105 protein-coding genes and 3 pseudogenes (1 of these 108 running past the window's edge) are annotated in these 115,343 nt (G+C 51.7%); 72 read left to right on the top strand and 36 right to left on the bottom strand.

Features of this window, described 5'->3' with window-relative positions:
• The 17 genes from HY272_05875 to HY272_05795 all read left to right on the top strand — a co-directional run.
• Nucleotides 1-1,480: the 3' portion of a chain length-determining protein gene (locus HY272_05875; protein ID MBI3772208.1), read on the top strand. 65 nt of this gene lie to the left of the window's left edge; the window shows 1,480 of its 1,545 coding nt (coding positions 66-1,545); its start codon lies off the left edge, out of view; the stop codon is at nucleotides 1,478-1,480.
• Between the two features lie 39 nt (nucleotides 1,481-1,519).
• Nucleotides 1,520-2,392: a tyrosine-protein kinase family protein gene (locus HY272_05870; protein MBI3772207.1), complete on the top strand. Its 873-nt coding sequence runs from the start codon at nucleotides 1,520-1,522 to the stop codon at nucleotides 2,390-2,392.
• 121 nt (nucleotides 2,393-2,513) lie between these two features.
• Nucleotides 2,514-3,947 (top strand): TIGR03016 family PEP-CTERM system-associated outer membrane protein, encoded by a 1,434-nt coding sequence (locus HY272_05865; GenBank protein ID MBI3772206.1) that lies wholly within the window; start codon nucleotides 2,514-2,516, stop codon nucleotides 3,945-3,947.
• 11 nt (nucleotides 3,948-3,958) lie between these two features.
• Complete coding sequence (locus HY272_05860) at nucleotides 3,959-4,858, top strand: AAA family ATPase (protein MBI3772205.1); 900 nt, start codon at nucleotides 3,959-3,961, stop codon at nucleotides 4,856-4,858.
• 223 nt (nucleotides 4,859-5,081) lie between these two features.
• Entirely contained in the window at nucleotides 5,082-6,212 is a 1,131-nt protein-coding gene (wecB, locus tag HY272_05855; protein ID MBI3772204.1) for a UDP-N-acetylglucosamine 2-epimerase (non-hydrolyzing), read from the top strand.
• A 31-nt stretch (nucleotides 6,213-6,243) separates the two neighbouring features.
• Entirely contained in the window at nucleotides 6,244-7,071 is an 828-nt protein-coding gene (locus tag HY272_05850; GenBank protein ID MBI3772203.1) for a DUF3473 domain-containing protein, read from the top strand.
• Between the two features lie 11 nt (nucleotides 7,072-7,082).
• On the top strand, nucleotides 7,083-8,120 hold the full coding sequence (locus tag HY272_05845) for a FemAB family PEP-CTERM system-associated protein (GenBank protein ID MBI3772202.1): 1,038 nt from the start codon (nucleotides 7,083-7,085) through the stop codon (nucleotides 8,118-8,120).
• 10 nt (nucleotides 8,121-8,130) lie between these two features.
• A complete protein-coding gene (locus HY272_05840) occupies nucleotides 8,131-9,366 on the top strand; it encodes a TIGR03087 family PEP-CTERM/XrtA system glycosyltransferase (protein ID MBI3772201.1) in 1,236 nt (411 codons plus the stop codon).
• Nucleotides 9,363-10,904 carry an exosortase A gene (xrtA, locus tag HY272_05835; GenBank protein MBI3772200.1) on the top strand — a complete coding sequence of 514 codons (1,542 nt, stop codon included), beginning with the start codon at nucleotides 9,363-9,365 and terminating at the stop codon, nucleotides 10,902-10,904. The genes HY272_05840 and xrtA overlap by 4 nt, the downstream gene beginning before the upstream one ends.
• Nucleotides 10,897-12,054 carry a TIGR03088 family PEP-CTERM/XrtA system glycosyltransferase gene (locus tag HY272_05830; GenBank protein ID MBI3772199.1) on the top strand — a complete coding sequence of 386 codons (1,158 nt, stop codon included), beginning with the start codon at nucleotides 10,897-10,899 and terminating at the stop codon, nucleotides 12,052-12,054. Before xrtA ends, HY272_05830 begins: the two co-directional genes overlap by 8 nt.
• Before the next feature lie 56 nt (nucleotides 12,055-12,110).
• A complete protein-coding gene (locus HY272_05825; protein ID MBI3772198.1) occupies nucleotides 12,111-14,003 on the top strand; it encodes an amidotransferase 1, exosortase A system-associated in 1,893 nt (630 codons plus the stop codon).
• A 23-nt stretch (nucleotides 14,004-14,026) separates the two neighbouring features.
• On the top strand, nucleotides 14,027-14,998 hold the full coding sequence (locus HY272_05820; protein MBI3772197.1) for a sulfotransferase: 972 nt from the start codon (nucleotides 14,027-14,029) through the stop codon (nucleotides 14,996-14,998).
• A 73-nt stretch (nucleotides 14,999-15,071) separates the two neighbouring features.
• Complete coding sequence (locus HY272_05815) at nucleotides 15,072-16,031, top strand: polysaccharide deacetylase (GenBank protein ID MBI3772196.1); 960 nt, start codon at nucleotides 15,072-15,074, stop codon at nucleotides 16,029-16,031.
• 27 nt (nucleotides 16,032-16,058) lie between these two features.
• Nucleotides 16,059-17,276 carry a glycosyltransferase, exosortase A system-associated gene (locus HY272_05810; protein MBI3772195.1) on the top strand — a complete coding sequence of 406 codons (1,218 nt, stop codon included), beginning with the start codon at nucleotides 16,059-16,061 and terminating at the stop codon, nucleotides 17,274-17,276.
• Nucleotides 17,252-18,490, top strand: coding sequence for a glycosyltransferase (locus HY272_05805; protein MBI3772194.1), 1,239 nt, complete (start codon nucleotides 17,252-17,254; stop codon nucleotides 18,488-18,490). The genes HY272_05810 and HY272_05805 overlap by 25 nt, the downstream gene beginning before the upstream one ends.
• Nucleotides 18,491-18,499: 9 nt before the next feature.
• Complete coding sequence (locus HY272_05800) at nucleotides 18,500-19,852, top strand: phenylacetate--CoA ligase family protein (protein MBI3772193.1); 1,353 nt, start codon at nucleotides 18,500-18,502, stop codon at nucleotides 19,850-19,852.
• Between the two features lie 14 nt (nucleotides 19,853-19,866).
• Complete coding sequence (locus HY272_05795) at nucleotides 19,867-21,147, top strand: putative O-glycosylation ligase, exosortase A system-associated (protein MBI3772192.1); 1,281 nt, start codon at nucleotides 19,867-19,869, stop codon at nucleotides 21,145-21,147.
• A 23-nt stretch (nucleotides 21,148-21,170) separates the two neighbouring features.
• On the opposite strand, the gene HY272_05790 is transcribed toward HY272_05795, so the two are convergent.
• Entirely contained in the window at nucleotides 21,171-22,847 is a 1,677-nt protein-coding gene (locus tag HY272_05790; GenBank protein ID MBI3772191.1) for an asparagine synthase, read from the bottom strand.
• A 380-nt stretch (nucleotides 22,848-23,227) separates the two neighbouring features.
• Here HY272_05790 and HY272_05785 point away from each other — a divergent pair, with 380 nt between their 5' ends.
• From HY272_05785 to HY272_05735, 11 genes are all read left to right on the top strand, one after another.
• Entirely contained in the window at nucleotides 23,228-24,160 is a 933-nt protein-coding gene (locus HY272_05785) for a sulfotransferase (GenBank protein ID MBI3772190.1), read from the top strand.
• Nucleotides 24,161-24,166: 6 nt separating this feature from the next.
• Complete coding sequence (locus HY272_05780) at nucleotides 24,167-25,387, top strand: hypothetical protein (protein ID MBI3772189.1); 1,221 nt, start codon at nucleotides 24,167-24,169, stop codon at nucleotides 25,385-25,387.
• Nucleotides 25,366-26,292 (top strand): glycosyltransferase, encoded by a 927-nt coding sequence (locus HY272_05775; GenBank protein ID MBI3772188.1) that lies wholly within the window; start codon nucleotides 25,366-25,368, stop codon nucleotides 26,290-26,292. Before HY272_05780 ends, HY272_05775 begins: the two co-directional genes overlap by 22 nt.
• Complete coding sequence (locus HY272_05770; GenBank protein ID MBI3772187.1) at nucleotides 26,289-27,443, top strand: glycosyltransferase family 4 protein; 1,155 nt, start codon at nucleotides 26,289-26,291, stop codon at nucleotides 27,441-27,443. Before HY272_05775 ends, HY272_05770 begins: the two co-directional genes overlap by 4 nt.
• A gap of 144 nt (nucleotides 27,444-27,587) precedes the next feature.
• Nucleotides 27,588-28,403, top strand: coding sequence for a tetratricopeptide repeat protein (locus HY272_05765; protein ID MBI3772186.1), 816 nt, complete (start codon nucleotides 27,588-27,590; stop codon nucleotides 28,401-28,403).
• A gap of 331 nt (nucleotides 28,404-28,734) precedes the next feature.
• The gene (locus tag HY272_05760) at nucleotides 28,735-29,268 is read left to right on the top strand and encodes an adenylyl-sulfate kinase (GenBank protein MBI3772185.1); all 534 of its coding nucleotides are present in this window, start codon (nucleotides 28,735-28,737) and stop codon (nucleotides 29,266-29,268) included.
• Nucleotides 29,269-29,305: 37 nt separating this feature from the next.
• Nucleotides 29,306-30,079, top strand: coding sequence for a class I SAM-dependent methyltransferase (locus HY272_05755; protein MBI3772184.1), 774 nt, complete (start codon nucleotides 29,306-29,308; stop codon nucleotides 30,077-30,079).
• 3 nt (nucleotides 30,080-30,082) lie between these two features.
• Entirely contained in the window at nucleotides 30,083-32,407 is a 2,325-nt protein-coding gene (locus tag HY272_05750) for a phosphoenolpyruvate synthase (protein ID MBI3772183.1), read from the top strand.
• Entirely contained in the window at nucleotides 32,404-33,024 is a 621-nt protein-coding gene (locus HY272_05745; GenBank protein ID MBI3772182.1) for a gamma-glutamyl-gamma-aminobutyrate hydrolase family protein, read from the top strand. Before HY272_05750 ends, HY272_05745 begins: the two co-directional genes overlap by 4 nt.
• Nucleotides 33,025-33,126: 102 nt before the next feature.
• Nucleotides 33,127-33,849: a phosphocholine cytidylyltransferase family protein gene (locus tag HY272_05740; GenBank protein ID MBI3772181.1), complete on the top strand. Its 723-nt coding sequence runs from the start codon at nucleotides 33,127-33,129 to the stop codon at nucleotides 33,847-33,849.
• Nucleotides 33,850-33,918: 69 nt separating this feature from the next.
• Nucleotides 33,919-35,232: a hypothetical protein gene (locus HY272_05735; protein MBI3772180.1), complete on the top strand. Its 1,314-nt coding sequence runs from the start codon at nucleotides 33,919-33,921 to the stop codon at nucleotides 35,230-35,232.
• A gap of 34 nt (nucleotides 35,233-35,266) precedes the next feature.
• On the opposite strand, the gene HY272_05730 is transcribed toward HY272_05735, so the two are convergent.
• The 16 genes from HY272_05730 to HY272_05655 all read right to left on the bottom strand — a co-directional run bounded on the left by HY272_05730 (nucleotide 35,267) and on the right by HY272_05655 (nucleotide 55,532).
• Nucleotides 35,267-36,403, bottom strand: coding sequence for a glycosyltransferase family 4 protein (locus HY272_05730; GenBank protein ID MBI3772179.1), 1,137 nt, complete (start codon nucleotides 36,401-36,403; stop codon nucleotides 35,267-35,269).
• Nucleotides 36,404-36,407: 4 nt separating this feature from the next.
• A complete protein-coding gene (locus HY272_05725) occupies nucleotides 36,408-37,295 on the bottom strand; it encodes an FkbM family methyltransferase (GenBank protein MBI3772178.1) in 888 nt (295 codons plus the stop codon).
• Nucleotides 37,296-37,471: 176 nt separating this feature from the next.
• Entirely contained in the window at nucleotides 37,472-39,619 is a 2,148-nt protein-coding gene (locus HY272_05720; GenBank protein ID MBI3772177.1) for a sulfatase-like hydrolase/transferase, read from the bottom strand.
• An 83-nt stretch (nucleotides 39,620-39,702) separates the two neighbouring features.
• Nucleotides 39,703-40,686, bottom strand: a complete 984-nt coding sequence (locus HY272_05715; GenBank protein ID MBI3772176.1) for a glycosyltransferase — start codon at nucleotides 40,684-40,686, stop codon at nucleotides 39,703-39,705.
• Between the two features lie 285 nt (nucleotides 40,687-40,971).
• Nucleotides 40,972-41,895, bottom strand: a complete 924-nt coding sequence (locus tag HY272_05710; protein ID MBI3772175.1) for a glycosyltransferase family 2 protein — start codon at nucleotides 41,893-41,895, stop codon at nucleotides 40,972-40,974.
• Complete coding sequence (locus tag HY272_05705) at nucleotides 41,892-42,686, bottom strand: polysaccharide deacetylase family protein (protein MBI3772174.1); 795 nt, start codon at nucleotides 42,684-42,686, stop codon at nucleotides 41,892-41,894. The genes HY272_05710 and HY272_05705 overlap by 4 nt, the downstream gene beginning before the upstream one ends.
• A gap of 101 nt (nucleotides 42,687-42,787) precedes the next feature.
• Nucleotides 42,788-43,711 carry a sulfotransferase gene (locus HY272_05700; protein ID MBI3772173.1) on the bottom strand — a complete coding sequence of 308 codons (924 nt, stop codon included), beginning with the start codon at nucleotides 43,709-43,711 and terminating at the stop codon, nucleotides 42,788-42,790.
• A 91-nt stretch (nucleotides 43,712-43,802) separates the two neighbouring features.
• Entirely contained in the window at nucleotides 43,803-44,825 is a 1,023-nt protein-coding gene (locus HY272_05695; protein MBI3772172.1) for a glycosyltransferase, read from the bottom strand.
• 8 nt (nucleotides 44,826-44,833) lie between these two features.
• Nucleotides 44,834-45,964: a UDP-N-acetylglucosamine 2-epimerase (non-hydrolyzing) gene (wecB, locus tag HY272_05690; GenBank protein ID MBI3772171.1), complete on the bottom strand. Its 1,131-nt coding sequence runs from the start codon at nucleotides 45,962-45,964 to the stop codon at nucleotides 44,834-44,836.
• Nucleotides 45,957-46,877: a terpene cyclase/mutase family protein gene (locus tag HY272_05685; GenBank protein MBI3772170.1), complete on the bottom strand. Its 921-nt coding sequence runs from the start codon at nucleotides 46,875-46,877 to the stop codon at nucleotides 45,957-45,959. Before HY272_05685 ends, wecB (HY272_05690) begins: the two co-directional genes overlap by 8 nt.
• A 76-nt stretch (nucleotides 46,878-46,953) precedes the next feature.
• Nucleotides 46,954-48,957 carry a CRTAC1 family protein gene (locus HY272_05680; protein MBI3772169.1) on the bottom strand — a complete coding sequence of 668 codons (2,004 nt, stop codon included), beginning with the start codon at nucleotides 48,955-48,957 and terminating at the stop codon, nucleotides 46,954-46,956.
• Nucleotides 48,958-49,033: 76 nt separating this feature from the next.
• Entirely contained in the window at nucleotides 49,034-50,173 is a 1,140-nt protein-coding gene (locus HY272_05675; GenBank protein MBI3772168.1) for a glycoside hydrolase family 99-like domain-containing protein, read from the bottom strand.
• A gap of 20 nt (nucleotides 50,174-50,193) precedes the next feature.
• On the bottom strand, nucleotides 50,194-51,477 hold the full coding sequence (locus HY272_05670; protein ID MBI3772167.1) for a glycosyltransferase: 1,284 nt from the start codon (nucleotides 51,475-51,477) through the stop codon (nucleotides 50,194-50,196).
• 180 nt (nucleotides 51,478-51,657) lie between these two features.
• A complete protein-coding gene (locus HY272_05665) occupies nucleotides 51,658-53,358 on the bottom strand; it encodes a methyltransferase domain-containing protein (GenBank protein MBI3772166.1) in 1,701 nt (566 codons plus the stop codon).
• Between the two features lie 76 nt (nucleotides 53,359-53,434).
• Nucleotides 53,435-54,706 (bottom strand): ABC transporter ATP-binding protein, encoded by a 1,272-nt coding sequence (locus HY272_05660; GenBank protein MBI3772165.1) that lies wholly within the window; start codon nucleotides 54,704-54,706, stop codon nucleotides 53,435-53,437.
• A 7-nt stretch (nucleotides 54,707-54,713) separates the two neighbouring features.
• Entirely contained in the window at nucleotides 54,714-55,532 is an 819-nt protein-coding gene (locus HY272_05655; protein ID MBI3772164.1) for an ABC transporter permease, read from the bottom strand.
• Between the two features lie 229 nt (nucleotides 55,533-55,761).
• Here HY272_05655 and HY272_05650 point away from each other — a divergent pair, with 229 nt between their 5' ends.
• The 3 genes and pseudogenes from HY272_05650 to HY272_05640 all read left to right on the top strand — a co-directional run bounded on the left by HY272_05650 (nucleotide 55,762) and on the right by HY272_05640 (nucleotide 57,020).
• Nucleotides 55,762-56,172 carry a hypothetical protein gene (locus HY272_05650; protein ID MBI3772163.1) on the top strand — a complete coding sequence of 137 codons (411 nt, stop codon included), beginning with the start codon at nucleotides 55,762-55,764 and terminating at the stop codon, nucleotides 56,170-56,172.
• Between the two features lie 204 nt (nucleotides 56,173-56,376).
• Entirely contained in the window at nucleotides 56,377-56,658 is a 282-nt protein-coding gene (locus tag HY272_05645; protein ID MBI3772162.1) for a nucleotidyltransferase family protein, read from the top strand.
• A pseudogene (locus HY272_05640) lies at nucleotides 56,655-57,020 on the top strand (DUF86 domain-containing protein). Before HY272_05645 ends, HY272_05640 begins: the two are co-directional and overlap by 4 nt.
• A gap of 414 nt (nucleotides 57,021-57,434) precedes the next feature.
• Here the strand turns inward: HY272_05640 and HY272_05635 are convergent.
• The 4 genes from HY272_05635 to HY272_05620 all read right to left on the bottom strand — a co-directional run bounded on the left by HY272_05635 (nucleotide 57,435) and on the right by HY272_05620 (nucleotide 65,278).
• Nucleotides 57,435-57,752 (bottom strand): DUF2442 domain-containing protein, encoded by a 318-nt coding sequence (locus HY272_05635; GenBank protein ID MBI3772161.1) that lies wholly within the window; start codon nucleotides 57,750-57,752, stop codon nucleotides 57,435-57,437.
• Entirely contained in the window at nucleotides 57,707-57,967 is a 261-nt protein-coding gene (locus HY272_05630) for a DUF4160 domain-containing protein (GenBank protein MBI3772160.1), read from the bottom strand. Before HY272_05630 ends, HY272_05635 begins: the two co-directional genes overlap by 46 nt.
• Before the next feature lie 292 nt (nucleotides 57,968-58,259).
• Nucleotides 58,260-61,790: a VanZ family protein gene (locus HY272_05625; protein ID MBI3772159.1), complete on the bottom strand. Its 3,531-nt coding sequence runs from the start codon at nucleotides 61,788-61,790 to the stop codon at nucleotides 58,260-58,262.
• 32 nt (nucleotides 61,791-61,822) lie between these two features.
• On the bottom strand, nucleotides 61,823-65,278 hold the full coding sequence (locus tag HY272_05620; GenBank protein ID MBI3772158.1) for a VanZ family protein: 3,456 nt from the start codon (nucleotides 65,276-65,278) through the stop codon (nucleotides 61,823-61,825).
• 10 nt (nucleotides 65,279-65,288) lie between these two features.
• Between HY272_05620 and HY272_05615 the strand changes: the two genes are divergently transcribed.
• Nucleotides 65,289-66,062, top strand: a complete 774-nt coding sequence (locus tag HY272_05615) for a trypsin-like peptidase domain-containing protein (GenBank protein ID MBI3772157.1) — start codon at nucleotides 65,289-65,291, stop codon at nucleotides 66,060-66,062.
• A gap of 233 nt (nucleotides 66,063-66,295) precedes the next feature.
• Nucleotides 66,296-66,880, top strand: coding sequence for a c-type cytochrome (locus HY272_05610; GenBank protein ID MBI3772156.1), 585 nt, complete (start codon nucleotides 66,296-66,298; stop codon nucleotides 66,878-66,880).
• Between the two features lie 106 nt (nucleotides 66,881-66,986).
• Here the strand turns inward: HY272_05610 and HY272_05605 are convergent, their stop codons facing one another.
• The 6 genes from HY272_05605 to HY272_05580 form a co-directional block, all read right to left on the bottom strand.
• A complete protein-coding gene (locus tag HY272_05605) occupies nucleotides 66,987-67,265 on the bottom strand; it encodes a DUF86 domain-containing protein (GenBank protein MBI3772155.1) in 279 nt (92 codons plus the stop codon).
• 8 nt (nucleotides 67,266-67,273) lie between these two features.
• On the bottom strand, nucleotides 67,274-67,747 hold the full coding sequence (locus HY272_05600) for a nucleotidyltransferase family protein (protein ID MBI3772154.1): 474 nt from the start codon (nucleotides 67,745-67,747) through the stop codon (nucleotides 67,274-67,276).
• Entirely contained in the window at nucleotides 67,656-68,567 is a 912-nt protein-coding gene (gene argF / locus HY272_05595) for an ornithine carbamoyltransferase (protein ID MBI3772153.1), read from the bottom strand. Before argF ends, HY272_05600 begins: the two co-directional genes overlap by 92 nt.
• Before the next feature lie 16 nt (nucleotides 68,568-68,583).
• Nucleotides 68,584-69,750, bottom strand: a complete 1,167-nt coding sequence (locus HY272_05590; protein MBI3772152.1) for an aspartate aminotransferase family protein — start codon at nucleotides 69,748-69,750, stop codon at nucleotides 68,584-68,586.
• 154 nt (nucleotides 69,751-69,904) lie between these two features.
• Complete coding sequence (locus HY272_05585) at nucleotides 69,905-70,882, bottom strand: patatin-like phospholipase family protein (GenBank protein ID MBI3772151.1); 978 nt, start codon at nucleotides 70,880-70,882, stop codon at nucleotides 69,905-69,907.
• A gap of 157 nt (nucleotides 70,883-71,039) precedes the next feature.
• A complete protein-coding gene (locus HY272_05580; protein ID MBI3772150.1) occupies nucleotides 71,040-71,621 on the bottom strand; it encodes a superoxide dismutase [Fe] in 582 nt (193 codons plus the stop codon).
• Between the two features lie 177 nt (nucleotides 71,622-71,798).
• Here HY272_05580 and HY272_05575 point away from each other — a divergent pair, with 177 nt between their 5' ends.
• The 6 genes from HY272_05575 to HY272_05550 all read left to right on the top strand — a co-directional run bounded on the left by HY272_05575 (nucleotide 71,799) and on the right by HY272_05550 (nucleotide 76,937).
• Nucleotides 71,799-73,340, top strand: coding sequence for a hydantoinase B/oxoprolinase family protein (locus HY272_05575; protein MBI3772149.1), 1,542 nt, complete (start codon nucleotides 71,799-71,801; stop codon nucleotides 73,338-73,340).
• Nucleotides 73,341-73,426: 86 nt separating this feature from the next.
• Nucleotides 73,427-73,960, top strand: coding sequence for a diheme cytochrome c (locus HY272_05570; GenBank protein ID MBI3772148.1), 534 nt, complete (start codon nucleotides 73,427-73,429; stop codon nucleotides 73,958-73,960).
• A 202-nt stretch (nucleotides 73,961-74,162) separates the two neighbouring features.
• Nucleotides 74,163-74,477, top strand: coding sequence for a Grx4 family monothiol glutaredoxin (gene grxD / locus HY272_05565; GenBank protein MBI3772147.1), 315 nt, complete (start codon nucleotides 74,163-74,165; stop codon nucleotides 74,475-74,477).
• Between the two features lie 122 nt (nucleotides 74,478-74,599).
• On the top strand, nucleotides 74,600-74,941 hold the full coding sequence (locus HY272_05560) for a PepSY domain-containing protein (protein ID MBI3772146.1): 342 nt from the start codon (nucleotides 74,600-74,602) through the stop codon (nucleotides 74,939-74,941).
• A complete protein-coding gene (locus HY272_05555) occupies nucleotides 74,938-75,606 on the top strand; it encodes a response regulator transcription factor (protein MBI3772145.1) in 669 nt (222 codons plus the stop codon). Before HY272_05560 ends, HY272_05555 begins: the two co-directional genes overlap by 4 nt.
• Entirely contained in the window at nucleotides 75,603-76,937 is a 1,335-nt protein-coding gene (locus HY272_05550) for a GHKL domain-containing protein (GenBank protein MBI3772144.1), read from the top strand. Before HY272_05555 ends, HY272_05550 begins: the two co-directional genes overlap by 4 nt.
• Here HY272_05550 and rnt read toward each other — a convergent pair.
• Both rnt and pyrC read right to left on the bottom strand, forming a co-directional pair.
• Nucleotides 76,931-77,548: a ribonuclease T gene (gene rnt, locus HY272_05545; GenBank protein ID MBI3772143.1), complete on the bottom strand. Its 618-nt coding sequence runs from the start codon at nucleotides 77,546-77,548 to the stop codon at nucleotides 76,931-76,933. The genes HY272_05550 and rnt overlap by 7 nt on opposite strands.
• Nucleotides 77,549-77,550: 2 nt before the next feature.
• Entirely contained in the window at nucleotides 77,551-78,591 is a 1,041-nt protein-coding gene (gene pyrC / locus HY272_05540; GenBank protein ID MBI3772142.1) for a dihydroorotase, read from the bottom strand.
• A gap of 181 nt (nucleotides 78,592-78,772) precedes the next feature.
• Here pyrC and HY272_05535 point away from each other — a divergent pair, with 181 nt between their 5' ends.
• The 12 genes from HY272_05535 to purF all read left to right on the top strand — a co-directional run bounded on the left by HY272_05535 (nucleotide 78,773) and on the right by purF (nucleotide 89,436).
• Nucleotides 78,773-79,297, top strand: coding sequence for a DUF1566 domain-containing protein (locus HY272_05535; GenBank protein MBI3772141.1), 525 nt, complete (start codon nucleotides 78,773-78,775; stop codon nucleotides 79,295-79,297).
• A gap of 139 nt (nucleotides 79,298-79,436) precedes the next feature.
• Nucleotides 79,437-80,066, top strand: a complete 630-nt coding sequence (locus tag HY272_05530; protein MBI3772140.1) for a nucleotidyltransferase domain-containing protein — start codon at nucleotides 79,437-79,439, stop codon at nucleotides 80,064-80,066.
• Nucleotides 80,056-80,415, top strand: coding sequence for a DUF86 domain-containing protein (locus HY272_05525; GenBank protein ID MBI3772139.1), 360 nt, complete (start codon nucleotides 80,056-80,058; stop codon nucleotides 80,413-80,415). The genes HY272_05530 and HY272_05525 overlap by 11 nt, the downstream gene beginning before the upstream one ends.
• A 48-nt stretch (nucleotides 80,416-80,463) precedes the next feature.
• On the top strand, nucleotides 80,464-81,243 hold the full coding sequence (truA, locus tag HY272_05520) for a tRNA pseudouridine(38-40) synthase TruA (protein ID MBI3772138.1): 780 nt from the start codon (nucleotides 80,464-80,466) through the stop codon (nucleotides 81,241-81,243).
• A 502-nt stretch (nucleotides 81,244-81,745) separates the two neighbouring features.
• A complete protein-coding gene (locus HY272_05515) occupies nucleotides 81,746-82,369 on the top strand; it encodes a phosphoribosylanthranilate isomerase (protein MBI3772137.1) in 624 nt (207 codons plus the stop codon).
• Nucleotides 82,356-83,555 (top strand): tryptophan synthase subunit beta, encoded by a 1,200-nt coding sequence (gene trpB / locus HY272_05510; protein MBI3772136.1) that lies wholly within the window; start codon nucleotides 82,356-82,358, stop codon nucleotides 83,553-83,555. The genes HY272_05515 and trpB overlap by 14 nt, the downstream gene beginning before the upstream one ends.
• Nucleotides 83,552-84,355 carry a tryptophan synthase subunit alpha gene (locus tag HY272_05505; protein ID MBI3772135.1) on the top strand — a complete coding sequence of 268 codons (804 nt, stop codon included), beginning with the start codon at nucleotides 83,552-83,554 and terminating at the stop codon, nucleotides 84,353-84,355. Before trpB ends, HY272_05505 begins: the two co-directional genes overlap by 4 nt.
• Before the next feature lie 34 nt (nucleotides 84,356-84,389).
• Complete coding sequence (locus HY272_05500) at nucleotides 84,390-85,406, top strand: acetyl-CoA carboxylase carboxyltransferase subunit beta (GenBank protein MBI3772134.1); 1,017 nt, start codon at nucleotides 84,390-84,392, stop codon at nucleotides 85,404-85,406.
• A gap of 29 nt (nucleotides 85,407-85,435) precedes the next feature.
• Nucleotides 85,436-86,710 (top strand): bifunctional tetrahydrofolate synthase/dihydrofolate synthase, encoded by a 1,275-nt coding sequence (gene folC / locus HY272_05495; GenBank protein MBI3772133.1) that lies wholly within the window; start codon nucleotides 85,436-85,438, stop codon nucleotides 86,708-86,710.
• A gap of 17 nt (nucleotides 86,711-86,727) precedes the next feature.
• Nucleotides 86,728-87,321 carry an SPOR domain-containing protein gene (locus HY272_05490; protein ID MBI3772132.1) on the top strand — a complete coding sequence of 198 codons (594 nt, stop codon included), beginning with the start codon at nucleotides 86,728-86,730 and terminating at the stop codon, nucleotides 87,319-87,321.
• Between the two features lie 80 nt (nucleotides 87,322-87,401).
• A complete protein-coding gene (locus HY272_05485; GenBank protein MBI3772131.1) occupies nucleotides 87,402-87,914 on the top strand; it encodes a CvpA family protein in 513 nt (170 codons plus the stop codon).
• Nucleotides 87,915-87,918: 4 nt separating this feature from the next.
• Nucleotides 87,919-89,436 (top strand): amidophosphoribosyltransferase, encoded by a 1,518-nt coding sequence (gene purF / locus HY272_05480; GenBank protein MBI3772130.1) that lies wholly within the window; start codon nucleotides 87,919-87,921, stop codon nucleotides 89,434-89,436.
• A gap of 179 nt (nucleotides 89,437-89,615) precedes the next feature.
• Here purF and HY272_05475 read toward each other — a convergent pair whose 3' ends face one another.
• A complete protein-coding gene (locus HY272_05475; GenBank protein MBI3772129.1) occupies nucleotides 89,616-90,062 on the bottom strand; it encodes a phage tail protein in 447 nt (148 codons plus the stop codon).
• A gap of 281 nt (nucleotides 90,063-90,343) precedes the next feature.
• On the opposite strand from HY272_05475, the gene HY272_05470 reads away from it, so the two are divergent.
• From HY272_05470 to HY272_05450, 5 genes and pseudogenes are all read left to right on the top strand, one after another.
• A complete protein-coding gene (locus HY272_05470) occupies nucleotides 90,344-91,534 on the top strand; it encodes an O-succinylhomoserine sulfhydrylase (protein ID MBI3772128.1) in 1,191 nt (396 codons plus the stop codon).
• Nucleotides 91,535-91,956: 422 nt separating this feature from the next.
• Nucleotides 91,957-93,201, top strand: a complete 1,245-nt coding sequence (locus tag HY272_05465) for a DUF4147 domain-containing protein (GenBank protein MBI3772127.1) — start codon at nucleotides 91,957-91,959, stop codon at nucleotides 93,199-93,201.
• Complete coding sequence (locus HY272_05460; protein ID MBI3772126.1) at nucleotides 93,186-93,980, top strand: phosphatase PAP2 family protein; 795 nt, start codon at nucleotides 93,186-93,188, stop codon at nucleotides 93,978-93,980. Before HY272_05465 ends, HY272_05460 begins: the two co-directional genes overlap by 16 nt.
• A gap of 187 nt (nucleotides 93,981-94,167) precedes the next feature.
• Nucleotides 94,168-94,530 (top strand): annotated as a pseudogene (locus tag HY272_05455) (hypothetical protein).
• Between the two features lie 154 nt (nucleotides 94,531-94,684).
• Nucleotides 94,685-95,059: a hypothetical protein gene (locus tag HY272_05450; GenBank protein ID MBI3772125.1), complete on the top strand. Its 375-nt coding sequence runs from the start codon at nucleotides 94,685-94,687 to the stop codon at nucleotides 95,057-95,059.
• 17 nt (nucleotides 95,060-95,076) lie between these two features.
• Here the strand turns inward: HY272_05450 and HY272_05445 are convergent, their stop codons facing one another.
• Nucleotides 95,077-95,223, bottom strand: coding sequence for a helix-turn-helix transcriptional regulator (locus HY272_05445; GenBank protein MBI3772124.1), 147 nt, complete (start codon nucleotides 95,221-95,223; stop codon nucleotides 95,077-95,079).
• A 133-nt stretch (nucleotides 95,224-95,356) separates the two neighbouring features.
• On the opposite strand from HY272_05445, the gene HY272_05440 reads away from it, so the two are divergent.
• Nucleotides 95,357-96,205, top strand: a complete 849-nt coding sequence (locus HY272_05440; GenBank protein MBI3772123.1) for a class I SAM-dependent methyltransferase — start codon at nucleotides 95,357-95,359, stop codon at nucleotides 96,203-96,205.
• Nucleotides 96,206-96,338: 133 nt separating this feature from the next.
• Here the strand turns inward: HY272_05440 and HY272_05435 are convergent, their stop codons facing one another.
• Nucleotides 96,339-96,851, bottom strand: a complete 513-nt coding sequence (locus HY272_05435) for an SRPBCC family protein (protein ID MBI3772122.1) — start codon at nucleotides 96,849-96,851, stop codon at nucleotides 96,339-96,341.
• A 270-nt stretch (nucleotides 96,852-97,121) separates the two neighbouring features.
• Between HY272_05435 and HY272_05430 the strand changes: the two genes are divergently transcribed.
• The 8 genes from HY272_05430 to HY272_05395 all read left to right on the top strand — a co-directional run bounded on the left by HY272_05430 (nucleotide 97,122) and on the right by HY272_05395 (nucleotide 103,334).
• On the top strand, nucleotides 97,122-97,955 hold the full coding sequence (locus HY272_05430) for a ferritin-like domain-containing protein (GenBank protein MBI3772121.1): 834 nt from the start codon (nucleotides 97,122-97,124) through the stop codon (nucleotides 97,953-97,955).
• Nucleotides 97,956-98,161: 206 nt separating this feature from the next.
• A complete protein-coding gene (locus HY272_05425) occupies nucleotides 98,162-99,265 on the top strand; it encodes a 4Fe-4S dicluster domain-containing protein (GenBank protein MBI3772120.1) in 1,104 nt (367 codons plus the stop codon).
• Nucleotides 99,262-99,438 (top strand): hypothetical protein, encoded by a 177-nt coding sequence (locus HY272_05420; GenBank protein ID MBI3772119.1) that lies wholly within the window; start codon nucleotides 99,262-99,264, stop codon nucleotides 99,436-99,438. Before HY272_05425 ends, HY272_05420 begins: the two co-directional genes overlap by 4 nt.
• The gene (locus HY272_05415) at nucleotides 99,435-100,280 is read left to right on the top strand and encodes an FAD/NAD(P)-binding protein (protein ID MBI3772118.1); all 846 of its coding nucleotides are present in this window, start codon (nucleotides 99,435-99,437) and stop codon (nucleotides 100,278-100,280) included. Before HY272_05420 ends, HY272_05415 begins: the two co-directional genes overlap by 4 nt.
• A gap of 19 nt (nucleotides 100,281-100,299) precedes the next feature.
• Entirely contained in the window at nucleotides 100,300-100,704 is a 405-nt protein-coding gene (locus HY272_05410) for a four helix bundle protein (GenBank protein ID MBI3772117.1), read from the top strand.
• Nucleotides 100,673-101,500 carry a sulfhydrogenase subunit delta gene (locus tag HY272_05405; protein MBI3772116.1) on the top strand — a complete coding sequence of 276 codons (828 nt, stop codon included), beginning with the start codon at nucleotides 100,673-100,675 and terminating at the stop codon, nucleotides 101,498-101,500. Before HY272_05410 ends, HY272_05405 begins: the two co-directional genes overlap by 32 nt.
• Nucleotides 101,501-101,539: 39 nt before the next feature.
• Nucleotides 101,540-102,835, top strand: coding sequence for a Ni/Fe hydrogenase subunit alpha (locus HY272_05400; protein ID MBI3772115.1), 1,296 nt, complete (start codon nucleotides 101,540-101,542; stop codon nucleotides 102,833-102,835).
• On the top strand, nucleotides 102,819-103,334 hold the full coding sequence (locus HY272_05395) for a hydrogenase maturation protease (protein ID MBI3772114.1): 516 nt from the start codon (nucleotides 102,819-102,821) through the stop codon (nucleotides 103,332-103,334). Before HY272_05400 ends, HY272_05395 begins: the two co-directional genes overlap by 17 nt.
• A gap of 185 nt (nucleotides 103,335-103,519) precedes the next feature.
• On the opposite strand, the gene mobA is transcribed toward HY272_05395, so the two are convergent.
• Nucleotides 103,520-104,089, bottom strand: coding sequence for a molybdenum cofactor guanylyltransferase (mobA, locus tag HY272_05390; GenBank protein MBI3772113.1), 570 nt, complete (start codon nucleotides 104,087-104,089; stop codon nucleotides 103,520-103,522).
• Nucleotides 104,086-105,321, bottom strand: a complete 1,236-nt coding sequence (locus HY272_05385; GenBank protein ID MBI3772112.1) for a molybdopterin molybdotransferase MoeA — start codon at nucleotides 105,319-105,321, stop codon at nucleotides 104,086-104,088. Before HY272_05385 ends, mobA begins: the two co-directional genes overlap by 4 nt.
• A 295-nt stretch (nucleotides 105,322-105,616) precedes the next feature.
• Here HY272_05385 and HY272_05380 point away from each other — a divergent pair, with 295 nt between their 5' ends.
• The 3 genes from HY272_05380 to HY272_05370 are packed head-to-tail and all read left to right on the top strand — an operon-like array spanning nucleotide 105,617 to nucleotide 108,611.
• Nucleotides 105,617-106,891 (top strand): ABC transporter substrate-binding protein, encoded by a 1,275-nt coding sequence (locus HY272_05380; protein MBI3772111.1) that lies wholly within the window; start codon nucleotides 105,617-105,619, stop codon nucleotides 106,889-106,891.
• A gap of 25 nt (nucleotides 106,892-106,916) precedes the next feature.
• Nucleotides 106,917-107,807 carry a nitrate ABC transporter permease gene (ntrB, locus tag HY272_05375; protein MBI3772110.1) on the top strand — a complete coding sequence of 297 codons (891 nt, stop codon included), beginning with the start codon at nucleotides 106,917-106,919 and terminating at the stop codon, nucleotides 107,805-107,807.
• A gap of 3 nt (nucleotides 107,808-107,810) precedes the next feature.
• Complete coding sequence (locus tag HY272_05370) at nucleotides 107,811-108,611, top strand: ABC transporter ATP-binding protein (GenBank protein MBI3772109.1); 801 nt, start codon at nucleotides 107,811-107,813, stop codon at nucleotides 108,609-108,611.
• Nucleotides 108,612-108,725: 114 nt separating this feature from the next.
• On the opposite strand, the pseudogene HY272_05365 reads toward HY272_05370, so the two are convergent.
• Both HY272_05365 and HY272_05360 read right to left on the bottom strand, forming a co-directional pair.
• Nucleotides 108,726-109,047, bottom strand: a pseudogene (locus tag HY272_05365) (helix-hairpin-helix domain-containing protein).
• Between the two features lie 54 nt (nucleotides 109,048-109,101).
• A complete protein-coding gene (locus HY272_05360) occupies nucleotides 109,102-110,811 on the bottom strand; it encodes a bifunctional protein-serine/threonine kinase/phosphatase (GenBank protein MBI3772108.1) in 1,710 nt (569 codons plus the stop codon).
• Nucleotides 110,812-111,057: 246 nt separating this feature from the next.
• Between HY272_05360 and HY272_05355 the strand changes: the two genes are divergently transcribed.
• The 4 genes from HY272_05355 to HY272_05340 form a co-directional block, all read left to right on the top strand.
• Nucleotides 111,058-111,363, top strand: a complete 306-nt coding sequence (locus HY272_05355; GenBank protein ID MBI3772107.1) for a DUF3175 domain-containing protein — start codon at nucleotides 111,058-111,060, stop codon at nucleotides 111,361-111,363.
• 262 nt (nucleotides 111,364-111,625) lie between these two features.
• On the top strand, nucleotides 111,626-112,456 hold the full coding sequence (locus HY272_05350) for a hypothetical protein (GenBank protein ID MBI3772106.1): 831 nt from the start codon (nucleotides 111,626-111,628) through the stop codon (nucleotides 112,454-112,456).
• A gap of 548 nt (nucleotides 112,457-113,004) precedes the next feature.
• Nucleotides 113,005-114,318, top strand: a complete 1,314-nt coding sequence (locus HY272_05345) for a DEAD/DEAH box helicase (GenBank protein MBI3772105.1) — start codon at nucleotides 113,005-113,007, stop codon at nucleotides 114,316-114,318.
• 125 nt (nucleotides 114,319-114,443) lie between these two features.
• The coding region (locus HY272_05340; protein MBI3772104.1) for a tetratricopeptide repeat protein at nucleotides 114,444-115,343 on the top strand (900 nt) is incomplete at its 3' end.

The raw sequence follows: 115,343 nt of genomic DNA, 5'->3' as shown, positions 1-115,343 counted from the left end.
GCTGGCCGCGGCATGGTTTGTTTGTATCATCGGCTGGCTCGTGGTCTTGCGCCTGCCGGATCAATATGAGGCCTCCGCCCGCGTGTATCTGGATACCCAGTCTGTCCTGCGCCCGTTATTGCGGGGGTTGGTGGTGCAGGGCAATGTCGAGCAGCAGGTGAACATGATCACCAAGACGCTGCTTAGTCGCCCCAATCTCGAAAAAGTGGCGCGGATGACGGATCTGGATATTACGGCCAAGACCCCGGAGGAAACGGAAACTTTACTGGATTCGCTTGCCGGTCGAATGAAATTTGATGCCGGTGGCCGCGACAATCTTTATATCATTACCTTTAGGGACAGCAACCCTGAACTCGCCAAGCGGGTGGTGCAGTCACTGTTGACGATTTTTGTAGAAGGATCTCTTGGGACGACGCGCAGCGATACTGATGTGGCGCAGAAGTTTATTGATCAGCAAATTGAGGAATATGAGAAACGTCTAACGGAGGCCGAAGATAAACTCAAGCAATTCAAGCAAGCCAATGTCGGTAAGATGCCTACTGATAACGCCGGTTATTACAGTCGCTTGCAGAGTGAAATGACATCTGCACAACAGGCCGAATTAGAGTTGCGGGAAGCCACAAATCGGCGTGATCGACTCAAGGAACAGTTAGCGGACGAGCAGGAGGCTGTTGCAGGTGATTTGCAGAACAACGTAATGCCGCAGGCAAGTCCGGTGGATGCACGTATCCAGGGATTGCAAGCCAAGCTCGACGAGTTGCTGTTGCAATATACCGACAGGCACCCGGATGTGCTTTCTATCAAATCTACGATTGCCGATCTAAAGAAACAGAAAGAAGGGCAGGCCGGTGCCGCAGTGCGCAGTGGGTTGTCCGTTAACCCAGTGTATCAGCAGCTCAAGATATCCTTAGGTGAGGCTGAGGCCAATGTGGCGTCTTTAAAGGCGCGTGTCGGCGAATATCGGAGTCGTGTCGGACAGCTTAAAGGTATGGTGAATACGGTGCCTCAGGTCGAGGCCGAGATGGCTCGCTTGAACCGTGACTATGAGGTAGTGAAGCAGTCCTACGACGAACTATTGCAACGGCGTGAATCCGCGCACATGGCGGAAGGGGCGGAGCAAACCGGTGGCGATGTGAAATTTCGCGTCATTGATCCACCGCGCGTACCACTGGAGCCTGCTGGTCCGAATCGTATCTTATTCCTGAGCGTGGTGACTCTGGCAGGGGTGGTGATGGGGGTGGCGTTAGGCTTTTTGCTGTCTCAAATTCATGCCACTTTTGATACGCGAGCAGCATTACGGGAAGCTACGGGCCTGCCAGTATTGGGAAGTATCTCCATGGAGTGGACGCCCGCTCAACGAATGAAATTGCGAATGGAGACGATGCTTTTCATGGGGGCAAGTGCTGCCCTGGTGCTGTCTTATTTGCTGGCGCTGGTGTTGCAAGGGCCGGTTTCGTCACTGATGGTGAAAATCCTGTGACTACGATTGAGTTGCGTAGCAACACAACTGGGTAAGACGATGAGTACAATTGAAAAGGCAATTGAGAAACTGAATCAGGGTGCGGCATCCCCCGTGAGTCGCCCAAATGACGTACCGCTATCCGCTGCCAATGTCGCCGCAGGGGTAGTAGAAAGTGCTCAATCATCGGCATCTCAATCGGGGCGGGTCATGCTCAATCTTGGGCGCATGGAGCGTTCGGGTTATTTGACGCCGGAAACAGGCCGAACTCAATTGGCCGAAGAGATGCGTCATATCAAGCGCCCATTGTTGCTCAATGCCTTTGCACGCGGTGCGGCGCAAATCAAAAATGGCAATTTGATTATGGTGACCAGCTCACGGCCTGGCGAGGGTAAATCGTTTACATCGCTCAATCTCGCGATGAGCATCGCTAAAGAGCGCGACAAAACGGTGCTGTTGGTGGATTCCGATGTCGCCAAGCCGTCGATCAGCCGGATATTGGGCATCGAGACCGGCGCAGGATTGGTGGATTACTTGCTCGACGAATCGATGGATCTGCCGGAGGTGATGTTGCGGACCAATGTGCCCAATCTGCGATTGCTGCCTGCCGGGCGCCGTCACATCCATTCGACGGAACTGTTGGCCAGTGAAGCGATGCAGCGCTTGACGGAAGAATTGTCGCAGCGCTATCCCGACCGCGTGGTGATTTTTGATTCACCGCCACTGCTGGCGACAACTGAAGCGAGTGTGTTGGCACAATGGGTGGGGCAAGTTGTCATGGTGGTGGAATCCGAAAAGACAACCAAGCAGGAATTGAATGAATCCTTGTCATTGCTGGGTGACGATGAAAAAGTGGTTGGGCTGGTATTGAATAAGAGCCGCGCGTCACTCGGGACCGATTATTATGGATATTACGGTTCATATGGTGAGTGATGGCCGATCCCCTTTGAGGGGAGGGTATGAGCGAAGCAGCAAGCGCCCGGCAACGGCGCTTCTTGTTTTGTGGGGGTGCGTGATTTCTTTTGTTGTAACGCCGTCAATGGCGGATTGGCACGTGACACCCCGGCTGAGTCTTTCGGAAACCTATACCAACAATGTCAGTCTGTCGGCGGATAATAAGCAGGATGAATATATTACTTCGTTGAATCCTGGTGTCGATATACATGCCCGGGGTGGGAGGGCAAGGCTTGATCTTGCCTATAATCTGGAAAATTTGTATTACGCCCGCGAAAGTAGTCGCAATAAAACGTATCAGCAATTACTGGGTAAAGCTGATGCAGAGCTTGTTAGGGATTGGTTTTTCCTTGAGGGTGGCGCTTCGATATCACAAACTGTCATTGATTCAAATCAAGGATTGACGACGGATAATCTCAATATCACCAACAATCGTACTGATGTGGTAACCACTGAGGTAACTCCAATCCTGCGGCATGCAATTGGCACAGTGGCTGAGGCCGAGCTGAAATATTCGCACAGGAGTGTTTATTATGGTGGCGGTGGCGCCAGTGATGCGGTCACTGATGAAGCCAGTGCCAGGCTTAACAATGGCCGGCATGCGACTCATTTCTTTTGGGGGATGAGTTACAACCAAACGCGAGATGATCGTGAAGTGGGCGCTGATTCTGAGCGTAAAAGTTCAGCAGGACATTTGCAGTATCGCCCTCGGCGTTGGATTAGCCTCGTGGGGTATGCGGGCAGAGAAGCCGGGACAATCGCCAGTCAGCGGAAGTTCGCAGAGGGAAGTTATTGGAGCGCGGGTGTTATCTGGGAGCCGACACCGCGTTGGTTGTTTGAGGCAACCTCCGGTGATAAGGAGGGGCGAGGCAGGGTTGAATGGACGCCCACGGAACGCACCACGCTAAAGGCGAATTATCTGAAGCGTGAGGTGGGGATATATCCGGGCGAGAAGTGGGATGCATCATTCAATCACCGTACTCGCCGTAGCCAATGGGTGTTGAGTCATAGCGAGGAAATTACGAGCGATATTACTTTGGCATCACGGGAGCAGATACTGTCCATGGCATCATCCATGTCGCCCGATGATTTTGTTAATCTGTTTAATCAAAGTTCAAAGTTTGTGGTTAATGGACGTCCGTTCTTATTAACAAATGAAGAGTTTGATCGTGCCTATACACAATTGAAGACAACCATAAATACCGGAAAAACTCAATTCTCCGTGTCCGGGTTTCATGAAAATCGCAAATATCAACTAACGCCCAGGAGTGAGTCGGCTAATGGCGGGGTACTTGGGGTGAATTGGAAATTTGCCCCGCGATCCAGTCTTAACCTAAGTCATAGTGTAACTATGCGTAATAATGAGCTGACCGGCGTTCGTGAAACTCGCATTTCAGATATTGCCTTGCATAGAACAATTTCACCGCGCGCCAGCACCTGGCTTGATTTTCGTCACGCCAAGGAAGATGCTGCAAATAATACGAATGAATATCAGGAAAACCGGGTTGCGCTACATTTGGCTGTCACATTTTAGAGATAAATGCCATGTACGAATCATTCTATAAACTTAATGCCAAGCCCTTTCAGTTAAGTCCTGATCCGCGTTTCTTCTTTGGCAGTCGTGGCCATAAGCGGGCGATGTCCTATTTGCGTTATGGCTTGAGCCAGGGCGAAGGCTTCATCGTGATTACGGGCGGTATCGGAACCGGTAAGACGACGCTGGTGCGCGCGCTCTTTGAAGATCTCGCCAAGGAGAATGTAGTTGCCGCGCAGCTGGTGACGACGCAACTGGAGGTGGATGATACCTTGCGTATGGTGGCAGCCTCGTTTGGGTTGGCGCATGAGGGGGCGAGTAAGGCCATTATTCTCAAGAACCTCGAGACCTTTTTTCAAGCCAAAACCCGTGAAGGTAAGCGAATTCTTTTGGTGGTTGATGAGGCGCAAAATCTTCCGGCGCGGTCATTGGAAGAGTTGCGGATGTTGTCCAATTATCAGGTCGGTGGACGCGCAATGCTGCAATGTTTCTTGCTCGGGCAGCAGCAGTTTCGCAACACGCTACAGGCGTCAGAGTTGGAGCAGGTCAGGCAGCGCATCATCGCGGCCTATCATCTGGAGCCGTTGAATCTGGATGAAACCAAGGCGTATATCGAGCATCGACTGCAGCGTGTGGGCTGGGCGGGTGATCCGCAATTTAGCGATGAAGCTTTTGAGTCTATTTATCAATTCACGGGTGGTGTTCCGCGCAAGATTAACAATTTTTGTGATCGTTTGTTGTTATTTGGATATTTGGAAGAATTGCACGAGATTGGCAAGGAGCATGTGTCCCAGGTTGCCAATGAGTTGCAGCATGAAGCGCCTGATGCCGTTGAGCGCAAGGATGAAATAGAGCGTCAGGCAGTAGCCTCCAGACATGTCGGAGTTGATGTTGCGCCTGAGGCGGGATAAATGGATGGGCTGGATGCGCGCTTTTTGCGCCGTAACCCGCCAACTGTGCCGCTAGGCACTCCTTAAAAAACAGGTTGTGTTGCTACGCAACGCTTGGTGGGTTACGCAAAAAACGCTAACCCACCCTACATTGAATATGGAGCCGGTTGGCAGTTGCTATCATGGATTTAACCTAGCCGTCAGGTTAATAATAGTTGATTGATGAATTGAGAGTTGCTGAGTGATGAAAAAAAAGCCTTTAATCATGTGCGTCGTCGGGGCGCGACCCAATTTCATGAAGATTGCGCCCATCATGGCGCAATTGAGGCGACCGGATTCCGGGCTGGCGGCTTTTTTGGTGCATACGGGTCAACATTATGATGCCGAAATGAAGCATCAGTTTTTTGATCAGCTTGGAATCCCGGAGCCGGATGTCGATCTTGGTGTGGGCTCAGGTAGTCATGCCCAGCAGACGGCTGAAATCATGCGCCGCTTTGAGCCGGTGTTGGATGAGCATCATCCGGCGGCGATATTAGTTGTAGGCGATGTTAATTCCACAATTGCCTGTGCCTTGGTGGCATCCAAGAAAGGCATCAAAGTGCTTCATGTCGAGGCTGGGCTGCGCAGCTATGATCGCGCCATGCCTGAAGAAGTGAACCGGGTGCTGACAGATCAGATTTCGGATTACCTTTTTACCACGGAGCGGTCGGCGCAGGAAAATCTTGCGCGTGAAGGCATACCGGCGGATGCGATTCATTTTGTCGGTAATGTCATGATTGATACGCTACGCACCAATTTAACGCGTGCAATACCAGCGGCCAAAACTCTGGGCAAGGACGCCGACAGGGTCTTGGGTGGCGCGGTAGGTTTTGCCATTGTCACCCTGCATCGCCCTTCCAACGTTGATAATCCTGAAGTGCTTGGCACCTTGTTGACGTCTCTGCGACGTGTCAGTGATTCAATTCCATTGGTATTTCCTGTGCATCCTCGCACAGCGAGTAGAATTACGGCAGGAGGATTTGATGGGTTGCTGAATACGCCACGCATCGTGCGTACAGCTCCGTTAGGTTATCTCGAATTGCTGGGCTTGATGCAGCAGGCCAGAATCGTGTTAACGGATTCAGGTGGAATTCAGGAAGAAACGACGGCACTGGGCGTGCCTTGTATTACGATGCGTGAAAATACAGAACGTCCTATTACGGTGACGGATGGTACCAATACGATTGTAGGAATTAATACGCAAAAAATCGAAGTGGCTGTGGCGGATGTTTTGCAGAGTGGCGGTAAAACAGGACGTATCCCGGAATATTGGGATGGGCGGGCAGCCGAACGCATTGTCGCCATTCTTGAGCGCGAATTTAGCTCCCACTTGTAATGAAGCTGGCCAACTCATGATTCGAAACGCAATGACGGTGGATGTCGAGGATTATTTTCAGGTCTCGGCATTCGAACCTTATATCAAGCGCGATGAGTGGGGAAGTCTCTCCTGTCGTGTGGATTGTAATACGAATCGAATTCTGGATATTTTCGGTGAAAACAAGGTACAAGCGACCTTTTTTGTGCTGGGTTGGGTGGCGGAGCGTTATCCACAACTGATCCGCCGCATTGTTGATGAAGGGCATGAGCTTGCGAGCCATGGTTACTCGCATGTGCGGGTGACAGAACAAACCCGGTCTGAATTTGGTGATGATGTGGCGCGCACCAAGAAGCTGTTAGAGGATATGGGTGGTTGTTCAGTTCGCGGTTATCGGGCGGCAAGTTATTCGATCGGTGAAAAAAATCTCTGGGCGCTGGAAGCGCTACAAGAGGCCGGGCACGAATATAGCTCCAGCATCTACCCAATTAAGCACGACCTTTATGGTATGCCGCAGGCGCCACGATTCCAGTTTTATCCCAATGGTGAAGGTGGCTTAATAGAAATTCCGGTTACTACGCTGGTTGTCGGGGGAAGACGCATGCCTTGTGGCGGCGGTGGCTATTTTAGATTGGTGCCGTATCCGGTTTATCGTTGGGCATTGCGTCGAGTGAATCATGGTGAAGGTCAATCGGGGATGTTTTATTTTCATCCCTGGGAGATTGATGTTGACCAGCCGCGACCGAAAGGGCTCAATCTTAAAACTCGGTTTCGTCATTATCTTAATCTTGGCAAGATGGAGTCAAGATTGCAGTCTTTGCTAAAAGATTTTCACTGGGGGCGCATGGACGACATTTTTCTGCCCACGAAGAGCAATTGAGGCCAACGACAATGTCAACAGGGTTTCAAATAAAAAAATTGACGGCGGCCGACAAATCTCGCTGGGATGATTTTGTCCAGAATTGCTCGGAGGCAACCTTTTTCCATCGTGCTGCGTGGGCGGATGTAATTGAATCCGCATTTGGACATGAAACACATTTTCTTTATGCCGAGCGTAATGGCGCAATTGAAGCGGTGCTGCCTCTGGCCAGAATCAAGAGTAAGCTGTTTGGTCATTCGCTGATATCGCTGCCATTCTGTGTTTATGGTGGTGCAGCGGCAATTTCCGAAGCAGCGGCGATAGCCGTTGAGGCGGAAGCGGTCAAGCTGGCGGATAAGATGGGTGTTGACCAGCTTGAGCTAAGGCAACGGCACCCCCGGCATACTGATTGGCCAGTAAAGGCGGATATGTATGTCACATTCCGCAAAGAATTGGATCCAGATCCAGAAAAAAATATGCTTGCGATTCCGCGCAAACAACGGGCTGTAGTGCGTAAAGGAATTGAGGCGGGTTTGCAGGGACAATGGGATGATGATGTCGATCAATTGTTCGATATGTATTCCCGTAGTGTTCATGCCCTAGGTACCCCGGTGTTTTCACGGCGCTATTTTCAAGTCTTGCGCGATCAGTTTGGCAAAGACTGCTCGGTGTTGACGATTACCAAAGATGGCCGTCCGGTGAGTAGCGTCATGAACTTTTATTTTCGGGATGAAGTGCTCCCTTATTATGGCGGCGGTGGTGATGATGCGCGTCAGTATAAGGCGAACGATTTTATGTATTGGGAACTGATGCGTCGTTCCTGCGAGCAAGGGATTAAAGTTTTTGACTATGGGCGGAGTAAAGTGGGGACTGGTTCCTATAGCTTCAAGAAGAACTGGGGTTTTGAGCCCGCGCCTTTGTATCATGAATATCATTTGGTGCGAGCCAAGACAATGCCCGATATCAATCCACTCAATCCTAAATACCGGCTTTTCATTGAGACCTGGAAAAAATTGCCGCTAGGGTTGACCCGTTTGCTTGGGCCAATGCTTGTGCGTAATCTGGGGTAGAGTGAAAAAAGTGGGCGAATTACTTTATCTTGTGCATCGAATTCCGTATCCACCAAATAAGGGGGACAAGATTCGCTCGTTTCATTTTTTAGAACATCTGTCTAAACGTTGGAATATCCATCTTGGCACATTTGTGGATGATCCGAATGATTGGCGTTATGCAGAGGAATTGGGCAAGTATTGTGCCGATGTCCAGTTGGTGTCATTAAATTCATTGAAAGCAAAGATAGGGGCGATTGGTGCCTTGTTTTCGGGGCGGGCATTAACTATCCCCTATTATTATAGTGATGAGCTGGCGCATTGGGTTGAGCAGCGGCGGCGAGAATTTGAGTTTGATGCAGTGCTTGTTTTCTCAGGAGCCATGGCGCAATACGTCATGGATGATTCCTGGAAGACATTGCCGAGAGTGATTGATTTTGTTGATGTGGACTCGGATAAGTGGCACCAGTATGCGGAAAGTAAACGTGGCATCATGCGCCTTATCTATCATCGGGAAGCGAAAAAAATGCTGGAATTTGAGCGTAAAGTGGCCTCCGAGTTTGATGCCAGTGTGTTTGTTTCCGAACATGAGCGAGAGATGTTCGCCACATTAGCTCCAGAAAGCGCAGATAAGATTTTTGCCGTAAATAATGGCGTTGACCTTGGTCATTATGATTTGAAATTAAGCTTCCAGAATCCGTATGCCGAGGGTGCCGAAGTTGTGGTCTTTACGGGGGCCATGGATTATTGGGCGAATGTTGATGCGGTTGTCTGGTTTGCGAAGGAGATATGGCCGCAGGTGCATAAGTCGCGCCCTAAGGCCCAATTCTGCATCGTGGGCAGTAAGCCAACGGAGAACGTTAAGTCGCTGGTTCAAATACCCGGGGTGGTCGTGACCGGATCGGTTGACGATGTCAGACCCTATCTTGCGCATGCGCGGGTTGCTGTAGCGCCGATGAGGATCGCCAGAGGGGTGCAAAACAAGGTGCTCGAAGCGATGGCAATGGCAGTGCCGGTAGTGACTACGCCCGCAGGATATGAAGGTATAGAAGCAATTCAAGGGGTGGAATTGATGGTCGCTACTTTGCCAGAGGAATTTGCCAAAGGGGTTCTGGAATTGTTTTCCGGCGCGCGTCGTGAATTGGTGCGTCTTGCTGGTCGTAAACGTATTGAAACGGATTATGAGTGGGGGCATACCTTGCAGCGCCTGGACGCGGCGTTGGAGATTGCGCCCGACACGGAGCGTGTGGTGGGAGTCGGATTATGAGTAATGTGGGTGGTGCTTCAGATATTCAACCATTAAATCAACAATGGCGTGAAACTTTACCCAGGTTGTTGATCGCTACCCTCGTGTTTGGCGCCCTGTTTTGGGATTCTTTGGCCTCCATGGTGAGCATCTGGTGGCGTTCCGATACCTTTGCCCATGGTTTTCTTATCCTTCCGATCAGCGCCTGGTTGATTTGGCGATTAAAACATCAGTTGGTGCGCCTTTCTCCGCAACCGACATTATTGGCTGTGCCGCTGATAGCCACAGTTGGATTTGCTTGGATTATAGCCCGATTTACCGATATTGCGGTGGGGGAGCAATTAACGACCGTGGCTCTGTTTATTGTGCTTATGTTTGCAATTCTGGGTTGGCAGGTGACCAAGGCCATTGTGTTTCCGCTGGGGTTCCTGTTTTTGGCGGTCCCGATGGGAGAGGATCTAATTCCGCCAATGATGAATTTCACAGCTGATTTTACGGTGGCGATGCTAAAGCTGACGGGGATCCCTGTGTTCCGCGAAGGAACATTTTTTGAAATTCCAAGCGGACGCTGGTCCGTGGTAGAAGGATGCAGCGGCGTTCGTTATCTGATCGCCTCGATTACCCTGGGTGTGCTGTATGCCTATCTCATGTATCGGAGTCTACATCGACGCTTGATATTTGTTGCAGTATCAGTGGTGGTGCCGGTGATCGCCAATGGTTTGCGCGCCTATATGATCGTCATGATTGCGCATCTGAGCGACATGCGCCTGGCATTGGGGGTTGATCATCTTATTTACGGCTGGGTATTTTTTGGCGTTGTTATTATGCTGCTGTTCTGGATAGGCCAGATTTGGCGGGAAGATGATCAGGTAGCAGCCCCCACGAACATATCATTCACTTCGCAAGAGACTGCTAGCGTAAGTGGCGAGAAGAAGGTTTTGGTTGCCGCTTTGTTAGCAATTGCGCTGTGGCCAGCCTGGGCGTGGATGTCGGAAAGAAACATATCGAACGAGACGGTTAATTTACAAGCTGTGCGACATCCTGATTGGGTGGAGGCTGCTGATTTTACCGATTGGCGACCAGAAATTGTTGGAATGGATCAGAGTCTGATTGGTTTTTACCAGGGACGGACGGGATCGGTAATGTTGGATATTGCCTATTATAGCGATCAGCGGCCAGGGGCGGAGCTGGTCAATTCCCAAAATGTGATGGTTCGTCAAAAGCATCCGGTATGGCGCCAAATTGGCAGAAGTTTCCTTGATGTGCAAGCAACGGATAAGACGATCGGCGTGCAGCGGGTGGTGCTGGATTCTGCCCAGCAACATCTCCTGGTTTATCATTGGAACTGGTTTGAAGGTATCCATAGTTCGAATGACTTGGAAATAAAATTGCATGAGGCCTTGGCTCGTCTTGCAGGAAGACCTCGCCGCGGAGCGGTTATTGTTATTGCTGTACCCTATGCCGATCGTCCCGAAGAGGCTGCTCCTTTGCTTGAGTCCTTTATTCGCGATGCTCTCCCGGCGATAGAACGCTCACTGCAGGAGGCGGCGCATGGCTGATACGCCATTGATCGCGCATATTATTCATCGTTTCGATGTGGGCGGTCTGGAAAATGGGCTGGTTAATCTGCTCAATCGCATTCCTCCCGAGCGGTATCGGCATGCAATCATCTGTATGACGGACTATTCCGAATTTAAAAAGCGACTGACCAATCCTGCTGTAGCGGTGTATGCAATCAATAAACGGGATGGTAAGGATTTCGGCGCTTATGTCCGTTTATGGCGTTTATTACGCCAACTGCGGCCGGCCATTGTCCACACCCGAAATCTTTCTGCTTTGGAAGGTGTGGTAGTGGCAGCGCTCGCCGGTGTGCCAGCGCGGGTGCATGGCGAGCATGGTCGGGATATTCATGATATCGATGGCCGTAATCGGAAATATCTGGCATTGAGACGATGCTGTCAGTTTTTTGTGCAACGCTATATTCCTTTATCCCAAGATCTTGAACGCTGGCTGCGGGAACTGGTGGGTGTCCCGGACGCCAAAATCAGGCAAATATATAATGGGGTGGATATAGAACGATTCCATCCCGCAAATGGGCGGGAGCCGCTGGCTCGTCACCGATTTGCCAGTGAAGATTGCATCGTAATAGGGACGGTTGGTCGTCTGGAGCAGGTCAAGGATCAGCTAACATTGGTACGCGCATTCGCGGAGATATCTCAGCGCTGTCCACAATTGGCACCTGGCTTGCGCTTGGTGTTGGTGGGGGATGGATCGAGTCGCATCAAGCTGGAACAATTAGCAGCCGAGTTGGCCGTCAATGACAGGCTCTGGATTACAGGTGCGCGGGATGATGTGCCTGAGCTGATGCGTGGCATGGATATCTTTGTGTTACCGTCCTTGGCGGAAGGGATTTCGAATACCATTCTGGAAGCAATGGCCACTGGACTGCCGGTAGTAGCAACACGCGTAGGCGGAAATCCCGAGCTGGTTAGCGACGGAAACACTGGATGTCTTATTTCGGCGGATGATCCAGTAGCAATGGCTACTGCCTTGCAAGCGTATATCGAGTCCCCTGTATTGCGAATCAAACATGGTCAGGCGGGCCGGAGACGAGTCGTGGAAGAATTTAGTATGGCCGCAATGGTGACACGCTATCTCGCGGTCTATGACGAATTAATGGTGCGCAGCCCCGTGGCACGAGTGGCTTAAAGCATGTAGGGTGCGCTGTGCGCACCCTGCTGTGAACTGAAAAGGTAGAGATGGCAATGTGTGGTTTGGTAGGGATTTTTGATTTAAATGGACCTGGGGTTGTCGACCGTGATTTGTTGTCACGGATGAATGAAACCCAGTTTCATCGCGGCCCTGATGAGGGTGGTTTACATACTGAGCCTGGTGTTGGGCTTGGTCATCGTCGCTTATCGATCATCGATCTTTCCACCGGTCAGCAGCCGTTATTCAACGAAGATAACTCCGTCGTAGTTGTATTCAACGGTGAAATATACAACTTTCAGGAAGTTGCCAAAGAACTGGAGCAGTGCGGACATCGTTTTCGTACCCACTCCGATACCGAAGTTATCGTCCACGGTTGGGAAGAGTGGGGAGAGGCCTGTGTTCAACGCTTCAATGGCATGTTTGCGTTCGCCATTTGGGATCGCAACCAGCAGACATTGTTTCTGGCGCGTGATCGTCTTGGCGTCAAACCCTTATATTACGCAGTCACACGTAATAATCGACTCATCTTTGGTTCAGAATTGAAATCCTTGCTCGCTGATCCCGGTTTGCCACGGGTCACCGATCTGCGTGCAGTCGAAGAATATTTCGCCTACGGTTATGTGCCCGAACCAAAAACCATTTTACAGCATGCGTTCAAGATGTCTCCGGGGCATACATTAACGGTAAAACGTGGTAAGCCATTGCCCGCGCCGAAACAATATTTGGACATTTCTTTTTCGCAAATCAGTATCAGTCAGCAAGACGCAGAAGTCGAATTGATTGATCGTATTCGAGAAGCAGTGCGTATCCGGCTTGTTTCAGAAGTGCCGCTCGGTGCTTTTTTGTCCGGAGGGGTCGACTCCAGCGCGGTAGTAGCAATGATGGCTGGTTTGTCAAAAGAGCCGGTTAATACCTGCACGATTGCTTTTAAAGATCCAAAATTTAATGAAGCGGAATTCGCCGCGCAGGTGGCACAACGTTATCACACCAATCACTCCGTCGATTATGTCGATCCTGATGATTTTAGTCTGATTGATAAACTGGCGGCGCTCTATGATGAGCCATACGCAGATAGTTCTGCGTTGCCCACCTATCGTGTCTGTGAGCTGGCGCGAAAACGAGTAACAGTTGCCCTATCCGGTGATGGTGGCGATGAAAATCTGGCAGGCTATCGCCGTTATCGCTGGCATCTCTATGAGTCCCAGCTGCGCTCTTTTATGCCGCTAGGCTTGCGTAAACCCTTGTTTGGAATGCTTGGCAGCATCTACCCCAAGGCGGATTGGGCACCCAAAGTTTTTCGTGCCAAGACCACCTTTGAGGCGCTGGCCCGCGATGATGTCGAAGGATATTTTCACGGCGTGTCAGTGATGAGTGATGCTATGCGTCAACGTTTATTCAGCCAGAAATTTAGAAGCGAACTTCAGGGTTACCAAGCCATTGAAGTGATGTATGCGCATTCGCATAATGCACCCGAACATCCGTTGTCTCGTGTCCAGTATCTGGATATGAAGACTTATCTGGTTGGCGATATTCTCACCAAGGTCGATCGAGCCAGCATGGCCCATGCCCTGGAGGTGCGTGAACCCTTGCTGGATTACAAATTGATGGAATGGATTTCCAGCTTGCCGCCGGAATATAAGCTTAAAGGGCGTGAAGGTAAATACATCTTCAAGAAAGCGCTGGAACCACATTTGCCGCACGATATTATGTATCGGCCCAAGATGGGATTCTCAGTACCCTTGGCTGCCTGGTTTCGCGGGCCGCTGAAACATCAGATTCGGGATGCAGTGCTAGGATCAACACTGTCGGATATAGGATATTTTAATCGAAATTATCTCCAGGAATTGGTGGATAACCATCAGTCAGGACGGCGCGATTATAGTGCGACGTTGTGGACAGTGTTGATGTTTGAGTCATATATGCGAATGTATGGGAATGTTGCCTAATACGTACTGGCGTGGAGATTAACGTGAAAAATGTAACATTAATATGCGGTCTGCCTCGTTCCGGGACAACATGGTTGGGGAAGATATTTGATAGTCATCCTTGGACATACTACCTGCACGAACCAGATAGCGTAGTAGCCATGCGCGACATCCCTAGAGTTGTCGCGCCACGAAGCAATGCGGAATACCGTTCGCGACTTACCGATTATTTTTCGCAGTATCTGTCAATGAATGTACCCAAGGTTAGGGGTAAGCGACCATTGTTTCCAAAATCCTATCTCTCGCACATGGGGAGTGGATGTTATCGTTTGAGCGTGATCGCAGCCACTATGTTTGCGCGTTATGGTCTACGGGTGCCAGTGTATACGCCGGTGCCAGAATCAGATGCCGAAAATGTTCGCTATGTATGGAAATCTGTTGAGGCAGCCGGGCGTTTGCCGGTGATTGTAGCTGCATTTCCGGAAATGCGAGTGATATATGAAGTGCGACACCCTTGTGGTTATATCTCATCAATAGTTCGAGGTATACGTCAAGGGCGTTTTGCAAGAGGGTTCAATCCTGCGGAAGATTATGATTTGTTTCGGTTGCTTCTCGCGTCTCCATTGGCCTTACAGCGCGGCGTTACCGAGGAGTTTCTGAAATCCGTTTCTGAGCTAGAGCGTATTGCCTGGCAGTGGTGTCTGATCAATGATTTTATTCTTCACTACGTCGACAATGCAAGTAACTGCATGGTTGTACGTTATGAAGATATATGTGTTTCACCTGTTGAGACGGTGAGAAAATTATTCGATTTTGCGAAACTTGAGTGGTCAACACAAGTCAACGATTTTATCCATCATAGCTCCGCCGGGGGTAAAGATCAGTACTACGGAGTATTTCGTGATCCCAAGGCCGCCATGAACAAATGGACAAAAGATTTGACTCAGGAGGAAATTGAGTTAATTGTTAAAGTGGTCTCTGGAAGCAGGAGTGGATTGCTTTATGGATGCAAGTAAATTTATTTCTTATTGGATCGATATGACATGAGCAGTCCACAGTTTTATCAGAAGGTCGAAACAATATAGTCGTATGCTTAAGGTTTTTCTCACCATAGATGTCGAGCTGTGGCCAAGGAATTGGGATCTGGGCGCCGATGCATTTCAGGAGGCCTGGCGCCGATATATCCAGGGCGCAACGCGGCGTGGTGACTATGGCGTCCCCTTCCAATTGGAAGTTCTCCGCCAGCATCAGCTACAGGCGGTCTTTTTGGTAGAGGGTCTGTTCGCCTGGCAGTATGGCGTAGGGCCGCTGCGAGATATTGTCGGCATGATACAAAATGCGGGACAGGAAGTGCAGTTGCACTTGCATCCAGAATGGGTACATAAATCCAGGAACCCCATTCTGCCGGGACGACACGGAATGAACATGCGAGATTATAGTGAGGATGAGCAAGATTATCTGCTCTCGCTTGGGCTTGGGTATATGCGCGAGGCTGGTGCCAACGAAATATGCGCCTTCCGGGCGGGCAGTTACGGTGCGGATCGTGCGACGTTGCGGGCGCTAGCTAAACATGGAATTCGTTACGACACTAGCTATAGTGCACCTTATCTGGCAACTACCTGTGGCCTGTCTTCTGACACGCTATTAGTGCAGCCTCGGCAGATGGAGGGGGTATGGGAATTCCCGGTAAACTGCTTTGAGGAGTTTCCCAGGCGATTGCGGCATATGCAATTGGGTGCATGTTCATTAAGTGAGCTGATACACTTGCTACTTCAGGCCTGGCGTAAGGGTTGGCATGCGGTGACTATTGTATCGCATGGGCATGAACTCCTGAATGGAGCCAGAACGGAATATGATCCAATCGTGGTGCGGCGGTTTGAAGGGTTGTGCCGATTCCTGACCGAGCATCGTGACAAATTTGAAACTGCGGGCTTCTCTACCTTGCAGTCCAGCGAAATTGTGCTGACAGATGAAAGTCAGCCTTTGACCTCGAATCCATGGCGTACGGCTTGGCGCTATGGCGAGCAATTCGCCATGCGATTGCGGTAGCCCAGAAACCCGAAGGCAAGAATAATCATGCGTATCCTCCATATCTTGGACCACTCCATCCCTCTGCATAGTGGTTATACTTTCCGTAGCCGCGCCATTCTTGAACGGCAGCGGGCGCTTGGCTGGGAGACCTTTCACATTACCAGTATCAAGCATAAAAAACCCAAGGCGCTGGAGGAAACGGTTGATGGCTTACATTTTTACCGTACTCCACAACCGCGGGGGTTGATGGTGCACCTGCCGCTATTGGGCCAATGGAGTGTTGTGACCTCACTAGAACGACGTCTGGCAGACATTATCCCCAGGATAAAGCCTGATGTCATTCATGCTCATTCGCCGGCGTTAAATGGATTGGCGGCCGTACGTGTTGGACAGCGCTTCAACATCCCGGTGGTATATGAGATTCGTGCCTTTTGGGAGGATGCCGCTGTTGATCATGGCACGGCGAAAGAATGGGGTTTTCGTTATCGCTTGACGCGTGCTCTGGAAACGCACGTGGTTCGCCGCGCGGATGCCGTGACCACGATTTGTGAAGGGTTGCGGGGCGATCTTATTGATCGAGGCGTACCTCAAAGCAAGATTACTGTAATTCCCAACGCTGTTGACGCAGGGAAATTTCAATTCGGTGGAGCGCGCGACACTACTCTTGCTGATCACTTAGGGCTGACGGATAAGCATGTCCTGGGATTCATCGGATCGTTTTACGCCTATGAAGGCTTGTCTTTGTTGCTGGAGGCAATGCCAGACATCTGTCAGGTATTGCCGGACACTTGTTTGATGCTCGTTGGTGGTGGGCCGCAGGATGAAAACCTAAAACAACAGGTTCTGCAGTTGGGGCTACAGGATAAGGTGTTATTTGTTGGGCGCATTCCACATGATCAAGTTCAGGCCTATTACAATTTGGTAGATATTTTTGTTTATCCTCGCCTGCCGATGCGTTTGACTAATCTCGTGACCCCCTTAAAACCACTGGAGGCAATGGCACAGGGGAGTTTGATCGTTGCATCGGACGTCGGTGGGCACAAGGAACTGATCCAAGATGGGATCACAGGTAGATTATTTAAGGCGGGGGACAAAGAATCATTGGCGCAGACGGTCATTGCATTCCTTAATGATTCAGCAAGCTGGGCTGCTTATCGCCAGGCAGGACGGCGTTATGTGGAGGCTGAGCGTAATTGGTCAGTAAGTGTCAGCCGATATGCGCCGGTGTATGAGCAACTATGTGCTCTACGAGGTGGGTCGTGAAGACACAATCCGATCTCCCCAGGTTAGTCGTATTTACAACATTATTTCCGCACCCAGGGCAGCCGCAGGCAGGGATATTTATCCGCGAGCGCATGTTCCGTGTTGGAAAGAAATTGCCTTTGGTTGTTGTGGCTCCGGTGCCATGGTTTCCTTTGCAAGGTTTAATACGTATGTGGCGTCCGCACTTTCGCCCGTCGGCACCCGCCCGGGAAGAACAGCAGGGATTTGAAGTACTGCATCCCCGATTTTTATCCGTGCCAGGCTATGCTAAATCTCTTGACGGTATCTTTTTGGCGCTGTCGACATTTTGGACAATACGACGCTTAAAACATCGTTTCAGGTTCGATGTGATCGACGCCCACTTTGGTTACCCGGACGGTTACGCCGCGACACTGCTGGGGCGTTGGTTAAATGTACCTGTGACTATTACTTTGCGCGGCACAGAACCTAGACACGTACAAGACCGCATATTGCGGCCAAAGCTCGCCAAAGCACTACAACGGGCGGCGCGGGTATTTTCTGTTTCAGATTCCCTGTGCCAGTTAGCAATGACTTTGGGGGTGGATCAGGACAAGACCAGAGTAGTTGGCAATGGTGTGGACACGGAAAAATTCCGGCCTTTTCCAAGAGATGAGGCGCGTAGCCGTTTTAATATTCCCATTGATGCAAAGGTCCTGATCACGGTGGGAGGTTTGTGTGAGCGTAAAGGATTTCATCGGGTGATTGAATGTTTGCCTGAACTCATGAAGACGCATCAGAATCTTTATTATCTGATTGTCGGTGGAGCGAGCGCGGAAGGTGACTTTACTGAACGTCTTAAAGCGCAGGTTCAAACCATTGGATTGACCGATCGAGTATGTTTTCTTGGCACGATGGCGCCCGAGAAACTTAAACTACCCCTCTCAGCGGCCGATGTCTTTGTATTGGCAACTCGCAATGAGGGATGGGCGAACGTGTTATTAGAGGCTATGGCATGCGGTTTGCCGGTTGTGACCACAGATGTTGGAGGGAACGCAGAGGTTGTGTGTAATAGCGAGTTCGGAGTAATTGTTCCGTTTGGTGATCAGCAAGCATTGACCCAGGCCATCGGGGAGGCTTTGGTAAAGGCTTGGAATCGCCAAGGCATTATTGCCTATGCTGAAGCCAATAATTGGGAGCAGCGTGTCGAAGTCTTGTGTCAAAACTTCATGGAATTGAGTGTGGAAGCGAGTTGATCAATAACTATGGCGGATTATTACACACACTTGGTTTCGCGGTTCATCTTTCCTTTGCAAGAGCATCTCAAGGGGCATTCGACCATGCGGGTCATGCGTGAGATGGAGCAGAGCCAGTGGTGGTCGCGTCAACAATTGGAATCCTACCAGGTTCAGAGGTTGCAGGAATTGCTGCGTGAGGCCGGCCGGCATGTGTCTTACTACAGGAATTTGTTTCGAGATATTGGGTTTAACCCCGATAAGATCGCTTCCGTGTCCGATTTGGGGGGCTTGCCTTTTTTGACCAAGGAAATCATCCGCGCGAATCTGGAGCGCTTAAAGGCAGATCATGCAATTGGACTAGCCAGATTCAATACCGGCGGATCAAGCGGTCAGCCGTTGATCTTTTTTATCGGTAACCAACGGGTAAGTCATGACGTCGCAGCCAAGTGGCGGGCGACCCGATGGTGGGGTGTCGATATCGGCGATCCGGAGATTGTTGTCTGGGGTTCGCCAATCGAGCTTGGTGCACAGGATCGTGTACGAGTGTGGCGCGACAAAATCATGCGAACTCGTTTGTTGCCGGCGTTTGAGATGTCGGAGTCCAGGCTGGACGAGTTTATTGCAATCATCCGCGAGCGGCGTCCTAGAATGCTGTTTGGATATCCGTCTTCTCTTGCCCATATTGCCCGTCATGCCAAGAGGCGTCGCGTCCAGTTAAATGACCTGGGTATCAAGGTCGCCTTTGTCACGTCCGAACGGCTATACGATGATCAGCGCCAAATCATTGAACAAGTATTCGGTTGCCCGGCGGCCAACGGTTATGGCGGGCGAGATGCCGGATTTATCGCTCATCAATGCTCTCATGGGGGAATGCATATCACGGCGGAAGATATCATTGTCGAGATAGTAGATATGCAAGGTCGCGTATTACCACCAGGCCAGGCCGGGGAGGTTGTAATAACGCATCTGGCTACGGGAGATTTCCCGTTTATCCGATACCGCACGGGCGATATTGCAGAGTTGGATGACAGGCAATGTGCCTGTGGCCGCGGGCTTCCCATGCTCAAGGAAATTCAGGGGCGTACTACCGATTTTATCATGGCCCGTGATGGAACTGTAATGCATGGGTTGGCGCTGATTTATGTGGTAAGAGATATTCCCGGTATTGAGACGTTTAAAATTGTTCAGGAGAGCCTGGAGTATTGCCATGTCTACGTGACGGTCAATGGAGAGTTTCTGCAGGGAAGATTAGAAGATATTCGTCGCGGCTTCGCGGCACGCCTCGGTGATGGAGTGCGGGTAGATATTGATATTGTTGATTCAATTCCAAAGGAAGCTTCAGGAAAGTTTCGTTATGTGGTTAGCAAACTTGTCGTTTAAAGAGTTCGGCGGACATGCGTGATTTGGCTGTCACACTGATTGTAATCGGTTCCATACCCTATATCTTGATGCGGCCATATGTCGGCATTTTGATGATGGCTTGGCTTGGTTATATGAATCCTCATCGGCTTAGCTGGGGATTCGCTACTGATATGCCATTTGTATTTATTATGGCTATTGTTACTATGATAGGAATGGTCTTCTCAAAGGAGAAGATAGGAAAGCTACCTATTAAAGCTGAGACAATATTATTGTTTTTATTTCTGGCATGGATGGGAATAACAACCATCTTCGCACTTGAGCCGTCACTAGCGAAGCCTCAATATGAGAAGGTCATTAAGATTCAGGTTATTACCATTCTTACGATGTTGCTGATTACTGACAAAAAGCGTGTACTCCTTTTAATCTGGGTGATTGTTATGTCGCTTGGATTTTATGGCTTCAAGGGAGGTATTTTTACAATTACCTCAGGCGGTGGATTTCATGTAATGGGACCATTGGGCACTTTTATTGGTGGCAACAATGAAATAGGGCTTGCTTTGGTGATGACCTTGCCGCTCATGTACTACTTGCTGCAGCAGCAATCTAAAAAGATTATAAAACTTGGCATGATGGCGTTAATGTTCCTGACCGCAGTGGCGATATTGGGAACTCAGTCACGGGGAGCGCTGGTTGGTATTGTAATGATGGGCGCGTATTTGGTCTTGAAAAGCAAACGCAAATTCACATTTTTGATTGTACTTGCGGCAGTGATTCCGATAATCCTGACCTTTATGCCTCAATCCTGGTGGGATCGTATGCATACAATCAAGGCTTATGAGCAGGATGAATCGGCGTTGGGGCGGATTAACGCCTGGAATTTTGCCATGAATCTTGCTTCAGCTAGGCCGTTAGGTGGCGGGTATGAGGTGTTCAAGCAACCATGGTTTAGTATGTATGCTCCGGACCCGGACGTGGTTCATGATGCACACAGTATTTACTTTGAGGTATTAGGGGAGCATGGATTTGTGGGGCTGGCACTGTTTCTAGCGCTGTTGCTGACGACGTGGTTTTCCGGACGCAAAATAATTCGAACCTGCAGAGGGAAGGAAGACTTGTTGTGGGCTGAGAATTTGGCGCGGATGCTTCAGGTAAGTCTTGCTGGGTATATGGTTTGTGGCGCTTTTCTCGGGTTAGCTTATTTCGACTACGTGTATCATATTGTGGCCATTATGGTGCTCCTGAAAGTAATTGTCTTGGGGCAAGCCGACGACAATTCGCCGCTAAAACGTGCTGGAAGATTAGCTGCCAAATAGCAGGTAACAAATGTCATGAATATTCACTGAGTTAAGGAGTGTTGTTCCAGCCACTGTTCCAACATAACAATGACCCAAATCATCACACCATAGTAGGCAGCATGCTCGGATTGTTGAGCGCTGACAAGATGATCGATATACCTGCGTTGCAGGATGCGGCGCTGTTTCATGCGATCGAGAGAATCGCGGGCTAATTGATTAAGGTGTGTGTCATTTGCCATCCAAATTCCGAAGGGGAGCCCAAAACCGTGTTTCTTCTTGCCAATCGTGTGAGGCGGAAGGAAGCCGGCGAGTGATCGCTTATAGAAATCGCGTAGCGAGTGGTTTCTGATCAAAAGCGTAGAGGGGATGGTGGTCGAGAAGGCAATAAGATCGTCGTCGAGCATAGGGTAGCGTACTTCGATACCGGCAAGGTTGCAGGCGCGGCTTACTTTTCTCAAGTCATTATCGGCAAGTGTAAATTTCCAATCCAAGAAAAGCATACGTTGTAAGGTGTCGGCATGATTCGGCAAACGGAATTCAGCGCGTTGGGTGTCATCAGGCAGGACAGTGTTCACTCGGGCGATAAACTCCGGATCGAAAATGTCGGAGCTTGGAGTGCGACGCAGAAAGTTGTAGCTATTTAACCTGTCAGGCAAAGGGATCGCTGCTTGGCGTACATAACTGCGTGCTTTGTGGATCAGCGAGAAAGATTCACCGAGAGTGTTGGAAAGCAAGGTATTTCGTAGCAGTGCCTGTATGGGGCGAGGAGCTTTCTCATAATAGGAAAAAACCTGCTGAGTTACATAACGCTCATTGCCAGCGAAGATTTCATCGCCGCCATCGCCAGCCATTAAGATTGTACTGCCATTGTCACGCGCTAGTCGGGCGCAGAAATAAGAGGGGACTGCAGAGGCATTACCAAAAGGCTCATCATATCCTTTGGCAATAATCCCGATCGCATCGGCAACGTCTTTTGGGGTGACATAGTATTCGCACAAGGGACTGTTGTAATGTTTGGCGCTGAGGCGTGCGAATGGGATTTCGTCGTAACCCTCGGCCTTAAAACCAATGGTATATGCATTAACTGGTGAATTAGAGCGCTTGGCGAGCAGCCCCACCACTGTGCTGCTATCAAGCCCACCACTTAGAAAAGCGCCTGTCGTCGCAGAATGAGTGGAGTCAAATTGTTGGTCAATTGCCTCCTCAAGATGTGACATTAACTCGGAAGATAGTTTTTCAGCCGGTGTCGATGATAATTGGAACGTAGGGGTCCAGTATCGTTTGATAGTAAGCCGCCCGGTCTCGTAAATCGCACAATGGGCAGGAGGGAGCTTGGATACTCCCTGAAAAATGGTTTCCGGACTGGGGACCATATGAAAATAAAGATAGTCATGAATTGCCTGAGCAGAGAGAGAACGGTCTATCCCCGGGAAGGCAGTAACGGCAAGCGCGTTGCTGCCGAAGGCGAAACCTGTCTTTGTCAATCCGTAAGCGAGTGGCCGGATACCCATCCTATCGATCGCGAGGAAGGCGTGCCGGTGTTCCGGTATCAGGATCGCGAGGGCGTAGCTGCCCCGCAAGTACTTCAAAATCTCATATCCTGCGGTAGTGTAGGCTTGGGCCAGCCCCGCGGCGATATTCGGATTCCCCTTTAGCTCGCTGGGCGCGTCACGACTCCAGCGTGGCCGACCTTCATAGGCGACGAGTGTACCGTTCAACTGGAAGGCTCCGCCGGCATGAAATTGAGTCTGAATAGCGGAGGCGACGCCAGCGAGTGGAGTAGAGATATACGAGGGATCAGGTGTGGGCGTCGAACCCTGGGCCGCTAACATGGCTCGCAAGACGGTGTTCCCCCGCTCCCAGAGCGAGGCGTCGATATATCCTGATATAGTAGACATAACCTATAAAAAATTTAGTATAATCAAAACATTATGCACTAATGGCGGGTTTGTTGCACGTTGTAGAAGCATGCACAACGCGTATCAGCCCATATTATGCTAAAAAATCGATTCCGACGTCATTGAATCGATAGGCCACAATTATAGGGTTTCAGAGGAAAACAGTTGCTGGCTATCCGATGGCAGCAGCCTATGAAGTGATGAATTTGAGTGAGTCATTAATAAAGGTTAACAAGACCTTACGTTATCATCAGCAGCGGCTAATGCGCGAACTTCGTGCTGGTATGTGGCAGCTGTATCCCGCACGCGCGGATCGACCAATATTCGTTGTGGGATGTAGCCGAGCAGGGACCACCCTGGTCTACAAAACATTTTCCGCATCTCGGGAATTAGGTACGCTCAACCGAGAGACCCATGATTTCTGGATAGGCATGCATCCTCTAGCGCAAAGGGGGTGGCTGACGCACGCATTGGGTGTCAGCGATGCGGCTCCGAAGGATCGGGACCAGGCGACTCGTTATTTTTATGCTTGGACCGGTAAGCGGCGCTGGGTCGACAAGAACAATCAAAATGGATTGTGTGTACCCTATCTCCATGCCTTGTTTCCGGATGCCTATTTTGTGTATGTGAAGCGCGGTCCGGGTGACAATATCAATTCCCTGATCGAGGGTTGGGGAAAGGAAGGCAAGTTTTCGACATGGTCGGCTGCTCTGCCAGTGAAAGTGGCTATCGAGAACGGACAATATACTCGCTGGTGTTTTTTCCTGTCTGAGGGATGGCAACAGTACGTACAGGCGTCCATAGAGGAAGTGGCGGCTTTTCAGTATCGTGCAGTGAATCACGCCATTCTGGCAGCGAAAGCAGAAGTGCCGCCGAATCAGTGGGTGGAAATCTTCTATGAGGATTTGGTGCGTGACCCGGTTGCGGGGTTTCGTAATATTTTTGAGTCTTGTGGTTTGTCATTTGATGCTGAGATAGAAACTCATTGCCGTAATGTGCTTGATACCCCCTATGACGCTTTTGGTGAGATAAAACTCGATAAATGGCGGGAGGGGAGAAACAGTGATCGAATAAAACATGTACTGCCTCTCGTGGCCAATACGGCGACGGCAATGGGATATCCAGTGGTGTAAATGTCAATGACGGCCGCATTGATCGCTGTTGTGGGTATCTGGTTGGTTCTGATGTTGGCCTACTGTTCGCGGTTATATCGTTGCTGGCGAGAGCCCGTTGTGCATAATCCGGTTCTTATTTTCGAAAGCGATGATTGGGGCGCTGGCCCATTGGAACAAGCAGAAGCACTGGCTAACTTGCGATCCGTGTTAGTCAAATATAAGGACCAACAGGGTGAGCATCCGATCATGACTTTGGGGGTGGTGCTTGCGATTGCCGATACAGAGAGGATCCGCTCGGAAAATTGTAATGACTACCATGCGATGCTATTGACGCATCCAAAGTTCTCGACAGTTCACGAACAAATCCGTCTTGGAGTCGAGGAAGGTGTTTTTGATATTCAGCTTCACGGACGCGAGCACTATTGGCCATCAACTTTGATGCGGGCCGCTGAGTCGACGCCGTCAGTACGGTCGTGGTTGATGAGCGATGATTTGCCATATACTGAGGATTTACCGTCACCGTTACAAACACGCTGGACAGACGCCGCATTTTTACCTTCTCGTTTTCATTCTCCAGCCGAGACCGAATTAGCTGTGAATGAAGAAGCTGAATTATTTAAGGAATGTTTTTCTGCATTGCCAAAAGTTGCAGTAGCAACGACCTTTGTTTGGAATCGGGATGTAGAACAGGCATGGGCCAGGCATGGTGTTGAGGTAATTGTAACGCCGGGGGTACGATATACTTTGCGCGATGAGCGAGGGCAGCCAAGCGGTGTGGATAAGTGGATTTGTAATGCCGATAAAAGCGATGCTGGTCAGACATATCTGGTGCGAGATATTTACTTTGAGCCAATGAGGGGCCATTCACCCGGCAGGTTAGTGGAGGATGTGAAGAAAAATTCGATTTTAGGTAGGGCGAGTCTTGTTGAAATACACCGAATCAATTTTATTCGTGACAGTCAGATAGCGATTTCGAGCTTAAAAGCGATCGATGACGGGCTGGAAGCGATACTGAAAAACTTTCCAACGATCCGTTTTATGACGACCTATGACCTGGCTAAGGCGCTAGCCTCAGGACGAGAAGACGTCGTCGAGCATTGTTTTATCATTAGATTTCGGGTTTGGCTAAGAAGGGTCAGTGAGATTAACGAGTTTTACGGCTATGCCAAGTGGACTGGATTGATGCTCGTATTCTGGGTGATGATGAAATTGCTGGGTGATGAATGGCGCCTAAGTTCTCGGTGATAATTCCGGTTTATAACGGCGAGAGCACAATTAAGCGGGCTGTCGAGTCTGTTCTCGCGCAAACCTGGCCTGCCCATGAGATCATCGTCGTGGATGATGGTTCTACCGATTCAACCCCCAGTATCGTCACTGCCTTCGGAAGAGGCATACGTTATTTCCGTCAGGATAACGCGGGGGTGTCGGCGGCCAGGAATTGCGGTTCACAGCAAGCGACCGGAGATTGGCTGGCATTTTTAGATTCAGATGATTGGTATTATCCTGATCGACTGCGGTTGCACGCGGAGTGGATTATGAGTGATCCTGATCTGGATTTTCTCACTGGGGACTATGATTATGTCCGGCCGGACGGTAGTCGGATTTCAGGTTCGATGGAAAAGCATGCGTCGGGCCGAGCAATGCTTATAAAGGCCGCCGGAAGTGACAACGTGGTGATGGTTGAGGAAGAGCTTGGCATCTTTATTGAAGAACACTTTGGTGATACTCATACGTTATCAGTGCCACGACAGCGATTCTTATCTCTTGGAGGTTATCCAACCGGCTATCGCGTGTGTGAGGATGTGTTTTTCTTGACCAAGGTGTGTGCAGTGAGCAAACGAGTTGGTGTGATTTGCCGGCCATTGGCCGCCTATCTTATTCATGGCAGTAGCGCGACACGCCGCGATCCGGTGCAAGCCCAACTCGATAATGTGCGTACCTTGGTAGCGCTTATCACGGCCGCAGCGGATTATCCCCCGGCAATTCGTCACGGTGTCTATGCGCGACTCAGGAATGCCCGCCAAGATTTGGGGGCAGCGCTTTCGCGGGCAGGGCACCGTTGGTCAGCGATAAAAGCAGTCATGCCGACATTGTGGGAGAATTCAGTGATGGCTGGTTTACGTGACGTTATTTCGATGGTCAGAGGATGAATAAGAAAACGCCTTTATTGGTCATTACCGAGTTATTTCTGCCGACCAAGGGAGGGACGGCGGTCTGGTTCGCCGAGGTATATCGCAGGCTGGGAGGTAAAGAAATTCACATCGTGACTGCCGATGTGCCAGGGGCGGCGGAGGTTGATGCTGTACACCCGAATACCATTCATCGATTGAACCTAAATCGCGTTCCCTGGCTTAAACCGGAATCGTTGGTGATGTACTGGCGGCTTTTTGCCCGAGCGCTGCGGTTGACGCTACAAAACCGCTTCAAGGGTGTACACGCGGGGCGAGTGTTGCCTGAAGGATTTGTCGCCTGGTTAGTCGCACGCATTGCGCGCATCCCCGTGGTGATTTATGCCCATGGCGAGGAAATCACCCGTTGGCGGCAGCCTCGTAAGTTCAGGGCGATGTGTTTTACCTATCGTCACGCCGACCATGTGGTTGCGAATAGTGATTTTACCCGTAACGAGTTGGTGAAGCTGGGCGTAGACCCCGCACGCATCGTGCTCATTTCACCCGGTGCAGACACGGATCGTTTTCGCCCTCGTCTGCCGTGCGACGATCTTCGCGCGAGTTTAAATCTAAAAGAGGGTCAGAAATTGATCCTGTCCGTGGGGCGTCTGAATCGTCGCAAGGGTTTTGATCAAGTGATCAAAGCGTTGCCTAAGCTTCTGGCTCGCGGTGTAGATATTCATTACGCGATTGTCGGTATTGGTGAAGATCATGCCTATTTGCAGAAGCTTGCTGCGGAGAACGGTGTGGCGGAGCGGGTACATTTACTGGGGCATGTTCCCATGGAAGACCTTCCTCGCTGGTATAATGCTGCTGATATTTTCGCGATGCCGAATCGTGAAATCGACGGTGATATCGAGGGATTCGGTATGGTATTTTTGGAGGCAGCAGCGTGTAGAAAGCCGGTCCTGGCCGGGATTTCCGGTGGTACTGGCGCAGCGGTTGAACACGGTGTAACAGGATTAAGGATAGAAGGAAATTCGACGGATGATGTGGCCGAAGGCCTGGCCAAAATACTTGGCGATGATGAGTATGCAATGAAGTTGGGGCAGAATGGGTATGAGCGCGCGCACCAACAATTTTCCTGGGAAGCTATCGCCACAAAGACCAAGGCTTTGATTGGAAATATATAGGATTAGTGTTGCGCGATTATACATGAGTCCTCAGCCTGTTGTTGTTAGGTGACAACATTTAAACGCAACACAGGGTTATCATAGTGCTCAGCTTGAAGACACTGAATTTAAGGCGTTCTGGTGCTGAAACAGGGAGGCCAGCTTATGTCACACCGCATTTTTGCATTATCTGTTTTGTTATTGGTTCATATGTCCGCTTTTGGTGCGCAGGCGTTTACTGTCACTCGGGAAGAGTTGGCGATGATGCCGCCGTATTGCACTGCATTTTATGGGAAAGAGGTAGGCCTTCCTGAATCGGTGACCGCACCTTTGAACAGTACTATTCCCGCTGGATGCCCTTCTCTTCACCACTACTGCGATGGCCTCAAGGCCATGATTCGTGTTGATAGAAATAGGACCGAAAGTGGATTTTGGCTGGAGGCATCTGTGCGAGCATTTCAATCAGTGCTCCAGGGAGACTGGTGGGCGAGCTGCCCGTTAAGACCCGAGGCATATGTGAACATAGGGAAGGCTCAGTTGCTTCAAAGTAGGCGGACGGGGGGATCATCTGGTGAAGCGGTTACGAATTTGATGAAAGCCCTCGAGCTGAAACCCGATTATGTTCCCGCCTATTATGCGCTTGGCGACTTTTATTCAGATATGGGAGACCAAAAGAAGGCGCTCAGTGTGGTGGAGGATGGCCTCAGGTATTCGCCCAAGTCGAAGGGGCTTCTCCGTCGTTTCAAAGCGCTGGGGGGCACGGTCCCGCCAACTCCAAATGTTGTTACCGGGGCGTCGGGCTCACCAGACGTGATCGAGGATACTCCAACGGAGCAACAACCTTCAGCGGCGGAAGACGCCGTTCCTCCGCCGGCTGTAAGTGCGGTTTCCGAGATGCCGGATAGTTCCTCAGAATCACCGACCTCTCCCAAGATTGGCAGCCCATCCAACCCATGGTGCCGGTTCTGTCCAGCGGAGTAATCGTCGTAGTTGATCGGGCCTGTCGTGGCCGCGATTGTGGCGTGCCCATCACTCCCAGGTCTTGCATTCCAGTCGCGGCTCATCCATATTTTATTTATTCATGATGCCCTGTGGTTGTTTCCGCGACGGCGTAGATCTTAAATAAAGCGGTTGCCCCCTCATTTTTAATGGCGGGAACTGCATAAAGAATGGGCTAATTGATCTATGTTAGGCTGTGGAGGTGTTAGGCTGTGCAGGCCGCATCGTTTCGATGCCTATGAATTATTGCTTGCAGTGATTGGCGTGTGTGGCTTTTTGGGGTTATCCATATTCTAAAAATGATGAAACTTCTGTGGTGGTAAAGAAAACCTTTGTGTACTGGATTACAGGCCTCTCTGGCGCGGGCAAATCCACACTTTGCCGTAAACTGGTTGCGCATTTGCGCGAACAAGACCGCCCGGTGGTAATGCTGGATGGCGATGAATTACGTGAGGCACTGGGCGCCGGGGCGGCTTATACCCGGAACGAGCTGCTGGCGCTGGCCAAGCGCTATGCCCATCTTTGTCACTTGATTGCGGTACAGGGCTTTGATGTAGCGATTGCCACGATTTCCCTGTTTAGGGAAGTGCACGAATGGAACCGGGTCAATCTTCCAGGGTATGTGGAGATTTTTCTGGATGTGTCCATGGATGAGTTATCTCGGCGCGATCCAAAAAAGATCTATGAGCGGGCCGCAAAAGGCGAGTTACAAAGCGTGGCTGGAGTAGATTTTGTGGTGGAATATCCCGAGGCACCGGATGTGCTGTTGGCCTGGCACGAAAATCTCACAGAAGAAAGTGCTTTCAATGAGTTGTTGAATAAATTAGCAGCGCTCGGCGTTGCATAATTAAATTGGCGTCACGGAATAAACAAAGGAAGGTAAGATGAAGCACGGTGATTTCACTGGATTAGCGCAGGACTATTCACGTTATCGTCCTGATTATTCGCGGGCGATCCTTCGAGGCATTCTGGGTATTGTCGGAAAATCGGTTGATAACATGGACGTGGTGGATGTGGGAGCGGGTACAGGTATCTGGACACGGATGCTGGCCGGCGCCGGTGTGCATTCGGTTACGGCAGTAGAGCCTAACGACGATATGCGAAGTCAGGGCACGATGCACCCCGATAATCACGGTATTGTTTGGAAGAAAGGCTCCGGTGAGGAAACGGGACTGGCCAGCGCATGTGCGGACCTTGTATCGATGGCTTCCTCGTTCCATTGGGTCGATTTTGATCGGGGTATTGCCGAATTTGATCGGGTGCTGCGCCCGGGGGGATGCTTTGTGGCACTGTGGAATCCCCGATTCATCGAAGTGAATCCCTTGCTGGTCGAAATCGAGGCTCACCTAGCGACACTCAAGGGCAGTGAGATCAAGCGAGTATCATCTGGCAGGTCTGAGTTCACGAATACGCTTACCGAGCGACTCGAAGTCTGCGGCAGATTTACTGATGTGATTTACCTGGAATCAAAGCATGTAATTCCTATTGTCCCAGAACGCTATGTCGGTGCCTGGCGGTCGGTGAACGATCTCAGGGTTCAGCTCGGCCCCGATGGCTTTATGGCATTCTTGGCCTACGTTGAAGATCGCATCAAGGGGCTAGAGATTATCGAGGCCACTTATCTGACGCGTGCTTGGGTAGCAATGAAGCCGGTATAGACTATGGATACACTGCCGCAATTTTCCACTAAGGCGCGAACGCTGGCATCGCTCTTAGATAGGCTGACCTGTGCTGAAGTTTTGCCAGTGGTTTTTTTTAACGTCGCTGATTGGCAGGCCGAAAGTGATCGAATGTTGGTTCGGGTGCAAGAAAGCCTCGGGGCCGGGCCATGGGTTGTGCGTTCCAGCGCTCTTAATGAGGATGCAGCCACGGCGTCGATGGCGGGACACTACACGTCGGTATTGGATGTGCGATGCCTAGAGGAATTGCGGGAGGTAGTGGAGAGAGTAATCGCTTCCTATGGTCTGAGCCCGGGACCGGGGGATGAAGTGTTAGTTCAACCGATGCTCTCCAGCGTGCGGCTATCTGGGGTAGTGTTTTCTTGTGATCCGGCTACCGGTTCACCTTATCGAGTCGTTAATTATTCACTGGGGACAGATTCCACTGCAGTAACCGGCGGTGCAGCTCAAACTAAAACCTTTGTGGCCGCGACTGGGGTAAAAAATTTGCCTCCGGATATGAGTCGGGTGGTCGCGCTGATTGAAGAACTGGAAGCCCTATTTCCCGCCAAGCCTTTGGATGTTGAATTTGCTATTGCGGCACCTGGTGACAGATTGTATCTGCTGCAAGTGCGACCGTTGGTGATGCAACGGGCAGTCGCATCATCCGAGTCGCACAATGCTTTGCTCTCGCGGGTCGCCGACAAGGTGCGTGCCGCCCAGCGACCCCATCCTTTCTTGCAGGGGTGTTCTACAGTCTTTGGTGTGATGCCGGACTGGAATCCTGCGGAAATCATCGGTATTCGGCCCCGCCCGCTTGCGTTGTCGCTGTACCGTGAATTGGTCACAGATGCTATCTGGGCTTATCAGCGTGACAACTACGGTTACCGTAACCTGCGAAGTTTTCCACTGTTGGTGCATTTTGCCGGGCAACCCTACATCGATGTCCGACTTAGCTTCAATTCCTTCATTCCGAAGGATGTGGAAGGCAGTTTGGCCGACCGTCTAGTGGATTACTATATTGGTCGGCTGACTGCGGCTCCCAATCTGCACGATAAGGTGGAGTTTGAGATTGTTTTTTCGTGTTACACCTTGGATTTGCCCGAGCGCCTTAATGTGCTCGCGGAAGCTGGATTTAGTGCGGAAGACCGAAACCAACTGGCCGAAAGCCTGCGTACCTTGACCAATAGGGTTATCGATCAGCAGAATGGTTTGTGGCGATCCGACGAGGCGAAGCTCGCAGTGCTCTCCCAGCGTCGTGAAGGAATTTTGGCATCGGACCTGGATCCGATTGGGCGCATTTACTGGTTGCTGGAAGATTGCAAGCGCTACGGCACACTGCCTTTTGCCGGATTGGCACGGGCCGGTTTCATCGCCGTACAGATGCTCAAATCACTGGTGGCCGTTGGGGTGCTTTCAGTGGATGATTACGATCGTTTTATGGGCGGACTCAGCACCGTTAGCAGCCAGTTGGCGCGTGATCTCCGTAGTCTTGAGCGGAAAACATTCCTTGCCCGGTACGGACATTTGCGCCCCGGCACCTACGATATCCTCTCGCCACGATATGATGAGACGCCCGACGATTACCTGGGACAATCGTGTAGTTTGGAAGAGGCAGATAGCAAGCGCACGCAATTTACCTTAAGTTTAGATCAAATGCGTGCCATCGCGCGATTGTTGGAAGAGCATGGCTTGTCATCGGATGTGGTTAGCTTGTTTGACTTCTTGCAGGCGGGAATAGAGCTGCGCGAGTACGCCAAGTTCGTCTTTACGCATAACCTTTCCGATGCGCTGTCGTTGTTCCAGGAATGGGGCGGAGGCTACGGTTTTTCAAAGGAAGACCTGTCATATGCCAGTATCAATTGTATTCGGGAGCTGCACGCGGGTGCCGATGATCCCAGAACGATGCTGGAGAGAGTCATTGAAGAAGGTAAGATCCGCTATAAGGAGACCTGCTCGCTTTGGTTGCCACCGCTCATCACCCATCCCGACGATGTGTGGGCTTTTCATGTGCCAGAATGCGAGCCCAACTTCGTGACACAGTCCAGCGTGACCGGCCCCGTGGTTCGTCCGACGGAACGGAATCGGCTCAAGGGCGGTATCGTTTTTATCCCAAGCGCCGACCCTGGTTACGACTGGTTATTTTCTCACCCAATCGCAGGATTAGTCACAGCCTATGGTGGCGTAAACAGTCACATGGCAATTCGTGCCAATGAATTAGGGTTGCCGGCAGTGATTGGTGCGGGAGAATCATTGTTTGCGCAATGGTGCCAGTCGCAACTTCTTCACATCGACTGCGCCGTACGCCGGGTAGAGGTATTGGCGTGAAAGTAGTGGCCGTCAGCCAGCGCGTCGAAGTGTCGCCTGGGCGGGGTGAGCGGTGTGATGTCCTGGACCAGCGGCTGTGTACTTGGCTTTCTATTGCCGGTTATCTGCCCGTGCCGGTACCGAATATCTTGAGTATCTCTTTGATAACGGATCGCGATAATCATTGGGCACGACTTCAATCATGGTTGAAAACTGTGCGCCCACAGGCCGTGGTTTTATCTGGAGGAAATGATCTTGGTGAATGCCCGGATCGGGATTCGACCGAGGAATGTTTGCTTGCGTGGGCCAGAGACGGGCTAAATCCTGTCTTGGGTATTTGCAGGGGAATGCAGATGATGGCAGTCTGGTCCGGTGTACAGTTGAAGCCCATAGATCGTCATGTCAACACCCGCCATAGGCTGATTGGAAAGATTACCGGTGAAGTTAATAGCTTTCACAAGTTTGGGCTTACTGGCTGTCCAAAGGATTTCGAGGTTTTGGCGACCACGGAAGACGGTGACTTGGAAGCGATTCGTCATTCTGTTTTGCCGTGGGAAGGATGGATGTGGCATCCCGAACGCGAGGCCAATTTGGAACGCCGAGACTTGGAAAGACTAAAAGCGCTCCTGGGTGAATAACGCATGCAAACTTGCGCTGTTGGTATTGACAACGAGCGTGCCAATCATTGTCTTTTCGCGCCGATCCATTTGACAGTTAACTGATTTCGAACCGGACACTTTATGAAAGCTATTATTCTTGCCGCGGGACGCGGTAGTCGCATGAAATACTTGACCGACGAACGGCCAAAGTGTCTGGTCGAACTTCGAGGTAGACCACTGCTGGATTGGCAGCTTGATTCATTGCGCGCTGCGGGGGTTGAAGAAACTGGAATCGTGACCGGCTACAAGAGAGAAATGTTGGCTGACCGGGGGATGATTGAATTTTACAATCCACGTTGGGCCGTGACCAATATGGTGTCTTCGCTGGCCTGCGCGAAAGAGTGGCTGAAATCAGATTCGTGTATTGTTAGTTACTCGGACATTTTCTATCAACCGGAAGCGGTGAAAGCTTTGATTTCTTGTAATGCATCTTTGGCAGTGACTTATGATCCGAACTGGCTGGTGCTTTGGAAAAGGCGCTTCGGGGATCCTCTGGAGGATGCCGAGACATTCCGCTTGAACCCAGATGGCACATTGGCTGAGATTGGCAACCCGCCACAATCAATCGGCGAGATACAGGGGCAGTATATGGGTTTGCTGCGTTTTACCCCAGAGGGTTGGGATGAGGTGACACGAATTCGTTCCGAGCTGTCTGCGACGGAATGCGACCGAATGCATATGACTGGCACGCTGCAAAAAGTGATTGAAGGCGCCAGGGTGGCAGTATCCGCTGTGCCCTATGAAGGTGAGTGGGGTGAAGTGGATTCGGCCGAGGACTTGGCAGCGTACCATTCTGATCCATGATCGAATTAGAATGGTGCGCGCTCCTATACGATGCCTATTTCTAGGCCCAATGCAGAGTTGGCTGATAGCGTGACCGATCACTCCAACGCACTTGGAAACATAAACCTATTGGTTACGCATGCTTACGGTAGAGCAGGCTCATTGTTTCTGCAGAGTTTATTTGATAGTCATCCCAATGTATTGACGCTGCCTCATTTCGGTGTTCTGTATTCTTCTTTACCCGAGCTTATCACCGACATCCAACGTCAGAGCGATATTTTTGTTAGTCGCCATCAGGCGATTTTTGATACATCTAAGGGATATTTTGGTGATGTCGGTGTTAGCGTTTCTGGAAAATTTGGTGTTAATGGTGATGAGGACTTGGTCGTTAATCCGAGTCTTTTTAAAGAGAAAATAGCCAGTATCGCAAGCGCGGTGGCCGGGGCCCAAGGGCATGTTTCGAGGCGAGAGTTTTTCATACTGGTTCATGTTGCGTATGGGTTGTGCCTAAGAGACCTTGATATATCTGACATAAAGTATATTTTTTACCATCCGCACTCTAATGAAGAGTGGGAGATATTGCTAAGTGATTTTCCGGGGCTCTATTTTATAGCCATGACACGAGACCCGAGGCAAGATTGGGTGTCATGGAAGAAAATCCATGCGCTGCGAATGAGAAGAGATCCATCGAGAATTCCTCCGATATGCCTGTTCCTGAGTGAATATAAGTACTCAAAAAATTGTTATTACCTTAGCGGTTTAATCGAAAGATTGGAAACAGACCATGTCCGGATTATTGATCTGGAAAAATTTCACGTAATGAATCGGTCCGCGATGTTACATCTATGCAGTTGGCTTGGCCTGGAGTTTGATGAAACATTAATGCACTCGACCTTTAACGGCCGCGAGTGGTTCGGTAATTCAGCGGCGCTCCGAAAAGCAAGTTCGTTTAATCCAGAAATAAAACTAGCCTCATGGCGTAACGAATTGGAGCCCGACGAGATAGATCTCATAAATAGCTTATTGGTGGGTTCACTTGGCTACCTCCATTATGGCGTCGACATTGATAACAGCAATGTGCCGTTTGAAACGCTTCTTTGTCGTGTTAAATATGCGAGTGGATCATTGCTTGTGATGCATTGTTTTCTATATATTGCTGGCGATCCTTTGCTGATATTCTCCCGTTTTGAACGTGGATATCCTGTCAGAAAAATCGTTAGGGGAGTGATCGGAAAAATATTATTATTAGTTCGATCTGTTCCAGCGACTATCGTTTTGTTTCGCCAGCTTAGGGGAAATGGAATGAATTGTAGATTGCGGGAAATGACTGCACAGCAAAAGCAACTATTGAGCAGACAAGTTCCTCCGCAACTTTTTATTGACTATTACATGAGCTCTCCGTAAATGAAAGGTGTGCTTAACGAAGCTTTTCAACATATCAAGCTTTTTTAAGTTCCCTGTAGATTTCTACTGTGCGTGCCACATGAGCGGCGATCGAGAAGCGGGATTGGACGACCTCGACTGCTCTTCGGCCCATCCCTTCCCAGAGATCTCGTCGCGCCAAAAGGTCTAAGGCCGCTTGGGCGAATCCTTTGTAGTTGCCGACCTCTATTAAGCGGCCGGTTTCGCCATCATCGATAATTTCTGGAATCCCTCCGTCACGACTAGCGACCACCGGCCGACCGCAGGCCATCGCCTCAATCACAACTCGGCCGAAAGGTTCGAATTGGGAAGGAACAACCAGTAGATGCAGTTGACGCATAATGTTCGGAATATCTGACCGGTGGCCCAAGAAGTGGACGTACGATGTCACCCCGAGCTCGGCGGTGAGTTTTTCTAATGCCAGTCGCCGACCTGAGCCTTCCGTGTCGTCTCCCACGATCCAGAATTCCAGATCTTGGCGTGTTTTGACCATTTCTGCCGCCATGCGTAGAAAATCCTCATGGCGTTTGAAGGGCGCGAAATTGGCGGTGATGCCCACTCGATAAGGCGGGGCGTCGGGCCAGGGAGCGGGTGTAAAGCTGTCGAGGTCGACCGCATTGTGAACGACGTAGGGTCTGCTTTTGGGGGAGATTGCAGAGATGTGCGGCCACATCACATCCATCATCGCCTGACTGTTAAAAATAAAGGCCGACGGCCGTGGTAGACCGCGCAGCACCCATCGTATACCCCGTGCATGTACCGGAAAGCGCACGTGGGTGATATAGGGGATGCGCAGGCTGGCAGCGCCTAGGGCGAAGGAGCGGCTCAGGTCAAAGCCATTGGCGTGAATAAGTGTGGGGTTCACCCGCTGAAATAACTCCCGCCATGCAAGCGTGGTCCGCAGTGTGTCGAGAGGACGACGCCATTCGACGGGGCGGAAGGGATAGATGGTGTGGGCGATTCCCATTTTTGCCAGCTCATCAGTGAATTGTCCTTCGCCAGGAACCACTACATGAGTATGCCAGCCTTGTTCCGGCAGGTGAGCCAACAGACCGAGGAGGCTTTTTCCGCCACCCCCTAATTTTGCAAGATCTTTGCGGCCGGGTTGGGGGCTGTTGTTGATGAATAATATATTTGGCATAAAAATATGCACCAAGCTAATGCGTTGCGATCAAATGATCAGGAATATTATCGTAGGCGAAGAGGGCGTTGTATTGATGTTCATCAGCGGCAATTGATGGATGCATTGGGGTCAGGCCTTCTGGGCGAATGGCATACATTCGATAGCCCACATCAGTTAGCTTGTTGGCCAGCGACATGGCAGTATGTCCAAATGGACGAAGATACTCATCCGTCACCTCAATAATTAAATATGGATGAAAACGTGAAATAATATCGGTCATTCCCTCAAGGGCAAGCTGCTCCGCACCTTCAACGTCAATCTTTATAAGTTTTACAGAGTTAAATGAGGGTGAAAAGGAATCCAAGGTCCGGGTGTTCACCTTAATAGTGGTGGCTGAGTTGTTTATGGGGCGGAGGCTAGAGATGCCTTTATGACCTTCCGGACCTTCAAAAAGGGAGATAATGCCTTCTGAGTTGGAAATGGCAATCTTATGAAGCTCAACATTTCTCATGGAGTTGAGAGAAAGATTCTCAAGTAGTCTTTTACTCATGGCCGGGACGGGCTCAAAAGAAATAACTTTTCCAGACGGGCCAACGCATGAGGACGCAAGCAGCGTAAAGAATCCAGAGTTCGCGCCCACATCTATAAAGGTATCTCCAGAGGAAAGAAGGCTGGAAATTATGCGGGCTGTCGGGGGTTCATAGGTTCCGGTGAGATACACATATTGACCTAGCCAGTCACCGAGATCGGCTTTATAAATGAAATTATATTGCGTTCTAATGGTACGCTCGCCAAGGGGGGCGCCATCAGTTCTCAAAATAGGCAAGAAATAATTGATAATCCGCCACCGTCCAACTGATGGCTGGCAGCGACGGAGATATGCCGAGGCCACTGATAAGCCAATTTTATGCAATATGTTCACAAATTATGCGTCCTATTAAAAATAATTGCACTACATAATGCCCGTATGGGAACTAAAAATTAGTTCTTCTGGTATCCATAAACCTTATTAAAATTTGAAGTGCAGTGGAGAATAACAACGGAAAGTTCTGCAATGCCTCGCAGTGTATTTAATGATACAAGTCTTGTTTGCATATCCTAATTTATCCCGCGCGACACCGACTTCAATCGACGCCAAAGATCGGTGACTATTTCTGGATTCCCATTTGCGATATTGTTCAAACATGATGGGTCATTGTTTAAGTCAAATAATTTTAGTAAGTATTCATTCTGTAATGGTTGATAAACCAGTTTCCATTTCCCGAGCCGGATCATGCGATCTTTGGCGCGAACAACAAGTTCTTCATATTCTGGTTTGATAGAAATTGTACCCGTTGAAATATTTCTTATAGTTAGCAATTCCAATAGATCTGGGTAACGCAGGTGACCGGGCGGCGTGCCTGGAAGATCAGTTAACCAAATACCTGTTTCATTGAATACTTCAAGACATGGGTCAAGTTTTGCATCCAAGATGCAGGGCAGTAAAGATAGCCCATCCATGTTTGGCCCTGATTTTATGCCAATTATATCCAAAAGAGTAGGCGCTATATCGATGCTGCGAACGGGGTGGGTGATTTCTCTGTCGTTAGGTAATCCTGGGGCAGATAAAATTAATGGAATCCGGCTGGAAATATCGCTAATGACTGAATTCCCCTGGCCCCAGGTGTGATGCTCGAAAAACTCCATGCCATGGTCGGAATAAACGGCAATGATGGTATTGTCGAGGATTCCGCATTGAGTTACATGTTCAATAATCTTTCCAAACTCGTCGTCGAATCGAGATACACAGCCATCATAGAGCCCGATGATTTGGTCAAGGTCAAAAGCCTCACGTGGTTCTTGTTGCCGGCGAATGATTTCCCAGGGGTCAGTCAATCTTGCCATCACAAATTTTGAGGGGCCTTGATAATCCGGGGCGCAATATTTTAAATAATATGGATATTCAGAGCCAAAAGGACCGTGTGTTGTGGAGAAAAAAATGTTGAGGAAAAAAGGTCGGTTGCACGACGCAAGCTGAGAAATCATGAGTCGAGCATCTTTCCCAAGCTGGTCGGTTGTGGGAATTCCTCCAAGAAAGAATATCTCCGGAAGGAGATATTTTCCTGCATTGTTTCGTAAAAATAGCGTTAAAAAAAGGCGAAGATCCTTCGGTCCTTGTCGTAAGAAGAGTTTGATGTTCCACTGGTCATCGGGGGTGTCGATTTGGTCAAAATCGAAAGTGAATTTTTTCATGTCAGCGCCACACCAATCCGATATTCCAGCGGTGTAGTAGCCATGTTTTTTTAAGATGCTTAAGAAGGATTCAATTCCTAGCGTTGTCACCTCATCAGCCACAAAATTATCACGCACACCAAAGCGATGCGGCCAATATCCTGTAAGAATAGAAATAAGGCTTGGTGCTGTTCTTGCGCAAGGAACGTAACAATTTGTAAATGAAATATTGTTTCTGGAGAATGCGGTCAGATTGGGGGCGACGTTTCGCGGGTAATTGCCATTTATTCTGTCATGGCGAAGTGTGTCGGCTCCGATCATAATGATATTGGGTTGATTGCAAGGATTTTCTGTGCTGGGCGATTTTGGAGCGGGTTCTGTTTTTCTAAGCCAAAGAGCTATAGAAACGTATAAAATTATGAAGCCTGCATAGAATAAGAATTCGCTGGCAGTATTTTGTGATATGGCTTCTATCAAGCCGAGTATTAGAATGCTTACGGTTGATATTGCGGCAATATAGCTTATTGTATTGATTCTTCTTGGCGAAAGCAGGCGCCAGTAAGGATATAATCTGCTTACCCGGTAAGTATAAGAGGCTGCTATCGCTGCAGGGTTCATTAATAAGGTGCGACTGAATTGTAGTGCTGTAATCAGGATAATTGACGCACCACAAGCGGAGATTGTATGGATAAATGATGCTTGGTTCCCATTTGATCCGCTGATATATGCATATATAACAGCGCCAGGGCTGGCGATGATGCTGAGTACCATGAAGGTAAATAAGAGTAGGCGAATGAAGGAAAATATTGAGTAGTATTTGTAGTGGCTGATGATTCGGCTATCGATTTTCGGGCCGCCAAGCGAAAAGCTGATGACCGATTTTATTCCAATTATGGCTGTGACTATTCCTGCGGATAGGGTGATGGCTGATAATATATATAATGTTTTCCCGGTTTGGCCGATGGAAGCGGAAAGCGCCTCAATTGAGATCGCAACTATAATTATGAACATATAACCAATGTCGCGAATTTTCATATGTATCCGGATAATAAGGGCTTGTTCTTCAGGCTCAGCATAGCGCTCACGGAGATGGATTTATATTGGATATATTTTGTCACTTAAATATATTCCGCAGGCAGATCATCAACCGATGTTGCGTTTATATAACGTTTTAAATTGCTAATATATGCGGCATTAGTAAGTCGATCCCATCTGCCTAGTATGTAGCCATATAAATTCGCTAGTCGAACGAATTCCATAATGCAAAGCACATAAAGGCGCATTCCCCAGCCATCATTAAGTGTTGATCTTTTGGTTTGTGGCCAGAGCTTTGAGTATACGTGATGAATGAAGAGAGTCAGAGCGGCCGTTGCCACGATAGGCCATATCGGGCTGACTAGTAGTAATAAGAGAATTAGGGCATGAGTGCCTAAGTTTGAGAGGAAGCCTTTGGTTCTGAATCCAATTCGGGCATTCCCTCTTGAAAAATTGATACGTTGGCGTGCCAATGCTCGCCAGGATTCACGCGGGCGCCAACGTACGAATGCCTTTTGGGCAAAGGCGAATCGACACCCCGATTGGCGAAGCCGTATGGTGAATAGAGTATCTTCAGCCGCGTATAGCCACTCTGGGTAGCCGCCTACCCGTTCCCATGCTTTTTTTGTGAAGGCAACGGATCGGCTTGAGGGGAATCGGCGATCAGTGACTGTTTCTCCGTGAATGTTGCTAAAAGTGGCGCGAATGACTGCCTCTTCAAAGCGCGTATGTGTCTCAAAGAGAAAATTTCCTGCAACGACATCAGGTGCTGGATCCGAGTTAAAGCTGTATACGATTTGTTTAAGCCAGTCAGGGTCGACCTGGCAGCCAGCATCCGTGACAGCTAAGTGAGTACCTGTTGCTGCTGCGATGCCGAGATTTCTGCCTTCGGCAATATTGCAGGGTTGGGAAATTACTCGCAGCAATCCGCGTGCGGCATACTCTTCCAGGATTTCTCGTGTCCCATCTGTGCTGGCTCCATCAACGATCATTATTTCGTCGGGTTTGCGGCTTTGTTCCAGCAAGCTATTAACGAACGAGCGAATGCTTCCTGCTTCGTTACGCACAGTTGCAATGATGGAAAATCGGGGTTTAGTCATGGTTGTTGGTTTTTGTATCGCGTGTGAATGGATGGTGTAGATGTAGCCCCTTGATTAACCTAAAGGCATAGGTGGCGTTCATTGCTTGGCGTAAGCCACCTAATTTATTAAAGAGTAGCATGGCGGTAGCAGGTGACAGACCGGCGAAACTAGTGGCTGCGCAGCACGTTAGGTAGTCTGGCCGCATTGAGTGAATATGTATCTTTTCAATGAAGTTATGCATATAAATTAAGGTGGTCGGAAGAAGGGCCTTCAGCCGTTGCTTGGCCGGGGACCAAAGGCCCAGCCGGAAAGTTGTCCAAGGAAATAGCTAACATTCATCTCCTTGCGAAGGGATGCATTACGGCCTGATGTGCGAATGACTGCTAAGGTTGCGGATGTGGCGCGCAAAAGCTGACCAAAGAAGTACATCGGAGGTATGCGGGAACCGTTGCCGCGTTGACGGATAGCTTCCATCCGGCCCTGCCTGTAATGCAGGTCTAGAAAATACTTACGATTCAGCTTTGTCGCCTGTATGCGATGGTGGATGATGGCCTCGGGTGTCCACCAAACCTTCAGGCCAGCCGCCAGTAGGCGGCGGTAGAAATCTACTTCCTCGCCTCCTGTATTGTCGGTGCCTTTGCGCCCAAGCATGGCATCAAACCCACCGACGACGTCGCGTACTGATTTCCTAGCGCCAAAATTGCCGCCATAAAATGAGGTGCCGGAATCAATCAGAGGCATAATTTCCTCCGCGCGATTGAGTTCGCCGAGGAAACCCAAGAGTTCATCGGTGAGCCATGACGGGCGCTCGTCTTCAAACAAAACCCGAATGCGTCCCCCGAAGGCGTCCGGTTGCTTATCGACAATGAGGCGTTCGTAGGCGCACAACCAATCGGGGTCGGCGGTTTCGTCGTCATCCATAAAGATGATGTAATCGCCTTGAGCTTCGCTGATGGCGCGATTGCGGGCGTTGGACAAGCCAAGCTTTTCCTCTCGTACCACGCGTACCGTCCAGCCGACCGGCCACACGTGCTGGGCGAGCAGCTCTGGTGTGTCATCTTGACTGCCGTTGTCGACGACCAGAAATTCCCATGGCGCCTTGGGTGATCGAATTTGGCTCAGCTCAGCAAGGGTCCTTACCAGTCGATCGGCATGATTGTGAGTGCAGAGCGCGACGGTGTAAGCGCAGGTCATTGTCTTGCTCCGGACAAACGGCTCTTAATTCGATCGAGATAATAACCTAGAGTGTGCGTGAGACTTCCATCGTTGCTGCCGAACTTGATTTTTCGCCATAACATGGCCGCGGTATCGCTGCCGAATACATCGATTCGGCGGACACGAAAACGGTTTTCATCCAGACGGTTGAAGCCGGGCCGGGTGGAGAATGCGGCGCGATAACCAGCTTTGCTCGCTGCAGCTTCCACTCGATCATCCACATGGCCGAAGGGATAGGCTAGATAGCTCACCTCGTGGGTTAGCAGTTTGGCAAGAGATTCTCGTGATCTGACCAGCTCATGGGTCAATGCCGAATCATCCAGGGACGGCAAACTGGCGTGATTGCACGTGTGGGAATGAAAGCTTACTCCGTGATTCTGCATGTCGCGGATCTCGTCGGCGTCCAGCAAGGGAAAGGTTTTGCCGCTTGGATTAGAGGAACGGGTCCATTCGTCACGCCCCCCAATGAGATCGCTCACCAGAAATACGGTGAATGGCCACCCTAATTGTTTCAGAACTGGTAATGCATAATCGCGTACTCCGCGAAAACCATCATCGAAGGTAAGCAGGAAGGACCCTTCTGGCAACTGAATTTTTCCATCGAGCCAGGCAATGAAGTCGTCAATTGCCACGGCCTTCATGCCGCGGTTAGTCAACATGCGCATCTGTGCAGCAAAGCGATCGGGGGAAACACAATACTTCTGTTCCCAAGCATTGTGAGCTTCCCCCAGCCGGTGATACATCAAGACCACTATCTTTTTGGCATTCATGTCGTTGTCTTTTCTGTGGTGAGGCCAAGGAATGCAGCTTCACATGGTCCAATCATCTGCTGAATTACAATAAGCGCGTGGGTTGCCGTCCAGTGCATACCTCACCACTCATAGCCCAAGTCCGCCGCGATCGGGGATACCGCGCGCTTGAGTAGCCACTTTTCAAGTCGGCTGACCCAGGTTTTTCCGCCGCTTCGTTCCGAGCTACCTACTTTGGTGTTAAGAACAGAACTGTTCACCTGAATGGCAAGATATTGCTCTATCTCTTCAAGTGGTAGCCGGCCGTCAACAAGATCCTCATAACGGATCATGAGCGCATCCAGCTTCTTTGCATCCCTTAGGAATCCTTCCATAAGCTCGCGCCAATGGTTCCCGAACGCTGTGGGTGTGAATACCGGTTCGCCGGGATATGTGTTGTACCAGTTGCGGCCATAGCGGCAATAGGATTGGTAAGCATCAAGAGGGTTACGATAGAGGAAAAGGAACCTGGCATTAGGATAAAGCCAGCGCAGATAAAACCCATGTTCAACGCCGAGTCGTACCTCCTTAATACCCCATCTTGCGGTGCCGGCGCGTTTGGCTGGTTGGGCAAACATCGTGTCAAGAAAGGCACGATGACCTTTCCGTAAATCCTCCAGTGAGGGGAATAAATTGGCGATCCATTCTCCCGAAAGTTTATCTGGCGACGCCCCACCGTAATAGTAATCGGCGGGAGGCCAATCTGATCTGAATGCCTTGGTGGTATCCGCCAGGGCCTGGATCATTCCGCATTCGTCGTATGGCTCTCCCCATATGAGCACATTCGAGTCAGACATGATGAGCCGCTGAAGCAAGGTTGACCCGGAGCGCCAACCCGCGGACAAGAGAAATATTGGCGCCTCATGGTCATTGGTGCTATCGGCTGGACAGAGCGTTTGAAGTATTGCAGTGCCCGTTACTATATTCGGATGTTGCCGCAACGCGAGTTCATGCGCTGAGCGTGCCTGCGCAGTGCCTCTAAGTGCGGTTGTAAAATATTTCAGCATATCTATATTCTCTTGGCTAATTCAATGATATCGCCAACCTGGCAAAGAGCGGTTACCAACCATCTTTGCCGCGAGGCATCACTTCCACGCTTTACTCTTTGCCTGCGGAAGAAGAATTCCCGAGCTTTGGCGGTAAATATTCAATTCTTCCCACCCGTTGCATCAAGCTGCTGAGTGCTGTCTTGGCTTCAGCAAACGTCTTTGCCTTCGCGCGATAACTGCCGAGAATAGACGCTACGTTCTCTCCTAAACGCCAATGCAGGTATTTACTGCATATTTGATTATGAATATTAGTGAGGCGAAACGAGACTTTTCGAACTGCGAGGCGACTCCATCGCAGGAGTGGATTCTTGAGGCCGTCAAGATCCCGGAGGAACAATGACACAACGGCGTCCAATGCTTGTTTTTCGTTAAGGAGATCGTTCTTGTAACGGACTAACACATCCGCGGCTTTCACCTCGCAGAACCTTGAGCAAAAAAGGGTGTTGTCGTCGCGTCTGAAATAGTAGAGCGGTTCAGGGATATGGCAGCACTTGAATTGCTTCGCGATGCGTATGAAATAGTCATAATCTTCAACAAGAAACAACTCGGGGTCATATTCGCCTATCTCTTGATAGGCTTTGCGTGTGTAGAGAAAGCAGGCGCCAATATGATTTGTCCTTTCAAGGTGCAATTGGCTTGGGAGTCTCTCATGACGCATGTCAAGCGGCTTGCCAGTGGTGTCGGCGTCGGCAAAGAGGTAGTAGTCTGCGTAGACGAATTCGCAATCAGTGTTCTGTAATGCGTTGACCATCTTTTCGATCGCAGTGGGTGCGTACATGTTGTCGTCCGAGGTCCAGGTCAGGTAGTCGCCGCGGGCAAGCGAAAAGCCGCGATTGAGTGCTCTTGGAAGTTTGAGATTAGGCTCGTTTCGCACATAGTGGATGCGCGGGTCACTAAATGATTCGACGATTGCACGGGTATTGTCGGACGAATTGTCATCGACGACAATCAGCTCAAGATTGCTGTAAGTTTGAGAGAGGACACTCCGAATCGCGTGCGGAAGCACGTATGCCCGATTATAAGTGGGCAGTACTATACTGATAAGTGGTTTGTCCGCTGTGATGTCGCTCATGTGGCATCCTATTCCAATTGGGCGCCAGCGTCTTCGAGGATGCGTCGCACGATCTGAGCGCTGGCTGTGCCGTCGCCGTAGGGATTTACCCTGTTTGCCATCGCATGGTACGCATTTGTGTCGTCAAGAAGCTTTGAGGCTTCTGCCACGATATCACGACTATCCATTCCTACAATCTTGACCGTGCCCGCTTCAACGCCTTCCTGCCGCTCGGTGACCTTTCTCATGACAAGGACCGGTTTGCCCAGGCTTGGCGCTTCTTCCTGCAAGCCGCCGGAATCGGTTAGCACCATATAGGATCGTTTCATCAGGTGGACCATAGGCATGTAGTCCAGCGGGTCGATCAAGAGTATATTCTCGATGCCGGAAAGGACACTGTTGACCACTTGGCGAACATTCGGATTACGATGGACCGGATATACCAGGACGACTTCGTCCTTGTACTTGAGCGCCAGTTCCTTCAAACCATGGCAGATCGATTCGAATGCGGTGCCAAAGCTCTCCCGCCGGTGAGCGGTGACCAGTATCACTTTTCTGGTATCGAACGGGATGGACGCTAGCGGTGTGCCACCGAAGGTGAAGGAACGATTGGATACGTCCAACAGTGCATCAATGACAGTATTGCCGGTGACGGCGATACTGTCCGCCGGAATGCCCTCGTTCAACAAGTGTTGTTTTGCCATTTCGGTATGGGCAAAGAATAAATCGGCAACGGCATCAATGATTTTTCTGTTGGACTCTTCGGGATACGGGTGATTCTTGTTAAAGGTTCTGAGCCCGGCCTCGACATGACCGATTTTTGTGCCATTGTAGAAGGCCGCCAGGGCGGCGGCCATGGACGTCGTTGTGTCACCCTGTACCAACAGCATATCGAATTTTTCGGCGCGCAGAATTTTTGATACTTCCTGTAACACGTTCACGGTTATGTGCTCTAACGTCTGATTCTCTCGCATCAGGTTTAAGTCATAATCGACCCTGATATTGAAAAGCTCGATCAGTGGCGCCACCATGTCTTTGTGTTGGCCGGTAAGGCAATTCCTGTTCTCGATCAATCCGGGAAATTTCTCCAGCTCAGCTATCACGGGTGCCATCTTGATGGCTTCAGGGCGGGTGCCGAATACAGTGAGGACCTTAAGCACGTTTTTGTTCCCCCGCCTGCTTTAGTGCGTAGGCATCGAGGAAATACTTCACCGCCCAGCTGATCTCGGCTGAGGGAATATATTTCGCCCCTTTACCATAGCTGCCGTAGAATCCGCCGGATTTGTTCTGAATTTTCTCCAGGTAGCGAATGGCACGGTCGGCCCGTTCTTTTTTCCCCAATCTGTACCAGACAACCGCATATTGTGCGATGGCCGTGGAACAAGTCCATTCAACGTCGGGATAGGCTGGAATGCCGCCGTCAGGCCGCTGGCATTTTTCCACGTCGGCCATGCCTTGGCTGGCCAGGTCGATCTCTCCGAGTTCCCACAGCGCCTCCATGGCATAGGCGTGGAAATGCGCAAGCCGATTGAACGGTACCAGCGACTCCTGCTGTTTGTAATAGGACAACACATGGTTCGCAGTCTCAATGTACTTCGGAATGCCCAACAGCTTGCCTGCCTGGACAAGCGGGGGAAGTACGTACGTATGGATCAAATCATTGGCGAGATCGGTCCAGAGTTCGGTTGATGGCGTAGTTAATCGGCCGTTTGGTTCCACCTGCGTTACTACCCAATCGCAGGCCCGGCGCAGCGGCTGTTCAATGCCGTCCATGTCATTTAGCGCGACACACAGCCCGCGCATGATCTGTCCGGTATCAAATGTGTAAGGGACGCCATCGGGCGCGGGAAACGCGCCGTTCGGAAGTTGGATGGAAAGCAGCCAGCGGGTGCATGTCCTGGCGAGGTCCGGTTCACCCCATTGATACAGGGTCGGGATGAAGTAGCCGGTGACCTCCGGGTACGGCACTGGTTGCCTGGTGTGGACGATTATTCCTTTATCCTCCACCATGTTGTGCTTGAACCAGTCCATGGCCTTTTCATAGCTGGGCTTTGGTTTACGCCAAAAAAGCATCTTACAACTCCTCGTATTCTTATAATATTCTTGCTCTGTGATTCACGCCAAAAAACGGGGCGATCTAGGTCGCCGCTTATTTGGCAATGTTTGCCGCCGTTGCGGATTTCGACGGTTCCTTAATCCGCAGCACCTGATCGGCAGCAACCTTGCTCAATTCTTGTACTGTGCCGCTCGGCCAATGAACCTCTATCTTGTCAATCTCCAGATTCTTGGCCAGACCAAAGTGCAGTCGCTGGAAATTTTGCCCTTTCTCATGCGTGCCATTGTCTTGAACTCGCACCTGGGTCGAGCCGCCCGCAGTCACATAGACCAACGCGCCAATACCGTCACGGTTGGACTTTGCGCCTTCGAGATCAACTTCCAGCCAGTGATTGCCATTCCCAACGTTGTGATAAAGGTGATAGGAACCATTGTCGGAGGGCAACCCCAGGCTGCGGCCCATGCTTCCGCCGGTCGCAATGAAAAGATCCAGAAATCCATCGCGGTCGTAATCCACGGTCGTCACTGAATCACCGATCCCGGTTCGGTTCCCGGCCGCCCCTCCTGCCGAGCGAACGACATCGAAATGCCCGTCTCCTCGATTGAGCAGAAGCAAATTTTCCTGTTTGCCGATTTCACCGGAAGCCAGTACGAAAAGATCCACATCCATGTCATTATCGAAGTCGCCAGCAATGACGTTTACGCCGGCAACGAGATGCCTGTTGACGCCACGTTTTTCACTTTCTTCGACCAGTTTTCCACCTCGATTCATGAACAGGCGAGCAGGCGCTTTCTCATCACTTGCAGGGGTGCCAATAGCCTCCAAACCGGTAACAGCCTCGGAAGACGTGACTCTGATCTGGATTTCCTGATATGGCGACTTGCCGCCCATGGCCATGTCGTGCGGCGCAGTGACTCGCACCTCCCATTGATCTGGCGCTGTCATTCCAATATAAACACCCGCCTGTTTGCCTGGCTCATTAGGCGCGAGGCCTGAGTTGTCCGCCGATTTGGGCGACAAAGAAAACGTGAAGTTACCAGGGTGCGCGCCTTGCTTGCCGAGGTGGATTCGATCAGCCGTTAGCGCATCCGACGGCCAGGCGGAGGCGACCTGCACCGTTAGTTGGCCGGATGAGTGAAAGGTAAACCCCGCTGGCTTGTCGACGCTGGCGTTATCGATATGCAGGTCCGCGATGATTTCCTTGTCCCCTGGTTGGCCGAAGGCGACTGCTCCAGGGGGATTCCTTCGCGCGAGGAAAAGGTCAATGAGCCCGTCATTATCGAAATCAGCGGCGGCAATATCCTCGAAGGCCGTGGCCGGAAGAAGACCCAGTTCACGCGCCGGCAGCGTGGCAGTGTCGAATATTTGTGCAGTTCGATTTTTTGCGCCTGTGACTCTGCAGACCACGTTGGAATGATTGTCTTTGTTGAGCGCGGTGATTATGCAGAACATAGGTGCGCTCGAGGCAAACTTTAAGACATCGGATGAAGCCGTGAATTTGCCGTCTTCCTGCTGAAGAAAAACAAACGGTGGTTCAAGTTTGTCGAACCGCTTCTCAGCCCCCTCGAATAGGTCGAGTCGACCGTCGCCATCAAAGTCAAACCATAATGGCATCCTTGTGCGACCAAGGGGATTGGCTGTGCCCGCGGCCTCGGCAATATCTTCAAACTTTGTCCCCAGATTCAGGAAAAGCCGTTTCGGTTCCGAACCGATGCCCCGTCCCGCCCCGGTAAGTTGGACCAGGTCCTGCCGGCCATCGTTATTGAAATCAGCCCACACAGCGCCGTGTTTGTCACCGCCCAAATCCTTAGCAGCAAAGAGTTTGCCGGTTGCATCCTCGAATTGCCCCTTCCCCAGGTTTCGAAACAGCTTTGCGTCATTTAAATGGTTGGTCACATAGACATCAGGCAGGCCGTCATTGTCGAAGTCAGCCCAGGCGGCGCCGTGAGTTTTGCCAACATAGGCGATTCCAGAAGTGGCCGTAGCATCTTCAAACATGTCGGCGTTGATTTCGGTGTGGCGAAGCAAAATCACGCCGACGACAAGCGCGATCAGTGTTGCAATCACGAAAAAATAGCGCAATGCCTTTGAGGTCATGTCTTTAGCCCATTGTTTGCCGAGTAGGACATTTTACTTGCATCCTTGTGCCAGTATAAGTGGCTCGCCATAAGTTCTATAAACTACCACTTTGGTTGCGAGCATGTGCTTCGTGAATATTGGATTCTGTAACGGCATCGTGTACACGATGCTGTACGACTAGTTCACTACGCAGAACCTCCAAATAGCCGTGGCCAAAGCGTAGATCCGGTTCCATATGGTTACCTTCCGCCCACTCGTTCCAAGATTTCAGGAAGACCAACTGATGCTCCGGGGGTTTGGCCGATACGTTTTTGAGTGCTTGGCGTAGGCTCTGACGAAAGAGCTCAGGTGTAGAGTCCTGTATGATCAACCCGTTCATTCCGCTTCGTGGTGTATTGTCCCAGCTCGGAATCAAGCACGGCAGGTACTCCAACTGCCGCGTCCTCTCGGGAATAAAGCTGTTTAACAGATCTTTATATTGGTAAATGCTGAGACGATGTCTGCCTAGCTTAGTCCTAAGCTTAAGCAGGGGATATTGCCAAGGTACACTGCCCGTCAAGCCCGGCAGATTTTGTACCACTGCGGCATCGAAGCCGTCAGGCTTAGGATCCCATCCGTCATGATGGGCCACGCCAACCAAATAAATGCCCGGCAAACCCGCTCGCTCCGCCATTTGCCGGAATAGCCGGGCTACATGTTGAACATCCGGCACGTCCCTGGGTTTATAGATAATGAACAGTGGTTTGCCATCCACTCTCAAGTAGCGATCATCTCTGAATGCCTTCAACAGCTCGCGAAAGTGAGCCTCGAAATCCTCAGTACCTGGGTAGGTCTGCTCCATCAAGATGCGCTTGGGGTTGCCATGCCAGACGCCCGTCCACGTCGCATTTGCCCAGCACAAACAAAAGGGGAAGTCGGGGTGTCCTGATGCAAGAACTTCATTAAATGGCCGTTCGAGCAGGCGTTGTCCTCCGAACCAATAATGGTAATAACAAAAAGCCTCAACGCCATATGCACGTGCCATTTCGGCTTGTGCGGTTCGCGTCTCCGGAACACGAAGATCGTAGAACCCAAGGTCCGATGGGACATGGGGTTGGTAGTGACCACGGAAAAGTGGCTTGGCCTTTGCGGTGTTGGTCCACTCTGTAAAACCTTTTCCCCACCACTCATCGTTTTCAGGGATGGGGTGAAATTGGGGTAAATAGAAAGCAATTACACGTGTTTTGTTTTTCATGACTTTTATATTTGATTAACTTATGGACGTTGTTGTCCAGGAACAGTGCGTGCCACATGGAAAAATTTATGGACTGACTTCCTGACTATCTGCGGAGTCAATCGTAAAAGCGATGTGACTTGATATCCTTTAGCTAGCTGCGTCAAGCAGTCAATAGGATGCGCGTTAAAGTAATCTGAAATAACGTTGAAATCCACGCTGATCTCTTGGGATTCAGCTAAAAATTGGTGGGCATAGAATATTGCCCTAATGGCCGATAGTCGATCTCTGTAAAGATGATAGTTCGACTTAGCCAGAAGAAACATTTTCTTAGTTTCTGTGGCATCAAGCTTATGAGTGCTGTCTTCAAGTGCAATAATATCCAATGTACGGTAGTAGTAAAATCGGAATATCAACGTGCTGTGGAAGTCCATTAAATCTTTTTTATGAGAGGCATTATCCTGCTTCCAGCGGTACTCTGTAGTAAATATGGGTAATTGATGGAAGTCGTGTCGTTGGGCGATCCTAATAAAATGCTCCCAATCTTCGGAGTACCAGATGTCTTCATTGAAAAGACCGATGTCGAGCAAGATATCTCTTCTATATACGAGTGTATTCGGAACAATCCAGTTCTTTTTGAAAAATAATTCTTTCTCAAACTGTTTCGGATGTTTTCCTGGCTCCCTATATTTTTCCACAAACTTATCGTTGCGTATTTCTCCATGGCACCACCAGGCGTTTGAGTATACGCAAGAAAACTCCTCGTGATGCTCCAGAAATGACACAAGTGTTTCCAGGTGATTCGGATAGAAGATATCGTCATCATCCAAATAGGAGATATATCTTCCCCGCGCGTTGACCAGCCCTGCGTTCATGGCCCCGGAAGGGCCCTGGTTTTCATTAAGCTTAAAATATCTGATCTTTGGCGAATCGAATGACGATGCTATTTCGCCAATAAGGTCGGTGCCGCCATCATTAACGACGATAAGCTCCAGGTCTTGTAGGGACTGATCAAGAACGCTTTGAATGCTCTCTCTTATCTCTTCGGTGCGACTGCGGGTACGCATGATGACAGAAACCATGCACGATTCCACGGGGAGCTGCTCAGCCTTCTTGGGTTTAGCATACTCTTTTAACCGAATTAATTGCTGGCGAGTGTCGGGTTGATAAGGGTTGATGCGTAGTGATTCGGTAAAGACCAATAAAGCCAAGCGATACCTGCTCTGGCTCAATAATCTCAGCCCTATGGCGTTCAAAGGAGATGCCAAGAATGGTGTACGAAGCCATTCCCCGATTAAAGCTTCGTTGAAGTTAATCGTTCTCATAAATTGCCATGAATCGTTTTTGCGCCACCGCTAATCCCCGCTTACGCGAATCACCCCTGGCCATTATTCGATCTACCAAAGTATAAAATGGCTTTGCATCAAGCACGCTTTGCATGCCTAGCCTCAATGCGCTCTGCAAGGAGTTTTCTAAGAATGGCTGCTTGGTGGAAACGTGCATCATCATTTACTCAGAGACCTTACGGCCTTCGGACAATCGCCGAAACGGCCCAAGTAGTAATCACGTAACCCCATTAATATGGCTCTGTTGGTTGGATTGTTGATGTTTCGCTTGACCGTCTTTAGCCAACTTGAAAAAGACCATAGCAACTTCTTCGTCAAGGGTAAATCTGCTTTGGTCAAACTTAATGGGGGTAATAGAATTCGGCGCAAAGTGCAAAGGGTTTCCTTGTGCAGGTGGTTCATGGCCTGATGTGAAAGGTGATTTTTTGCCCAAAGCAACCTGTTCCGTTGCATGAAATAGCTAACTAATGGAGAGTCAGCTCCACCGAAGGACGAAGAAACCTTGTGCCAAAGTTTGGCATCAGGAGCAAAGAAGCACTTGTGTCCTTTTGCTCTTGCCCGATAACACCAGTCTGTCTCTTCGTATGTAAGAAAGAAACTTTCGTTCAATAGCCCAACTTCCTTGAATGTAGCAGAGCTAGCAAATAGGGCGCAGCCCACTATGTAATCCACCTCTGCCATGCGTTTATATTCGGTGATATCCGTCTGGCCATATCCAATGTGTTCGAAGTCATTAGTTCCGCTGTTCCAACGGCCACCAGCACACCAAAGTATATCTGGCTTGTCGTAAAATAATATTTTTGCACCAAGCGCAGAATTGAGTGGTAATAAGTTCTTTGCACTTACGAACGCGCTCAGTAAATCAGGAGGCACGATGGTGTCGTTATTTAGCAAAAGAACAAAATCTGCATCGTGATCGAGTGCCCAGCGAATGCCCACATTGTTTCCTCCTGCATAACCCAGATTGGCACCGGTTTGCAGGAGGGTTATGTCTGGATATTGCTTAGAAATGGCATCGACCGAGTCATCGGCGGAGCCGTTGTCCACGACGACAACTTCATGGTTTTGGTAGTCCAGTTGGCCGACAGACGCCAAACATTCAAGGGTGTCCTCCTTGCCGTTCCAGTTGAGAATGATGACAGCGACCCGTGGCGAAGGGGCATGTTTGGGCTTTTCTGCAACGACCAGAAACTGAAATGTTTCGGCATCTCGCTCCAACGAGTCGACCATTAGGCCGCATTTCTGGAGAAATTTTGCGAAATTATTTGGCAGGGATGGGCCACTGATAGTTGTGCCCATGTGTGCTATACATAAGCCTGCGTTCCAGAATAATTCCTCGACCGATTTGCGCGTAAAAAAATGCAGGTGGGTTCGGTCGAGAATGCCCTCGCTTCGATAATCCCATTTACCTTCAAGCAGGCTGGAAACAACTTCCCAGTTCTGAACATTGGGCAGGCTTACGACCATTTTTCCATCGGGCGAGAGTTTTTCTTTCAGTGCAGTCAATGTGGCCCACGGATCAATCACATGCTCAAGTACGTCCGCCGCAATGATGCAATCGTAGTAGCCATCGGCAAGCTCTGGCAAGGCTGATTCAATCGGAAGATTCCAGACCCGATCAAGAGACCCCGCTGCTTTGTTTGCGGCATCGCTCATTAGTTCTACACCGTGCACTTCCGCCGACTGTCGCGATTTGATTGTTGCACCAAGTACGCCCGCACCACAACCGACATCCAATACTCTGACTGCAGATGTGGGCACCAACTGAAGGATTTCAGGACGGGCATGAAAATAGTAGAGACTGCTGATTTCATCGGCAGCATTTGATGCGGCTTGCTGATCTATTGATAGGTTGGCCATGTTTTTATGAGATTCGTTATTTGGTGATGAGCGCATTTTCTTATGATCGGCAAGTATGAAAAAAGAAATACGGCCGTCAGGCTGAAGTTGCGGTGCTTGTTTTCTTGTCAGAACTGTTTTCAGTCAGCCCCCAATCGCCATCCAATGCAACAAACCCTTCGTGCTGAGCGGAAACAACAGCACGGTTGATATGGGGGGCAACAACCTGAATAGGCATGACATTCTCGCTATAAAAAATGGGTTGAAATGAGCCAGCAAGTGCAACCCCGAGCCGCAGAGAGTAAACGCCAGGTAAAAAAGGGAAGCTGCGAACCTTGTAACTCAAGGTGTAGATTCCTGGGGAGAGATTGCCTGGCGAGAGATTGCCAAGGCTTTGGCTGGTGGCCAGGTAGAGAAAGTCGGTTGTATGAATACCAAGCCCGAATATAGGTTCCGGGAGTGTTTTCTTTATTCGATAAGTCACTTGAAACTCGACGTCTTCAAGGTACTCGATAGAAGAGACTGGTTGGCCAGCCATGTTGAAAACTGACACGGACTCGATTTCAACGTCACCACTAGATTCTGTGCGATCTGTTTTGGCGGAGATTTTGGTTTCCTGAATCTGCTTGTCACTGGCCTCATAAAAGGCGTTGCAAACATCCTTTGGAGCTCCATCCATCGCAATCCTGCCGTGATTCATAAGTATCGTGCGAGTGCAGAGGCGTTCCACTTGACGGATGTTGTGTGATACCAGCAGCACGGTGTTACCCTGTTGTTTAATCAAATCCTCCATCCGGTCAAAGCACTTGCGCTGAAACGCCAGATCCCCCACCGCCAGCACTTCGTCCACGATCAAGATGTCTGCATCGATACTGGTGGCAATGGCAAATCCTAAGCGCACCGACATGCCGGAGCTGTAGCGCTTGATCGGCGTGTCAATAAACTCTTCCAGTTCAGCGAAGGCGACGATTTCGTCGAATTTCCTCTTGATCTCGGTTTTGGGGATGCCAAGGATGGCGCCATTCAGGAAGATATTTTCACGCCCAGTGAGGTCGCCGACCAATCCGGCGCCAACTTCGATCAGCGGGGCGACTTTGCCCTTGACTTTGACGCTGCCGCGAGTGGGGGTGCTGATGTTGGCGAGCATCTTGAGTAGCGTGCTCTTGCCCGCGCCGTTGTGGCCGATGATGCCGAGCACTTCGCCCGCTTCAACCTTGAAATCGACATCGTCCAGTGCCTTGAATAAAGGGCGTGCAGTCACATGTTCGCCGCGCAAGCGGGCGAGGGTGTTGTGCATGGTTTGCCTGAAGCCTTGCAGGGCGCCGAGACGGAATTCCTTGGTGACATGATTGACTTCGATGACGGCCATGGTGTGCTCAGATAACGTCCGCAAAATATGATTCCGCCCGTTTGAAAATCAGGTAGCTGATTGGGAGGAAGATTAAGGTCAAAACCATGCCAGGCCACATTGTTGAGAGGTCCGGCGGCAGGCCGCGCAGTACCACGTGTTGGAAGGCGTCGATGATGCCTGCAAGTGGGTTAAGCGTGTATACGGTATATAGGACGTTCGACCATTCCCCAGCGGCTTGATTGACCAGCAGCTTTTCCTTGACCAGGGTAAGCGGGTAGATCACCGGCGAGGCGTACATTAACAGCGAAAAGGCCACTGGCAGTGCTGAAGCCACGTCGCGGAAATAGACATTCATGGCGGCGCCGACCATGGAGATACTGAGCACCACCAGGATCGTGTAACCGATGATGACGGGCACCCATAGCATATATATCGTGGGGGTCATGTGATAATAGACCATTAACCCCGCCAGTATCAGGAAACTGATACCCAGTTCGACCAGTTTGGTGACAACGCTGGTGAGTGGAAAGATCTCGCGGGGGAAATAGATCTTGCGAATGAGGCTGGCGTTACCCACTACGCTGTTGACGCCTTCGGCGGCGGCCTCCTGGAAGAAGATCCAGGGCATGAGCGCGGCGAAGGTGAGAATGGGGTAGGGAATGTCGCCGCTATCGATGCCAACGAAGCTCTTCACCAGGGTAAAAATAAGCACGAGCATTAGCGGCTTTAGTACCGCCCAGGCTATTCCCAGGTAGGCCTGCTTGTAGCGCACGGTGATGTTTTTCCATGCCAGCGCGAACATCAGCTCACGGTAGGTGACTAGATTTTTGATGGCTGCGATCATTAAAACCAAATATCCAGAACTACTTCAGGGGTATATAGGTTAACCTAAACTCAATTTAATGTCCAAAAATCCGGGACTTGGTATAGTGTTTTGGGGGGCTTAGGAGGGGTAGGGCATCATTATCTTGTCCTTTGTACCCATTGCTAATTTATTGTGCCAATGGTACCTCCGCCCCTAAAGACGGCGTATTATACGTCTTTAAATTCCAAAAAATGAGGGGTAAGGGGCTATGAAACTACCAATAATTGCATGTGCGGTCGTTTTTGCATTTGCTGCTAAAGGGGTGACGGCGGCCTGTAATGCGCCTGCTACACAAATTCAAGATGCGGGTCTGGGTACCTTGTTAACCGGTAAAATGGTGTGCGCGGTCCGTGGTGGGGATCGTTGGCAGGAGGAGCATCATAGCGACGGGGAGCTTTGGGATTATAAAAGAGGTGATGGCCATCCTATTGATCCTAGAAAGAAAGTCGGGACGTGGGCGGTTTCGGGATCGGGCGCTAATACCATAGTTACCTATACCTATACTCCTGGGGGCACGTATTCCTATGGGGTTTGGGATAACGGGGGTGGCAGCTATAGTTTCTGCGGAACAGGCGGTATGGATTTTACCGTGAAAGCTATGGGTTCGCCTTGTCCCTGATAGTTGCCGTTTTTTGAACGGTGACGACACCTTCCGCTGAAATTTGTAATTTCATTTCCCGTTTTCCGCGAACAATACAATCGGTCAGGCCACCTCCTTGAGAACATTGAATCGAGGGGGTGAGGTCTGACCGGTTTTGTTTGCTGGTCGCCTGCTGTTGGCTTATATTGAACCCGGGTTATGGTGTGTCCAGGAGGGGCTTTCATGAGGCCATCTGTAGTTCTTGAAACCCATCGTCAAGCAGTGCGTGAAGCGGCGGCTCGTTTTCATACCGCCAACCCGCGTGTATTTGGCTCTGTGCTCCACGGATCAGATAGCGAACTTGATCTTCTGGTGGATGCGTTGCCGGGAGCTATGTTGTTTGATCTGGGTGGACTGCAAATCGAACTGGAAGAACTTCTTGGTGTGCCGGTCGATCTGTTGACGCCCGGCGATCTGCCGCCGAAGTTTCGTGCGAGGGTTCTGGCAGAGGCCCGCCCTGTATGAGCGGGAACCGTCTACCCGACTATCTTGATCACATACTGGAAGCTGCGCAACAGGCGTGTAACTACGTTGAAGGCTTGAACAAAGAAGACTTCCTTGCAGACAAGCGCACTCAATAAGCGGTGATTCTCAATATCATCGTCGTCGGAGAAGCGGCAACCAAGCTGCTTCAGAATTATGGTGAGTTCCTGGAGAAGCACTGACGTGCCGTGGCGGAACATGAAGGGAATGCTCAACCGTATCGCGCACGGCTACTTCGACATCACCTCGATGTGGTTGGGAGACGGTGCAGACGGCCTTGCCTGCCCGCTATTCGTAAAAGCGTGGATGACGAAGACCACAATGACTATGGAATGGAGTCCTGAAATAAGGCCTTGCCTTTCATCCATTCTTGACGAGTCGCGCCAGAAAGTCAGTGAACGGCACGATGTTCTGGTGCACGCTGGTACCGTGCAATCTATAGGTTATTATGTTGTGGAGTTTATAGGTTATGTGTCGAGGCTGAAATCGCGGCGTAGCCGCTCCTACGGGGTGTTGATGTTGTAGGAGCGCCTCTGGCGCGATAAGATATTTGGTGCGGTGAGAAATCTTTCAGGGGGAGGAAGGTGAGTGATTCCTTCTGCCCTAATTAACTGAGGTAAATCTCCAACGTCCGGGACTTTCCGGTATGTTTTCCTCCGGGAAATGATCCCGTATCCGTTCCCAATGATTATCACTCAGCCGCAACGTATGGCCAACTATAGGCGAATTCGATCATGTCGTTAATTTTGAGATAGGTTCTAATGCAATATCCATGTGCCATGCTGTGAGATTTCGGTATGCATGGCATCAGGTGCCAAGTCCAGTTCGCCTGGCCAAGTAACAACACCATACTCAATACGCGCTTGAGCAAAAAGATTTTCATCACGAAGCGCCGCAAACACACCAGCATCTTTGCTTGTTACTCGTTTCGACATATCAACAGTGCCTTCGGTGCCGTCGATGAATTTGATCCATAACCTGTAGGCAGGCAAAACGCGCAGTTCAGCCACGCGCCATGGGGCAGTAGGGATTACGCCAATGGCGGGATCTTGCGTGGGGTCTGTCTGGCTTCGCATAAGTTCCAGTCCTCCATTAATTCTTCACGATGTTCCGATGCCCATTCCAGTATCAGAGCTAATGCTCGCCGGGGCATTTTGCCTCTGAGTGTTTCTAAGGTGCGTATGTCGATCAGTACTTCATATTCACCGTATAGGGCATGAAAATGTGGTGGCGCGTGTTCATCCCAGAACATCTGAATCACAATGCCGTAAAAGATGCTTATCGTAGGCATTTAATTGACCTCACGCCATATGTAATTCCGATTTTTTTCACGCATCGCTACAAAGTCTACCAATCTCATGTCTAACTTATGATGTGGCCAAAAAAATCACTATGTGCCACGCGTTATCGATTCCACGTTACCATCCACGGGTATTCTACCCGTTCGCGCCACCACTGGGATCCCTCTTGTAGTTCTAGCCTCAATAACCTATCGGCCAAAGCGAGCTCGTCCTCAGTATACAACACCCGGCCAGCGTAGTCTGGTGGGGATAAGGTTTGACCGATGTTGTCGCATAAGCGAGTCAATTTATGGCATGGACGCCATAAATTGGTAATGAGGTAGCGACACTATCGCCATAAGCCACCGGCTTTTCCGGTGGCCATTTAACTTGCAATTTCATTTCCCGTTTTCCGCGAACAATACAATCGGTCAGGCCACCTCCTTGCGAACATTGAATCGAGGGAGTGAGGTCTGACCGGTTTTGTTTCAGGTTTAAGGCGACAAGAAAGTTGTCTGTGAGTGACTCTTCGTTTGCGTTTGTGATTTCAATTCGCCAGTCACCGGGTTCGGTGATTTGTTTACGGTTGCCACGATTCAGGATTTTGTAAAGTTTTCCGTTGTTATCGTAATTCTTGCCATCGACCCAAAATTCCTTGCCTGGACCGCCAATGGCTTTGATCACAGGTGCACCAGGGATCAATACTTTTCCTTCAAGTATGCCGCCCGTATGTTTGGGGTTGTTATCCGGTAACACGCTCGCCAGAAATTGATTGGGTGCTGTCAACACGGGCTGTTCCTGAAAGTGGATGAGCCAGCGGCTTGTGAATGAGGGATTGGTTTTGGTGATGGAGTCGTAGACCAGAAACAGGTCATTAATCCGGTCATAGATGACGGTGCGCAGATAGCGGTTGACGCGCAATGTGCGGCTGGAGAGTGTTCCTTCACCTGAGAACTTGTTGGTGTAGGCGGCAGTGATATCGGCGGTGATGGATACAACGCCATTTTTTTCTTGTAGATGAGTGATGCTGCCGGTGTGATAAATATCGCGCCTGGCCTTCCATTCTGCGATATCCAACGGATTGGGGTAGATTTCGATATCGCCGCCAACACGTCGCTGACCGCCATCGTTGGCGATGGGGCGGGGTGCCGAGTTGAAGTCGTTGTTGGAAATGGCGCCACTCTCGTCAGGATCGGTGATGGTGGCGACGTTGTGAGCAATGGTTTGGTAGGCATAATTCACGTGATGGTCTGTGCCATAGTCGTCATACAGGCCGCTGTCGATGGCGAGGGCACCGCCTTTGTAAAGCGTGAAGCTGCCTTGATCGAGGTGTGTGAACGATGAGTAATTGTCGCCCGCCTTAAAGGTGATGTAAGTGGCATCGGGTCCCCAGCCGCTACGCATGACGACCAGGCCGATGCCGTCGAAGTATCTGGTGAGCGGTAGCTGAGTTATGGCATTGGGTTCGTAGAGCCTGTTGTCAGATAGCGGCCCCCATGGCCAACTGGTAGGCACCGGGTCTTTAGGAGGCGTAGCCAGGCTATAGGCAGCGGTGTGGTGATATTCGAGGGCCAGGGCAAGGCGGTCGGGTGCGTCACGATTGAATGAACCGCTATCACCAAGGTGCATTTTGGCGCCATCGGGGCGAATGCGATACACCAGAAAATCGAGAAAGCCGCGGATTCCGGATTCGGTCTTGAAGTAGTCTTCGCCGGTGGCGCTACGCCACATGTTGGGGAGTTGATAGATCGCCTGGCCGATGCCTTCGCCGACGTGATCGGCGCCTTCGTGCCAGCCACCGTTTTTGCCCATCACTTGCCGCCACACAGGCAGGGCGCGGTTTTGCCACAAATCGGCAGTGAAGGCCATCACCGGCTCGCCGCGGGAATCATCTTTATAGAGCGCGATGCTACAGGCCATCAGCGCCTGGATCGGGCCAGTGTAGAGGGTGACGTTATAGGGCGAGAACGGCGCACTGCGGATGACGTCGATCAGATAATTACAGCCGTGAGCCAGTTTGTCGCGTAATTGCTGGCGTTGTGATTCGCTCCAGTCGCTATAAAGCCAGTCGTAGGCGAGTGCAAACAGTTTCCCTTGCTCGTGGCCGCGCCAGCTGGGTTTTATGGCGATCAATTGATTGAAGACAGCATCCAGATCCTGGCTTCCGGGTTCGACATAGGCCATGAGGATGGCGGCATTGAGATTGCCATGGCCGCCGTTGGCTTGTGCGCGATTCATGTCGATGAATCGCGGGTTCTCGGATTTTAGACGGATAATATCCTGCATCGAGGGGGCAGGAAGACGCGGGTGATCGAGACGGAAATTCGGTAATGAGGCTGGGGGTAGCGATTCCGGTGCCGGATATTCGTGCTTGATGCGCGCCATGACCACGGCTTCGGAATCCTCAGTTTCCTGGATCAGCACCAAACCAAGGCCGCCGAGTGACAGAATAACGAGGCCGATTCCGATTAATGCCTTACGTGGAAAATGGATCGCCGAAGGTATACGATCTGAATTTCTCGCAGTTGCGCGAATAGATTCCGCCAGCCATTGGCATAGACGTCGTCCCAGCCAGGCTGCACCAAGTGCAATCAAAATGTTGGTGGGATCGGGATGTGAATGAGCAATGAACAGCTTTCCTGCCTCAATAATGAATGCAGTGACAGCAGTTGTTAATAATAGACCGAATAGTGGCGGTTGTCGGAGAGGGGTTGCACCGCTGGCATGCCAGAGCCAGAAGCCGATCCCGAGAGGCAAATAAATCGCCGTCTGAGCAACGAGGCTGGCAACGGCTTCGGTCTCAGTGGTGAAGTAATGATAATAAAGAGGCAGATAATGTTGCGCGCTGAGATTGTTGCGGACGATTTCAAAATCGTTCCATGACGCGTTGGTCCAGCCGTTAAGCAATGCAGCAAGCGCAAGGTACGGAAAAAATGCGAGTAACAGTGCGGGTCGCAACCAGCGGGCATGATATTGCGCTAGTTGTGGTGAGGGTGGATCGCGCAACCAAAGCCCCAGGCCGATGCCCGCAGCTTTGGCAAGGGCAGCGGTGACGGTGCTGACACCGGAGCTAATCAGAAATTGAGCAGCTTCGATGCTTGTGCCAATTCCCGCAGCGATGAGGAATCCGAATGCAGGACGGAGCATCCCGTGTTGTAGCAGTCGAATCAGCAACAACCCCAGAGGCAACGCGGCGACTGCTTCCGCCAGCCATTGACTGCCGCAACGCATCACCGATCCACAATTATCGATGCCCCATCCGTAGTTGCCGTTAAGCAGCTTCCATTGTAAATCAGACATCGAAATAACAAAGTCATAGGGAAACAGTGCCAAGCTCAAATAGGCGAGTGAGTAGAGTGTTAATCCCGCGGTTACTGCCGCTGGGCCGGGACGGACTAACGCTGAGGTGAGGCTGGCAAGCCGGGAATGACCGGCTGACCACAGCACGACACCGAGCAATGTGCCGATGCTTTCCGCAATTAAATCATTGAGTGAAACAGTTCGGGGTTCGAAAAAAATTTGTGTGAACTCGACACCAACGGCAAGCGCAAATCCCAGCCCTGCCGGGATAATCAAAGCAAAAAAACGGGGCAACCAACGTAACTGGCTTAACCACGTTACGCCAAGATAGGCGAGCGGTATGTAAAGCAGAATATTGGCAATCCAGTCGGCGCGAGAGACAATGCCAAGGTTTAGATAAGGGATATGACGAAACTGCTCGATGGCTGTGGTCAGAGTGTGAGGTCGTACTTCGAACGGCATCAGGCTGCCGTAAATAATCAATACAGCCCAAGCAAGCCAGAGCAGAAAATAGCGGGTTGGTTTATGAGGCATCATTGAGCTTGGAGGACGGTATGCAATTTAGGTTATTGGGTTGGAGCTGTGGTCACGTCATTAGGGGGATTGCTGGTAACAATAGTCTCAATCAAGCTTCGATTCGATGACATTTTGATTTGCCACTGTTTAGTAACATTCTTTGATGTTACTTCAAAATCAATTTGTTGTTCGGTCTGACTGAGTAATTGAGCCTTAAATTCAGAGGCTGTGGTGTTTGAAATGTTTGGGCGAAGGACAGTAAGGAAGGTGTCCGTGGGCTGCGGTTTGGCCGGGGAGAGTTCAATCCGCCAACGACCTGGTTCAGCCAGCGGCTTTCTGACGCTCATTTCTTTGATCAGGGTGCCTGCCTCATCAAAATTCTGATTACCTACCCAGAATTCAAAACGATCCCCGCCTACTGTATTCACAAGATGTTGCGCAGGAAGCAAAAAGACACCTTCGAGGACGCCGCCCGCGTGGCCGGTTCGGTTTTCGGGCGCGATGGCAGTGGTAAAGCCCTGTTCAGTGATGGTGAAACGGTCCTGGCTATGTAATAGCCAGCGTTTGCGAAACTCTGGATGAGTGGCGGTCACCAGATCAAGAACCACGATGACATCGCTTTCCCGATCATAAGCGAACAAGCGCTTGTAATTTTCAACCCGGCGAGTGCGATGCGAGAATGTGCCGCTACCGGACATGGCATTGGTATAGGCGGGCGTGAGGTCGGCGATGATGGTGGTGATGTTGTTCTCTTCTTGGATTTTTTCAATCGTCGCCGTATGGAAAGTATCGTGCTTGACGAGCCATTCTTGCAGATTGATGGGTGCAGGATCGATGCCCCAGCCAGAACCAATGCGTCGTTGACCACCATCATTGGCGATGATGCGAGGTCTGTTGGGTTGTTTGCGATTTGGAATAGGTACGATGTCATCAGGATCGGTGACGGTGATCAGATTATGGGCGATGGTTTGATAGGTGTAATTCATATGATGATCCGAACCATAGCTCGGGCCATAGTAGCCACTATCGATGGCGAGTTCACCGCCTTTGTAAATAGTAAAGCCGCCTTGATCGAGATGACTGTGCGACCAGAAGTTATCGCCCGCCTTGAACGTGATGTAGGTGGAGTTAGGTTTCCATCCGCTACGCATGATGACCAAACCAGTGCCGTCAAAATATTTTGTCAGTGGTAGTTTCTCAATCGCTTTCGGATTGTAGAGCGTATTGTCGGTCAGCGGTCCCCAAGGCCAACTGGTGGGAGTGGGGCGTTGCGGTGGATTGGCGAGGCTATAGGCTGCGGCATGGCGATATTCCAGCGCCAGAGCTAATCGATCTGGTGAATCACGATCAAACCATCCTGCATCGCCGAGCCGCATATGGGTGTTATCAGGGCGGATGCGATAGACAAGAAAATCCAGGAAGCCGCGAATTCCCGGTTCAGTTTGAAATAAATCTTCGCCAGTGGCTTTGCGCCACATGTTGGGAACTTGATAAATGGCGCTGCCGATGCCGATGCCGACGTATTCGCCGCCTTCGTGCCAACCGCCGTTTTTGCCCATCACTTGTTGCCAGACCGGTAAAACATGATGTTTCCAGAGATCGTGAGTAAAGCGCATCACTAACTCACTTTCATGGTGGTCGCCATAAACGGCAATGGTGCAAGCAACCAGGGCCTGTAATGGTGCATTATAAAGATAAACATTGTAGGGCGAGAGTTCTTCGCTGCGAAGAAGATCGATTTCATATTCGCATCCCTGCATCAGTTTGTTGCGCAAAGTTAGTTGTTGGCGTTCGTTCCAGTGAGGGTAGAGCCAGTCATAGGCTTGGGCCAGAGGTTTGACCTGCTCATGTCCGCGGTCGGAGAATTTCAGACTCATTAATCGATGATGGAGTTTGTCTAGTGTTTCGGGTTCCGGGTTAATGTAGGCGGTCAATATCTGTGAGTAAAGATTGCCTTGCCTGGTGGCTTCTTGTTGGGATTTAATAAAGTCAGGGTTATCACGTTTAATGCGTTTGATGTCATCCGCGCTCGGCGCGGGCAGACGTGGATGTTCGAAATGAAAATTTGGCAGTGAAACGGGTGCCAGATCTGCAGGTTGAGGATAACCGCCAAAGTGGGGAGTTTCCGCGGCAGGGGCTGGGCCGGGCGGGGTTGAATACCACACGCCAATGCCAACGAAAAAAATCATCATGATTTGCGCGAGGGTGGAGCGTCCTATGCGTGGCGTAATTGTTTGTCTTGTCAGGTCGTTGCGGGCGGCAGAATGGGCCGAGCTTTTTCCCAGACGCAGATAGAGCCAGGCGGTCAACCAGGCGCCAACGACCACTAAGATATCGGTAATGTCGGGATAGCGCCCGGCAGTAAATTGTTGTTTCCATTCCAATGAGAAGGCAAGAAAGCCAATAGCGATAACGCCGGTGATGGAGGGTAACCACAGACTGCGGCCGCGCCAGGTAGCTGCTGCACAATAGGCGATGGCGGCAAAGATCCAGGCTTCTTCGAGAAAATTGATAATGCCTCTAAGATCGGTTTGTCCCTTGAAAGGAATCCAGTTGAATGCGTAGAGGCTGTCAGTGACGAGTGGTCCGGGTTGAGATTGCTTGAGCGCATAGGCAACGACCAGGCATACGGTGGTAATGACGAGCTTGGGCCGTTTGCCAAAGCCGAGAATGAGAAAGACACCTATGATGCCGCTAATGCTGCCGCCTAATTCGGTAAGTGTGATGGCATGAGTCTTGAGTGCAATATTGAGCAGGATTGCGATGGAGGCGATGGTTGTGAATAAGATGCCACTGATAAGTTGGCGCTGCGGTAACGTTGATGCAAGCAGGCCCAAGGCAATGATTTGAAGGCTGATAATTGCCGTTTGTGTAATATTGAGCTCGCCCCAGGCGAGATCCAGCCCCATTTCCGGAAGCGTTTGTCGATAAAGACCGTACAGCAGTATTGGCAGAGTGGGAACGATAATCGATAGCGCCCATAACGTCAGCGCAGAAAGGCCGACGGTACTCGCAGGGGTGAAGACGAAATGTTTTTTATAAAAACGGCGTAGTGATTGGCCGACGAAGGATCGTCGCGAAAAGACAGTGGCAATTATTGCACCACAGAGTGCACCACTGATGTTGAGGAAAGCATCGAAGAGCGAGGCGATGCGCTCCGGTAACATCAGTTGCAGTATTTCGAGGCCGATGCTGAGGATGCCTGCACTTGCAGTAGCATAGAGGATGGCGCGCAGAAAGGATGTTCGATACACCAAGGCCAGTGTTAATAACAGGCCGAGCGGGACATAGGCCACGAAATTGGTGACAAAATCAGCGAAGGTGAAATAGGTGGGCCAGAATTCGGCGACCAAGCGTGCCAGTTGAAACCGTTGGCCATCCCACCCTGAGAAGGGTGACAGCGAGCCATAGGCAATCAGGAACAGATACCCTATGATGGCCAGGAGCAGCAGCAGGCTCGGGGAGTCGCGTTCACTGGTGACGGTCATAGGTTTAATGGATGACATGGAAGCTCCGATGATAAAACAAATTCTGTCCTGGCTGGGAATTTTGGCGCTGTTCTTTTTTGAATATGGCGTGGCGCAAGCGGCGCTTCCAGACACGCTTGCGAGAGTCAAACTCTCAATCGTGGGCGTCGGTACCCACCAGGCGATTCGTAGTCCGGCAACGCGATTGGTGGGTACGGGTTTTGTGGTGGCGGATGGTCGGCATGTGATTACCAATGCGCACAATATCGTTTCCGAATTCGCGGAGAAGGAGTCACTGGCGGTGCTGATTCCGGATGAGGGTGAGCGGTACATGCGCCTGGCAACGTTGATTGCCAGGGATGACGATCATGACCTTGCCTTGTTGAAATTTTCCGATAGTCCGTTGCCCGCCTTGAGTCTGGGCGATAGCCGACACGTCCGCGAGGGTGAGAGTTATGCCTTTACCGGATTTCCGCTTGGGGAGTCGCTCGGGTTGCGCCCGGTAACGCATCGGGGGATGATTTCTGCCATTACTCCCATCATCATGCCCGTAAATTCGGATAGCCAGTTAAATGCGAAGTTGATTAAGCGCATGCGATCGCCATTTATGGTGTTTCAGCTCGATGCGACGGCGTATCCTGGCAATAGCGGTAGTCCGGTGTTTGATATGGAGACCGGTGAGGTGATCGGGGTCGTCAATAGTGTGTTTGTCAAAGGGAGCAAGGAAAATGCCATCGAACACCCGAGCGGAATTTCCTATGCCATCCCTGGCCAGTTCGTTCGGGACTTGTTGATCGGCGCAAAATTGATTCCACTCGAATAGGCCATTTTATTAGTATGGCAATTGCTTGGGGTTGGGTAACGTAAAGATGGTTTTTAAATTCCTTTTTATCGCCGATTTGACGGCTACCCGCCGAGGTTGCTATAAAACCTGAGTGATCTCCCAGCGTATTCTCTGGGCAGAGCGTGAGCAGTATCAATCGTCTCTTAGGGGGGGACCGTATGAAAGCAGTTCGTAACAAGTTCAGTGCATTAATCGCTGCGGGCGTCTTGGCAATGGGTGGGGCGTCTCTGGCGCAAGCTGCGGACGCCAAAGCAGGCGCGGACAAATCCGCGTTGTGTGGCGGTTGCCACGGAGCGGATGGTAACAGCGAGGATGCGACATTTCCGCGTCTGGCCGGTCAGTATGCCGGTTACATCGCCAAGCAGATAAAAGACTTCCAAGGTGGTCATCGTGCCAACAATGACACCATGGCCGGCATGGCGGCGACCGTGGCTTCGGAAGAAGATGCCAAGGACATTGCAGCCTATTTCTCGCAACAGAAGATGAAAGGACAAATTACCAAACCGAAACAGGATTTGGTGGCCGCTGGAGAAAAGATCTTTACCCAGGGTAATCCGCAGTCAGGGGTTTATGCCTGCGTCAATTGCCATGGCGAAAATGGTAAAGGTAAGTCCGAAACGGTCTCTGTCTTCCCGGTAATTGGTGGCCAGCACCGTGATTACGTGATGAAGCAGCTGAAAGAATTCCGCGATGGTGCCCGTGCCAATGACCCGGCCGGTATGATGGCGGCAATTGCCAAGAAGCTGAGTGACAAGGAAATCGAAGCGTTGGCTGAGTATCTTTCAGCCAAGCTGTAAGTTGATAGGGTTGTTGATGTAGGGGCGGGTTTAAAACCCGCCCCTACTTATTTTGTAGACTATGTTTGATTTCTTTAATGCGAGATTAGAATCCGGGCAGGATCTTTTAAACTGTATTCCAGACCATCTCATGGGTGACAGTGATATAGCCGTGAATCAGACGGTTGCGCATACCGGAGATTTCGCCCCAATGAATATCAGTATGCTGGGCTTTTAGCTCGGGACTTGGTTTTGTTGCTGCTTCTCCGATAATTTCAAGATTACGAATTACTGCATCTTGAATCAATTCTTCGGAGAGGAAGTCCGCCTCATTTTTGCCGCTGACATAGCGGAACGTTTTCCCAATAGCCTCTTCAATGTGTTCCAGATAATCCAGGTCACGCAACTGCTTATTTACAGCGGACGTGCCTCCTGGAGTACTCGAGTGCGTATTTTGGGTAGAAGATCTCCGGGTGTCAGGACGTCAACCGTGACCCCTAGTTCTTGTTCGATTTCGTTCTGGAGGTGCACCATGTCGAGGAGAGTGGTGCCTCGAGGGACATCCACCAGTAGATCAAGGTCGCTGGATTCTGTATCGTCGCCGTGTAGTACGGAGCCAAACACGCGAATGTTTTTAACCCCAAGTCTGGCCGCCAGTTTGAGTATCGCTTCCCGGTGATTCCGGAGTGCCTCTGATGGTCTCACGGGAGACTCCCAGGCTGGTTGATCTAAAGTAACAGTATACAGCTTTCTTGGGGTTAAAAAAAAGTAAGTCAGGTCTTGTCTCTTGGGGACGTTATTTTGTCTTCTGAAGCAAAAATTCCAACAATGCCTTCTGTGAATGCAGACGATTCTCTGCTTCCTCCCATACCACGCTTTGACGACCATCAATCACTTCCGCACTCACTTCTTCACCGCGATGTGCAGGCAGGCAGTGCATGAACAGGCAATCGGATTTGGCTTCGCGCATGATGTCAGTCGTTACTTGATAATCGGCAAAGGCGCGTTGGCGTTGCAGCATTTCCTCTTCCTGGCCCATGCTGGCCCAGACGTCGGTGACGATCAGGTCGGCATCTTTGGCGGCCCTTAACGGATTGGGTTCCAGGATCACGCGTTCCGGAGCTTCGGCGACGATATCGCGGTGCGGCTGATAGTCCGCAGGTGCCGAGATTACCAATTGAAAATCGAATTGCTTGGCGGCGTGAATATAGGAATGACACATGTTATTGCCATCGCCAACCCAGACCACGGTCTTGCCGCGAATTTCGCCGCGATGCTCGATATAGGTTTGGATGTCTGCCAGTAATTGGCAGGGGTGATGCAAGTCCGTCAACGCATTGATCACCGGTACATGCGAGTGTGCAGCGAACTGTTCGATCTTCTCATGCTCATAAGTGCGAATCATGATGATGTCGACCATGCGCGATAGCACGCGTGCCGTATCGGCAATCGGTTCACCACGGCCGAGTTGAGTGTCACGCGGTGAGAGGAAGATGGCATGACCGCCGCATTGCGCCATCGCGGCTTCAAAGGCAACGCGGGTACGGGTCGAGGATTTTTCGAAGACCATGCCCAGCACTTTGTTGCGGAAACTATCGTTGAGCTTGCCCGCCTTGCGCTCGGCCTTGAGTTCGATGGCGCGCGTCAGCAATTGCCGCAGTTCGGCAGGGCTGAAATCCAATAGGTTTAGAAAATGACGTACGGCCACGCGGTAACCTCCGGCCTTAAAGTTTGCGGATCAAGCCATTGAGGGTGGCGACGATCTGGTCGACCTCAGCGGCTTGAATGATCAGAGGCGGTAGCAAGCGAATCACCCGCTCTGAAGTGACGTTGATTAGCAACCCGGCGGCGAGTGCTTGGCCGACGAGTTCACCACAGGGGCGATTCAGCTCAATACCAATCATCAACCCCAGGTCACGCACCTCTTTGACCGTGGCGCAACCGGCGAGAGCCTCACGCAGGCCGTTGGCCAGCCGTGCGCCCATGGCCGAAGCGTTTTGCAGTGCCTGAGCGGCTTCGAGAGACTCGATCACGGTTAGGCCCACAGCGCAGGCCAGCGGATTACCGCCGAAGGTGGAGCCATGGTTGCCGGGCTTGAAGACGTTTGCGGCCGCGCCGCGCGCCAGACAGGCGCCAATCGGCATGCCATTGCCCAGCGCCTTGGCGACAGTGATCACGTCCGGAATGGCGGTGCCATGTTGATAGGCGAACCATTTACCGGTACGGCCCATGCCGGTCTGGATTTCGTCCAGCATCAACAACCAGCCGTGCTGGTCGCAGATGCGGCGTAATTGCGCCAGATAATCTTTGTCTGGGATATTGATGCCGCCTTCGCCCTGCACCGGTTCGACCAGAATGGCGACCATGTTGCGATTGTTGGCCGCGATGTGCTCAACGGCGGTAACGTCGCCGTAGGGCGCCCGCACAAAGCCATGGACCAGCGGCTCAAAACCCGCCTGGATCTTGCGATTGCCAGTAGCAGTGAGGGTGGCCAGCGTGCGGCCATGGAAGCTGCCTTCCATCACGATGATGGTGGGATCGTTAACGCCTTTATTGTGGCCATACAGCCGTGCCAGTTTGATCGCGGCTTCATTGGCCTCGGCGCCGGAATTACCGAAAAATGCCCGCTCCATGCCAGCGCGCCGAGTCAACTCTACCGCCAGTTTTTCCTGATTGGCGATACCGTAGATGTTTGAGGTATGAATCAGTTTTTTGCCTTGCTGGCACAAGGTGTCAGCCACCTTGGGATGCGCGTGCCCCAGACCGCAGACGGCAATGCCGCTGATTGCGTCCAGATATTTTTTCCCTTGGACATCCCACAACCAAACGCCTTCGCCCCGTTCGAAGCTGACGGGCTGGCGGTTGTAGGTGGTCATTAATGCATCGGTCATCTGCGCTCACATCCCAAAAACAAAAGGCAGCCCCAAAGGCTGCCAGTCGACAATGGCCTAATGTTAGCGCCTTTTTTTGGGGGTAGCAATGGCCGCTCCGAGGCGAAGAGCAGGGGCCGGGAAATCCCTGGCCACCCACCGGCGGTCGCATCCCCTACTTATGCCAAGCCTGGAGTTTTTCCCGGATCAGGGGCATTGCCGCCTGGGTCGCCTTCTCTCCTTCGAGGATGGTCAGGTGTTTGCTGTCGAAGTCGGAGGCGCCGATCATGTCCGCCTCGGGGCGGATCACCACATCGGCCTCGGCCCGTTCAAAGTTGCTGATGGTTTGCCCCATGATGCTGAAAGTCTGTAACAACACATCGATCGTGCCTTCGACGTTGACAGTGCGCGGTCTCTTGGAGATGTCGACGGCGATCACAATGTCTGCCCCCATGCTGCGGGCCACCCGGATGGGGATAGGGCTGACCAAGCCACCGTCAACATATTCGTGATCGCCAATGACAACGGGCTGAAAAATGCCGGGGACGCTGCTCGAGGCGCGTACCGCCATGCCGGTGTTGCCACGGCGAAACACAATCATATCGCCGGAGTGCAAATCAGTGGCGACCGCAGCAAAAGGTTTCGCCAGTTTTTCCATTGGCCGGTTGTGCAGTGATTTATTGATGAATGACTGCAACAGCTCCCCTTTGATGAAACCACGGTTCGGCATCGAAAAATCACTGACGCTCGACTGCTCCATTTCAAAGGCGATTTTCTGCAGGTCAAAACCGCTGTAACCGCCGGCGTAGAGGGCGCCGACGACGCTGCCAGCGCTGGTGCCGACGACCATGTCAGGGATAATGCCTTGCCCCTCGAGCACCTTGATCACGCCGATATGGGCAAAGCCACGCGCCGCGCCGCCGCCCAGCACTAGCGCGATCTTGGGTTTAATGGGGACTTTGCTTGGTGTTGGCGGTGTAACTTCGATGGGCGCAGGAGTTTCGATGACCTCGGGTTCGTTCGTTTCGAGCGCAATGGGTGGCGTCGCAGGCTGAGTTGCGCAGGCTGAAAGAAGCGTTGCAATCAGTAACAGGGTCGGCCAGAGGTACAGATTGATGTGGTGGTTTCGCACCGGCGGTTCACTATTAGGCATGGCAACAGATACTGTACTGCATGCGTGCCTGAGTCACAAACGCGAGACTTCAAGGAGAATGCGACGAGAGGGTGGCGTGAGGATGTAACTACCTTGGGGTTTGCTTCGATGTAGGGCGGGTTAGCCCGTCAGGGCGTAACCCGCCAAGCCGTCTTAATCAACCAAAGTTCTTGGCAACAAAATCCCAGTTGACCAAGTTGTTGAGGAAGGTCTCAACGAACTTCGGACGCAGGTTACGGTAATCGATGTAATAGGCGTGTTCCCAGACGTCGACGCAGAGCAGGGCCTTGTCGCCGGTGGTCAGTGGCGTGCCGGCGGCCCCCATGTTGACGATGTCGACCGAGCCGTCAGCCTTTTTCACCAGCCAGGTCCAGCCGGAGCCGAAGTTACCGACGGCAGAGGTCTGGAAGGTTTTTTTGAATTCATCGAAGGCGCCCCATTTCTTTTCAATGGCTGCGAGCAGCGCGCCACTGGGCTTGCCGCCGCCGTTGGGCTTCATGCAGTTCCAGAAGAAGGTGTGGTTCCACACCTGGGCGGCGTTGTTGTAAATGCCACCACTGGCTTTTTTGATAATGTCTTCCAGCGCCAGTTTTTCAAACTCGGTGCCGGGGATCAGGTTGTTGAGGTTGGTGACGTAGGCCTGATGATGCTTGCCGTAGTGATATTCAAACGTCTCGGCCGACATGTGTGGCTCAAGGGCGTTTTTGGCATAGGGTAGGGCTGGCAGTTCGTGTGCCATGGTCGTGTCTCCTCCGGAAATTGGAATGGCTGACTAGTGATTGTGTTAGGTGGACTAAGTCTAAGCAATGACTGAGCCCCATGCAAGGTTGGGAAAAACAGGGGAAAGGACACAGATAAAAGGTAATATGGAAAAAATCTTTTATCATTTGCCATTTATCTTTACCCTGATCTGATGATGAATGCGATTGAATTATCCTTGTTTTCTAGCCGGATTAACGCCGTCTGCGATGAAATGGGCGTGGTGCTGCGGCGCACGGCGCAGTCGCCCAACATCAAGGACCGGCTCGATTTCTCTTGTGCGGTATTCGACGCTACGGGGCAGCTCTGTGCCCAGGCGGCGCACATCCCGGTACATCTGGGCAGCATGGCCTATGCTATGGCAGGGATTGTCGGTCAGCTTGAATGGCGATCAGGGGATATGGTGATTGTGAACGATCCCTTTCTTGGTGGGACACACTTGCCGGATGTGACGCTGATTGCGCCGGTGTTCGTTGATGATCAGTTAACCGCCTTTGTCGTGAATCGCGCCCATCATGCCGACATCGGCGCCAGCACGCCGGGCTCGATGCCGGTGTCCTCGCGTCTGGAAGAGGAAGGGATGATTATTCCGCCGTCTTATTTGCTGCGTGATGGCGCAATCGCCCCATCATTTTTCGATTCGCTGTTGCGAGCAACAGGTAATGCCGAACAAAGCCGGGCCGATTTTGCGGCGCAGATCAGCGCCAATCGCAGCGGTGTGCAACGGGTGGCGGCACTGGTGCAAGCATTGGGCATTGCACAATTTAATGTTGCGCTGCATGAACTTAATGCCTATGCCGAGCGCCTGGCGTTAAGTGCCTTGCGTGAGATTCCTGCGGGCCGTTATTGCTTCAGCGATGTGATGGACGATGATGGTCAAGGCAATGTTGATTTGCCGATTCACGTTGCAATTGAAGTCAATACGAATGGCAAAATTAATGTCGATTTTTTTGGCACAGCGCCGCAGACGCGCGGCAATATTAATTGCCCGCTGTCAGTCGCAGCGGCGGCAGTGTATTACGTGTTTCGCTGTTTGATGCCTGAGCAAACACCCGCCTGTGCCGGAGCCTTTCGCCCCATCAGTATTGCCGCACCGGAAGGGTGTCTGGTTAACGCGCAGCGCCCGGCGGCAGTGGCGGCGGGTAATGTCGAGACCAGCACCCGGATCGTCGATGTTGTGATGGGTGCCCTGGCGCAGGCCGTGCCGCAACGGATCCCGGCGGCCAGTCACGGCAGTATGAACAACGTGGCAATGGGGAGTCGTGCAGGGCGGGTTTGGGATTATTACGAGACGATCGGTGGCGGCATGGGCGCCGGGTCGCAGGGCGGTGGCCTGAGTGCGGTCCAAACGCATATGACCAACACCCTCAACACCCCTATCGAAAGCCTGGAGCTGCACTACCCGTTGCGGGTGCGGCGTTATGCCATCCGCCGGGGATCGGGCGGGGCGGGTCATCACCCTGGCGGCGATGGTTTGATTCGGGAGTTTGAGTTCCTGGAGGATGCCACCGTAACCCTGTTGACTGAGCGGCGACGGCACCGGCCGTGGGGGTTGAAGGGTGGCGGGGCTGGTGCTGCGGGGGCAAATTTATACAATAACAACGAGCTGGCTTCGAAAGTCAGTTTTAAGGCTACCGCCGGTAATCGGTTGCGAATTGCCACTCCAGGCGGGGGTGGCTGGGGTAAGCAGAAGTTTTAAGCTTCGATTCAGATCGCAGGGGTAACGTAACACCATAAACCATTTGGAAATCATTTGGCATTTGGACAATTGAAGGAGCCAGAACAATGAACACCAAGTTTAGTGTGGCCTTGCTGTTGGGCGGAATGGTGATTTCGTCAGCAGTTTTGGCGGATAAGGATATGGCCAAGGGCGGCGCTGCCTTTGGTGCCGTTACGGATCAAAACTACATCAAGGAATGCGGTTCCTGTCACATGCCGTTCCCACCGGGCGCATTGCCAGCGCGTTCCTGGGAAAAGTTGATGGGCAAGTTGAATGATCATTTTGGCGAAAATGCCGAGCTGGCGGATGCAGATCGTAAATCACTGACAAACTATTTGACAGCGAATGCGGCTGAGCATTCGAACGGGGGTTATGCGCAGAAATTTCTAAAATCCCTTAAAGCAGATGAAACTCCGTTACGGATTAGTGAAATACCCAAGTTTGTCAAAGAACACCGTGAAGTTCCGAAGCGAGTATTCACTGCGCACCCCGAACTCAAGAATCTGAGCAAGTGCGAGGGTTGTCATACCCGCGCCGACAAGGATTCATTCCGTGAGAGTGAAATTAATATTCCGGGCGTAGGCCGCGGTGGGGATTGAAGATTAACAGTCTGCCGAAAAATGTTCTGAAAAGTGCGTTGCAGCGGGTGCTTCGGGCAAGTGGCGAGGTTCATGTAGGGGCGATTCATGAATCGCCCCTACGATTGATACCTTGTTATTGGCGGGTTTAATCTCCGGCATAAGCAATTTAAAATTAGCGTCAGCTAATAAATAGCGCAAATCGGATTATGAGGTTATTGATATGGATGTAATGTCGCGCATTAAACAAACGGTGGATACTACGCCGATTGTGATTTTCATGAAGGGCACACCGCAATTTCCGATGTGCGGTTTTTCTGCGCGTGCAGTGGAAGCACTCAAGGCGACGGGAGCGAACTTTGGTTACGTCAATGTCCTGGAAGATATGGAAGTGATGCAGAATTTGCCGCGCTTTGCCAATTGGCCGACGTTCCCGCAAATTTATATTAAGGGCGAATTGATCGGTGGCTGCGATATCACGTTGGAACTCTATCGTAACGGTGAATTGGCGAGGCTGGTGCAGGCCGCCAATAGTTAATCTTTGCTTGCAAGGGTTTGAAAAGGCCGTTTATCCTCGGGATAAACGGCCTTTTTCATTTTGGATTCAGGCTGCTAGATTAGGCTCATGGTATGGTGGGCTGAATGAGGTGGTAGGCGATGGTGTGGGCGAGGCTTGGGCTGCTGCTATTGATGTTGCTGACGGGGGCCGTTGCACAGGCGGAATCCGAAAAAGACCATGATCGCGCCCGTCAATTGCGCGAGGCGGGTGTGATTGTGGCGGTGGAGCCCTTGATTGCCGAGGCAAAGCGGCGATTGCCCGGACGATTGCTGGAGATCGAGTTTGAGGACAAGGGTGATGGCGAGTATGTTTATGAAATCGAACTGGTTGACAACAAGGGCGTAGTGAGGGAGTTTTTTTTTGACGCCAAAACCGGCCGGTTTTTGAAAGAAGGCATCCATTGGGGTGCGCAGTCAGGCGAAGCTGAGGGAAAACGGCGATGAGAGTGTTATTGGTGGAGGATGATACAACTCTGAGTTCCCAGTTGGCGCGCGATTTAGCGAAAGCGGGCTATGCGATCGATACCGTTGACAATGGCGCCGATGCCGAATTCATGGGCAATGAGGAACCCTACGATCTCGTCGTGCTTGATCTTGGTCTGCCCAAGCGCTCGGGGTTGGAGGTGTTGCAGAACTGGCGTAAGCAAGGCAACAAAGTGCCGGTGGTGATATTAACGGCACGCGATGCCTGGCATGAGAAAGTCGATGGCTTCAAGGCGGGGGCCGACGATTATCTTACCAAGCCATTTCATATTGAAGAATTGATGGCGCGAATGCAGGCGGTGATGCGGCGCCAAAAAGGTCAAGCCAGTGCGCAATTGCAAACCTCCGGGCTGGTGCTTGATGAAGAGCGGCAAGTGGTAAGTACGGGCGATGGCCAGGAGTTCGAGTTAACCGGGACAGAGTTTCGCTTACTGCGTTATATGATGCTCAATCCGGGGCGGATTTTATCCAAGTCGATTCTGACCGAGCATGTCTATGACTACAATTCAGATAAAGATAGCAATGTCATTGAAGTCTACATCAACCGGTTACGGCAAAAACTCGGCAAAGAACTGATCGAGACGCGGCGCGGTCAAGGCTACGTATTTGGCGCAGGGACCAAATGAGATCGCTGAATCAGCGTCTCGGCATTGGTTTGGCGTTGACGTTGTTGTTGCTAGCGTTGGCGCAATGGTGGCTGGTGACCGCGACAGTCAAGGAATTTGCTGGAAATTACGTCCATTCCCGGTTGCAACATGATGCGGATAGCCTGCTGGGGGCGCTGCAGCCGGCCGAGGATGGCAGCCTTGAGCTAAATCCCTCGCGCATCAATGGCGTCTACGACATGCCTTTTTCAGGGCATTATTACCGGGTTATTGCGGGCGACAAGGAAATCATATCTCGCTCGTTTTGGGATTTCGATCTGAAATTTCCCGTGCAGGCCGATGGGGACGCGTATGTCGTCGGGCCGGAGGGACAGCAATTGCTGGTGGTGATGGGCGAATTCGAGAAATCCGGAAAACACATCAAGATCGGAGTGGCCGAGGATATGACGCCATTGCTCCATGAGTTGGATGAATTTCAATATTCCTATGCTCTGACATCATTATTAGTGATTTTTCTGGTGTTGATTGTGCAAACGATGCTGGTGCGTGGGGGCCTGAAACCATTGCGACAGGTGGAGAGCGATATCTCTCGCTTGGAGCGTGGTGAAATTGATCGTTTGCAGGAAGATGTGCCGACGGAAATTAAACCTGTGGTGGTGGAATTTAATCGTTTGCTGGGAGTGATGCGTTCGCGACTGGATCGTTCGCGCACAGCAGTGGGAAACCTGGCGCACGCGTTAAAGACACCGCTCACGGTATTGCGGCGGCTGGCAGATACCGGCGAGATGAATGCTGCGCCTGAAGTGCGGGATGAGTTGGTGAAGCAATCGGACTCCATACGCCAGATTGTCGACCGGCAATTAAAGCGGGCGCGGATGGCGGGAGCAGCGGCGCAGGGCTGGCAGTTCTTGCCTGAGGTAGAGCTACCGCCGCTCGTGGATATGATGCAGAAAATCTATTCCGAGCGTGGCTTGAAGATTGATCTGTACTTCCCTGAGCATTTTGTATTCAATGGCGATCGTGAAGACATGATGGAGTTGTTTGGCAATTTGATCGATAACGCCTGTAAGTGGGCGCGGGGGCGCGTCAGGTTGACGATTGAAAATCAATCGGGATTGGTGCTGACGGTTGAAGATGATGGTCCGGGGTGTGCCCCGGAATATCGTGAGCAATTGTCGGTGCGCGGAATGCGGGTCGATGAATCAACCACGGGACATGGTTTGGGGTTGTCGATCGTGCGCGATATCGTCGAGTACTATGGTGGAACGCTGACGTTTTCCCAGTCAACTGAGCTGGGAGGATTTGCAGTGAGCGTTACGCTGCCTGGGTATGCGAATAGTGTGATTCAGTAGTTCAGAGTAAACGTCCGCCAGCTATTGACGATGGTGCAAAACAGATCGGCGGTGCGTTCCGCATCGTAAATGGCAGAGTGTGCTTCTGTTTCCTCCCAACTAAATCCTGCTGCTTTCACAGCGCGCGCTAACACGGTCTGACCATAGGCAAGGCCTGCCAGCGTGGCCGTGTCGAAAGTGCTGAAGGCATGAAGCGGATTGTTGACCTTGGTGCGTTCGACAGCGGCCTTGATAAAACCGAGATCGAAGAACGGATTGTGACCGACGAGAATCGCGCGGTTGCAGCCGGTGACTTTTAGTTCCTGCCGCACCGCGTTGAAGATGCGATCCAAAGCGGCTTTTTCATCATGAGCAATACGAAAAGGGTGATAGGGATCGATACCGTTAAAGGCCAGTGATGCCTGATCGAGGTTTGCACCGGCGAAGGGTTTGACGTGGCAGGCATGCGTTTCATAGCGGTACATGACGCCTTTTTCGTCCATGCGCACGGTGACGGCGGCGATTTCCAGCAACGCATCGGTGTTGGCATTGAAGCCCCCCGTTTCGACATCAATGACGACGGGTAAAAAACCACGGAAACGTTCCGCCATGTTAAATGCTGCAGGATCCATGATTAACCTTGATCTTGTATGCGCCAGCCAAGCTTTTCGCCGGCGCGCAGTGGTACGACGACATCATCACCTAAGGTGAAGCCTTCAGGGATGTCCCAGGATTGGCGAGCTAAAGTGATTTTTTCTCGATTGGGGCTAAGGCCGTAAAAACGCGGGCCGTGATGGCTGGCGAAGGTATTCAGATGTCCCAACGCACCGATCTGTTCGAAGGCCTCGGCATAAAGTTCGATGGCGGCATGGGCGGAATAAATGCCGGCGCAGCCGCAGGCCGCTTCTTTGGTGTGTCTGGCGTGAGGTGCGCTATCTGTTCCGAGGAAAAATTTCGGATTGCCACTGGCAACGGCATCCAATAGAGCGCGGCGATGTTCTTCACGCTTGAGCACCGGGAGACAGTAGTGATGCGGACGGATACCACCGACCAGCATGTCATTGCGATTAAGTAGCAGATGATGCGCAGTAATTGTGGCGCCGACACGATCCGAGCTGAACAGTACGAATTGCACTGCATCATGGGTGGTGATGTGTTCAAAGACGATCCGTAGTTTCGGAAAACGCTCGGTCAGCGGTACGAGCTGTTCATCGATAAATACTTTTTCGCGATCGAAGATGTCGACGTCGGCGCGGGTCACTTCACCGTGCACTAACAGCGGCAGATCGACTTCTTCCATCGCCGCCAGCACGTGGTCAACACGAGCGAGATCAGTGACGCCAGCGTCAGAATTGGTCGTCGCCCCCGCAGGATAGAGTTTTACGCCGTGAATAAAGGCGCTGCTTTTTGCCGTACGAATTTCGTCCAGGCGGGTGTTGTCCGTGAGGTACAAGGTCATCAATGGCTCGAACTGACTATTTTCCGGACGCGCGTTCAGGATGCGTTCGCGATAGGCCTGAGCTGCCGCCACCGTTGTGACCGGTGGCTTGAGATTGGGCATCACAATGGCGCGGCCAAACTGGGCAGCGGCGTGGGCAACAGTAGTACTAAGTGCGGCGCCATCGCGTAAGTGGATGTGCCAGTCGTCAGGTCTGGTGAGGGTAATCGTGTCCACGTAAATCTTTCAGTCGGGAATTAGCTGGGCAACTATTATGCCATTTTATTTGTGGTCTCACCCCACTTTCCTGTAATTTAATATGCGCCCATAAAACTACCAGGATTTGATCGGAGTCACCGATAATTATCATGGCGTCTGGGTGCGGCAAAGAATTAACGAAACGGGTGAGGACCAAAATATGAAACTAAAGTCGTTGTTTTCCATAATCTTGATGCTGAGCGTGGTGAGCCTGAGTCAGGCCGATCAGGAATGTGATGCCAGCAAGCCGGAATCGACCCCCACATCGCGGTTCAAGGACAACAACGATGGTACCGTAACCGACAAGACCACCAATCGCACCTGGTTACGGTGTGCGCTGGGGATGGAATGGAAGGAGGGCTCGTGCATTGGCCAAACGCAGGAATATACCTATGGCGGTGCTGAATCGGCCATTGATGTCCAGAACAAAATGCGCGTTGCGGGTCGTAGCGATTGGCGAATTCCGACAGTGGACGAATTATCAGGGATCGTCGAAAAGCGTTGCGCACGCCCGGCCATCAATCTCAAAGTGTTTCCCTATTCCCCGGAGTCTGGTTTCTGGACCAGTACCGAAAATCCAGGCATCGTGACCGAACGTGTCTGGCTGGTGCATTTCTTTGATGGCCGCAGCTATATTGCCAATAAAAATCAGACCTGGCGGCTGAGGCCGGTAGCTGGAAAATAGCCAGCGTTAGCCCGGATGACAATCCGGGGTGAATGTGTCGGTTGAAGCGGACCATGGGGTTGAGCAATATCACCGCGAAGTTTTGATCTCTTTCCCTGGCTTTTAAAACGTTATCAAATATGCTACAATAGTAGCAATTATGAGAACAAAAGAGATCAAGCTTCGGAAAGGCCCCGTCGAGGTGTTGTTCAGCGCCTATCATCGGCGCATCTTGGCCTTGTTATTGCTGCGGTCTGGTGAAAGCTTCCACGTGCGTGAGATTTCACGCTTGACTGCCGTGCCTGCCGGGTCGCTACATCGGGAGTTGAGGCGATTGGCGGAGGCGGGTCTGATCAGCCGTGAAAAGGCCGGTAATCTGGTGCGCTATCAGGCAGATGTCCGATGCCCCATTTATGGCGAATTACGCGGGATACTTGCAAAGTCGGCGAAGGTTAGCATTATGAATACCGAAGACTGTTTAGTCGTTGGAGGCGTGATTCGTGTGTCACGCGAGCGTTTGCGGGCGTTGGCGCAGCGTTATCATGTTTGTCGGCTGGTGCTTTTTGGATCGGCAGCGCGGGGCGAACTGGGTCCCGAGAGTGATATTGATCTGCTGATTGAATTTGAGCCGGGGGGGGCGCCTTCCCTCGGTGGGATGTTTGAATTGCAGCAGGAGTTCTCGGGATTGTTTGGTGGGCGCAAGGTGGATGTGGCGACGCTTGCTATCCTGAATAATCCATACCGTCGTCGCGCGATTGAAAGGGATATGAGGGAGTTGTATGCGGCCTGAGGATAAAGATGCTGCTTATCTGTGGGACATGCTGCAAGCGGCCAGGGAAGTCATAGAGATGATGCACGGGCATGATTTGAAGTCATTTCTGAATAATCGTGTACTGTTGCGCGCCATGGAACGAGGAGTTGAGATTATTGGTGAAGCGGCGCGCCGGATCTCAGCCAGCTATACCGGATCGCACCCCGAAATTGCTTGGCGTCAAATCATTGGGCAACGTAATATTCTGGCGCATGAATACGGACAGATTGATCACGAAGTGCTTTATAAAACAGCGACTGTAGATGTTCCGGCATTGATCGTTCAGCTGGAGCGGCTATTACCGCCGCTGGAACCAGATTCCAAATGAGCTTTATCGTCCCCTTTAACCTTCACCTTTTCCCTTTAGCCTGTCTTAATGCGCATCGCACTCGGTATTGAATACGACGGCTCGGCGTTTTCCGGCTGGCAATTTCAGGATCACTCGCCGTCAGTACAGGCCGTGGTAGAAGCCGCTTTATCCAAGGTAGCGGATCAGCCAGTGCGCGTCGTTTGCGCCGGGCGTACAGATACCGGTGTTCACGCGGCCGAGCAGGTAGTGCATTTCGATACCGAGGTGGAGCGCAGTCTGCGGGCCTGGGTGTTTGGCGCCAATGCCAATCTGCCCAAAGAAGTCGTAGTGCTATGGGCCACGCCGGTCAGCGAGGAATTCCATGCCCGATTCAAGGCCTGCCGCCGCCGTTATCGGTATGTGATCTACAACCGGCCGGTGCGGCCGACCTTTCTCGCCTGGCGCACGACCTGGGATTACCGGCCGCTGGATGTGGCCAGGATGCAGGCAGCGGCCCAGATGCTGATCGGCGAGCACGATTTTTCTTCCTATCGGGCGCAGGGCTGCCAGGCCAAGAGTCCGGTGCGTACCGTCACCCGCCTGGACGTGAGCCGCCAGGAGGAGTTAGTGTTCATCGATATCGAGGCCAACGCCTTTCTCCACCATATGGTTCGCAATATCGCCGGGGTGCTGCTTGCCATTGGGGCGGGTGAGCAGCCCGTGACCTGGGCCAAAGAGGTGCTGGAGCACCGGCAACGGGCTTTGGGTGGGGTGACGGCGCCGCCTTCGGGGTTGTACCTGATGGCGGTGGAGTATCCCGCTGAATTTCAATTGCCGCAGGTGCACCGTAGCGCTGCGGTGTGGTGAAAGGCGCACCTGAAAACTAAAGACAGGCATAGTTTACAAGTTTTATAACCTATTGATATAATAGGTTATTTATCGGAAAAATCTTCCTCAAGACTATAGACGTGTTCAATTAAGGGGTATATTCTGCAAGGCTATATAGCATCTTTATTTGTAATACTTTAGTCAATTGCTAGGGAGATCAATTATGGAATGGGCCTATATTCAAATTGCTTCACTGGTGGCTTTAGTGGTATTCGCGGTTTACATCGGCCTAGCAGATGCTCGCCTGAGCAAGAAGACCCGCTAACGCGGGCCACGGCCCCGGGGCTCCCCCTACTCCTCCCAACCCCGGGGCCGTTTTTTCAATTTAAGTATTCTTCTCGGAGCCTCGGCAACATGATCAGGCGTTCTTCAATAACCTATTGAACCTCATCGCGTTCCTTTGTTGCCCAAATGGTTTTGGGTTCACGGAGAGGCCACCAATCTGGTAACATCTCGCCTTTGCCAAACCAGCGCTAACCTGATGCGTACGCGTATAAAAATCTGTGGGATCACCCGCCCGGAGGATGGACTAGCGGCAGCACGCGCGGGTGCCGATGCGATCGGCTTAGTGTTCTATGCACCCAGTCCGCGGGCAATTGATATCGCCAGGGCGCAGGCGATTGTTGCGGCCTTGCCCCCCTTCGTCACCGTGGTCGCTTTGTTTGTCGATCCGACAGAGGCGGAAGTGGAAACAGTGTTGCAAAACGTGGCCGTCGATGTACTGCAATTTCATGGCAACGAAGCGCCGGAATTTTGTGTACGCTTTTCGCGGCCGTATTTGAAAGCGCTACGGATGCGCGAGGGAATTGATCTTGCCACAGAGGCAACGCGTTACGCATCGGCGCAAGGGTTGTTGCTGGACGCTTACAAAGAGGGTGTCGCCGGTGGTACTGGTGAACGTTTTGATTGGGTCAGAGTGCCGCGTAATTTGACGCTGCCGATTATTTTGGCCGGAGGTTTAACGCCTGTGAATGTCGCGGCGGCAATCCAGCAGGCGCGCCCTTACGCGATTGACGTGAGTGGTGGTGTGGAAGCAGCCAAAGGAATTAAGGATGCGGCGAAAATGGCCGCATTGATGGGGGAAGTGAAGCGTGTCGAAAGCTAATTTACCGGATGACAATGGTCACTTCGGTCCTTACGGGGGCCGCTTTGTGGCGGAAACTTTGATGGAGCCGCTGGAAACATTGCGGCTTGCCTACGAACGATATAAGCACGATGCCGAATTTCAGCGCGAGTTCGATCAGGATCTGGCGCATTATGTCGGTCGTCCGTCGCCGTTATATTTTGCCGAACGTTGGACCCGTAAACTGGGCGGCGCCAAGGTTTATCTCAAGCGTGAAGATTTGAATCACACCGGCGCGCACAAGGTGAATAATACCATCGGCCAGGCGTTGCTGGCCAAGCGCATGGGCAAGACGCGTATCATCGCCGAAACCGGCGCCGGCCAGCACGGTGTGGCAACCGCAACCGTTGCCGCGCGACTCGGGCTGGAGTGCGTGGTGTATATGGGTGCTGAAGATGTGCAGCGTCAGTCACTGAATGTTTATCGCATGAAATTGCTGGGCGCCACCGTGGTGCCGGTGACCTCGGGTACCCGAACGCTCAAAGACGCCATGAACGAGGCGATGCGCGACTGGGTTACCAACGTCGACAATACTTATTACCTCATCGGCACTGTCAGCGGGCCGCATCCCTATCCGGCGATGGTACGTGATTTTCAGACGATCATCGGCCGTGAGGCGAAGCGCCAAATTCTCGAGGCCGAAGGTCGTTTGCCGGATGCGCTGGTGGCGTGTGTCGGTGGGGGTTCCAACGCCATCGGCCTGTTTTATCCATTTTTGGATGACTCAGGTGTTGCACTCTACGGTGTGGAAGCGGGCGGCGAAGGCGTAGGCACAGGCCGTCACGCGGCACGTTTTGCCACCGGTCGCCCCGGTGTGTTTCAAGGCGTGCGCACCTACCTGCTAGAGGATGACAACGGCCAGATTCTCGAAACGCACTCCATTTCGGCAGGCTTGGATTATGCCGGTGTAGGTCCGGAACACGCCTGGTTGAATGATACCGGTCGCGCCACTTATGTGTCCGCCACCGATGACGAAGCGCTTGCTGCATTTCATACATTGACACGTCTTGAAGGCATCATGCCGGCATTGGAATCGAGTCATGCCCTGGCGTATGCCACGAAACTGGCGCCGATGCTGGATCGTGACAAGATTATCATCGTCAATGTCTCCGGCCGTGGTGATAAAGATATTCATACCGTCGCCAATCTCGAAGGAATCAAGGTATGAGTCGTATCAACGATACCTTTACCCGCTTAAAACGCGAAGGACGCAAGGCGCTGATCCCATATGTCACTGCCGGTGATCCGCAATCCAATGTGACGGTGCCATTGATGCATGCGATGGTCGAAGCAGGCGCCGACATCATCGAGCTCGGCGTGCCGTTTTCCGATCCGATGGCCGATGGCCCCGTGATTCAGGCGGCGTGCGAACGTGCATTGAGTCACAATGTCAGTTTGCGCGATGTGCTGGCGATGGTGCAGCAATTCCGTGAGCGCAATCAGTCGACGCCGGTGGTGTTGATGGGTTACCTCAACCCGGTGGAAGCGATGGGTTACGATAAGTTTGTCGCTGCCGCCAAGCAGGCCGGTGTCGATGGCGTGTTGACGGTCGACATGCCACCGGAAGAGGCGGGCGATCTGGTTGCCGTGCTGGATCAGAGTGGTATGGATCCGATCTTTTTGCTGGCGCCGACCAGTAACGATGAGCGCATTGCCAAGGTCACTGCCGCGGCCAGTGGTTTTGTATACTATGTTTCGCTGAAGGGCGTGACCGGCGCCGCCAATCTCGATGTCGCAGCGGTGGCGGGTAAACTGGAGCAGATTCGCCGCCATACTGATTTGCCGATAGGCGTTGGTTTTGGCATACGCGATGCGGCATCCGCTGCGCAGGTGGCCAAGATTGCGGATGCTGTGGTCGTCGGCAGTGCCATTGTGAAGCGTATTGCCGATTTGGCGCAGACGCCGGAGCGTATCAACGCTGAAGTGAGTGCGGTGTTGCGCGAAATGCGGCAGGCGATGGATCGATAACGAATTATTTAATGACAAGGCGGATGAGACAAACATGAGTTGGTTCGAAAAACTAATTCCTTCCCAGATTCGCACCGATGGCAGCCGCAAGAAATCCATTCCTGAAGGGCTCTGGATCAAGTGCGATGGTTGCAGTGCGGTGCTTTACCGCGGAGAATTGGATCGCAGCATGGAAGTCTGCCCCAAGTGCAGTCATCATCATCGTGTTGGTGCCCGGCGCCGTCTGGATCTGTTTCTCGATCCTGAGTCGAGAGAGGAGATTGGCGGAGAAGTTTCTCCGGTAGATGCACTTAATTTTAAGGACAGTAAAAGATATAAAGATCGTTTGGTGCAGGCCCAAAAGGCGACCGGCGAGAAAGACGCATTGATCGTGATGCAGGGCACGCTCAAAGGGATGCCGGTAGTCGCGGCGGCGTTTGAGTTCGGTTTTCTGGGTGGCTCCATGGGTTCAGTGGTGGGCGAACGTTTTGTGCGCGCCGTTAATCGCAGTATCGAGAAAAAGATTCCCTTGGTCTGTTTTTCGGCCAGTGGCGGCGCACGGATGCAAGAGGCATTGATCTCGTTGATGCAAATGGCCAAGACCAGCGCTGCGTTGTCGCGCTTGAGTCGTGAAGGCGTTCCTTTTATTTCAGTCATGACTGACCCGACCATGGGCGGTGTTTCGGCCAGTTTGGCGATGCTGGGGGATATCAATGTCGGTGAACCGAATGCCTTGATCGGCTTCGCTGGGCCGCGTGTTATTGAGCAGACGGTGCGCGAGAAATTGCCGGAAGGATTTCAGCGTAGCGAATTCCTGGTTGAGCATGGCGCGATTGATATGATCATCGATCGGCGCGAGATGCGGGATCGTCTGGCCAGTGTCTTGTCGATATTGGGTCAGTCTTCATTGGTGATGGCATCGGCTCAGGAAAAAGAAACCGTTGTTTCGACTGATGCAGCGAAGTCTGTGGCAAAAGCTGCACCCGCGCCTAAAGTACCGAAGAATCCGATCAAGCGCATCATGGCGCGGCGGAAATCAGCGAAAAAGAGTGGTGCCAGCGATCAGAAGTGAATGCCGCTTCAGAGAATTTAACAGGCAGTATGCGTTTCTCCACGCTTAACGATTGGCTTGCCTGGCAGGAGACCCTGCATCCAAAACAAATTGATCTTGGATTAGATCGTGTGCAATCGGTGTGGCAGCGCCTGCGTGGCGCTAAGCCAGCGCCGATTGTGATCACCGTTGCCGGCACCAACGGCAAAGGTTCATCGGTGGCAATTCTGGATGCAATTTATCGCAGTGCCGGATATCGTGTCGGAACCTATACCTCTCCCCACTTGTTACGCTACAACGAACGTATTCGCATTAACGGTCAAGACGTCGAAGATGCACGTTTGTGCGATGCCTTTGCCGCTGTCGATGTTGCGCGTGGCGAGACATCGCTTTCCTATTTCGAATTTGGCACCTTGGCGGCCTTTGAGATCTTTGCCACTGAACGGTTAGATGTTGCGATTCTCGAAGTCGGGCTCGGTGGCCGGCTGGACGCCGTTAATATTATTGACGCCGATGTGGCGCTGATTGCCACCATTGATCTGGATCATGCTGCGTGGTTGGGGAATGACCGCGAATCCGTCGGTCGTGAAAAGGCCGGGATTATGCGTGCCGGGCGGCCTGCCGTGTGTAGCGATCCCCGCCCGCCACACACCGTGTTTGAACATGCAGCGGCGATTGGCGCCTCGCTCAAGGTGTTGGGCCGGGATTTTGGCTTTGAGGCACAGAACGCGCAGTGGCAATGGCGAAGCGAAACCACACGGCGTGATGTCTTGCCGTGGCCGGCGTTGCGGGGTGAATTTCAGTTGCGCAATGCGGCTGGCGTAGTGATGACCATAGAGTCATTGCAAGTCAGATTGCCGGTCAGTCAGCAGGCGTTACGTATTGGTCTTGGCAGTGTACAGCTTGCCGGACGTTTTCAGGTGCTACCGGGACCGGTGCCGGTGATTCTGGATGTGGCGCACAATCCTGAAGCCGCTACGGCCTTGGCGGCTAATTTACGTGCCTGGCCGCAACCTGGCAAGACATTGGCTGTGGTGGCCATGATGGCGGATAAGGATCTGACGGCGATTTTTAGCGCCATCGCCGCGCAGATCGATGCCTGGTATGTGACCACTGTCGCCATCGAGCGCGCCGCCAAAGCCGAGCAACTGATCGAAGTATTGCATCAATTGAATGTGATGCAGCCAATCCACGCACATGCTAACGTAACGGCTGCCCTTGGCGCCGCACAGCAAGCAGCAAGTACAGACGATCGGATTGTGGTTTTCGGATCGTTTTATACCGTGGCCGAAGTGCTGGCGACGGCATATAATCCAGTTGATTAATGTGGCACGGAGGAATGATGGAGCCAGTCGCTAAACAAAGAATAGTCGGTGGTTTGGTTCTGATTGCGCTAGCACTGATCATTATTCCCTTGATGATCGATTTTTCGCAGAACGTGGCTGAAAAATCGTTTGAGGTCACCGTCCCGGCGGCCCCGGATGAAATGAAAATGACGGTACTGCCGTTGCAGGACTGGTCGCAAAAAATCGACCCGGCGGTGGACCCTCAAGCCGAAGTGGTCACGCCTACCTTGACGCCAAGACCCGCGCCGCCGCAGGCGCCCGAGACAAGTGTCACCCAGGGAAAACCGGCGACAGCCGCCATGCCTGCTGAAAAAGCCGTGACGCAATCGTCGCCCACCGCAGCGACTGAGCAATGGATGGTGCAGGCCAGCAGTTTTACCGCCGAAGACAAGGCCAAAGCCTTCAGCGACCGCCTCAAGGGCATGGGTTACCCCGCTTTTTATCAGAAGGGAAATGATGCTGCCGGTGCTGCGGTATTTCGAGTCCGGGTCGGGCCAGTGGCGGATCGGGCCGCGGCGGATAGCTTGCTACAGCGTTTGAAGCGTGATGCCAAGGTTGATGGCCTGGTAATGCGTTACAGCAGTAATTGAAGAATTGCTTTAGCCAGAGGCGCTGGTTTGGTAAAATCGTGCCCCTGTCGATACCCGCTTTGGGAGTTTAACGGCGCTATATGAGTGGGATTGATTACCTGTTGTTGTGCATCATTACGATCTCCGCCGTGATCGGTCTTTGGCGTGGACTCGTGCGCGAAGTGATGTCGCTAATCGTGTGGGCAATGGCATTCTGGCTGGCCTACATTGAAACATATACCGTCGCCGGTCATCTGGTCGCCTGGATCAGCGATAAAGGTGTGCGGCTGGTGACAGCGTTCTTGTTGGTCTTTGTCGCGGTTTATTTGATTGGTTTTATTGTCTCGCATCTTTTAACAAAACTAGTGCAATCAGTGGGTATGACGGCGACAGATCGTATCGCGGGCAGTGGTTTTGGTTTGGTAAGAGGTGTGGTTTTAGTCAGCACGTTAGTGCTGGTGGTGGGTATGACACCCATGATTAAGGAATCTGCCTGGCAACATTCATACATGGTAGGTGTCTTCGATAATATGTTGCACTGGGTGCAGCACCAGTATCCTGTGCAAGCAGGGGATCTGACCCAGGCACTGAAGTTTGGGCAAGCGGAGAATTGATGGTATGTGTGGCATTATCGGCATCGTCGGCAAGAGCAATGTCAATCAGGCGATTTATGACGGATTGACCGTATTGCAACACCGCGGCCAGGATGCTGCCGGCATTGTAACCTGTGACAACAACCGGCTTTATCTGCGCAAGGACAATGGTCTGGTGCGCGATGTATTCACTGATCAGCACATGCTCAATTTGCGCGGCAATATGGGTGTCGGCCATGTTCGTTATCCGACGGCGGGTTGTGCCTCTTCGGCCGAGGCGCAGCCGTTCTATGTGAATTCGCCTTACGGTATCAGTCTCGCCCACAACGGCAATCTCACCAACGCCGATGAACTAAAGCGCGATCTCTATAATGAAGATTTGCGCCATATCAATACCGAATCTGACTCGGAAGTCATGCTCAACATCTTCGCCCATGAATTACAGCGGCGCGCCAATCATAAGGCCAAGGCCAGTCTGGACGATATTTTCGAAGCGGTCGCGGGCGTCCATCGTCGTTGCCGTGGTGCTTATGCCGTAGTCACTATGATTACGGGTTGCGGGATTGTCGGTTTTCGTGACCCCTACGGCATTCGCCCAGCGGTATACGGCAAGCGCAAAACCGAACAAGGCACTGAATATATGATCGCTTCCGAGAGCGTTGCCCTCGACGCGCTCGGTTTTGAGTTGATTGACGACATCAAACCGGGCGAAGCGGTGTTTATCGGAATCGACGGCAGCCTGCAAACACGCCAATGTGCCGAAAATCCGCGTTATGCGCCCTGCATTTTCGAATATGTGTATCTGGCGCGGCCTGACTCCATCATCGATGATGTTTCCGTGCACAAGGCAAGGCTGCGGATGGGTGAGAAGCTCGCGGAAAAAATCCTGCGCGAATGGCCGGATCACGATATCGATGTCGTGATCCCGATCCCAGACACCAGCCGCACCGCCGCGCTCCAGCTGTCGTATCGTCTGGGCGTGTTATATCGTGAAGGGTTTATCAAAAACCGTTACATCGGCCGTACCTTCATCATGCCCGGCCAGAAGCAGCGCAAGAAATCAGTGCGCCAGAAGCTTAACGCCATCGATCTTGAATTCAAACGCAAGAATGTACTGCTGGTGGATGATTCCATTGTGCGTGGCACCACTTCGCAGCAGATCATTCAGATGGCACGCGAAGCAGGCGCCAATAAAGTGTATTTCGCCTCCGCCGCGCCCCCCGTGCGCTTCGCCAATGTCTATGGCATCGACATGCCAGCCAAGTCGGAACTGATTGCCTACGGCCGTACCGATGAACAGGTGGCAGCCGTCATCGGTGCCGACAAGGTGATCTATCAGGATTTGGAGGATTTGATGGCTGCCGTGCGCAAGCGCAATCCGAAACTGGAAGACTTCGACACCTCCGTGTTCGACGGCCGTTATGTCACCGGCGATATCGACGATGCCTATTTCGCCCGCCTGGAGCAACATCGAAGTGACGCCGCGAAGGAAGCTCGCGGCGGCAAGAATATCGATATTATTGATTTACACAATAACCAATAATCCTAAAAACTCCAGTTTCACCACAGAGACACAGAGAAAGGAAAAACAAGTGGTTGTTGGTTTTGGGTCTCACCCGCCAAGTGATCGTCAGCGGATCGCAAACCATTGATCTCTTCCTTTCTCTGTGTCTCTGTGGTGAGAGATTTAGGATAATTTGGCAACATTTAGTCGTTTGTATATTACTCGACTGTAAACCCCTCATAGGCGAGTTCCAGTTCCTCCATCACCACTTCATTGCCCACGGCATTGAGGTCGGAGATGTTGTAACGCACAGGTACGGCATTGCGTAGTCGGTAACTAAACACGGTTTCCGTGCGATTCTCGTTAAGAATCTGAATGGTGATGTTGCGCCGGGTATTGTTGCCGTTTCGCGTCTCATCCCACCATTGATACAGATCAAGGGCGCCGATGAGTCCGCGCCGCAGAATCACGTTTTCATAGTGAATACGCGGTGTTTTGCGCATCTCATGACTTTTTTCGTTACCCGTCCGATACTCGATAATCTCGACGGCCCCCACCGGCATGATGACTTCGGCAAAACCAGCCACAAGACTGTTGCTATCGCCGGTGCCGAGATCGACAAGAAAATTGCCGTTGAGATAGGGACGATCCCTTAATGTTGCCATACACCCTCCTTGAAATGATTATTGTTACCCCGAAACCCCTGTTACAACCATGGTCAAGTTGACAGAGGAGGGGGGATTCTCTAATCTTACCTCATCCATGGCGCCGAATTTGAGCTCAGCTTGCGGGCGCCTAATAAATGCAGCTAAAGAGAGGGTGAGATACCTGCTTTAGCCAACTGAGCTGAGCGGGTTTTTTTATGCCCGGAGTTTGTTGTCGTAGGGACGGGTTTAAAACCCGTCCCTACAGCCGCGAAGGTGATTTTGAGTTAAGGAAACAGACAATGCCCCAAGACTTTGATAATTACGGATTCGACACCCTGGCCGTGCGGGCCGGGCAGGTGCGCACCCATGAACAGGAACAATCGGAAGCGATTTTCCCGACCTCAAGTTACGTCTTCAAAAATGCAGCCGAGGCCGCCGCGCGTTTCAAAGGCGAAGTGCCGGGTAACATCTATTCGCGCTTTACCAATCCCACCGTGCGCACCTTTGAGCAACGCCTGGCGGTATTGGAAGGCGGCGAATCCTGTGTTGCGACTGCATCAGGTATGGCTGCGATTTTGTCCACGTTTATGGCCCTGCTTAAGAGTGGCGATCATATCGTGTCATCGCGCGCGATTTTCGGTACTACTTCGGTATTGCTGAACAATTACATCGCCAAGTTTGGTGTCAGCACCACTTATGTCGATCTTTGTGATGTGAATGCCTGGGAAAAAGCGATTCAGCCCAATACACGCATCCTGTTTTTAGAAACGCCATCCAATCCGCTGACAGAAATTGCCGATATCGAGGCGCTGGCCAAACTGGCGCATGGACGCGGCTGTTTGCTGGTCGTGGATAACTGTTTCTTAACTCCCGCTTTGCAGCGGCCGCTGGCACTCGGCGCCGATATCGTCATTCATTCGGCGACCAAATATCTCGACGGCCAAGGTCGTTGCATCGGTGGTGCCGTGGTTGGTAATCAGGAATTGGTCGGCAAAGAGGTTTACGGGTTTTTACGCACCGCTGGGCCATGCATGAGTCCATTTAATGCCTGGGTTTTCCTCAAAGGGCTGGAAACGTTGCGTTTGCGCATGAAGGCGCATTGCGAAAATGCACTCGCACTCGCGCAATGGCTGGAACAACAGCCAGCAGTAAAAAGAGTGTATTACCCCGGCCTGGCATCACATCCACAGCATGCGCTCGCCAAACAGCAACAAAGCGGGTTTGGTGGCGTGTTGTCATTTGAAGTTAAAGGCGGGCAGGCCGAGGCTTGGCGCTTGATTGACGCCACACGTTTGATTTCGATCACCGCCAATCTTGGTGATACCAAATCCACCATCACTCATTGCGCCACCACCACCCATGGCCGCATGCCGCCGGAACATCGTGCCGCTGCTGGAATTGGCGATAATCTGATTCGTATTGCGGTGGGACTGGAGGATGTCAATGATCTGAAGACTGATTTAGAGCGAGGACTTAAAACGCTTTCCTGATGATTTCCAATAAGCTGCTGAAAAGTGCTTTATGGTTCGTTCTCCCTGAGGGTATAGGTATCTACACAAATTGGGAAGGTGTGGTACGGCTCGGCATTATGCCCACCACCCTACCCCTTCGGAGCACCCCTCCTCCCGAATCCGGGAGGAGGGGAGAAAAACTCCCCTCCTTGGATAAGGGTGAGGAGGGATAGAAAAAGGTCCAGTGGACCTTTTTCCCGACGAACGGGTGCACGCGCACCCCGGGCGGGATGTGGACGGGGTGGTTGAAGACGGTGACAGAATACATATGGTTTTTTCTCGTCGTGACTTGTGTAGATGCCTATGCCCTGAGGGAGAGGGAGATGTACAGGTGTGCCCTTAGGTAGGGAGCGTCAGGACGATCTTTCTAATTACTTGGCGAATAGGATCGGAACACTTCAATGAGAAATACATATCGCCAAGATCTCGAAGCAATCTACCTCGCCGCCCTAGCAGCAGTAAACGGCCGCGAATGTGTACGCCGCGCGCTTGAGTTTGATGACTTTGAAAATCAAGTTGCCATTATCGCCATCGGTAAGGCGGCAGCGGCAATGTTGCAAGGCGCCGTCGATGCGCTAAGCGATAACATCCACGCTGCGTTATTAATCACCAAATATGGTCATGCCCAACCGATTTCAGGATTAAGCAACATTATGATCATCGAAGCCGGACATCCGCAGCCGGATGACAGCAGCCTTAAAGCGGGGCAGGCACTCCTCGAATTTATTAAACAACAACCCGCAACCATGCCGCTGCTGTTTTTGATCTCAGGAGGCACATCAAGTCTGGTGGAAGTATTGCCGCCCACAATCAGCCTGGAAGATGTGCAACGCGTAAATCAATGGCTGCTCGGTAGCGGTCTTGATATACACGCTATTAACCATGTGCGCAAATCATTGTCCTGCATTAAGGCGGGGCGGCTGGCGACGCAACTGGGTGGCCGTAATGCGTTGGCGCTATTGATCTCGGACGTGTCAGGCGATGATCCGGCCACCATCGGCTCCGGATTATTGGTGGCGGATAGTGCTGTCGAAACCGAAACACCGGAACTGGAATTGCCCGAATGTATCATCGAGCTGATGCAGCAAGCGCCGCCCGCGCCAAAAACACATGATTCATGTTTTGAAAATATCAGCGTCGAGATTATCGCCAGTCTGCCGGATGCCAGACGCGCAGCCGCAAACAAGGCACGTGAATTGGAGTATGACGTCTACGAAGACGCCGCCATTATCAGCGGTGATGCAGTTGTTGTCGGTGCACAACTCGCTTCACGTTTATTGGCAGGCGATCCCGGTGTTTATCTCTGGGGCGGTGAAACCACGGTCCATTTGCCGATAAATCCTGGGCGTGGCGGGCGCAATCAAAGTGCAGCATTAGCCGCCGCTATCGAACTGGCGGGTGAGCACAATGTCGCCTTACTCGCCGCCGGTACCGATGGCACCGATGGTCCAACCGATGATGCCGGTGCCTTGGTCGATGGTGGCACGCTCGCGCGTGGGGGAGAGGAGGGTCTAAATGCCGAAACCTGTTTGCAACGCGCCGATGCCGGTACTTTTCTTGAAGCCAGTGGCGATCTCATTCACACCGGCCCCACGGGCACCAATGTCATGGATTTGATGATTGGAATGAAATGGCATCACAATTAATGACAAGGGCACTCTTTAATTTTTCCATATTGTTAATCATGTTGCCATCGATTGCGCTTGGGCAACACACATCCAGTGATGAGAATTATTTTTTCAGTGATCTTGGTGATTATTTTACGGCGCCAACCCATTGGAATAGTGATGACTGGATGACGCTTGGATTGATTGCAGGAGGCACTATTGTAGTGGCCGAGACTCTTGATGATCGTTGGAAAGATGAGATGACCACTAATAGTCATCCGTATTACCATAAAAAAATTGACCAAGTGGGCGATGCCTGGGGTGATTTGAGATTAAGTGGGCCATTTATTTTGGGGGTCTACGGATACGGACGCTGGAAACAAGATGATCAATATATTTACGCAAGTCATAATATGGTACAGTCGGTAGTGTATACCGGCGCGATGACGCTTGTTCTGAAATCAGTGTTTCATCGAGACCGTCCCAATGAAACAAGCGATGAGTCCGGCTGGTTCAAAAATGGTAGTTCATTTCCTTCCGGCCATGTCAGTACCGCATTTGCTGTATCAAGATCCTATCTTAACTCACTCGAAAATCCATCAGTCGCCACTCAGGCATTGTTCTATGGCTTGGCGACATCGACTGGATTGGCGCGCACCTATGATAATAAACATTGGGCATCAGACGTGATTGCGGGTGCATTACTAGGTATTTATACCGCTGATTTTGTTTGCGACAGAAACAAAAAACATCGTACCAACATTGCCTATTCGCCTTATGTGGGAGCCGATAGCGCCGGGCTTCAAGTTAACTGGTAATCATTCGCCAGCAATAGGATATATTACTATTTGGCGAGCAGCAGGGTCATGAGCTGACTAATTAGGTTAAAGTGAAGGCTATGTGAGATGGGGTAAGATAATAGCAATGGCCGATCCAGACGACACATCGAACCAATTAAATTCTAAAAACTCGCCAGGGCAGAGCGAAAAAAGTAACGCCTCTTTACCCTGGTGGCGGAGTTGGAAAGTCATGGTTCCCGTTTGGCTGCTGATCTGTGGCCTCGTCTGGTTAGGAATTCACTTCAATATTGATCGCGGCGTCATTGGTGGCACCGTCCTCGTTATCGGTTTAATCTCGAATGCTTTTGCCTGGCTGCTGGGCATCATTGCCTTAGTGCCGATTCTTGGGCCGCTCATTGTTAAGGTATTATCGATAGGTTTTATTTGGCTGATTAATGCTGTCGGCTATCTCGTATCTTTCATCGCCATCCGGCGTGGATATTCTAAGGATGTACTTACCTATCGTGGCCTCACCATCGCAGTGATTATTGGCATTGTGATTGGCTATGTGCTGGGGAAATTAATTTAGGTTTGCGCACCCTTGAATACTGAGCGATATGATCGGTTATAAACGGATTTTCAATAACGTATTTGCGCATTATTTATCTTTCTGGAGAAAGAAAAATTGAATCTGTTACCATAAACAGTGACAGTCAACGAGATGGCTGTGAATGGAGTTGTAGGTGAAAGATAGAATATGTACTGCCTGTTATCACGTGGGTAAACCCACCACGCAAGGCATAGAAAGTTTCTTTGTCGATGCCCTGATCTGGTTGTCCTTCTCCAGTTTCGCCATCCTCTCGGCCATGATCCCGCTGATGATCATCCCCATCGCCTGGACCACCTTTCACATCGCCGTCTACAACAAAACCACCTGCCCAAAATGCGGCAAGCTCAACATGGTGAGCCTGAATAGCCGCAAAGGGCGTGAAGCACTCAAAGGCCCGAAATTCGTCATTTCCTACACCGCCACCGAAGAAGAGGCCGAAAAAATCGCGGCAGCAATACGACCCGAACAGCCGGAACGGCGACAGGAGCGGCGGCGGGAGGGAGAGTGAGGGTGGCTAGATTTGGGTCACAGCGACAGCTTGGGCAGGTATTTCTGAAATTCGGAGAAACGCGACGCGCCGAAAAGTATCTCGCGGATGATTTGTAGCGTCCAGCGCTCACCCAATACCGATGCGGCTTTGGAGATCGGACAAAATTCTGAATAATCATACATTGATTCAATCCACTGACCGGTCAAACCCAAACTTCAAAAATTGTAGTTGTTTGCTACAGTTTTTGCACTAAACTCCTCGGAGCGGCTCGACTATATTCTCTCTGTCGTCATCAACAACAAAGGGAGAGATAACATGAGCACAGTAACTGCAAAAACCGTATCACAAGCCAGCATTCCGAGCCCGGCAGAAATCCGCGCCAGGGTGAAAGCTGTCTGGGAATCAGGAGATTATGCGCGCTTTGCCAAGTACCTGGAGCCTGGCGCGTTGCAGATTCTCGATGAGCTTGCCATCGAGGCGGGTGAAAATATATTAGACGTTGCCTGCGGTGCCGGCCAGATTGCCATTCCCTCCGCCCGGAAAGGGGCGAAGGTGACGGGGCTGGATATTGCCGACAATCTGGTGCAGGCCGCCCGCCAACGCGCCGAGGCCGAGGGGATCGAGATCCGCTTTGATCAGGGTGATGCCTGCGAGTTGCCCTATAGCGACAATCAATTCGATCGCGTCTACAGCTTGATCGGCGCCATGTTTGCACCCTATCCGCAACAAGTCGCCAACGAATTGGTGCGTGTTGTCCGTCCGGGCGGAAAAATTCAGATGATCAATTGGACCCCCGAAGGGATGGTGGGTGAAATGTTACGTACCGTTTCCAGATACGCCCCGCCTCCCGCGGGTGTGGTGCCGCCGACGTTGTGGGGCAATGAGGAGACAGTACTGGAGCGCTTTGGCGAGGTAGTCGAAGACATTAAACTGAAACGCAATTATTATCCGGAATTCAATTACCCGTTCGCGCCGCAAAAAGTCGCCGACTGGTTCATCGATTATTACGGGCCGACCCATCGCGCCTATCAGGCAACCGCTGAAGAACGGCGGGATGAGTTGCGCAATGAACTCAGCGACATCTTCAGTCGCTACAACACCCGTCACGATGGTACAACATCACTCAAAGCCGAGTACTTGGCCGTCAGCGCTACCAAGCGATAACCACTCAAACATCGGGCCGGGATGCTCCGGCCCGATCAATAGGGAAAGGGTTGCCGGTATAGGTCTGAGAGAATAGCTCGATTCTCGAAGGCGCGCTGCTTTTTACTGTCCGAGTTGATGGCGTTGTTGGGCATCATTGTGCTTTGCCAGCCACCTTTGTTTGCAAATCGTTCAGGTAGCCATGAATGTTCTTAGTGTGACCAATGATGAACCGAGAGACAAAACGGAAAATGGGATTGTAAACCTCCCCATCCTCAGTAATGGTAAGCGTAACGCCCTCAGGTGTAGCTTCAAGATCAAACGCCCAAGTACCACCAAAAGGCAGGTTTGGATCAGCAATGCGCCTCACGAGGCGTTTGCCGGGCACGGCCTCTACTGTCTCATAAGAAATACCTTCATTATGAGAATCGGTTTCCTTCCATACGGGATGCCCGTTCATATCGGGTAGACGCTGAACCCCACTGACGCCACTGCGCCATGTGGGGTAAGCACCAAAATTCGTGATGATCTCCCACAGTTGCTCGGCGCCAACACGAAAGCGGGCCGATTCATTGGCACGATGCTTTTCTGGCAGTAACATCCCAATACCGACAACTACACCAACAAGAACAACAAGCCCAACGCCCAGACCAACGATCCATTTCATTGATGTTCTCCCTTTACTGTTAAGCGCTTACCGAAACCAGCTACCAGCTTTCAGGGTGATGCCCAACGTTCATTCACTACTCCTTACGAGAGAAACTAGCTTAATTAGTGTTAACAGGCCCTAGGGAACTATTAAAAATAGGATGAATCCAGGTTTTTGCCAATGGCGCTAATCTTGTAGAACCTTGTCGCAAGTCAGTTTTGTGTTGCGTACATTTTTCCATGCGTTTACTGCTAGAATAGACCTTTGTCTTGATACCAGTCACTCGCCATGAATAACTTTTTCCCCTGGAACAACGTCTTTGCCGCGGCTGAAACCTGTCTTGCCGCAAATACGGTCGCGGATAAGCTGACGCTAACCCAAGCAGCGGCGCAGGCCTGGCGTGAAGGTAAGCTTGTGCACGAAGCGCGGGGTGAACCGGCGCCGATCGAGGAACCCGGTCGACCGGAGAAACCGGTGTTGGTGTCGCCTTTGGAAGTGCCGAAGCGGGGCCTGGGAACCGTGGAGGGGCGGGCGGCGCTGATACATGCGTTGTCGCATATCGAATTCAATGCCATCAATCTGGCCTGGGATGCGGTATATCGTTTTCGCCAGATGCCAACGCAATTTTATGCCGATTGGATTCGGGTGGCGGATGAAGAGGCGTATCACTTTGGGCTGTTGCATGCGCGATTGGAAGCGCTGGGTTATCAGTATGGTGATTTTCCCGCGCATAACAGCTTGTGGGAAATGGCGTGCAAGACGGCGCTTGATCCGATGGTGCGCATGGCGCTGGTGCCACGCGTGTTGGAAGCGCGGGGTTTGGATGTGACGCCGGGTATTATGAAGCGTTTGCGCAAGGTGGACGATGCAGAAACCGTGGCGGTGTTGGAAATTATTTTGCGCGATGAAATCGGTCATGTCGAAATCGGTTCGCGCTGGTTTCAATTTGAATGTGAAAAACGCGGGATTGATTCACAAGCGACCTTCCGGGAACTGATTACTGAATATTACGGTGGTCAATTACGTGGGCCGTTCCATACGGCGGCACGGGTACAGGCCGGATTTACCGAATCTGAGTTGGATGCACTGGAGCGTTTGGCGGCAACTGGCGCATCGATGTAGGGTGGATGAGGCGTTGCCGTAATCCACCAAGCCGTCGCCAAAGGCGACACAACGATAAAACATCCGGCACCATGCCCGATGGTTAGAGCCTGCCCCGTGAGCGTAGCGAATGTTTTGGGCATTGCGCCCTACCACACCAACCCGTAAAGTAGAGTTTTACAGGGAATAAAGCCCAGCCACAGAAGCCATCCACAGAGGGAACTGTTGTGAATAGCTCTGGATTTTTACCGCGCGCACAATTCCAAAGCTTGCTGGATCAATTGCAGCAGGCGGGCTATCGCTGTGTCGGTCCGCAAGTGCGTGATGGCGCGATTATTTATGATGATCTCGATTCCGTGACGCAATTGCCGCTGGGTTGGCAAGACGAACAAACTCCCGGCCATTATCAACTGCATCAACATTCTGAGCCCCGTTATTTCGCTTGGGCCAATGGCCCGCAGGCACTCAAACCATTTACCTTTGCAGCTCATGAAACTTTGTGGCGTGTTGAGCGTGATGCACAAGGGCGACTGGCTTTTGTCGAAAACCTGCCGCCAGTCGAACCTTATGCCGTGATCGGTGTGCGCAGTTGTGATCTCGCGGCACTGAAGATTCAGGATAAAGTATTTCGCGATGGGGCTTATCAAGATCAGTATTACAGCACGCGTCGCGCAGCTCTGTTTACAGTGGTGGTGAATTGCAGTCATCCGGCGGCGACGTGTTTTTGTGTGTCGACGGGCGACGGCCCTGTCGCCGATGCGGGCTATGATTTGGCGCTGACGGAGTTGGATTCAGGGTTTATTGTGACGGCGGGTAGCAAGACGGGTGAGAAGATTTTTTCACAACTGGCCATGTCGCCTGTCACCGATCATCAACATTACGAATCTGGCGAACAGCGTTTGCAGGCCGAACGTGTGCAACAGCGCGCATTGCCGGGACGGAATCTGCGTGATGTGTTGTTTGCTAATCTTGAGCATCCGCGCTGGGATGAGGTGGCGGCGCGCTGTCTTTCCTGCGGCAATTGTACGCAAGTATGTCCGACCTGTTTTTGTCACAACGAATTTGATGATGCGAAGTTGGATGGTAGAGAATCGCAACATGTCCGCGAATGGGATTCCTGCTTCACGGCGGGACATAGTGCACTGCATGGCCAATTGGTGCGCGGCGAGACAAAGTTACGTTACCGGCAGTGGTTGACGCATAAGCTGGGCAGTTGGCATGACCAATTTGGCCGCAGCGGCTGCGTCGGTTGTGGCCGCTGCATCAGTTGGTGTCCGGTGGGGATCGATATCACCGAAGAAACGGCGGCGATTTGTGGAGGCGGGGCATGAAAATGGAATCGATGTGCATGTATGCCCACCACCCCGCCCATGCGGGCACCCCTCCTCCCCAAAAAATGGGAGGAGGGAATGATCTTCTCCCCTCCTTCACCAAGGAGGGGTGGCGCGATAGCGCCGGGGTGGTTGTGGGATTTGTGTTTAATCAGACCATTGCATCATCATGAATAACGCAGTGTTCCATAACCCCTATCTTCCTGCCGAAGCCGAAATCGTCGAGCGCATTGAAGAATCGCCCACCATTTTTACATTACGGTTGCGGTTGACTGGTCCCGTGCAACAGCGTTATCGGTTTGAGCCAGGCCAATTCAATATGGTCTATCTTTATGGCGTCGGCGAGGTGGCGATCTCGATCGTTTCCGATCCTGAAGATGAACATCTTTATGATCACACCATTCGTGCCGTTGGGCGGGTGACGCGTGGCCTGGCCAGGCTGAAAACCGGAGACCATGTCGGGATTCGCGGCCCGTATGGGCGCGGTTGGCCGTTGGCACTGGCGGAGGGCCGGGATGTGGTGATCATCACCGGGGGACTGGGCTGTGCGCCGGTGGTGTCGGTGATCAATTACATTATTAAGCGCCGCGAGCGGTTTGGGCGGCTGATCATCATGCAGGGTGTTAAACACAGTGATGATCTGTTGTGGCGTGAACGTTACGAGCATTGGCGCAGTCTGCCGCAGACGCAAGTGGTGGTGGCAGCCGACAAGGGTGGTCCGCAGTGGCCATGGCGCATAGGTCGGGTGATCGAGATGTTCGACGAGGTGCAGTTCGATCCGGCCCGCGCCATCGCCATGATGTGTGGGCCGGAGGGCATGATGCGGGCGGCAGTCGAGCGGCTGAGTTCGCGGGGCGTGCCGGAGGACTTGCTTTTTATGAGTTTGGAACGCAACATGAAGTGTGCGGTCGGACATTGCGGCCATTGCCAGTTTGGTAGCCGTTTTGTTTGTAGGGATGGGCCGGTATTTTCCTATAGTCAAATTAGCCAGCTGATGGGCCATAAGGGGTTCTAAGCGGCAGGGAGGCTGTGGCATGAATCCATATTCTTATGAAGAAGAAATGGCTTGGCGCAAGTCGCGGGAATTGGCCTGGGAGATCTTCGGTGTGACGGCGGCCAGCGATTTTGGCGGCGACGGGCAGCTGAAGAATGAGATTCGCACGGCAAGCTTCGCCATCATGGGTAATCTGGCCGAGGGTTTTGAGCGCGGATTAGTGCCTGAATTTTCCCACTACCTGACTACAGCCAAACAACACCTCGCCCGCTTGGGGCAGCAAATGCAAGCGGTGGAACGGGCGAAATATCTCGAGCAAGTGTTGTGTCACCGCATCAACTTTCTGGTCGAAGATCTCGGGTTCCTGGTCAGTAGCTTGATGACACATGTTCATGCGTCGCGCATTAGCCTGGATGTGGAAAGTGAAGTCCTCGAAGAAGTCTGATTCACGTCCCCGAATTGCTGTTCACAAATTTAGTTCCTGCGATGGTTGTCAGTTGGCGTTTTTGAATGCCGGTGAAGATTTGCTCACCCTTTCGCAATTGGTTCAGATTGTGCATTTTGCTGAGGCAGGCATGGTGGCGCCTGAGGTGGATGTTGACATCGCCTTTATCGAGGGCAGTATTAGTACGCCCGATGAAGCGAAACGGATTCGTGCCATCCGTGAGAAGAGTAAATATTTGATTACCATTGGTGCCTGTGCGACGGCAGGCGGAATACAGGCGCTGCGTAATGGCGCCGATAGCGATGCCTGGCGCGCGGCCATTTATCCTTCGCCGCAATTTATCGAGAGTCTGGCCACTTCAACAGCTATCGCACAACATGTTCGCGTTGATCTTGAGTTGTGGGGTTGTCCGGTGAATAGCCTGCAGGTGCTTTCTGCAACGCGGGATTTGTTATCGGGTGTGGTGCCGGCACCAGTGCGTGACAGTGTCTGTATCGAATGTAAGCGCCAGGGAAACGTCTGTGTTATGGTGGCGCGGCAAGAGCCTTGTCTCGGACCGGTGACGCAAACCGGATGCGGCGCCTTGTGTCCGAGTCATGGTCGTGGTTGTTATGCCTGTTATGGGCCGTCAGAAAATCCGAATACTACCGCCTTGGCGAATCAATTACGCATGATTGGTTTATCTGACCAAGAAATCGCCCGCCGTTTTCTGTTTATCAATAATCAAGCGCCAGTATTTGCTGCCGCAGCAGAGCAGGCACTAACTCCCTCCCTCTTGCAGGGGGAAGGGGTTTGAGTTCAGTGTATTTTACCGTTGATCCGATAAGGCAGAGTGATGACTGAAACACGCGAAATCAGTATCAAAGTGCCGGTGCTGGCGCGAGTGGAAGGTGAAGGGGCGCTGGATCTTGAGATCAGCAATGGACAGATTCAAAACCTGAAACTGCGTATCTACGAGCCACCACGATATTTTGAGAAATTTCTCGAAGGCCGTTCTTATACCGAAATACCGGATATCGTGGCCCGCATTTGCGGGATTTGTCCGGTGGCCTATCAGATGAGTGCGGTGCAGGCCATCGAGTCGGCGTTTGGCTGTGAGCCGGGGCCATGGGTGCAGGCGATGCGGCGCTTGATGTATTGCGGCGAATGGATTGAAAGCCACGCCTTGCACATTCATTTGCTGGCGGCGCCGGATTATCTCGGCTATGGCAGCATCACGGAAATGGCGGCAGATTACCCGGCAGAGGTGCGGCGCGGGCTGCGAATTCAAGGCTTGGGCAATGAGATTATCCGTTTCCTCGGTGGTCGCTCGGTGCATCCTGTCGGCGTGCGGGCCGGAGGATTTCATTCGGCGCCGAAAGAACGCGATGCAGCGGCATTAAGGTTGAAACTGGAAGCGGCGTTAGCCGATGCCGAGTCGCTTGTGCGTTGGGTCGCAGGCATGTCGCTGCCACAACACGGACAAGTATTTACCAGTGTGGCGATGCACAATGGTGAGCGTTATCCGATGTCCGAGGGTCGTATAGTCTCCGATCAGGGTTTGGAGTGTAGCGCTGCCGAATTTGAACAGCATTTCCGGGAAGAGCAGGTTTCTTATTCAACAGCGCTGCATTGCCGCCTTCACGGCGAACCGTATCTGGTGGGGCCGTTGGCGCGGTTGAATCTCAATCACACGCTATTACCTGAATCGATTCAATCACTATGCCGTGAATCAGGTCTGGTGTGGCCGAGTCGTAATATGTTTCAGAGCATTATTGCACGGGCGATTGAGATTTATTTTGCCTTAGTCGAGGCGATTTGCCTGTTGGCAGACTATCAGCCGGACACACCCTATCAGGAGATCAAACCCAAGGCTGCAATTGGTTACGGCTGCACCGAGGCGCCGCGTGGCTTGTTATGGCATCGTTACGAGTTCAATGATCGCGGTGATATTGTCAGCGCGCGGATTGTGCCGCCGACGAGTCAGAATCAGGCGCGCATTGAACAGGATATTGCCCGTGCGTTGCAGAGTTTCGGTCTGGAAAAATCAGATGATCAATTACGACTGCAAGCTGAAATGGTGATCCGTAATTATGATCCCTGTATTTCCTGTTCCACCCATTTTCTGAAATTAAATGTCGAACGTTGCTGAAAAGATTTTTCTGAAAATAATCGGCGTTGGCTCCCCAATTGGCGATGATGATATCGGTTGGCGAGTGATTGATACTTTGTCAGCGGCGCCATGGTTACAACCCTGGCTAGGTCGCGGTGTGGAGTTGATATCTCTGGATCGGCCTGGTATTTCCTTGTTGGAACAAATGGTGGATGTGTCGCAGGGGGTGGTGATCGATGCGATGAGTAGCGGTAGGCAGCCAGGGGCGGTCGCTCGTTTTGAATGGCCATTTTCAACACAAGAGGCTGGTTTGCTGTCGAGTCATGGTTTTGGGGTGGGGGATGCCTTATGCCTGGGGCAGGCGCTGGGGACTTTGCCAGCAAAACTATGGGTGTGGGGGGTGGAGATTCAGTCTTTCGCAGGGGGGGCTGGCCCTGGCCGCTGGACCCAAGATCAGATTGCGAAGATCTTGCAACCTATTGAAAATGAATTACAATTAATAATTGACAGGGAAATTGTCAAGCCCGGCCATGAGTAAACGCGCAAAGCTAAAGCGAAATAGCCCTAATATTAGCTAAGGTTTTGGATTTATTGGCCGATTATTTAATGGAGGGTTATTATGAATGAGTTTTTAAACATGAATATTACGATGACAAAGATCTGGATTTTGGCAGGCTTGCTAGCGTTAGCGATACTCGCACTCTAGCATTCCTAAAATCCAGTTCAGCAGTCTTGTAAGTCTCCCCGCGTATTGATATTTAATACCTTCGCGTTTTCGTCTAAAGAAATCACCTCAACGATCTGTGCATCCAGCCATTTCATCACGGCTTGATGTTCGTTGGCGGCGCGCTCCAGGGTTTTTTCACACATCGATACCTCTATCAGCATGGGGAACGGTTGCAAACCGTTGGCATCACGCGTGATGCAGAGATTGGCATTACGCTTGGTTAATGCAGTAAGCATCAGTTCACTAACATTAGACGGCAGCTGCGGCATATCGCAGGCGACAATCAAGGCATAGGGCGTGATCGTCGCAGTCAGTCCTGTATGGATTCCGGCTAGCGGGCCGGCATAATCTGCCAGGTTGTCAGGCAATACCTGATCACCATATGGGGCGTAATCATCAAGATGACGGTTGGCGATAATGATGATGCGCGAAACTTGTGGCCGTAACGCTGCAGTGACGTGTGCGACGAGCGGTCTTCCCTGGTATTCGACCAGACCTTTATCAGCACCACCAAGGCGTGAACCGCGGCCGCCAGCGAGAACAATGCCGGTGATTAAATCTCTCATTCGCCCATTAATTCCCTGAACGGAATAAAACGTATCGGGTCGCCGTTGGCGATACTTTTACCCGCAGGTACAACCGCAAAACCATCAGTCTCGGCAAGGGCGATCAGCGCCGCGGAATCCTGATTGGGATGGGGGCGGACAATCGATTGACCATCGCTATTGGTTTTGCAGTAGACGGCAAGGTAGGTATCGCGCTCTGGTGGCTTGCTGATATCGAAGTTGGCCTGTGCTCGATAGGCCGCAGGCACGACTGAACGGCATCCTTGTCGCGCCAGCAAATAAGGACGGACAAAGAGACAAAAGGTGACGATGGCAGAAACGGGGTTGCCGGGCAGGCCGATAAATGGTGTGTTTGCTACACGGCCAAAGGCAAATGGTTTGCCTGGTTTGATCCGCACACGCCATAGCGCAATCTCACCCAATTCCGACACAGCATCGCGCAAGTGATCCTCTTCGCCAACGGACATGCCACCGTTACTCAGAATCAAATCGGCATTTTGAGTGGCGTTTAGCAGGCAATCGCGGACTGCATCAAGGCGATCAGGAATGACACCATAGTCGATGACTTCGCAATTAAGCCGCTTTAGCAGCGCCTGCAAGCCATAGGGATTGGCATTGTAGATTTTACCAAGAGGCAACGGATTGCCTGGCGCAATGAGTTCATCCCCATTACTGAGCAGCGCGACCCGAAGTCGGCGTGTCACTTCCAGGTGATCGACACCAATCGACGCTGCGAGGGCCAGATGCGGGGTGCGTAAGCGAGCGCCGCGTGCAATCACTTTCATGTTGCGCTGAACATGACAGCCCAGGGGACGCACGTTTTGCCCAGGCGTGACAGGCGTGTCGATCAGAACTTGATCACCCTCGGTGCGGGTGTACTCCTGCATTACCACGGCATCAGCACCGGTTGGCAGGATGGCACCGGTGAAAATACGCGCCGCACAGCCGGGTTCCAGCGTGATTTTGGAACTGCCCGCAGGCAGGCGGATGCCGACCTTTAGCTTTTGGTTTTGTCCGCTCAGATCAGTACTGCGAACGGCATAGCCATCCATTGCGCTGGTATCGGCTGTAGGAATATCCGTGACTGCGATCAGATCCTTGGCAAGGATACGATTGTCCGCATCTAACAACGAAACGACTTCTGTTTGTATAACCGGAGAGGCCTGAAGCAGTAAGCGGTCAAGTGTTTCTTCGACGCTGTTGAGATCGTGGTTGGGGCAGGAAAGGTCCATATTTTAAGGAGAATAAATGATTTGCTACTGTTGAAGATACAGGAAAAACTGATAAATACAAAGTTGTTGACTGAGCGCGATGGTCCGCACCAATCGTGTGCGGGTTTTTAGATGGCGAACTGAGAATGGTGCGTTTAGTGTTGTAGTCCAAAAATTATAATTACATAACCAATTGTATTTAATAAGATTATATATTGTGGCATGGTCATTGCTCCTGTCTCAAATAACAGATTGCTGTACAGATCATTTACTGACGGTAGTCGGTTTTTGTTGACCACAATGAAGGAGTGTTTGCATGTCAAATAATGACAATGAAATTGAAAAACCGGAATCGCTATCACGGCGCAAATTGATCAAGGGTGCAGGTGCGCTGCTGGGCGGCGCAGCATTGATGGGTATGGTGCCACCGGGTATTCGCAACGCGGCTTGGGCCGCGGGTTCGGATGCGCCGGAGAAGACGGATTTGACGATTGGTTTTATTCCGCTGACTGATTGCGCCTCGGTGGTGATGGCTGCCACGCTGGGGTTGGACAAGAAATACGGGATCAAGATTACGCCCAGTAAAGAGGCATCATGGGCGGCGGTGCGCGATAAATTGACCACGGGCGAGTTGGATGCATCTCATGTTTTATATGGTCTGATTTATGGCGTGCATCTTGGTATTGGTGGGATGAAAAAGGACATGGCTGTTCTCATGAATCTCAATCATAACGGTCAGGCGATCACGTTAGCCAATCAGCTCAAGGAAAAGGGGGTGACCGATGGTACATCGCTGGCAAAGCTCGTTAAAGCGGAGCCGCGTGAATACACCTTTGCCCAAACATTTCCGACGGGCACGCATGCGATGTGGTTGTATTACTGGTTGGCTACCAATGGCATCAATCCATTTACTGACGTGAAGACCATTACTGTGCCTCCGCCGCAGATGGTGGCCAATATGCGGATCGGCAATATGGATGGCTTCTGTGTCGGTGAGCCATGGAATGCGCGGGCGATCTTCGACAACATCTGTTTTACCGCCGTGACTACACAAGACATATGGACCGATCATCCTGAAAAGGTATTGGGCACAACCGCCGAGTTTGTGCAGAAATATCCCAACACGACACGTGCCCTGATTATGGCGGTGCTGGAAGCTTCGCGTTATATCGATACCATGAGCAACCGCTCGCAGGTTGCGAAGGTGATTTCTGAGAAATCCTATGTCAATGCGCCGTTTGATGTCATTGAAGACCGCATGCTGGGGCAGTATCAGAATGGATTAGGCAAGAAGTGGCAGGATCAAAATTACATGAAGTTCTACAACGAAGGCACGGTGAACTTCCCGTATCTGTCGGATGGTATGTGGTTCCTGACGCAGCATAAACGTTGGGGTCTGCTCAAGACTGATCCTGATTATCTGGCGGTTGCGAAGCAGATCAATCAGATCGAGTTATACAAACAGGCGGCAACACAGGTCAAGGCACCGATACCGAAAGATCCGATGCGCAGCAGCAAATTGATCGATGGCACGGTGTGGGATGGCAAAAATCCGGCGCAGTATGCGGCGGGTTTTAAGATCAAAGCATAGAGAAAGAGAATTTGGACAATAGCTTATGAGTGTAATTCCTATGAAAGTGGTAGATAACACGACGGTTACCTCCCTTGAATCAATCACGGCAAAGGCTCAGACGCCGACGCCGATAGTTGTCTCTGTAACAAGGCCGAAAGCGACCTGGGTTAAGCCGGTATTGCACTGGTTATTGCCGCCGGTAATTGGTCTGACACTGTTTGTGTTGGTGTGGCAATTGCTATCGCAGAGTACGCCCAATCTGCCGAGTCCGGGCAAGACCTGGGTATCGGCGGTGGAGTTGTTCAGTGATCCCTTTTATCGCAAAGGGCCCAATGATCAGGGTATCGGCTGGAATATTTTGAGTTCGCTGCAACGGGTGGAAATCGGCTTTGGACTGGCGGCATTGATCGGGATTCCGCTCGGCTTCATGATTGGCCGTTTCAAATTTCTCAACGGTATGTTGTCACCGATCATCAGCTTGCTGCGACCGGTGTCGCCGCTTGCGTGGTTGCCGATCGGACTGCTGGTGTTTCAGGCGGCCAATCCGGCCTCGATCTGGGTAATCTTCATCTCCAGTATCTGGCCGATCATCATCAACACGGCGGTCGGCGTGACGCGTGTGCCGCAGGATTACATGAATGTGGCGCGTGTACTCAATCTCTCCGAGTGGAAGATCATGACGCGTATTCTGTTCCCCGCCGTGCTGCCCTACATGATGACGGGTATTCGCCTCTCAATTGGCGTGGCCTGGCTGGTGATCGTGGCGGCCGAGATGTTAACCGGCGGCAAGGGGATCGGTTTCTGGGTATGGGATGAGTGGAACAATCTCAATGTTGAACACATTATCATCGCTATCTTTGTTGTTGGCATCATCGGCTTGCTGCTGGAACAGATGCTGTTGCTGATGGCTAAACGCTTTACTTACGAGGAGTGATCCATGGACAAATATGTACAACTTGACCATGTGGACATGGTGTTCAATACCAAGAAAGGTGACTTCATCGCGCTACACGATGTCAATGTCGGCATTGAACAAGGGCAGTTTGTTTCCATTATCGGGCATTCTGGTTGTGGCAAATCGACAGTGCTAAATTTGGTGGCTGGACTGCTGGAGCCAACGGCAGGGGCGATGCTCTGTGCGGGCCGCGAAATCGCCGGCCCCGGCCCTGAACGAGCGGTTGTGTTTCAGAATCATTCGCTGTTACCGTGGCTGACCTGCTTTGAAAATGTCTATCTGGCGGTCGAGCAGGTATTTGCAGGAAAGGAAAACAAGAGCCAGATGCAAAAGCGCACTCACGATGCGTTGGCACTTGTCGGATTGTCACATGCCGAGCACAAACATCCACGTGAAATTTCCGGCGGCATGAAGCAGCGTGTAGGTATCGCCCGTGCATTGGCGGTTGAGCCTAAAGTGCTGCTGATGGATGAGCCCTTTGGCGCACTCGATGCATTGACACGGGCACATCTTCAAGACGAACTAATGTGCATTCAAGCCAAGACCAAGAGTACTGTCATCATGGTGACTCATGATGTCGATGAGGCGGTGTTGTTGTCGGACAAGATCGTGATGATGACTAATGGCCCGGCGGCGACCGTGGGCGAGATACTCGATGTTAATTTGCCGCGGCCGCGTGACCGATTGGCGCTGGCGGATGATGCGCGTTATGCCTGGTGCCGGACTCAAGTGCTTAGGTTCCTTTATGAGCGCCAGCGTAAGCCGGACGAGAAGGTGGCGTGAAGTGAAATTCTGAAATAACATCGTGGTCACGAATATCCCCTCTTCCTTTCCCAAATGTATAAATTGGGCGGAGAGAGGCCTCATAGACGGGTGTGAACAAAAGGTGAGCTCACTCTATATTTTTTCTTTCAGCACCCTCTTTTTCATGGCCTCTTTTCTTTCGGCGGTATAGGCCCACCATTTCTGCGCAGGCTCACCCTCCATGTAACGTACGGCGGCGATGAAGGTGTCGATCATGCAGTGGTCGTGGCGTTTGTGGGTAATACGGCAGAGGTTATCGTACATCTGATAGGGGTCTTTGCCGATCAGCTCGTTGGGGTGGTGGATGTCGATGAGAGCCTGCCCCACGAAGTGCTTTGGGCATGGCGAGATAGCGGACGAGGGCCTTGCCGATGTTGGGGATGTCGGTGAGATTTTCGATGCCTGTTCTGTTCATGGGTTTATCTCCATTACAGTAATGTCAGGGTTCGGGTCATACCCAAAATCGCGATTACTTGCGGGTGATGAGATACAATAGCACCAGATTGATGAGCAGCAGCATGATGCTCAGGCCGCGCCAGAAGGCGATCGGATTACGGTGCAGCAATGGCTGCCCCTCTTTGATGAGGGTGGGGTTGGGCGTGGCGAGGTCGGTGATGAATTCAGACATCACTGCGTAACGCTGCGAGGGGTTGAGGTGCAGCGCCTTTTCCAGTGCGCCGTCGATCCAGGCGGGGATTTCGGAGTTGATATGACGTGCGGGGATGTAACTGACGCGGCGCAGTGAGCGGGCGCTGAGCGGGCCGCCGTAGGGGAGTTTGCCGGTGAGCATCTCGTAGGCGATGACTCCGATGGAGTAGAGGTCGCTGTGCACGGTGCCGGGGTAGCCTTGAAAATATTCGGGCGCGGCGTAGTCGTAGGTGCCGAGCAGTTCGCCGTGTTCGATGGGCGTGTTGATCTCCTGAATGCCGGCAATTTTGGTTGAACCAAAATCAACGATCTTCACGATGCCATGCATATCGATCATGATGTTACCGGGCTTGAGGTCCTGGTGGATCATTTCTTGACGGTGAAAGGCGCGCACACCGGCAATGATTTGCTCGATGAGTGGCCGCACGTTGCTAATATCAGCCTGCGGATGGTCATTGATCCACTGCTCCAGCGTCTGTCCTTCGATGTACTCAGTAATGTAGTAGAGAAAACGGCGTCGTCGTCGTGGCTCGAGCACCTTGAGTACGTGGGGACTGTGGATGCGTTTTCCAACCCACTCTTCATGCAAAAAACCATCGATATAGTGCGCGTCATCCTCAAAATTTACCGAGGGTGTTTTCATAATCACTTTTTCGTTACTTTCTGTATCCAGTGCCAGATAGACCTGCGTGCGTTTGCTGGCGTGCAGTTCGCGCAGGATCTTGTAACCGTCGATGATCTGGCCACTCTCCAGCGGTGGCGGGAAGGGGAGTTCGGTGAGATGCCGATAAAACTCTTCTTCGTTCTGATCAGGCAATGAGGTCACTGCAAGCAACTGGCAGGTAACGTTGTCATGGCTGCCGTTTTCCAGTGCCCGAGTGGCAATAGCTCGCGCGGCGCGTTCCGGTTGTGTGGCGTGCAACTGACAGAGTTCCAGCAATGTCTTATCATTAACGTAATCATGCACGCCATCAGTGGTGAGCAGATAGAGATCGTCGTTTTCCACTGGCAGACTGCGATAGTCGATCTCAATCGAGATGTCGGCCCCCATGGCGCGGCAGAGAAATGCTTTTTCACTGCTGGCCCAGGTCTGATGGTCACGGGTGAGACATTGCAACTCACCACCGCGTAGCCGCCAGATGCGGCTATCACCCACATGAAACAAATGGGCGGTAGTGGACTTGAAGATAATGGCGCTGAAGGTGGTGAGCATCCCCTGTCCTGAACTAAAACTACTCTGCCCCTGACCATAGAGCCAGCGATTGAGAGCCCCCAGCACCTTCTGGCCTGAATTTTTTACCGTCCACGACTCCGGTGTGCTGTAGTAGTCGCTGAAAAACCCCTTGATGCATGCCTCTGCCGCCTCACGTCCTGCCTCGGCACTGCTCACGCCATCGGCAATCGCCACCGCAATGCCCTTAGTGGTCAGCAACGAACCTTCTGGCACACGAATACCGCAGGCATCTTCGTTATACTTCTTGATGCCTTTTTCGCTGTATTGAGCGGCACTGATCGTAAGGGCTGAACTCATCTGCTTATCGCATCCAACTGCCTATTAATGTGTGTGGTGAAACGCATTTGATTGTAAACTACCATCTATAAATGTAGATACCATCTTTATCGATGGCGGGTTCAGGTTTTTTCCGTCTCGGGTAATGGTAGCTAACCACTACGAGATTTAATATACAAGGGTGGTTTAGGCGCTTTTTGTCGTAATCTACCAAGCGTTGCGTAGCAACACCGTCTACAGAACGAATGGAGACGCAGAGGCAAGGAAATGCTGGCAAGTCCATCAAAACGCTGGTCACAACATGTCACCAACACCAGCAATGCGCTTGATCTGGAGGAGGGTGTATTTACTCTCGCCGATCCGCACGAAATCGCACTGTCACTCAAACGTTCAGCCGACCACAGCCGACGCCGCAAGGTCAGCCCCTTTCAATCGGCGATGTCGATGTTGAATTTCTACATTAATCGCGCCGGACGCAAGCTTCCGCCCGAGCAAAGAGCTCGCCTCGAAGCCGCGAAGGATGAACTGCGTGTACTTTATGGACGGCCGCGCCACCTGAATAAGAAAAAGTAAGATGCCGTGATAAACGACGCGCATCGGTTATTTCAATATATGGCTGGGCCATGAGTTGGGACCACAATCGGGGAAGTGTGTGGCCCTGATGAGATATCAAAAATGACTGGATGATGATAGGTTTCCTTGAATGGATTGCCCAAAATGCAGGTACGTTCGCAAGTCTGAAGACCAGGCTCCGCCCTGGCAGTGTCCGCAGTGCGGTGTCGCCTATGGCAAGGTAATGGGCCATGGTGGTTCGCCTGAGAAAATTCCCACAAAGATGAAAGGTGCGATTCAGCCTCGTGGTGCGCAACCAGTGAAAATTAAGACAGGCGATGGTTTTAAGAAATTCCGCATATTGATTTTATTGCTGGTGTTGCTAGGAGTGGCGTTGGACGCCTGGCTGACGAAGGTGAGGTCGACCGGCTGGGATCGGCCGTTGCGCGTGGTGGTGTATCCCATTGCTGCGGACGCAGGCGAGGAGGTGGCGGGTTACCTGCCAACCTTGTCTAACGAGAATTTCAAGGCCATTGATGAGTATTTTCACAACGAGGCGCAACGCTACAAAATAGCGCTGAAAAATCCGATGGATGTGCATCTCGGCCCCATGATGAAGGAACTGCCGCCGTTGCCGCCGGTGAAGGGCAACATTTTGGAAATCATGTGGTGGAGCCTGAAATTGCGTTACTGGGCAATGGTGATGGATGAATATGACGGCCCCAGGCCGGATATTCGCGTGTTTGTGTTGTATCACATATTGGCAGACAACAAACGATTGCCACATTCGACTGGATTGCAAAAGGGAATGCTGAGCGTGGTGCACGCCTTTGCCGATAGACGTTTGGCGGAGAGCAACAATGTAGTCATCACCCATGAGTTGCTGCACACCTTGGGTGCGACCGATAAATATGACCTGGCAACCGGCATGCCGATCTATCCGCTTGGATTTGCCGAGCCGGATAAATCACCGCGTTATCCGCAAAGATGGGCCGAGATCATGGGCGGCTATATCCCTGTATCAGAAACCAAGGCCGAACAGCCTCGCAGTTTGGCGGAGACTTTGGTTGGGGAGACGACGGCGATTGAGATCGGTTGGCGGGCCAGTCACTAAGTGAGTTTCATGTAACAAACAATATAAAGGAACCTCTGATTAATTCGCTGAAACAGCGGGCTGAACACGCCCTTGTGCCACAACAGCCCCTTCACTGATATCGTAATCATTTTCCGATAGATGTGTGGCAAAGCCATGAAACAACGTATGGCGCGATGCTGGTTTATTAATCTCTGCGGGTATAATTCCCCGCAGCGTGCTGAGAACCAGATTGTAGCGATAGTTAAAGAGGGCAGCCCTTTAACTATTCACCCTCACCCTGAGGGAGCAGGGTGAAGAGGGTAGTAGCGAGCGTTGTTTGTACGTTTTGAACGAGTGTTCACCAGTGCGCCCGTTGAGCAGCCGGTGTGGCGTAATCACTGGGATACACTTGCCACGCTGTTTTCCTATCCGCTAGATTCGCAGAGTGATCTACACCGGCAACACCATCGAATCTTTATAACAACTCTTTTCGCGCCAGCATCCCATTATTTAAGGGTTCTGGTCCCGTGCATGTCCAGGTATTTGATCCGGTGGAATAGGTCGCAAACCTGTTAAAATAAGGCACAATTTCGGTCTATTCAGAGGATAGCTCTTTGTTTGCTCACTTTTCGTTACATCCTCTTCTCCTCAAAGCCCTCAATGAGCAAGGTCTGCAACGGCCCACACCCGTACAGCAGGCGGCGATCCCTCTGGCCCTGGATTCTGTGGATTTACAGGTCAGCGCAGAGACGGGCACGGGTAAAACCCTCGCCTATCTGGTGCCTACGGTTCAGCATCTGTTGAGTCACGCCAACCCAGAGGAGGGCACGCGGGCCTTGATTCTGGTGCCTACCCGTGAACTCGCCCAGCAAGTGGCGGAGGTGGCCAAGGCCCTCACGCAGTTCACCCGGTTGCGTGTGGTGATGGTCTCCGGTGGCGAGCCGATCAAGGCTCAGGGTGAAATATTGCAGGATGGCGTAGATATTATCGTGGCCACCACGGGTCGTCTGTTGGAACACCTGGAAACGCACAACATTGACTTGGCCGGGTTGGAGGTTCTGGTACTGGATGAAGCTGACCGTATGTTAGATATGGGTTTTAGCAGTGATGTGTTGACCATTGCCGCAGCCTCGAATCCTCAACGTCAAACGCTGTTGTTCTCGGCCACGATGAATAACAAATCGTTGCCAACAGTTGCGGCCAAGGTGCTGCGTGAACCGGAGTACATTGATGCCACCACTCTGGCGGCACAGACGCCTTCGATTCGCGAGCAGATTGTGCTTTCTGATGAGAAGGAGCACAAACAGCAACAGGTGTTGTGGCTGTTGCAAAATGAGCGTTACGACATAGCTCTAGTGTTCACCAATAGCCGTGATCAGGCGGATAAACTCTGCAGTGTGTTGACCCAGCATCGTCAGCGCGTGGGCGTTTTACACGGCGAAATGGAACCGTCGCGGCGTAGGCGGGTGATGGAGCTGGTACGCGAAGGCAAGATTAGCATCTTGATTGCTACTGAGTTGGCCGCACGAGGCTTGGATATTGATGGGATTGATCTGGTGATCAACTTTGATATGGCGCGTCGTGGCGATCAATACATTCACCGCATCGGTCGTACCGGTCGTGCGGGTGAAGAGGGGCTGGCGGTCAGCCTGGTGAATACCCACGAATGGAATACTGCCGAAGGTATTCAACGTTATCTTAAACGTAAATTTGAGCGCCGCGTGTTGCCTGGTCTTGAGGCTCGTTTCGCTGGGCCCAAAAAGTCAAAGTCGGGGGCTAAAAAGAAAAAGACCGAGAAAAAATCCGAAAAAGTTAAGGTCAAGAAACGTCGGCGTGATACTGAGAATGTAGGTAAGCGCCGTGTGCCAGTGGCACAGAAAGATAAATCATCTGACGCCTGATATTTAGGCGCTAGTGGTGACCTCTGGGTGGCGACACAAATGCAAAACAGGCATGGGGCGAGGGCGCCATTCTATAAAAGGGCGCTGCTGACTTAACGCTGATCTCCTGAAAAAAGTAGAAGACCATGAGTTCAAAAAATCGCGTTGCAGAGCAACTCAATCAAGCCATTTTCTGGCATCAGCAGGGAAGTAATAATAACGCCTTGCGCATGTATCAGCAGGTGCTGGTGGCTGATCCTCGAAACTTCACTGCGTTGCACTACATGGGGATTTTGTATGGGCAGATGGGGCGTTTTGACGATGCGCTGGTTGCCTTGACGCAAGCGTGCAGGGTACAGCCGGATGATTTTGAGGTGCACTTTAACCGCGGTAAGGCGCTGCATGAGCTTAACCGTTATGCGGAAGCGTTGGTTAGTTACGATCAGTCGATTTCGTTAAATCCTGATTACACGGATGCGTACAACAACAAGGGAATCGTGCTGGATGAGCTGCGGCGGCATGACGAGGCGCTGATCAATTTCGATAAGGCTTTGCGGCTGAATCCTAATCTGGCGGAGGTTCACAATAATCGGGGTAACGTGTTGAAGGATATGCAGCGCTACGAGGAGGCGTTAGTGAGTTTTGGCAAGGCGATTGCGCTCAATAACCAGTTTGCAGAGGCATATAACAATCGCGGGGTGGTCTTAAAAGTGCTTTGGCGGCTTGATGAGGCGTTGAGTGATTTCGACAGGGCAATCGCGTATAAATTCGAATACGCCGAAGCGCATGGTAATCGGGGTAACGCGCTAAGAGATCTACATCGCTACGATGAGGCGTTGGCCAGTTACGATCAGTCAATCGCGCTAGATCCGAATCAGTCTTACATGTATGGCTGTCGTTTGCATGCCCAAATGTCGATCTGCGACTGGCAAGATTTCGCCCCCCGTGTCGCCGAGCTCCAGCAACGGTTAGCCCGCCATCACCCCGCCGCCTTACCCTTTCATTTACTGGCCGCCCCGTTCACCGCCCAGGACTTGAAACACGCC

The sequence above is a fragment of the Gammaproteobacteria bacterium genome (assembly GCA_016200485.1).
GTDB lineage: Bacteria > Pseudomonadota > Gammaproteobacteria > Tenderiales > Tenderiaceae > JACQEP01.
Note: the sequence above shows the minus strand (reverse complement) of the source record. Positions and strands in the feature narration are given on the sequence as shown.

What these genes read in the sequence shown, in the direction of transcription:
- HY272_05870 (MBI3772207.1), top strand. Translation starts at nt 1,520, where the DNA reads ATGAGTACAATTGAAAAGGCAATTGAGAAACTGAATCAGGGTGCGGCA.
- HY272_05860 (MBI3772205.1), top strand. Translation starts at nt 3,959, where the DNA reads ATGTACGAATCATTCTATAAACTTAATGCCAAGCCCTTTCAGTTAAGT.
- wecB (MBI3772204.1), top strand. Translation starts at nt 5,082, where the DNA reads ATGAAAAAAAAGCCTTTAATCATGTGCGTCGTCGGGGCGCGACCCAAT.
- HY272_05850 (MBI3772203.1), top strand. Translation starts at nt 6,244, where the DNA reads ATGACGGTGGATGTCGAGGATTATTTTCAGGTCTCGGCATTCGAACCT.
- HY272_05845 (MBI3772202.1), top strand. Translation starts at nt 7,083, where the DNA reads ATGTCAACAGGGTTTCAAATAAAAAAATTGACGGCGGCCGACAAATCT.
- xrtA (MBI3772200.1), top strand. Translation starts at nt 9,363, where the DNA reads ATGAGTAATGTGGGTGGTGCTTCAGATATTCAACCATTAAATCAACAA.
- HY272_05830 (MBI3772199.1), top strand. Translation starts at nt 10,897, where the DNA reads ATGGCTGATACGCCATTGATCGCGCATATTATTCATCGTTTCGATGTG.
- HY272_05825 (MBI3772198.1), top strand. Translation starts at nt 12,111, where the DNA reads ATGTGTGGTTTGGTAGGGATTTTTGATTTAAATGGACCTGGGGTTGTC.
- HY272_05815 (MBI3772196.1), top strand. Translation starts at nt 15,072, where the DNA reads ATGCTTAAGGTTTTTCTCACCATAGATGTCGAGCTGTGGCCAAGGAAT.
- HY272_05810 (MBI3772195.1), top strand. Translation starts at nt 16,059, where the DNA reads ATGCGTATCCTCCATATCTTGGACCACTCCATCCCTCTGCATAGTGGT.
- HY272_05805 (MBI3772194.1), top strand. Translation starts at nt 17,252, where the DNA reads ATGTGCTCTACGAGGTGGGTCGTGAAGACACAATCCGATCTCCCCAGG.
- HY272_05800 (MBI3772193.1), top strand. Translation starts at nt 18,500, where the DNA reads ATGGCGGATTATTACACACACTTGGTTTCGCGGTTCATCTTTCCTTTG.
- HY272_05795 (MBI3772192.1), top strand. Translation starts at nt 19,867, where the DNA reads ATGCGTGATTTGGCTGTCACACTGATTGTAATCGGTTCCATACCCTAT.
- HY272_05785 (MBI3772190.1), top strand. Translation starts at nt 23,228, where the DNA reads ATGAATTTGAGTGAGTCATTAATAAAGGTTAACAAGACCTTACGTTAT.
- HY272_05780 (MBI3772189.1), top strand. Translation starts at nt 24,167, where the DNA reads ATGACGGCCGCATTGATCGCTGTTGTGGGTATCTGGTTGGTTCTGATG.
- HY272_05775 (MBI3772188.1), top strand. Translation starts at nt 25,366, where the DNA reads ATGGCGCCTAAGTTCTCGGTGATAATTCCGGTTTATAACGGCGAGAGC.
- HY272_05770 (MBI3772187.1), top strand. Translation starts at nt 26,289, where the DNA reads ATGAATAAGAAAACGCCTTTATTGGTCATTACCGAGTTATTTCTGCCG.
- HY272_05765 (MBI3772186.1), top strand. Translation starts at nt 27,588, where the DNA reads ATGTCACACCGCATTTTTGCATTATCTGTTTTGTTATTGGTTCATATG.
- HY272_05755 (MBI3772184.1), top strand. Translation starts at nt 29,306, where the DNA reads ATGAAGCACGGTGATTTCACTGGATTAGCGCAGGACTATTCACGTTAT.
- HY272_05750 (MBI3772183.1), top strand. Translation starts at nt 30,083, where the DNA reads ATGGATACACTGCCGCAATTTTCCACTAAGGCGCGAACGCTGGCATCG.
- HY272_05740 (MBI3772181.1), top strand. Translation starts at nt 33,127, where the DNA reads ATGAAAGCTATTATTCTTGCCGCGGGACGCGGTAGTCGCATGAAATAC.
- HY272_05720 (MBI3772177.1), bottom strand. Translation starts at nt 39,619, where the DNA reads ATGAAAATTCGCGACATTGGTTATATGTTCATAATTATAGTTGCGATC.
- HY272_05710 (MBI3772175.1), bottom strand. Translation starts at nt 41,895, where the DNA reads ATGACCTGCGCTTACACCGTCGCGCTCTGCACTCACAATCATGCCGAT.
- HY272_05705 (MBI3772174.1), bottom strand. Translation starts at nt 42,686, where the DNA reads ATGAATGCCAAAAAGATAGTGGTCTTGATGTATCACCGGCTGGGGGAA.
- HY272_05700 (MBI3772173.1), bottom strand. Translation starts at nt 43,711, where the DNA reads ATGCTGAAATATTTTACAACCGCACTTAGAGGCACTGCGCAGGCACGC.
- HY272_05695 (MBI3772172.1), bottom strand. Translation starts at nt 44,825, where the DNA reads ATGAGCGACATCACAGCGGACAAACCACTTATCAGTATAGTACTGCCC.
- HY272_05685 (MBI3772170.1), bottom strand. Translation starts at nt 46,877, where the DNA reads ATGCTTTTTTGGCGTAAACCAAAGCCCAGCTATGAAAAGGCCATGGAC.
- HY272_05680 (MBI3772169.1), bottom strand. Translation starts at nt 48,957, where the DNA reads ATGACCTCAAAGGCATTGCGCTATTTTTTCGTGATTGCAACACTGATC.
- HY272_05675 (MBI3772168.1), bottom strand. Translation starts at nt 50,173, where the DNA reads ATGAAAAACAAAACACGTGTAATTGCTTTCTATTTACCCCAATTTCAC.
- HY272_05670 (MBI3772167.1), bottom strand. Translation starts at nt 51,477, where the DNA reads ATGAGAACGATTAACTTCAACGAAGCTTTAATCGGGGAATGGCTTCGT.
- HY272_05665 (MBI3772166.1), bottom strand. Translation starts at nt 53,358, where the DNA reads ATGGCCAACCTATCAATAGATCAGCAAGCCGCATCAAATGCTGCCGAT.
- HY272_05660 (MBI3772165.1), bottom strand. Translation starts at nt 54,706, where the DNA reads ATGGCCGTCATCGAAGTCAATCATGTCACCAAGGAATTCCGTCTCGGC.
- HY272_05655 (MBI3772164.1), bottom strand. Translation starts at nt 55,532, where the DNA reads ATGATCGCAGCCATCAAAAATCTAGTCACCTACCGTGAGCTGATGTTC.
- HY272_05650 (MBI3772163.1), top strand. Translation starts at nt 55,762, where the DNA reads ATGAAACTACCAATAATTGCATGTGCGGTCGTTTTTGCATTTGCTGCT.
- HY272_05645 (MBI3772162.1), top strand. Translation starts at nt 56,377, where the DNA reads ATGAGGCCATCTGTAGTTCTTGAAACCCATCGTCAAGCAGTGCGTGAA.
- HY272_05635 (MBI3772161.1), bottom strand. Translation starts at nt 57,752, where the DNA reads ATGCGAAGCCAGACAGACCCCACGCAAGATCCCGCCATTGGCGTAATC.
- HY272_05630 (MBI3772160.1), bottom strand. Translation starts at nt 57,967, where the DNA reads ATGCCTACGATAAGCATCTTTTACGGCATTGTGATTCAGATGTTCTGG.
- HY272_05625 (MBI3772159.1), bottom strand. Translation starts at nt 61,790, where the DNA reads ATGCCTCATAAACCAACCCGCTATTTTCTGCTCTGGCTTGCTTGGGCT.
- HY272_05620 (MBI3772158.1), bottom strand. Translation starts at nt 65,278, where the DNA reads ATGTCATCCATTAAACCTATGACCGTCACCAGTGAACGCGACTCCCCG.
- HY272_05615 (MBI3772157.1), top strand. Translation starts at nt 65,289, where the DNA reads ATGATAAAACAAATTCTGTCCTGGCTGGGAATTTTGGCGCTGTTCTTT.
- HY272_05610 (MBI3772156.1), top strand. Translation starts at nt 66,296, where the DNA reads ATGGGTGGGGCGTCTCTGGCGCAAGCTGCGGACGCCAAAGCAGGCGCG.
- HY272_05600 (MBI3772154.1), bottom strand. Translation starts at nt 67,747, where the DNA reads ATGGTCGTCAAAGCGTGGTATGGGAGGAAGCAGAGAATCGTCTGCATT.
- HY272_05590 (MBI3772152.1), bottom strand. Translation starts at nt 69,750, where the DNA reads ATGACCGATGCATTAATGACCACCTACAACCGCCAGCCCGTCAGCTTC.
- HY272_05585 (MBI3772151.1), bottom strand. Translation starts at nt 70,882, where the DNA reads ATGCCTAATAGTGAACCGCCGGTGCGAAACCACCACATCAATCTGTAC.
- HY272_05580 (MBI3772150.1), bottom strand. Translation starts at nt 71,621, where the DNA reads ATGGCACACGAACTGCCAGCCCTACCCTATGCCAAAAACGCCCTTGAG.
- HY272_05575 (MBI3772149.1), top strand. Translation starts at nt 71,799, where the DNA reads ATGAATGCGATTGAATTATCCTTGTTTTCTAGCCGGATTAACGCCGTC.
- HY272_05570 (MBI3772148.1), top strand. Translation starts at nt 73,427, where the DNA reads ATGAACACCAAGTTTAGTGTGGCCTTGCTGTTGGGCGGAATGGTGATT.
- grxD (MBI3772147.1), top strand. Translation starts at nt 74,163, where the DNA reads ATGGATGTAATGTCGCGCATTAAACAAACGGTGGATACTACGCCGATT.
- HY272_05555 (MBI3772145.1), top strand. Translation starts at nt 74,938, where the DNA reads ATGAGAGTGTTATTGGTGGAGGATGATACAACTCTGAGTTCCCAGTTG.
- HY272_05550 (MBI3772144.1), top strand. Translation starts at nt 75,603, where the DNA reads ATGAGATCGCTGAATCAGCGTCTCGGCATTGGTTTGGCGTTGACGTTG.
- rnt (MBI3772143.1), bottom strand. Translation starts at nt 77,548, where the DNA reads ATGGATCCTGCAGCATTTAACATGGCGGAACGTTTCCGTGGTTTTTTA.
- HY272_05535 (MBI3772141.1), top strand. Translation starts at nt 78,773, where the DNA reads ATGAAACTAAAGTCGTTGTTTTCCATAATCTTGATGCTGAGCGTGGTG.
- HY272_05530 (MBI3772140.1), top strand. Translation starts at nt 79,437, where the DNA reads ATGAGAACAAAAGAGATCAAGCTTCGGAAAGGCCCCGTCGAGGTGTTG.
- HY272_05525 (MBI3772139.1), top strand. Translation starts at nt 80,056, where the DNA reads ATGCGGCCTGAGGATAAAGATGCTGCTTATCTGTGGGACATGCTGCAA.
- truA (MBI3772138.1), top strand. Translation starts at nt 80,464, where the DNA reads ATGCGCATCGCACTCGGTATTGAATACGACGGCTCGGCGTTTTCCGGC.
- HY272_05515 (MBI3772137.1), top strand. Translation starts at nt 81,746, where the DNA reads ATGCGTACGCGTATAAAAATCTGTGGGATCACCCGCCCGGAGGATGGA.
- HY272_05505 (MBI3772135.1), top strand. Translation starts at nt 83,552, where the DNA reads ATGAGTCGTATCAACGATACCTTTACCCGCTTAAAACGCGAAGGACGC.
- HY272_05500 (MBI3772134.1), top strand. Translation starts at nt 84,390, where the DNA reads ATGAGTTGGTTCGAAAAACTAATTCCTTCCCAGATTCGCACCGATGGC.
- folC (MBI3772133.1), top strand. Translation starts at nt 85,436, where the DNA reads ATGCGTTTCTCCACGCTTAACGATTGGCTTGCCTGGCAGGAGACCCTG.
- HY272_05490 (MBI3772132.1), top strand. Translation starts at nt 86,728, where the DNA reads ATGGAGCCAGTCGCTAAACAAAGAATAGTCGGTGGTTTGGTTCTGATT.
- HY272_05485 (MBI3772131.1), top strand. Translation starts at nt 87,402, where the DNA reads ATGAGTGGGATTGATTACCTGTTGTTGTGCATCATTACGATCTCCGCC.
- purF (MBI3772130.1), top strand. Translation starts at nt 87,919, where the DNA reads ATGTGTGGCATTATCGGCATCGTCGGCAAGAGCAATGTCAATCAGGCG.
- HY272_05475 (MBI3772129.1), bottom strand. Translation starts at nt 90,062, where the DNA reads ATGGCAACATTAAGGGATCGTCCCTATCTCAACGGCAATTTTCTTGTC.
- HY272_05470 (MBI3772128.1), top strand. Translation starts at nt 90,344, where the DNA reads ATGCCCCAAGACTTTGATAATTACGGATTCGACACCCTGGCCGTGCGG.
- HY272_05465 (MBI3772127.1), top strand. Translation starts at nt 91,957, where the DNA reads ATGAGAAATACATATCGCCAAGATCTCGAAGCAATCTACCTCGCCGCC.
- HY272_05460 (MBI3772126.1), top strand. Translation starts at nt 93,186, where the DNA reads ATGGCATCACAATTAATGACAAGGGCACTCTTTAATTTTTCCATATTG.
- HY272_05445 (MBI3772124.1), bottom strand. Translation starts at nt 95,223, where the DNA reads ATGTATGATTATTCAGAATTTTGTCCGATCTCCAAAGCCGCATCGGTA.
- HY272_05440 (MBI3772123.1), top strand. Translation starts at nt 95,357, where the DNA reads ATGAGCACAGTAACTGCAAAAACCGTATCACAAGCCAGCATTCCGAGC.
- HY272_05435 (MBI3772122.1), bottom strand. Translation starts at nt 96,851, where the DNA reads ATGAAATGGATCGTTGGTCTGGGCGTTGGGCTTGTTGTTCTTGTTGGT.
- HY272_05430 (MBI3772121.1), top strand. Translation starts at nt 97,122, where the DNA reads ATGAATAACTTTTTCCCCTGGAACAACGTCTTTGCCGCGGCTGAAACC.
- HY272_05420 (MBI3772119.1), top strand. Translation starts at nt 99,262, where the DNA reads ATGAAAATGGAATCGATGTGCATGTATGCCCACCACCCCGCCCATGCG.
- HY272_05415 (MBI3772118.1), top strand. Translation starts at nt 99,435, where the DNA reads ATGAATAACGCAGTGTTCCATAACCCCTATCTTCCTGCCGAAGCCGAA.
- HY272_05410 (MBI3772117.1), top strand. Translation starts at nt 100,300, where the DNA reads ATGAATCCATATTCTTATGAAGAAGAAATGGCTTGGCGCAAGTCGCGG.
- HY272_05405 (MBI3772116.1), top strand. Translation starts at nt 100,673, where the DNA reads ATGTGGAAAGTGAAGTCCTCGAAGAAGTCTGATTCACGTCCCCGAATT.
- HY272_05400 (MBI3772115.1), top strand. Translation starts at nt 101,540, where the DNA reads ATGACTGAAACACGCGAAATCAGTATCAAAGTGCCGGTGCTGGCGCGA.
- HY272_05395 (MBI3772114.1), top strand. Translation starts at nt 102,819, where the DNA reads ATGTCGAACGTTGCTGAAAAGATTTTTCTGAAAATAATCGGCGTTGGC.
- mobA (MBI3772113.1), bottom strand. Translation starts at nt 104,089, where the DNA reads ATGAGAGATTTAATCACCGGCATTGTTCTCGCTGGCGGCCGCGGTTCA.
- HY272_05385 (MBI3772112.1), bottom strand. Translation starts at nt 105,321, where the DNA reads ATGGACCTTTCCTGCCCCAACCACGATCTCAACAGCGTCGAAGAAACA.
- HY272_05380 (MBI3772111.1), top strand. Translation starts at nt 105,617, where the DNA reads ATGTCAAATAATGACAATGAAATTGAAAAACCGGAATCGCTATCACGG.
- ntrB (MBI3772110.1), top strand. Translation starts at nt 106,917, where the DNA reads ATGAGTGTAATTCCTATGAAAGTGGTAGATAACACGACGGTTACCTCC.
- HY272_05370 (MBI3772109.1), top strand. Translation starts at nt 107,811, where the DNA reads ATGGACAAATATGTACAACTTGACCATGTGGACATGGTGTTCAATACC.
- HY272_05360 (MBI3772108.1), bottom strand. Translation starts at nt 110,811, where the DNA reads ATGAGTTCAGCCCTTACGATCAGTGCCGCTCAATACAGCGAAAAAGGC.
- HY272_05355 (MBI3772107.1), top strand. Translation starts at nt 111,058, where the DNA reads ATGCTGGCAAGTCCATCAAAACGCTGGTCACAACATGTCACCAACACC.
- HY272_05350 (MBI3772106.1), top strand. Translation starts at nt 111,626, where the DNA reads ATGAAAGGTGCGATTCAGCCTCGTGGTGCGCAACCAGTGAAAATTAAG.